We start from the raw sequence: 115,343 nt of genomic DNA on the forward strand, positions 1-115,343 counted from the left end.
AGCCGCCTTGATACATCGGATATTTCTGCCCCAGCTCCGTGTATTTATGCAATCCGCCGACGGAATTGCCCATGGCATGCATGTACTCGCAGCTAATATAGGGCTTGGAAGGATCGTTTTGCAGATACTGCTCAATATCCGCCGGTTTTGCATACATGCGGCTCTCCATATCGCTCGCATCGTCATATTCCCGGTTATGGAACACTCCTTCGTAATGGACCAGCCGGCTAGGGTCCCTCTCCCGGAACAAGTTCGCAACGTTCCGAATGACTTCTCCGGCGTAAGACTCATTGCCGCAAGACCAGATCAAAATCGATGGGTGATTCTTGTCCCTCTCGATCATGGAAATGGCACGGTCCAACACGATATCCTGCCATTCCGGCCTGCTGCCCGGTATGTTCCAGGACGGCTCAACGGCTCCCATTTTCTGCCATGAACCATGCGTCTCCAGATTCATCTCGTCGATGACGTACACGCCGTACTCATCACACAGCTCGTACCACATCGTCTGATTCGGATAATGCGACGTCCGTACGGCGTTGATATTCGCCTGCTTTAATGTCTTGATATCCCACAGCATATCCTCTTTCGTAATGCTGCGCCCGCGGCGGGAATTGAATTCGTGCCGGTTGACGCCTTTGAACACAATTCGCTTACCGTTTAAATGCATCACCTTATCAATCATCTCGAATTTGCGAAAACCTATCTTTTGCGGCACGACCTCCACAAGGTTTCCGGATGCGTCATAGACGGATACGTACAATGTATATAAATTAGGCTCTTCTGCGCTCCACCGCTTGACCTTACCTGCAGCTAACGCAATCGACGCCGTTTCCCCGGAAGCATGGGTCTCCCCCCGGACCACTGGATTTCCTGCTGCATCCTTGAGCTCTAGGGCTACTTTCGAAGCCGGCTTTCCCCTCAGCTGCATGGTAACCCTCAGCGTTCCACGTTCATACGTTTCATCCAAATCGGTTTGAACATGCAGATCCTGCACATGAACGTCAGGTACCGTGTACAGATACACATCGCGAAAAATACCGGAAAAGCGCCAAAAATCCTGATCCTCCAGCCAGCTTCCGGTGCTGCGTTGATAGACCTCGACAGCCAGCTTATTCTCGCCTTCCGTCAAGTACGGCGTGAGGTCAAAATCGCTCGGCGTAAAGCTGTCTTCACTGTAACCGACAAACTCCCCGTTCAGCCATACATAGAAAGCCGATTCAACACCCTGAAAAGAGATATACAGCGGACGCTGCTGCCAGCCGGCAGGAACGTTGAAAAACTTCACATAGCTGCCCACGGGATTGTGGTCCTCTGAGATCATCGGGGGTCTAAGAAACTCCTGACCGTCCCATGGATACATCGTGTTCACGTACTGCGGCCGCCCATAACCCTGAAGCTGGATATGTCCGGGAACCTCAATATCATCCCATCCTCTGCAGGATTCTTCCGTTTTATAAAAATCCGCTTGGCGTTCCTTGGCATTACGGGCGTAACTAAACTTCCAGCTCCCATTCAGACTGCGGCGCCAAGGCATCTCTCCAAGCTGTTCGGCTTCCAGCATCGATTCGTAATACCGATGATCGGAGTGCGCGGGCATCCTGCCTACCGCAAATACACTGGGATCAGACAACCACGCAAGACTTGGCGCGACTCCTCGTTCAACCTGCTGTTTCATCTGTTTTCCTCCATATTTCAACTTTATTTCACGGAACCTGTCATCCCAGCAACAAATTGCTTCTGCATCATAAAGAACACAAGCGCCGTCGGCAGCGTCGTAATGACGATGGCGGACATGATCAAACCGTAGTCTGGAGCATAGCCTGATCCCAGGTTCGATATCAGCAGCGGCACGGTCATATTCTCCGGCGACTGCAGCACGATCAGCGGCCACAGATAGTTGTTCCAGCTGTTCAAGAAAGTAATAATCGCTGCGGCTGCATAGGTCGATTTCATCGTCGGCATATAGATGCGGAAGAATAGGCCCAGCTCCGACAGACCATCGATGCGACCGGCTTCCATCATATCCTTGGGAAACATTTTGGTGCTTTGACGGAAGAAGAAGATTAAGAACGCCGTCGTGAATGTCGGCAGAATGACAGCCCCTGCCGTATCAATGCCTAGAAAGGGTACAACCCCCGATACTTTGGCAAACATCTGAAATAAGGGCACCATAATCGCCGCGAACGGAATCATCATCGAGGCTAGCAGGATATTAAATACGATATCTTTGCCGCGGCTGCGGTACATCTCAAAGCCATAACCAGCGGCTGAGGCAACCAGCAGTGAAAGCACGGTAGTCACCACCGAGATTTTTGCGGAATTCCAGAGAGCTTGCCACAGGTCCACGGAACTGAACAGATTGTTGATATTCTTGACCAGGTGCGAACCCGGCAGCAGCGTCCCTTTCGTTACGTCCACGGACGGATTGGTGGCACTGACAACCATCCAGATAAACGGAAAGATGGAGATCAGGGCAGCGATAATCAGAAACAGGTAAGTAAACACGCGTTTGGTTTTCATGATCTCTTGTCACCTCCAACTTTGTTCTGGATCATCGTCAATATGACCACCATGAGTACGATCGAGTAGGAAACGGTAGCTGCGTATCCAAAGTCAGGCGTGTATTCGAAGGAAAGATTGTAAATATATTGCGATATCGACATGGTTGCGTTTCCGGGGCCGCCTTTGGTGATGTTAACCACCTCGTCAAACAACTGGAGCGTTCCAATGGTCGATGTTATGGACGTAAACAAAATGATCGGCTTCAATAGCGGAATCGTAATTTTGAAAAACTGCGTGAAGGCATTTGCACCATCGATGCGTGCAGCTTCATACACGGATTTATCGATATTTTGAAGTGATGATAAATAGAAAATCATATTATAGCCTGTAAAACGCCAGGTAATCGCGATGATAATCGTAACTTTCGCCCAGAAAGGGTCGGTAATCCATTGAATCGGTTCCTGGATCAGATGAAGATTCACCAGAAATTTATTGACGATGCCGTCGGCTCCGAACATGTACTTAAAGACGACGGAGTACGCTACAAGCGAGGTTACCGTCGGCAGGAAAATAGCCGTTCTGAAAAAACCTTTAAACTTCAGTCTATCGTCATTGAGCAGCACAGCGATAAAGAGCGCCAGCACCAGCATGACCGGAACCTGAATGAGTAAGTAAATAAATGTGTTCTTGACGGCCGTAAGGAAGGTGGTATCGCTGAACAGACGAATATAGTTGTCTATACCGACAAACTGTAGATTGCTGCCCCTGCCTGATTTGAAGGATAGGATTAACGCTTGAACCATCGGATAGAAATAAAAAATACTAATCATGACAACCGGCACAAGAACAAAGAACCAGCCTGTCAAACGTATCCGCCTTTGACTGTTCAGGCCCTTATGAATTTGCGGGCTTAGCCTGGCTTTTTCTGTATTCACACCACTCCACACCCTTCTGTTGATCCATGTCTTATGGATAGAAATAATAAAACCCTCGCTCCCCTTCCTTCAGCAGATGTCCACTTTTCAGGAGAAGAAGGAGCAAGGGCATTTGTGTACTGCCTGAGTGTGTTTAACGAATTTGCGTATCGGCCTGCGCCTGCGCATCTTTCAGAACAGTTTCCACGTCTTTACCGCCGAGATACGCCTGCATGGCAACGACCATAATGTCCTCGATGGCGTACGTATTCATGCCGTAGTTAACGTTAGGAATTTGTTCGGTCCAAGCGGCAAAGTCTGATACGACTTTTTGGCCTTGGAAATATTCATCCGCTGCCGCGTAAGCTTCTCCGCTTGCGGCGGCTTTCAGGGTGCCGATGACCCCAACTTTTGTGTTCAACGTCTGATACAGCTCAGCATCGGAAGCAAATGTCTTCGCGAGGAACTCCGCAGCTACTTCTTTCCCCTCTACATTCATGACATACCAGGAGCTGCCGCCAAGGTTGGATGCATGGACGGACCCCTCTGTTGCCGCAAGTTTAGGAAGCGGAGCTACCGCCCATTTACCGGATTGGGAAGCTTCGGCTTTGATCGAAGGTGTAATCCAGTTACCGGTCGGCACGGTAGCCACTTCACCGCTGTTGAATGCTCCGACAAATTGGCTCCAGTCCGAGTTCACCTTCACGATGCCGGAATCCATCATTTCTTTGTACAATTCAAAGGCTTCCTTCAATGGAGCATTGTCTGCAATCGTCGGAGTCTGGCCATCTTCTGCCGTATACCACGCCCCCGCTGATTGGATCATCATGCGGATAAGTCCCAAATCGTTAGGATCGAGCGTAATCATGTTTTTGCCGGTTTTCTCTTTGACGGCTTTGCCAATCTCGATGTACTGCTTCCAGTCGATGTCCTGCAGGTCATCCAGACTGTAGCCTGCTTGCTCGAGATAATCCGTTCGCACGTACATTCCCGTCACGCCGGAATCAAACGGAACGCCGTACTGCTTGCCATCTACGCTGGTCGGGCCAATCTTATAGTCCGCAAAGTCATCCACTTTCACGATGTCCGTCAATTCGTAGAAGGAATCCGGATACGCTTGCAAGAAGCTCTGCGCACGGTAATCCTCAATGAGCACGATGTTAGGCAAGCCTTTCGTGGAACCGGAGTTCAACCCGGTGTTCAGCTTTTGAACGATATCGGCCTGAGCATTCTCTACCACATGAATCGTGACGTCCGGATTCACTTGGGCATAGGCTTCTTTAGCTACATTCATGGCGGCAATGTTAAATGCCGGGTCCCAAGCCCATACCGTAATTTCTTTTGGAGCGGCACTGCCTCCACCGCTAGAGCTGCCGTTACTGCCCGACCCGCCTTCCGTACCGCCGCCCGAGGAACATGCCGACAAGAGGAGAACCCCGGCCAGCAGTAAGCTCATTAATTTTTTCAATGTGTAACCCCCTTTTAAGTCTGAAAATAATAAAAGATGGAAGCGTTTTCTCTGCTACGCATCCATCTTATCATTTTGTATTCGTTTTCATTGGCACTATCTTTGTTAGCTTTGGTGCTATTATTGGATCCTGTTTTTCGCCTTCATACCGGCTCTGGTACAATCTTTAGGTTCTTGTAATATCTTTAGCTTTTGGTCAATGGTAGCGTAATGATGATTTTTGTTCCTTCACTGCGTTTGCTTGTAATGTGGATCCCGTATTTCTCGCCGTACATCAACTTAATTCGGTCATCTACATTGCGTATCCCAATGCCGGAGAACAATTGGCGTTTGCTCATCGGTGCAGGCAACGATTCTTCCTCCGCCGGGTTCTGCTCCAGATTCATTCCGTCCCCGTCATCTACAACTTCACATACAAGCTGGTCTTCCTGAACCGCAATCATGATCAGAATTGTTCCCTCTCCCTTGATGTTGAATGCGTGAAAGAATGCATTCTCAATAAAAGGCTGAAGAATGAGTTTGGGCATATGATAATCCAGGCTATCCGGCTCCACAAAGTAATGAACGCGGATTTTCTCACCGTAACGCACGTGATTAATATACACATAATGCTTCAGTGTCTCCAGCTCCTGCCGCACAGGTATGGTGGAATGAATATCGCTGACTGTATTTTGCAGGAGCGATATAAGCGCGTTGATCGTACCCGCGGCTTTTTCCTTGTTGCCCTGCTGTACCAGAAATTTGATCGAAGCCAGCGTATTGTATAAAAAATGTGGATTGATTTGCATTTGGAGCGCGGCCAGCTCCGCATTTCGCTGCTGCTTCTGGGTTTCCATCAATCGATCCACATAATCGTGCAGCTCATCAAGCATATAATTATACGCATTCCCTAATTCCTTAACTTCATAACTGCTATTGGCAACATCTACATGATGATCGAATCCGCTTGTGGGAATATTCGACATCTGTTTGACGAGCACACGGAGCGACTGCGTCATTCGCCGGGTGATCAGAAAAACAATGACAAGTGATATCGCAACGATGGACATGATTGTCAAGGTGACTGCTTTAGCGTTCACCATCTGTCCGGTCACGGCTTTCTTGTCGATCATATTGACCAAATAAAATTCAAATTCCGGCAAGTATTCCGAGAACACAATTCGTTCGTTCCCCATCACATAGGCAGATGCATCGTCCTCTCCCTCGCCCTGATCCGTTACGACTTCTTGAAGCAGCCCCTTATCCGCCATCCCGATCAACTCGGTCCTGTTGCTGGATACAATAACCCCTTCCTCGTTCAACAGCACAACGTCATTGCCTTCGCTTGTAAAATTGGCATAGAAGGGTTTAAAATTCCGGTCGCGAATGGCCACGTATAACGTGCCATACATTCTCCCGGTCGACTGATCAAAGAGAGCTTTGGAAGCGACGAGCATGGGCTCCTTTGCGTCTGCGCTATGACCCTCGTTGCGATAAAGCTGGTATAAGATTTGCGCAGGGTGAGCCATAGTCGCTTTTGTAATCGGGTGATCCTTCAGTTCCTTGGCCGAGATAGACCAATACCAAGGATCTGTGGAATAACTTCTCCCATTCGCTCCAACGATCATGATGCCAACATCGTAAGCACTAAAGTTAGACTGGACCGACTTCATGCCCTCTGTCATCTGGTACGTTTTCATCGCAAGCGCCACGGCCTCCGTCTCTCCGCCCGATAAATAACTGCGGATCGCCGCATTCTGGGCGATCATGGTGGCACCGGTTGCTATGGCGTTATTATAGGACTCCAGGTTTGACTTCATCTGGTTTAACAGCTTGCCGTTCGTGATGCTGAATGTCTGCAGAAATAACTTTTCCGACATGCTGATGGTAATGGACAGCGTCAGAAGTGATACGGTCACGATGCTGATGAGGGTCACGAGAAACAGCTTAAGGAATAACCCCTGTTTTCGCAGCTTGTTTATGGCTTGTCCAATCATGATTCCCGTATCTCCCGTGCGTCTTGCCTCCGAAACTGGCTCGGAGAGATGCCTGTCTGCTTCTTGAATACCTTGGTGAAGTAGCTCTGATCCGAGTATCCCACGCTGGCGCTGATTTCGGAAATCGTATGTTCCGTTGTCAGAAGCAGCTCCATGGCTTTTTCCAAGCGGATTTTGTTGAGGTATTCACTGAAACCTTCTCCATTATACGCAGCAAAATAACTCGACAGATACGATGCATTGAAGTGGAACTGCCTGGCCACTCCGGTGAGTGTGATGGGGTCGGCATAATGGTCCTGAATATATTCAAGCAGCCGGTCCATATTGGGATTAACGGATGTATTCGTCTCGCCTATCGCACGTTCCGCTTCGCGGATGAACGCTTCGACAACAGCGATAGCTTCGCTGGCATACCTGGCTTCGTCTATTTTTCGGAAATAATCGTATTTGGCATTCTCCAGGCTTCCGGTCTCAACCTTCATTTTTCCAAGCGTGGTCGCCACGTTAAATATGAAATTCCCCAACGACGATTTGAATTCGAAAATATCGGTGCGATAATCCATCGAGCGCAGGCAGGCGTATTCCAAAAAGCCGGTGAAGGCCTTCCGGTACTGCCTACGTTTCAACAGTTCCATGAGCTCGCCCATGTCATATTCGAGATGCGAATCCGGAAGGCCCGGCAAATGTTCGTATTCAATCAGCGTCCGGTCCTTAAGGAAGAAGCCGTATCGCATGAGTTTCAGATAATTGTCATGGTAGACCTCACCGAGACTTTTAAAATCGGCGAAGCACTGGCTGATAACAAAATGCGTCTCACTCATATCCTGTACCAGTTTGGAGATCAGATGCCGGAGTTCAATAACAAGCTCGTCCCACCGCTCAGGATTCACATTGAGCAGAAAAAGTGCCGTATCGTTAATAAACTTCAACCGTATATACACGATCTCGGACAAAGCAAGCTGCTGAAGCCCTCGTTCCATTTCGTTTCCGAAACTCCATTTGTCACCGGAATCTTTCATGTGCTTCATATCCGCTCCAAAAAACAAATACTGTCCATAAGGGAATTTCGAATCCAGCAACACGGGATCCAGCGCAGGCTCATACCCGGTCATAAGTTTCTCGATGGCTTGCAGGATCTGCCCTTCCTCACGACCCGCGCTTGGATCATCCTCCGGCTTCATGGCGACCATTTTGGCCGTAGTTTTATTTAGGATGGATATTAGATAATCAGCTTCCAGCTTTGGCTTCAGGATATAGTCCGCTACACCACTCTGAAAAGTAGACCGGACGTAATCGTATTCACTGAAACTGCTGAGCACGATGACTTCGATGTGAGGATGCTTCTCCTTAACAATCTTGACCAGTTTCTCCCCGCCCATGACAGGCATTACGATATCTGTAAGAATGACGTGAGGATTCACCTCATCCATCAAATTCAGTGCTTCCAGACCGTTAGACGCCTCACCGACGATTTGGTATCCTTCCTGTTCCCAATTGAGCAGGTGCTTAATCCCCTGCCTGACAAGCATTTCGTCATCCACAATCATGATCTTGAATAATGGTTTCATACCTGCCTCCCTTGCAGCCTTGTAACCGTTTACGATTTGCCGGATATGTCTTAGCCAACCTTCATTTCAACGACATGATCTAATTAACTCAAAGATTATGGCATACAAATATCATACACTGCAACGTACGATTAAAAAATATAACGGACTGCATATATACCGTTCCTCTACTAAATACATTTTTAAAAAAAAGGGGTCAAAAAGCCAGACCGGGGGCGGTTCTGGCTTATGCCAAGCTACCTATAAGATTGGGAGCGTGCTAATCCCTCATTATTGTTATCCCCCATGATATACTCATAATAATCCGGTAATCTCTTCGCGAAAAGATAGTAATCTATCCAGCGTCTTTGTTTATTTTCATTAATAATCTCAGTAAATTCAGAAACTGTAACTCCCTTATACCTGCAAGAATGAAGCATTTTGTTATCCCCCAGAAAGATGGCAATATGAGCTACTCTATTAATCCCTTTCTTCCTGTAACCCTTACGATTAGTAAAAAACAATAAATCGCCACGTTTGAGTTGTTTTTTTTCTATTTTTTCACCTAGCAAACTTTGCTCGCGAGATGTGCGCGGAAGAAGAATGCGAAGTTGACCATACAGAAATTGAATAAATGAACTACAATCAAATTCATTTGTCTGAAAAGGTTTTGCTCCCAAACGATAAGGTGTTGATAGATATTTATAACCTTCCTTTATTATCTTTTCACTGCTATTTTTGATATATAATTTTGGCTTGGTTTTAATTGTCATATATCTCACTCTCCCGAAGTAAAGCCAGGGACAAGGCTTCTTCTTTTAGACATCCACTGTTATAATGCCTTCACGTTTAAGGACTTGCAAAATCTCCTTGGCTCTAAACTTATACATATGCTTTCTGATTGTAGTCTGTCCTTGGAGTTGAATGGCTTTTCTCTCAGCCGGGTGATTCAAATAATATTTAATCACTCTCTGCATCTCTTCTTTACTCCCTGCAGTAACCAGGTCTTTCCCTGGAGTAAAATAACGCTTTATAGCAGGTGTATCACTAGTTAGCATAAATCCGCCTGAGCCAAGTATCTCATAAGTTCTCTGAGTGAGTTGATTCCTCTTATTTTGAAGACCAATCATGATATCTGTTGAATTGTACACTTTATGTGCTTCCTCAAAGCAGTTTAGTATACTGTATTCTAATATTGATGAGAGGTTTGGGTCGTAAAAGAAAAACTGCAAAAAAACGCCACGAGTGTTATTCCGTGTCCTGACAACATTTGAACTGAATATGAACAGGCAAAAAAAATGCTGCGGCGTCACATACAAGGAAGCTTTGTATGTGAGCCGCAGCATAGAGATACAGCGATAACGTTCAAATGATCCGATGGATGGCCTCATGAATCTGACTAAACTGATGGCGTCATGATGGGCAACATGACAATGAAGGTCGTTCCTTCACCTGGCTCGCTTTCGACTCGGATATCACCTTGATGTAGAGATACGATCATTTCACGATGGCGAGTTCATACCGCTGCCGTCATACTTACGACTGTGAGAACGTTCGGCTTTGGTCCTCAATGGAAATCGACTTGCGTTACTGGGAGGCAGCAGCTTTCTTGACGCCGCTGATCTGCCCACCATGCTGAACGACAATCACGTCTTGTCCGATAAGCGTCGGCAATGGAGTGCCTTTGTATTGAGCGGAGGCCAGCGTACGTCCGCTGTTCGTATCGAGCGTCAACAGCTTGCCGTTGTCCAGTCTTACATAGGCAAGGCCCGCATCCCCGAGGGACCATTCGGCCACTCCCGCTTCGAAAGCATAAGTTTTATCCGGGTCGGCCTTAGAACGACTATCCGTCGGGAATCGGGAAACTACAGCTTTCTTCTGAGTCTCTTCATACTTTTCAATGACATAGAAATATTCCCCATCGGATACGACATCGGATGCACTTTGATCTTCCACGAAATCCACGGGTATATAGGATCGGGTAGCCATAATTTTCCCATTGGTCAGATTAATTTCATCGATGTTCGCTGCATATCCGGCATCGATGCCTTCGGTTACGTCACGCGTATAGAACGACTTATCGTTCGAGAAGAGAATGTCCTGGTGGTCACCGTCGGTCTGTTTCCATTTTACTTTGCCGTTCTGAGCATCGATTCCCTGTAACCCGCTCGTGGTCAATGCTCCGTCGATAATCGTGGTTGCGACAAGGATTTTTCCCGTTTGGAGCAGTTTGTACCCATGGGCGCTGCCCTTCAATTTCCACTTAACCTTCCCGTTTGATGCGTTGTACGCCGTCAGCCCATACGCATCCCCGACATAGATCACACCATCGGCTGCATGCAAACTGAGGTTCACATAGCTTTCTTTCTTTCCTGGCTGGGATTGTGTTTTAACTTTCCATTGCAGCTTGCCGGTTGCAGCATTGAGCTTAATTAATCGGCCTGTCGCATCCGTAAACCATACCGATTGGCCATCCGTTACGGTCTGTGAGACGGCAGCGGCGGGATACGTCCAGCGGGTTTTGCCTGCCAACGCGTCAAAAGCAATATATTTCTTCCCAACGGTATAATATAAATTGTTCTTAATTAATGTCGTCTGAGGGTTAATTTTGCTTGGATCTCCCAACGTCTTCGTCCAAATCGGCTTCAGGCTGTGAGAGGACTTGTCCACAGCAGACGCAGCAGCTGCGACATGCCCCGGCCCTGGCAGTACGGAAGAGATTGGCGATGCGAGAAGAGCTACGGCCATGCCTGTTGTGACGAGTCGAGTAACGGTTTTCTTTTGAATGGTATACATGGATGTTATTCCTCCTATGACTGAATATACATATCAGACGTTAAGATTGAGATAAAGTTGCACAAAAATACTAAAAAACCCAAAAAATATATAATTATATTAAAATATCCAAAGGTCAGTCATTCAACGAATCTATGAAAAGGCTGCGCCAACTCACAACGGGGTATTGAGTCGGAGAATCCATAACATGTTGAGAGTCCGTGTGAAAACGGAATCATGCTTTCTCTTTCTGACTGGGATCACATGTTATTGTAGTATGACTAATTAGTTTTTTCAAGAACTAAATGGTTTTTGTGCAGATATAAGAAATGACGCATTCGTTGGATAGCTAAGACCCATTAAATGCATCATCGTTGTTTAGTCGAATATAAACAGCTCCTCAATGGGCGCTCCCACCACCCGCGAAATATCGATCGCCAGCTTTAGCGATGGATTATATTTCCCCGCCTCCAGACGGATGATGGTCTCTCTTCGAACCCCAACCTTGCCCGCCAACTCGTCCTGGGTCATCTCCGCTAACTGCCTGTACTTTTTTAAATTGCATTTGAATGGTTCCATGGGCATCCACCTAACAATATTTATCCAGATAATAAAAAGTTATGGAATACGTCAGAAACGTAGCTGCCCAACCCGCTGCGCTCACGATGATCATGAATTCTCTTGTTCCGAAGGGAAACATGCTGCCGATTCCGATGATAAACAAACATACGGCCGGCACCCACATGGTGATGGACCGCGCCTTCTGAGCATTCATGTAATACCGCTCATCCGGCATCTCCTCCGCCAGCTTCCCATGGAAATAGAAACTGAAAAAGCTGAAAAAACTAAAGTAAAACAAAAATGAAGGATCATGGGTCTTGAAATACTGAAGGCCGTTAAACCCCAACAAACCAAGCAGCCATCCGTGCTTACCGATTCGTACGTAACGCTTCTTCTGTCCCTTATACATTCCTGATTCCTCTCCTGCGCTTAAAAATCAAAACCATCTCTGTCCCTACCAGCAGAGCGATCATATACACGGCCGGCTTCATGCTTATTACCGTGACCGCCAATAAACACATGATGAGCGGAACGGCATATTTGCGGGGATGATGCCATAAGTCGCTCTCCACCTTCCAACGGAAAACGGGATGTTTCCATTCGAGCCAAACGGTCGAAATGGCGCATTGGGCGGCAAATAACACACTAAGTACATAATACATGATTTCCACCGATCCATGAAACAGTTGCCAGCATGCTAAGTAGATCGTATATATGAATAAGTTTACTGCCAGTATAAACAGCCCATACGGAACCACTATACGTTGAAGCTGGCCGGGCAGCATTTGAATTTTCCGGTGAAGCCCGCGATTACTCGACAGCAGGATGCCGATCGGCGTGTTGAAGGATAGAACCGCGAATCCAAGCGGCAGGTACGAGGCAAGATGCATCTGCTCCAGCATGAACGCCATGAAGCCTGCAAATAAACATAATGCAATCGTATTGTATAAATAGCTTTTATGGGAAAATAGGTAGCGTACAATATACCGCAGGAACGAAGAGCTTCGAACCGGTACTGCATGGCTATCCTTCATCTTCAAGTTCTTGTAGAATCGGTAAGAATCCGTCCGAAGCAGCACGAACCCTTGGAGGAGGCTGCTGATCAGCAATCCCGTCAAACGAAAGAAGGGCTCAGGGAGCAGACAGAGTGCCGCTTGGAGAAGCATCAAGAGACAGGCTGTCATCCTTTTACCGCTGTTCAGTAAGGCAAATACCACGAAAGCAGTCAGACCTGCATTCAAGAAGCTAAGCAGAAATGCCGGTACATGCATAGCCGTAAATGACGAATATGCCATATAGAAAACGAGAACGTACGAAGTCTTGGTAACCAGGGTGTATAGAGCAACCGCATAAAAATAGGCTGCGTTAAACATGCCTGACCTGAATGGAAGCATGAACGCTCCCTTCAGCTTCCTCCGGTTATCGTCCGAGGACAGAGTTTTCAGCACAATCCCGAACGTAAATACGGAAATGGCCGTCATGAATACAAGTAAGGATACCTCATAATGGCGATCCAGGCTGCTCAGCGCCGCAAAGATAGCAGCTAAGGCTATGGCATGCTTCCACAATCGGTCGTAGCTTGACCCCAGGAGCTTTTTGGCGAATCCATGAAATGTCGAGATCACTTGTTTAGTACCCCTCTAATAAACTCGGGATCCATGTCTCCCTGCAAAAAGGTATGACGGATGGATCCGGACTCCAAAATGATGATGCTGTCTGATGTTAGACATAAACTCTCCAGAACGTGAGAAGAAAACAAGATCGTCCCATGGCTCCTGTACTCGTTCATCATTTGATACAGAAATTCCGTGCTTTCGAAATCCAGTCCGTTGACCGGCTCATCCAACAGCAGCAGCTCCGGGCGCAATGCAAATCCCGTGATCAGGTAGGCCTTCCTCCTGCTGCCCATCGATAATTGGCCCAAGTATGCGTTCCGGTAATTCTGAAAATGGAATCCTGCAACGAGCTCGTCCAAGATATCGTGACGGACCTCTTGTCCGTAGGATTGAAACACGTGCCTTACATACTCCTCGAACGTGAAATACTCAAACGACTCGTCCTCCGAGAACACGGTATATCGATTACGTTTAAATGCAGGGCTTGTCAGCGAAGTTTCCTCGTTCTTCCACTGCAGCCGCTCCAGCGAATAATGCCGGTGAATGCCGCTCAGGACATGGAGCAGCGTGCTCTTGCCGGCCCCGTTCAATCCCACCAAACCTATGATCTGATTGGGGTCAATCTCCAAATTAAGATTCGAGATGACGGCGTCCTTTTCCGAACGGTACCAAGCCGTCAACCCCGTGATGTTTAATAAATGATGTCGCTCCATCCCCTCATTGCTTGCGGACTTTCCAACCTCTCCAGCCTGCATATACAAAAAGAACGCCTCCTGCCAAAAATAATAGAGCCAACGGATACGACTGTTGGGTAAGTCTTTGGATGGCAATACCGATCCAGAGCAGTCCCATCGCGAATCGGAGAATGATTTTCATCGCAAACGCCTCTTTCAGTAGTGATGTATTTGTAACTTTATGTGATAAATATATCACCTCATCATCCAAGCGTCAAATGGAATCATGAATTGACATACGTCAGGTAAACTTTTACAATACGGGACGTATATCCGTTAAAACTTTATAATCTGGAGTGAATACGATGCAAATTCGATTGATGACCGACAAAGATATGGACAGCCTCATTGACATTTGGCTGGCCGCCTCGAAGGAGGCCCACCATTTCATTTCACCCGAATACTGGGAATCCAAGCAAAAGGACATGCGCGACGTCTATTTGCCAATGGCCGATACCTATGTGCTGGAGGAAGCGGGCGCCACGGTAGGCTTTATATCGACCGTTCAGCATGCCTTGGCCGCTTTGTTCGTTCACCCTGGCGATCAGGGCAAGGGTTATGGCCGGGCTCTTCTTCAATTCGTGAAGGAACGCAGCCCCAAACTCGAGCTCAAGGTATATAAAGAGAACGGGAACGCTTTTCGTTTTTATTCCCGGAACGGCTTTGCCGTCGTTGAAGAAACCATCGACGAGGATACCGGTCAGGCGGAATTCGTCATGGCCTGGGAAGAACGATAAACGGCATCATGCGCCTTTATATTCAAACAGACAGAAGGTGACCGGAATTTGTCCGGTCACCTTCTGCCTGTTTTTTTAAACTGAACCTATTGATGTCTCAGAGCGAATATATAGGTGAGGTCACATTAAAGGAGGAGCAAGCTTGCAAGGTTCAGACTTAACGCCGTGGCTGCAAAGACTAAAGGAGGGGGACAAGGAAGCATTCCGGTATGTTTATGATCTAACCGTCGATAATGTGTACCGAACTGTGGCTCTTCTTGTATCCGGCCGGCAGGATATAGAGGATATCATGAATGAAATCTATTTGAAGCTTTGGCTCTCTCTTCCGAACTATGACCCTAGTCGTCCCTTTCGGAATTGGCTGCACGGAATCACAATCCGGCAGGTTCAGGACTGGAGACGCAAAAAATGGCGAAAATTCCGGCTGTTCGAGCGTCAAAAGTTGCTTGAAATCGAGCCTGAACACCCCCAGACGGACCGGGTCATTATGCTGAACGAGACAAGCCGCGAAATGCTTGATATTCTTAACCATTTATCTTACAAGCTTCGAATTGTTGTCGTTCTCCGCTATTATCACGAATACAGCATAAGCGAGATTTCCGAGCTGCTCGAGATTCCCATGGGGACCGTCAAGTCCAGGCACCACCAAGCCATGAAAGAGCTGCGTAAACACTCGATACTCCTGGATCACGAAGAAGGAGGTGATTGCTTTGTCCATTGAAGAACAGTTAAAAGATCAAATGCACCGTGCCGCCAATCATATGGCGACCCCTCAGGATATTTATGACCGTGTATGGAAGTCAACCGAGAGAAACATTTCAAACCAAGGCCCGTTAACCAGAAGATCCCGCAATCGAGGTTTCATTCGACAAGCCTTGGTCATAAGCACAGTCGCTGGTTTATTAGGTATTAGCATCGTATCCTCGGCCTTTATCTCCCCCGCGATGGCCGAAACCTTAAGCCGAATTCCGCTGATGCACAATGTATTCAAGCTCGCCGGGGATTTGGGATTGCAGACAGCCGAACAACATGGGTTGGCGAAGGAGACTCATTATCATGACACACATGACAATTATACCCTGACGGCGTCACAGGTCATATTTGACGGTTTGCGCGGAGGCATTGCGCTTCAACTGGACGAGACAGGGCACCCCGCCTCTCTGTACGATCCTTACGCCCGCAGGCAGTCCGAAGATTCATCTCCAAAAAGCAAGGGTTCCTTTGGATCGATGAAAGCATTCGTGAATGGAGAAGAAGCAGGCATTACATGGGATATCGGCCCCGGCAGCGATACCGGATCGGCTATCGTGACGATTACCGGGGAATCCTTGGACGGAGTTACCCGTAGACCTCCGTTACCTGCGGCGTTTGATTTGACGCTGGAAATTAGACTCGAGATGATCCCGGAGCCTTTTGTTCTACACATTCCGATGCAAAAAAATACGGATAACCATGCCCTGTATCCCGCTGCGCAAAAAGCGTCGGGGGATATCAGCTGGGAGCTGGAAGAAATGGAGCGTTCCCCCCTTTCCACCCGCTTTGAACTGGTGTTAAAGGATCGTTCTCCGGATGATCGATCCCTGTTTTTTGAGATTGTCGATCAGAACGGCAAAGAGATTAGATTGGTAGACCGATATGGATATGATATGAAGCAAGGTTACCGTCGTTATGACATGCTGTACGAGCCCCTTCCTTCCGATACGCAGTCGTTCACAATCAAGCCGTTTCGGTATGCATACGAAGATGCGATTGAGAATGAAAAAGAGAGAAAAACGGCCAACGGTTCTTGGAAGAAGGAATATATCCCCGCTCTAGAAATGACGATACCTATTGCGGGAGAACAGAATAAATGATTCGAATCATAGGAGGACAAAAAATGAACAAGCATATTAAAATGGTGACGATTCTGACCGCTGCAGGCCTTTTGCTGAACAGCACACCGGCTCTGACCGACCATACTCACGCCGCCCAAACCCATTCCTCGGCGGCTGCGGTTTCATCTTTGAAAAAAATCGATGCCAAATTATTAACAGATGCACAGAAAAGCCTTAAAGAAGTAACCGGTAAAAGCTATTCTTTCAGCAAGGCGGAAAAATGGAGCACAGGAAATGATACAGGCTGGACCCTGACGATTAAGGGAATCAAAAACGGTTACGTCAACATCGTCAATAATAAAGTGGACACCATTCAACTGGAACAAAAATGGGCCGATCTTCAAAACTCATACAAGCAGACGCTCAAATCCGTGCTCAAGGAGCTGAACGTGGAGACGCTTCCCGATTCCGTCAGCCTTTACAAATATGCCGCTTCGGGGAAACTTGAAATGTTTGCGAGCGTAAATAACCATTACATTACACTGTTAGATGGCGAAATCAAGCGGGTTATGTCCACCATGCCGCTCGAATCCGTATCTCAGGACATGCTGGATGCTGCAAATGCCGCTGTTGAAAGCTTCAATGGAATAAGCCTGGGCAAATTGACGAAGGCAGCGTATGTTAAAGGACAGGACAGCAATCACGTGGAACTCCAATTCGAGGGTGACTCTCCTAAAACCCCGGTCTTCATAAACATCGAGGAAGGGGCGCATCGAATCACGAAAATAGAAGTAACGAGCTTACAAGATTCCGTAACCGAATATACCAAGGGGTACAACAAACTTATAAGCTATAGCGAAAACAAACTATTGCAAGCTGCGATTCCTGTGGCCAAGGCTGTCTTAAACCTGGACTTGTCCGACTACAAAATCTCCAAGGATAAAGACCGTCCGGGCGTCGTTCAGTTTACCAAGAAGAATGCACCATCCGTGAATGGAATGTATAATTCGAAAGGGCAGTTCTACCTTTTCGAGACGGAATAGATATTTTCAGAAATAAGCACGAAGCGCCACGCAAGTTTTATTTTGCGTGGCGCTTTCTAGTTGGAAACGATGAATATGCTTGAACATCCCATTCGCTCCTTACACTCATGTCTTGGTCAATCGAATGTGAACAACGGTGCCCTCCGCCTCCGGATCAAGCCAAATTTGCCCGGCATGCTGCTCAACCGAGCTTCGTGCGATGGCTAATCCGAGCCCGCTGCCGCCATCACTTCTCCTGGCCTGATCACCGCGCACGAAAGGTTCGAACACCGTCTCTCTCACAGGGTCCGATATTCCCGGACCGTTATCTCCCACGGTAAGCAGGATGTCTTCATCACGTGCCTCCAGCTCCAGCCATACATGAGCACCCTCCTTATTGTATTTCAGGGCATTCGTCAATAAATTCGTAAGAGCTCTATGCATGAGACCATCGTGATAAAGCAGCATGACCGGCGATTCCGGAATGCGGATGTCCAGCGTAATTCCCTTTTGTTCAAACGAATCGTACAGATCGGCCGCCGCAGTGCGGCACAGCTCAGCTAAATCACCTATCTTCCGCTCGTATGACAGTTCCGTGCTCTCCAGCTTGGTTAGCTCAAACAGGTCATCCACAAGCGAGGCGATAAACCTCGCCTTGGCATGTATGCGGTTCGCATATTTCAGGCGCTGCTCCTCGTTCTGCTCCATACCGAGCCGCAGCACCTCCGCATAACCCTGTATCGTTGTGATCGGCGTTTTCAGATCATGGGAAATGTCCATCATCAGCCGGCGGCGCCCTTCTTCAAGTCTTCGCTTTGCCGTCTCCGCCTGCTCAAGCCTGTCCGCCATCCGGTTGAAATGAAGCTGAAGATCCATTAACTCCTTGTTGGCTCGAAAAAATAGCCGCTTCCCTCCCCTGCCTTCTGCAATCTGTGCGAGCTCGCGGGAAACGTCCGTGAGCGGATTCGTGATCCTTCTTCCCGTAATCCGGCCGTATACCCATAAACTCAATAAAAATGCGGCGGCAAACCACAGAAATCCCTCAATCAGAAGTCTGGTGAAAACTTCGGTTATCTCGGCGTTTGTCTTCACCAAACGGCTTTCCTTCATCACAACTCCGCCCGGTATCGTAACAAGCAGCCGGTATTCCCAGCCTTCCGGTGAAACGAAAGGGGCTAGGGAGTGATATCCCGACCCGTTCCCTTCATAGAACAGGGCGAGCAGCTCCTCCTCCGTATAGGAGGCTTTTGCCTTTTCCATTCCGCTGCCCCGCGAAAAGACAACGTTCAGGCTCTTGTCCAGCACCTGGATGTAACCGCCAAAAGATTGGACGGTTTCATAGGGGATGCTCTTCCAATCGTCCCGTATCAGCTGGCTCGCTTCAACCATGGGAAGTGTCCGGCTTATATATTCCTCACGGGCATCATACATGTTTTCATATACCAGAAAACCGATAACCCCTAGAATGACGGAAAACAGGACATAATTTATCATCAGGCTGTTATGGACGCTTCTTCGATTCCTCATGGTGCCACGTCTCTCGGATCAAGCTTGTACCCAAGTCCCTTAATGGTGATAAGAAACCTCGGTTCCCGGGGGTCGTCCTCGAGCTTGTCCCTCAGTCTGCTGATCTGCACCATAACGGTGTTGCTGTCCTCCAGATACGGCTCGTTCCACACATTCTCATAAATTTGACGCTTCGTAAAGATCCGTCCCGGCGCTTCCATCAACAACCTGAGCAGCTTGTATTCCAGCGGGCCTAACGAAATCGCCTCGCCTCGCTTGTAAAGGACGCAAGCTTCATGATCCAGCATCAGTGGTCCGCACACGGTCTTTAACGTCTCCGACCGCTGGGCGGGTTCCGCGCCCTTCAGTTCGTAATAACGACGAAGCTGCGCCTTGATTCTCGCTACGATTTCGATCGGACTGAACGGTTTGGAGATAAAATCGTCCGCCCCGAGCCCCAGCCCGGTAACTTTATCTACATCCCCGGTTTTAGCCGACAAAATAATGACAGGAAGCCTGTGATTCTCCCGGATCCGGGCGATCAGCTGATAGCCGTCAAGTTCTGGCATCATAATGTCGACTACCGCCAGGTCGACCGGCTCGCGCTGCAATATATTCCATGCCTCCCGTCCAGTTATAGCTTCCAGCACGCGATAACCCTCGCGCTCCAAGAACAGCCTCAGCAGCTCCCTGATGTCCGACTCGTCGTCCGCAATCAAGATCGTCCGTCCTTTTACTAGTCTCGTATCTTGTTCCATATCGTTCCTCCATATGTATACGGCAAAGCCGCGGCTCTCTTTATAAAAATATACACTGTAATTATCGGTCAGACGGAGCCGTTTTTAATTGTAAGGATTATGTAAGGTTGACTACAGCTAGGCTACAGCTCCGGTTGGTAAGCTTATTTTACGATGAAACAGGAGGATACTTATGCGTATATATGAAACAGCATTATGGATCATCAATCTGGCACTAATCATAGGCTGCGTCACGTTATTGGGGAAACACAAGCGTTCTGTACATCTCTGCTTCTGGGCAGCCGCACTGTCCGGGGGCCTAAGCCTTATCCATATGATAACCGAAGGCTACCGATGGCAGATGATCCCGGCCTATGCGGGATGTCTAATCGTAGGAGGACTGGCCCTTTATCATTTACGGCAATCCACTCATTCGAAGGATCATCCCTCAATCCAGCCTGCGAAGCGGTTTGCCGGAATGACAGCAATCAAGCGCTGGATCACCGCACTGCTTCTGCTCGTGCACATCGGCGTTTCGGCTGCATTGCCGTCACTCCTTCCGGTTTTCTCCTTTGCCAAACCTCAAGGACCATATCCTGTCGGAACGACCACGATGGTACTCGAGGACGAGCGCAGAGAAGAGCCGTCCACGGATGATCCTGCGGATCGCAGAAAACTTATGATCCAAATCTGGTACCCTGCGTCACCGGGCACAGGGACCGGGCCATCTCCGTATATAGAGCATCTCCCTGTCGTTCTTGAAGGTTTACGGCAGGCCATCTCCATACCCCCGTTTTTGTTAGGCCAACTGAAATACGTGCAGCCCCATTCCGAGCAAGATGCGGAGTTATCCACGGACCAGGAACGCTATCCCGTGCTGTTGTTCTCCCACGGACTGACCGGCTTCCGTAACCAGAACACATTTCAGGTTGAAGAACTGGCCAGTCGAGGATACGTTGTCGTCGGCATCGATCACGCCTATGATGCCGCCGCCGTCGTCTTTCCGGACCAGACAGCCATGTTGAAACTTGAGAACCTGTCGGGCTTTGATGCATACGAGAAGAAGAGCCGGCTGTGGGTCGAAGATGCCAAGTTCGTACTGGATCAAATAGAGCTGCTAAACGAATCAGACCATAAAGGGATCTTATCCGATAGACTCGATATGGATAAGGTCGGCATGTTCGGCCATTCCTTTGGCGGCGCCACGGCAGCGCAGATGCTGCTGGCGGATAGCAGAGTGAAAGCTGCCCTCAATATGGACGGAACCCTTTACGGCCAGCCGGTGCCTGAAGGCGGATACGGGAAGCCGTATATGCAGATGAATGCGGAGCTTAGCATAGACCGCCTCGCATTCGAGCGATCCTTGGACCAGGCAATTGAATCTTCCGGCCGTAGTCGGGAAGATTACGAGCAGTTTTGGGCCGAGTCGGCGGAGCGCCGAAAACGGGCTGGGGCAGGAGAAGCATACTCGGTCGAATTCGCCCATGCGAACCATATGAGTTTCACGGATTTTTACCTGTTCTCTCCATTATTACCGCCAACAGGGGCTGCCCCTCGTCAGATGCACCGCTCCATTAACGAGCTCTCATCCGCTTTCTTCGACCGGTATGTCAAAGGCGATTCCAATGTTTCGCTGGAAAAGATCGCTCAAGGCTTGCCCCATGTGACCATGCCGTAGTTTCTATAAAAGTTGTTGGAACATGAGGCTTCATCCTGATCAGGATGAAGCCCTTTCCGCGTTTACTTAAAATGTAACACCCCATCGATAATAACGGAAAACCTCAATCCTGTATGTAGGATTTGCAATTTCAAGCAAATCTTTCTCTCCGATATCTCCAAAAACCCGCCTGTCCAAAAGGAACAGGCGGGTTTTGAAGAAATAGATTCTATTACTTAGGGGCGAGTTGTTGAAGGATTTCGGTATTACAGGTACTGCACGGCGATGAGGAAGAACATACCGTCCGAATTGAAGTTACCTATAATGCTAGGGGCTCCTTTTTTTTCAAAAACAACGCGGTCAGATGGGAAAACATCCTTCGTTGCTTTGTATCCGGTCAGATCAAGGCCTAGCCAAGCCTCAGCCTGCTCTGTTGCTTGTGCCAACAGCTGCTTTTCAGTGAGCGCTTTGATGCTTTTTTCATATTTATCAATAACAGCCTGATCCTTGCCATACAGATCATCTGCCAGGGCTCTAGCGTTTACACTCAGAACATCCAGCGTGTTTTTGTCGATCCCTATCCACGTTCCGAAATCCCCGTCCACGTACATGAACTCATACACTTGTTTGGTCCCTTTTTTAATAAGAGAGACACCGGCCAGTTCTCCTTGCTCCACGCCTTCCAGTCTGTCGAAAACAGCTTCCGCAGCTTGTTGTACGGAAGAGTCTACCGTATCCAGTTCGATTGACTCAGTGGTGTGACTGAGCTTGTCCTTTTTGAGGTGGTAGGTCAGATTGTCCGTGCTGATGCTAGCACTACTAATTTTTCCTTTTGCATCCAAGATAACTTGGCTAAAAGGGGAATTTTTAACGGAATAGGACCATTCCTTCGTGCCAAAGGACTCACCTTTGTTTAGCTTGAAGGCAGTGCCTGTTATTTTCTTTAATGTTTGCTCGGCTTTCTTGACTGCCGCAGCAGGCGCAGTTGTTGCAGCTTTTTCAGTTGCAGTAACCGTTGTTCCGACACTGGCTGCACTTGCCTGTGTTTGATCATATACCATAGTAGTGGCACCAATGATGCCTGCCAGCGCTACGGAGCTGAGTACTTTGTAAACCTTTTTCATAATGGTTCCTCCATATTGGTGTAATTTGTTTTACACCTATATAACAATCAAGAACCTGTCGAATGTGACATGAATTATTTTTTATCCTAAAATGATGCTTTTGGGAACGCTATAGATCCCGATTGCGGGCGGATTATGGCAACAGCGGCCATGAAGCATGCCGGCTTCCATCCTAATGCTGATCTGTATCGAGCATTTCATTTTGCTTCATATAATATTCCATAACCGAGTTTAACCACTCCTCCTCTTCCCTTGTATATGGTGAGGGAAACTGGGATGCCAGTTCTTCGGCTTCGCTTGTTTCCAGTTCGCCGAACACATGCATAGCCTCTTCGCCTACAAATTCCACCGTTGATTTCATAAAATCCTCAATCAGCTTTTGGACTTCCGGATCGCTTGGCGGTCTTCCGGCCAATCGTTTGACATCCTTAGATAACTGAATATACATGATGTCCAGCTCGATTTGTTCTTCTTCCGATTTATTAAACAAATGATCCACGATTTCCTTGGCGGTTTTGGTTTCCAGCCATTCGCGCTGCATGTCTTCCGTCTGCATGTTGTTGATTAAACTCATGAGTACGTTACTGTCAACCGATCCTTCCTTTTCAAGCAGCACAATCGTCCGATCAATGGCTTGCATAGATTGCTCAATGCGCTCTTTTTCTTCTGCCAGCGCTGTTTTCTGTGCCAGCAGCGTCTCGTTCAAATTGACATCAAATTCGCAATGCTCCATCAGCTCCTTAATCTGCTCCAGGCTGCATCCTAAAAATTTCAAGCTGACAATTTTATGAAGGGCCAGCACATCCTCCTGGCTATACTAACGATGTTTGGAAACCGGATGCTTTATCGGCTTAAGCAGCCCGACTTCATCGTAATAATACAGCGTACGAACCGGAATCCCCGTTTTTTTCGAAAATTCTCCGATCGAATATGTTCTTACTTCATCCATACCTCGTTCAACCTCCCGGGAACCATTTTATTACAATCGAAATTGTTATACCCATCATAAAACCTACAGTAGGTGGAGGTGCAAGGGGGATGTTCAATAACAGATCCAAGGTATAAAAGTTGGAATAAAACCGGCTGATCGTGGTCTCCGCATAATTATGGGAAAAACCTGTAATCTATAAGTTTATTTCAATACGGCAAATAAAAAGAATAAACCGCCTGTCCAAAAAGACAGGCGGGTATAGAAAGAACTAGATTCAATTACTTACCGGACAAATAGAGGCCGAACTCTGATAACAATGCACTTCCCACGTACGTGCCCGTGAACACGAAAACCGCAACGATGGCGACGCGCCACGATGTTTTGCGAAGATCAACCAGCCTGTCGGCAACGGAAATGCCGGCAAACGCCAAGATCGGGGTCGTAATGGACAAGAAGTTGACGTTGGCAATGGCATCCACGAACACATCCGAAATCAGGCAGCAGATAAGCGAAACGATGGATACCCAGCCAAGAACAGGGAAGTCCTGCAAGAATTTCACCGGCGTCTTTTTCATGAGTGACGAGATCAGAACGCCAATGAAGGAAAAAAGCCACAGCACGGCCAATCCGGCTATCGTCCCTAACGTAATATGGCCTTCGCCGTTTTTGATGAACTTCATTTGCTCCGTAAATAAAATAAGACCGACGCTAAGCAGCAGGACGAGGGCGTATTTTGCGTATTTATTCAAACCGGTGCTCATTTCTTCTCACCTCTGACCATTAATTTGTACATAAACCGCTGCAGCGGCACCGCGAGAAATACCATCGTATACGTTCCGAGGAAGCTGGTAAGCAGCTGGCTCGCAGCAGCGTATCCGTTAATGGTCTCCGTCATCTCAGGAGAATGCGCGACTAGCGCGGAAGAAGAGCCTGTCATCATACTGGCGGAGCCGACCCCGGAGGACATGGCCAACGCTTCGATCGAGAAGCCGGCAGCAAGCATGACCGGCGCAAGAATGCTGAAGAACAGCGTGCCGAACAGGGTACCTATAATATAGAGGGACAGCACCCCGCGGCCTTCGTCGGAGTCAAGCGTATATTTCTCGGATATGTAAGCGAGTTCCCCTTCCCTCCCAAGTCCGAGCGTAGCGCCGATGGCTTCCCTTCTCAGACCGAGTAGAATGGCGATGGGAAGTCCGAGCAGAATCGTACCCAGGTTGCCGATTTCCTGAATGATAAACACCCAGCCAACTTTTAAAATTTCTTCTAATCTAGGCGCAACGTCGGCGCCGTATCTCGCCATAAGCGGCAGCATAATGAAGATCAGATACTTGCTGGAGAAGCCGACGTTCTCCTTACTGTAAACTTTCTTCATGAAACCTTTCCGGAAAATCGACAAGCCAAGCAGCATCGTGATCAAAATGGCGAATACGAGCGGGAGCAGGCTGATTTTTACGGAGCCCACCTGGATCGCCTGAATGCCGATAAATTCGGCAACCGCGATTACAATGAGCACGAATGCAAGCAAATAGAGATACTGTAGTTTTAACTTCATGCCATGATGTCCTCTTTTCTGTTCTTAGTTGGAGCTAACTATCGATGCAAGGAGCTGCTCGTATTCGGCAAATGTACGACGGTACAGCTTCGATCGATCGATACGTCCGCTCATTCGCTCCAGCACCTGGGTTAAAAATCTCGGGAACACTTCATAGATAAACTCGGGATCGATATCTTTGAAATCGTCGCCGTGGATCGTCCCCGTAAAACCGCTGTAGCCGATTTGAATGCAAGGCATCATGAAGGCCAGATCACCGATATCTCCTGCCGCGCTGATGGCGTTATTGTTCCAAATACGCGCGATCTCCTCGTTATCCTGGAACGCCTCCATCACGAATTCGGACAAATACCGGTCCTGAACGAACGGCAAATATCCCATCTGCGTCTTAATCTCGACCTCGCCTTGAAGGGCCAGCGCGCTGCCCTTGGCCGCATCGTCCATCTTGGAGGCCGCTTCCTTCATATAGTCGACCGACTGGGTGCGCAGATCGCTGCCCACCGTAATCCGGTTGGGAATGACGTTTGTCGACATGTCGGAGTCCAGAACGATCGGATTCATGCGAACCTTCTCACTGTCCTTCATTTGCTGCCTGCTGAGCCCTAACGCCACATTGAACAGGGTTGACATGCTGTAGGCATTTTTGGCGGAGAAAGGATCGAAACCCGCATGGGTTGCTTTTCCGGTAAACGTATAATGCTTGTATAGGAATCCAGCCAGGTCGCAGTTGATTTCGATCGTGCGCTCTGCAAACTCACCACCCATGGCGTGCACACATAACCCGATGTCGATATCGTCGAACACACCGAGTTTCATCGCTTCGGGTTTCCCCCCGTAATAGGAGATCTTACCGCTGGCAAGCAATTCGTCCCTATAGGCGAGATCCAAATACTCCTCAGCCGGAATAAAAATAAACGTTAAACTATAATCAAGGGCTTCGTACGCCTTTGATTCAACATAATGTTTGTACAAAGCCAGTGCGATCGCCACCTGCGTATAATGGCCGCAATTGTGTGCCGCACCCGTCTCCTTATCCGATTGCCAATGCGTTGGAGCGTAAACGGCGTCCAATTCAGCAATAAAAGCGATATTCAGCGGCTTGCCGCTGCCGAGGGTTGTCCGAAGCCCGGTTGTACTGAATGATTGCAGCTCGATATCCGGATTTACCTTCTTCAAAAATTCGGTCACTGTTTGATGGGTCTTAAATTCCTTGTAGCCAAGCTCGGGGTTATTGAATATGGTCCGTCCAACGCCTGCAATTTCTTCGTACTGTTCTTTAAAGCTCATAGCTGCCTCCTTCTTGATGAAAATAATCCTTATGTTATTTTAATTCTCTTCATTATGTCAATAAAAATCACGTTATATTATTTTTCTATAGAGGTAATTATAATTTCATATAACTCAACCTTCCCGCAAAAGGATGAAGATGGCTTGGAATTCAAAGCCTATTTTTTGCCATTACGGAAAAATTAAACCTATTTTTCTGTAAAACGCCAAAAATATCTGGTTTTAGCTTCGATGTAAGAAAAGTAAACATGGTACGTTTTATCACAGCTCAGGAACCAAAAACCCTTGATGATAATACCATCAAGGGTTTTCTTATTATGGAGCCTTGGAGAATCGAACCGCTGGCCTCAATCTTCAGATAGCGAAGTCTTGGTGACATTTGCTTTCTGCCGCCGTTCCAAGAAGGACTCCCAATCCATATGTTCATTGTTTATGATTTATCATTACATTTCTTTCGAACGTATACGTCTTACCCGCCTCAGCGATAAAGGAGACGGGAGCGAAGCCGGGAGCCTCGATCTCACATGGCCCAGACACTGTGCATTCTACGACGACTTCTGAAATCTTCGATTCTACCCACTTGAAGCTGAACGTGAATCCGCCGCGTGCGCGCAGCCCCTTAACCTCGCCTTCGCTCCATACGTCCGGAATCGCTGGCAGCAACCGAATGATGCCGGCATGGCTTTGCAACAGCATTTCCGCGATACCGGCAGTTCCGCCGAAGTTTCCGTCAATCTGGAACGGAGGATGATTGTCAAACAGGTTGGTCATCGTAGAATGTTGCAGCAGTGCCATCACGTTGTCGTATGCGAGCATCCCGTCCTGGAGTCTGGCCCAGAAATTGATGATCCAGGCCCGACTCCAGCCGGTATGCCCCCCACCGGAAGACAGTCTGCGCGTCAGTGTGGTCCGTGCGGCTGCGGCTAGATTAGGCGTGCGCTCGGTCGTGAACGCATCGCCAGGATACAGGGCGAACAGATGAGAAATATGGCGATGACCCGGCTCCTCTTCTTCGTAGTCCTCCATCCACTCCTGGATTTGTCCGTATTTGCCGATCCTCGGCTGCGGCAGCCGTTTCAGTGCAGTTTCCAGTTCGTCCTTGAAAGTCTCATCCTTCCCAAGCAGCTTCGCGCCTTCGATGCAGGCGCCGAACAGCGCGCCAATAATCTGAAAATCCATGGACGCGCCTGCACATAACACACCCGCTTCCCCACTGGAAAGAATATATCGATTTTCGGGCGAGACGGATGGGCAAGTAATGAGCCTTCCCTGCTCGTCTTCGACCAGATAATCGAGCAGAAAGAGTGCAGCTTCCTTCATCGTATCGTATGCTCTATCAAGGAAAGTGAGATCTTGCCCGAATCGGTAATGTTCCCATAAATGCAGACAGAGCCAGGCCGCACCCATTGGCCAGAATGAAGCCGGCAAATACGTATCCTGCGGCGCCGTATCCGCCCAGATATCGGTGTTGTGGTGGGCCGTAAAGCCGCGGCACCCGTACATCACTTGTGCGGTTACCCTGCCCGGCTCCCGCATGCGCTCGATGAGATCGAACAGCGGCTCGTGACATTCCGTCAGGTTGCAAAGCTCTGCGGGCCAGTAGTTCATCTGAGTGTTGATATTGATCGTAAATTTACTGTCCCACGGCGGCGTGAAACTGTCGTTCCAGATGCCCTGCAGGTTCGCTGGTAGTGAACCGGGACGGCTGGACGCAATAAGCAGATACCGGCCGTAATGAAAATACAGGGCGACCAGGCCATGATCCGTTTCGCCCTGCTTTACGCGATCCAGCCGCTCGTCGGTAGGCAACCCGGCCAGCTCGTCACTTCCCGGCAGCGACAGATTCGTACGGCCATAAAGTGACTGGTAATCGGCAAGATGCCGCTCCAGCAGCTCTGAGTAAGGTTGATTCAGCAGGCCATTCAGATGCGACCTGCAGTGTGCGGAGGGGTCCGTTTGGCGGAAGGTCGTTGCCGCAGCGAGGAACAATGTTACGGAATCGGCGTTCTCGATTACAAGATGCTCACCGATCGTCTGGGCGGTGCCTCCGTTGCTAACCGCCTTCAAAGCGGCGCAAAAAGTGCTTCCGCCCTCCCCCCCGCTATGTCCGGTCATGACCAGTCCGTCTTCGCCCCATTTCTCGGTCTTCTCCAGGTACCTCCATCGACCGCGATTAAAACGAGCCTTGAACGAAATCGCGCCAATTTTATCGGCTGATAGTCGGATGACCAGCGCTTGATCGGGATAGCTAGACAAAACTTCACGTGTATACCTGATATCTCCGATCCGGTAACGTACCGTGACGGTTCCGCGTTCAAGATCCAGCTCCCTGCTGTACTCCATGCAGGGCTCATCCTGACCCTTAAACATCAGGAGAAGATCGCCTAGCGGAAGGTAGTGGCGCTGCGTTTCCGGAAGTCCGGGAAGGGCTAGCGAGGCCAGCTCCTCCGCTTCCTTCAGACGCCCCTCCAGGATCAGTTTCCGCAGCGCTGTCAAATTGGGTAGCGCGTCAGGATTGTTCCGGTCTCGTGGGCCTCCGTACCATAGGGAGTCCTCGTTGAGCTGTAAACGCTCCGCCGAGACTCCCCCGAAGACCATCGCCCCCAGCCGTCCGTTGCCTACCGGCAGCGCTTCGTTCCATTCCTTCGCGGGCTTTGAATACCACAAGCGGTGTTCCTGTAACCGGTTGTCCATTCCTATCTCTCCTCCTCCTAAAAATGGTTTTAGTTGATCTCTACAATGGCTTTGATCACGCAGGATTCCGGCTTCAGCCAGGCGTCAAACTGCTCTGTCATCCGATCGAGCGTACAACGGTGCGTAATATAGGCGTTTAGATCGACTTTTAAGCTCGTCACCGCGTCAGCCACACGTCTGAAATCTTCCCGTGTAGCGTTACGACTGCTCAGGAGCGTTAGTTCCCGCGCGTGAAAATCAGGATCGTTAAACGTAATATCGCCATTCACGAGTCCGACGTAAACAAGGGAGCCGCCGTGACCGACCAGCCCGAATGCATCCGTCATCGAACGCAGGTTACCTGTCGCGTCGATGACCACGGACGGCAGTTCTCCATCGTTCCATTCGAGAAGGCGATCCTTCGGATTTTCCGTCGCAAGAACGGTATGTACTGATTTGGCCCAGGATTTGGCGAAGGCAAGACGGTCTGCATTCACGTCCATCGCGGCCACCTCGGAACCGGAAGCTGCCGCCATCGCCATGACACCAAGTCCGATTGGCCCGGCTCCAATTACGAGTGCACGCACGCCGGGATGTAGACCCGATCGGCGGAGGGCGTGCGCGCCGATCGCCAGAGGCTCGAGTAGAGCCGCCTGATCCAGTGACAGCCCTTCCATCCGGAATAGATGGGGGACGGGAACAGAAATCCGCTCGCGCATGCCTCCATCCAGATGCACACCCAGCACGCGCATGCTGCGGCAGCAGTTCGTTTTACCGCTTAGGCAGGCGCCGCAATTGCCGCAGTGCAGGTACGGAATCATACTGACCTGATCGCCCACTCTTAGCCCTTCCGGATTATCGCCAATCTCTTCGATCACTCCGGAGAGCTCATGCCCGAGGATGCGAGGGTAAGTAAAATAAGGCTGGTTTCCCTGGTATGCGTGCAGGTCCGTGCCACAGATGCCGATGCGCCGAATCGCGACGATCGCCTCTCCTTCGCCCCTAACTGGCTCGGGTAAATCCTCTCGATAAACCAGCCTTCCGGCATCTTCGCAGACAATCCCCTTCATTACGCCCGCCCCTCTTTCGCTTCCGTCCGTGGACTGTCATTATACTCAGGCAGTCCGCTCGCCCAGATCCGATTATGGACCGTAGCGAGAATGTCCGACACTTCACCCAGCAGCTCCTGGTCCATCGGTTCTTCCACCCACCTTGCGTTCTTGACGATGTTATCCGGATTGGCCGTGCTCACCAGCGTCGTCGGGATGCGTTCGTTAGCGGTCGAGAACTGCACAGCTAACTTGGCGATATCGTATCCGCGGGAGGCACAGTGTTCGGCCGCCTTCCTGCAGGCAGCTTTGAGCTCGGGATCGGCCGGGTGCCAGTCAGCGGTTTCTCGGGTGCTCAGCAGCCCCATGGAAAGCGGTGAAGCATTGACCAGGCCGATGCTGCGCTCCTCCAGCAGCGGAATCAGATCAAGCAATGAGGTATCGTTGAGAGAATAGTGGCAATAAGACAGGATCGCGTCCACTTCAATCTGAGGAAGCATCTGCTCGAATAGTTTCAGCGGAAGTCCGCTGATGCCTGTAAAACGGATCTTCCCCTGCTCCTTCAGCTTGAGCAGTGCAGGCACGGCTTCCTCTAGAATGATGCCGGACGGCACGAATTCAATATCATGCAAAAAAAGAATATCGAGATAATCCGTGTTCAGTCGCCTCAGGCTTTCTTCAACGCTGTCAAACATTCGTTTCGCAGAAAAATCAAATGTATTCTCACCGTATCGCCCCGCTTTGCTCGATAGCAGGAAACGATCTCGCGGAAGCTCTTTGATCGCCTGGCCGAGTACGGACTCCGCCTTGGTCAATCCATAGTAAGGCGAAACATCAATATAGTTGATGCCTGCGTCAAGAGCAGCATGCACCGTCTTAATGCTCTCGCGGTCTGACGTTTCCCGGAACACCGATCCTAGCGAAGAGGCGCCGAAGCTGAGGACCGACACCTCGAGTCCCGTGCGACCCAATTTTCGAAACTTCATTTTGCTTTCCCTCCATCCATTCATATTGGTGATTCTTTTCCAGACTTTTTTGACCGATTACCCGCATTGTGAGCTCAGGTTCTAAACGCTCAAAGCTTGTAGAACTCTTTCGCATTGACTCCGAACAGCCGCGACTGTCCCTCTTCTCCCCAAGACTTCGGTAGAGCCCGCCGAACAATCTCTATAACCTCGTCGTACCCTGCAGCAAGCAGGCAGACTGGCCAATCGCTGCCAAACATGACTCTGTCTGAGCCGAATGTCTCCAGAATGTGCTGGACATAGGGAGCGAACTCTTCATAATTCCAGCTTTCATGATCGGCTTCCGTCACCATCCCCGAGATTTTGCAGTGGATGCCTGGAAACGCAGCAGCCTGGCTCATCGCCTCTGTCCATGACTCCCATTCATGGCTTCGGATCGACGGCTTTCCGATATGATCAATGACGCCCCTCAGGTTTGGAACCTGCCTCAGCAGCTCCAGTACTGGCGGGAGCTGTCCAGATACGATCAACAGATCGATCGGAACATCATCCCCGGCGTAGCCTTTAAGCGCTTTCACAAATGCTGGCTCCAAAATTCGCGCTGCGTCGGGCATGTCCTGGATCATGATACGAAAGCCTGCAAATTTCGGGTGGCGGCTGAATCTCTCGTAATGCAGTCGATGGTTCGGGTCGAACAGATCGAGCCAACCTACAACGCCAAGTATGGAAGGCGTCTGTTCAGCCAGCCTCAGCATAAATTCTGTTTCCGAGACAGTCGGGGCGGCTTGAACTAGGATCGTACCATCCAGCCCATGGACGCGTAAATGCGGCTCCAGATCGGCTGGCATAAAATCGCGGTAAAGCTTCGGAATCTCCGGCGTAATCCATCCGTAATCCCCGCGTGCAATAGACCAGTAATGCTGATGGGCATCGATTCTCATGTTAAACAACCACCTCGTTATCTCCATGTCATTGGGATCTAAGCTTGAATACCCTTATTGTATATTCCGTTTTATGATATTGTAATGTCTAGAACAGGCATTTTTATATCCTTTTTTGATATGAACAAGCAGCCGAAAAGGAGGTCTCCATCCATGCAGCCCTACCGTAAATCATTTGCAGGAGATCCGCTGTTTCCGTTTGAAATTGTGTATAAGACAATAAAATACCCGGACAATGAACTCCCCGATCATCTGCATGATCATTATGAACTCGTTTATGTGCATAGCGGCCAAGGGATATTTTTCATCGACAATTGCTGGTACCAAAAAAGCGCCGGCGATCTGTTCGTCATCCCCGGCAACACGATCCATCATTCCCTGCCGGACCTTGAAGACCCGATCGTCTCATCGGCGATATTCTTTGCACCGTCTCTCATTGCCGGGCCTTCGCTCGGCGACGGATACTTTCCGCTCCAATGCTATGAAATCGCCCGCAAAAAAAAGCAGTTCAAGATTGGACTGGCGGGATCACTGCGAATCGCTGCCGAAATGGCAATCAAGCAAATCGCGGACGAGTTCGCGAACCAGGAAACGGGATACCGTGAAGCCGTGCTGCTGACGATCGGCCAGTTACTTCTGCAAATTAATCGTCATCTCCTGACCGATGGAATAACCCAGCACGAAAACCCGCGGATTGGTCCTTCCTGGATATTGCGGGCTCTAAAGCGGATTGACGAGCATCCCGAGCGAGAGATTCATCTGACTGACCTTGCAAGGGAAGCCTGCGTGTCGCCTTCTCATTTCTCCAGAGTGTTCCGGCAGCTAACTTCACTGAACGTTATAGGCTACGTCAACACCAAACGAATCATTAAAGCCAAGGAACTTCTCTTGTTTTCCGACGAGAATGTGAATGTGATCGCAGAGAAATGCGGATATGAGACACCTGCTCATTTTTACAGAGTATTCAAATCGTTAACAGGAGAGACGCCCGGCCAGTACAGAAACCGAAGCTAAAATAACTCCCTATTTGAAACGAGAGACGAAGCGGCGCTGCCAAGGCGTCTCAACAGCACGTGGAGTGTAGTGCTCCCGGACATAGTCGACAGCTTTATGATGGGGTACTCCATCAATCACTGCGAGACAGGCTAGTGCAGTCCCCGTTCGTCCAATCCCTCCCCCACAGGCGATTTCAACCCGTTCCACTTCAGCCCGAGTCCATGCTTCGCGAAGCGCGTCAGCGGCTGCAGCCTTGTTTTTGGGCAGCCAGAAGTCCGGCCAAGGAATCCAGCGGCTTTCCCAGATAACGGGCGCTGGTTCTCGCCCGAGCAGGTAGAGTGCAAAAGTGGGTTGAAGCCCTGGGGGAAGTGGACGTCTTAGTGCTCGGCCGCGGACGAGTCGACCTGAAGGAAGGCGCAGCACACCTTGCGATTCGGGGTTCCATGTATCATTCATAATGTCACTCTCCTTAGGTATCATTTATCTCAAGAATCAGGATAACTTCTTCTTAAGGATCAATAAGTGACCCGTTTGATCACCAAAATACTTTCATCAAACAGTCCACTTGTCATTAGATGAGGTGGACGTTTGGAGCGAATTTCTGGATCAGGATGTTGTTCAGAACCAAAAGTAAACGCTACGGGTTGATTCCCTTTAACCTCTACAATGACATCCAAACCTTGTTTTGGGATTCCTGCTTGTTTGTAATAGAAAGTTTCCATTGATTTAGGTATGGTAAAGGATTCTTCACCAACTTTTATTTTTTGAACGCGACCACCAGGAATAGACAGATACATGTTTTGCACATCTGTTCCACCTGAAAATCGAAAATGAATCATTTTATTCCCTTGTTTTTTCTCTGTCTTTACTAGCTTTATTGGTGGCATTTGATAGTTTCGTACGGGTGCATTTCCTACCCATGCTTTTTTATCATAGTTAAACGGTAAAATAGATTTTATATTGGATATATTCGTTGTAGCTATATATTTCTTCGTCCAATCATCTGGTGGTTGGGTTGTAACCCACTGTGCTTGTTTTTTATCCTGGTCCACGACATAGAATAGGTTACTATCTATAGGTCGATCTGCACTTGGGTTCGCTCTGAAAAAACTAATCGATAATATTACTGCCGCGATTCCTATCAGGGTATAAGGTACCCATCGTCCTAGTTGGAATAGCTGTTTACATTGCATGAACAACAAAGCTAAGAGCCAAACAAAAAGTAACATGAGATAAGGTACAAGACTGACCGGAAAAAAGGTAAAAAGCAACTTGAGCAGTGGGACGAACAGTACTATGGGTAAGAAGGATATAAGGGATAACACCCATGTATTGGTATTTATTTTATCCATTTTATTCTTCCATACCGCCCACCCAAGTATCAGTAATGATACGAGCAATGGCCAAGCAAACAGATAGCTGGCACCAGGCAGAAATTGTGTTAACAAAATGAGAAATATGACACCAAGAAAGATCGCCGACAAAGTCATTTCCCATTCATTTACGGAGCGTAATTTCCTCCAGATAAGGAAACAGATAGATGCCGTGATTAACAGAAATGCCCACTGATAATAAAGACTGTCATATACTGCACCACTAAATAAAGTCATTTTTTCAGCCCAAAGTGCGTTTACCCCCATCCAAATCAGTACCGTTGCGATGATCGAAGAAATGACAGTTAACAGGATAGCTAGCAAACTGATTCCTAACCCTTTGAAAGTGGCGCACTGTTTCTTCACTGCAAAGATCGTAACCATTGCAAATAAAAGTACAATCAGCCCTGCAAGGGGATAGACCCAGTAGTAAGAGTAGGAAATGACTACCCCAAAAAAGTTAAAATAAACGGCATTCTCTTTCTTAATATCATGTAAATCCAATTGACCGAAGTGCCTAGCCATGGCTAAGGCATTTTGCCCTTGGTGCTCTAACGAACGTATATCTAGGTGTTTGACATCATCATGTGGTGTATGGTATCCGGTCCATCCATCACCATAAGCAAAATTCAATCCGGGTATTTTATTTTCATTGGAAACCGTTAAATCCGAGTCGTTTGGCATGATTTCAAACAGATTTCCTAGTAAGGATGAAGTAACAGGATTGGGGGCTGCTTCGGCAAATTCTTTTACCATCCAACCGTTTTGATCACTGGTTTGGAACATGATAGACGGACCACTTGTGCCTCTTGCCTCGAAATTAATGATGAGATCCATTTTTTGTTTATGATTTGATTTCGTCCAAAATTCCTTTGCTCCCATTAATCCTTGCTCTTCGCCATCTGTAAACACAAAATAGATATCATTTTTCAAAGGAGGACCTGATTTTAATACACGTATGGTTTCTAATAGAGCAGCTACTCCGCTTCCATCATCACTAGCTCCCGGTCCTTGTTGAACAGAGTCATAGTGTGCAGACATCATCATTGCATGATCACTGCTGGTACCTTCAAGTTTACCAATCACGTTGTACATATCTCCGCCAGTCAACATTTTGGGGTATAGGGAAGCATGATTGGAATGTTCGATTTCTGGTCTCAATCCCATTAATTCTAGTTGTTCAACAAGATAATTTCTTACTTTTTCATTTTCTGCCGATCCGCTTGGATGAGCTGTCTTTGCGATGTGGTTTAAATGTTGGACAGCACGATCTGCTGAGAAATTTTTCGAAAAGTCCGCCTTCTTATCTGGACTGGGTGGAACAATGGTATACAGGCTGATAAAGGCAAACAAAAATATAAATGATATGACCGTAATGGCTTTAAAATTTTGATTATTAGTCATGATTAATCCCTCCTTATTGTTACATGGTTGTAAGTATCATAATGAAAAAGAAAAAGACAAACCAATGGTTTATCTTACAGTTACCTTACTTTACGGTAAGGTAGGTTATTTAGAAAAAATTACGCACGGTCCTCCCTTTGCCAATAAGGAAGGTTTTAATTCCGAACGAGATCCGAAAAAAAAAGACAACCCTAATGGGCTGCCTTCATTCAATCGCTATTTGGCTTCAATGGCCGCGTCGTCTTTGAGCACATACCGAATGACTCTGCGCTCTGGTCAGAAATGATTAGCATTCAGCTGCCCCCACCAAGTGCGCTCAAACGGCCCGCAGCTGGCGAATTATGTTCCTTATGAACAGAATCAGCTTCTTATTTCATGTCCTGCCAGCTTTTGAAATCGTGAATGGCAAAGCCGGCATAGCTAACGTAGTGCGCCAATTGATTATGGGCGGACTGAAGCTCCTGTTCCATCACTTTATTACTTATGGAATAGAATGAGACCCTAGGACCCTCTGTGCTTTTGACCGTTTCAACAGCAACAACAATTTTCTTCTTGAGGGTGGAGGCTTCTCTCAGCATGACCTGCGCATTTTCCACAATTCCATTATTGCCTAACGCATGATTCCGATAATTCATGATGACGAGGCAATCGAACTTCTCCAGCATCCATGCACTCATACTGTAATTCTTCCCGGGTACATGAATCGTATTAAGCCAATACGGAACGTCCATCGAAATTTTCAAGCCGCTGCCTTTCGTTTCTTTTTCGATCAGTCTCATATTGTCCATCCAGCTTTCAAGAATCGCTTTGTTGTGCTTTGTCCATTCGCTTAGCGCATAAGGTTCAATATCGAAATGCAGTCCCGTAAAGCTTCCTTCCGGGCCAACAGAGGAATTATAGGTTTTAACCCACGCGATGAAATTCCGAATATCCTCCTGCTTAGACTCATAGACCCATTCGGGTCGCCCCTCAAGTGCTTCCACTTGAATTCCTTCGTTTTTGGCTTTTCGAATAAAGCCCTCATATATCGCTGGATCGATATCTCTATCCACCTGCAGGTAAATGGATGTCACACCCTTCATTTTGGCGAAGCTTATCATTTTCTCTTGATCCTGTTTGATGATGTGACTGTCCCATATCCATGTTCCTTTCGGAACATTGGCCACGGAGGTCATAATGCTCACCAGATTGCGCGCGGGCTGCCACTCCACATTTGCATGCAATACTTCACTAATAAAACGCACCGGAACCATCGTGCGGCCTTTTTTTAGCGCCGCCGCCCCCTCGAAATCAACTCTTTTTCCATTCACCAGTGCATGATTATCGCCAATTACCAAAATAATCGTGTCACGGTTAAGCGAGATCGTAATTTGTTTTGATTTTCCGTCCCATTTCGTAGCAGCTCCGAGCTTGTCGGATACAAAAGCAAGTGGAACCATCGTAAGGTTGGATCTCCGATCGACGTAGGGGTGCTCATCCGGGAATTGTACATCACGCCCATCCACGGATATTCGGACTTCAGAAGCGTAAATAGCGGGGGTAAACGCAGCTAAACTTAGCATGATAGCTAACGTGCATACTAGCAATTTTCTCATGGGTGATTTCCTCGTCTTTTTGATATTGTTCTTTTCCTAACTGTGCACGTGTTGTCACATAATGAGATTATACGGGATGTAATAATTGGTAACAAGAGATCAACAGGGGAAAAAATATGCAGAATTAATTGCTGAGGCGGATCAGTTCGGGACTTGAGCCCTAAGAAAGGGCTCATGTTGGGCAAATAAACGAAAAGCTCAACCAGTAAAAACTGACTGAGCTCATAAACAGAATGACTTCGAACGAACTTCAGAAGATGGCCTTGTAAGCAACAATCTTATGGAACCCAGCCATTAACTGGAACATTCCCTCCAAGAAATTCATGGCTATATATATCGGATACTTTTTCCAGCACACGCTGCGCATGTTCTGTAAATTTCAAGTCTGCAATCCGATCTTTGAACAGAAACACGCCGGTCTCATTGCTGTTTTTGCCCAGAGCTCCCTCATATAACAGGTTGGCTCCATGGGTAGGCGGAGAGGAAAAAAATTTCATAAACAGTTCAAACCCTGCGGTCAGTCCGGAATCCTTTCCTTTTCTTAGCGTGTTGTTAATGCCCGGGTCAACGCTGCGGATCTTGATGCCTTCCTTTGCAAGCTGCGGTGCGACGGCTTGGGTCCACAACGAAAGAGCCAGCTTTGAAGTCGCATATGGTCCATACATTTTGCGGAAGGTTTTGGGATGCTCCAATTTTTCGATCGTAAACTCCTTCGTAAATCTAAACACCTGCGACGAAGTGTTTATTACCGTTTTTAAGCTGCCGTTATAGAGCAGCTCCTTCAATTCCATCAGAATAATAAAAGGAACGACCGTCAACAATTCATAATGCAATTCGCGGCCTTGTTTCGAATAGCGCAGCTCACTTAAGCCTCCTCCGGCGTTGTTAAACAAAATATCGATCCGCTGTTCCTTGCTTTTTATTTCTTCCAAAGCGTGTCTCAAGCTGCCATAATCGGTGAGATCCTTCACTTTATAGGCTCGGAGCCGTCCGTCCTTGAGATGATTTTGGAGGAATCTATCGTCCGCCGGAAAATCCGACCGGTTCAAAGCAACCACCTGCCAGTTCTCCGACAGCATTTTCCGGGTCAATGCCAACCCGATCCCGTTACTTGCGCCTGTAATCACTGCAATATGTTCTCGTTGGTTCTTACTCAATGCGTATCCTCCTACATTTAGAATTTCATCGGTTATATGTGCTCATCAGTCAGTGTCGGGCAGGAGGATCAGTTTGCCGTGGGCACCCCCGCTCTGGCTGATTTCGACAGCTGAACGCCATTCGTCGAGTTCGAAAGTCTTCGCGACCGGAATCGTGAACTTGCCGTCCGCTGCGTACCCAGCAAAGTCGCCGACAACGTCATAACGTGCGGTATGCAGTTCTCCATAGCTGGTACGAACGCCAAGTTCAGCGGCTGCGGCGAAATCGCTGACGGTTAGGACATGCTGGGGATGCCCGTTGACGATTTGGACCAGATCTTTCAATGAACCGCTGATTGGCGCGGTATCCAGGGCGAGATCAACCGGCTGCTTTGCCAGTTCGGTCACTCGTTCGACCATTCCATCACCGTACGACGTCACCAACGCTCCCATTGAGCGGAGCTTGTCGGCGTAGGTGGGACCAGCGGTTGCGATCACGCGGGCACCGCGCATGAGGGCAATTTGAACGGCGGCGAACCCTACCGTGGTGCCGGCTCCGTGCACGAGTACGATCTGACCCGATTTCACCCCAAGAGTATCAATGCCTCGGTAAGCGGTTTCGACTGCCATTGGCAACGCTGCAGCTTGAACAAAGTCGAGTCCGGCCGGCATGCGGAACCAGTAGTACATAATAGCTCGGTCGGACGCACCAGCGCTCGATCCATTCATGAAATCTGCGGCACCCAGAACGGAATCGCCGATGGCAACATCGGTTATGCCCTCTCCGATTGCGTCTACAATACCTGCCACGTCCAACCCGATTCCGCGAGGCAAGGGCAGTTGACCGGCAAAGTGGCCTTGGCACGTCACCCAGTCAACCGGATTTAAGCCGCAAGCGCGTACTCTCACGCGAATGCGTCCCGGCCGTGGCTCTGGGATCGCCACCTCCTCCAAGCACAAGACATCAGCTGGTTCCCCGTATTCGTGGAACCGGATTGTCCGCATGGTATTCTCCATTGTGATGCCCCTCTATTTTGCTCTGATAAAAATCATGTTCTCTGTAATTTCGAACGGTCTTCCAAGGAAAACAACGAAATCCTAAACTATAAGTTACTAGAAGGCAGGGTGTCATGAGGTGAAGCTATGCCCCCTGCCCTCCCTTTAAGAGTCAGGTGTGCGAACGGAGGAGCTTAGATCTGGGAGCCGCCTCCATCGACAGGGAACTCAGCCCCGGTGGTATAGGTGGCCTCAAATGCTAGGAATGCAACAGCCTTGGCTACCTCAACTGGATCGCCTAAACGCAGCATTGGGATCTGCTGTCTCATCTGTGCCTTTGTCTGCTCGGCAGCTTCTTCCGGCATTGACTTTTCCATGATACCTGTGTCAATGACGCCGGGGCTGACTGCGTTGACGCGAATATTTCGAGGTAATAACTCGCGCGCCAGACCTCGAGTCATGGAGCGCAGCGCCGCCTTACTAGCTGCGTAAGCACTGAGCATTGGGAGACCCACTACGTTCACGATTGAGGTGGTAAGGACTACCCCGCTACCTGAGCCTAACAACGGAGCGAGTTTCTGCACCGTAAAGTACGGTCCTTTGGCATTGATTGTAAGTATCTCGTCGTATTTTTCTTCGGTCATTGCCTCGAAAGGGACAAACCCCGTGACACCAGCGTTAACGAACAGGGCATCTATTGTTCCAAATTCAGCCTTCACTCGATCGGCTAATGCGGCGATATCCTTCAATGAGGCGGCATCGCTTAAGACCGCGATTGCGTTGTTGCCGAGTTGTTCACGAGCCGCATCCAGCGTCGCCTGAGTACGTCCAGTAATCAGAACGCGCGCGCCTTCATCCACTAGCAACTTCGCCGTCGCAAGGCCGATTCCGCTGCTACCTCCCGTGATCACGACCTTTTTGTCAGCGAATTTGCCTTTACTGAATGGTTCCATTTGAATCGTCCTCCCTTTGGTTAATCCGTAATCGGATGATTAGGTACAGGACCGATTATATAGCAATAGATTTAATAAGTAAACTAATTTTATTAATTTTGTTCATTTAATTAATTTAATACATGAAAGGCAGCAAGTTTGTTATACTAAGTTCGAGAGGCATTAAAGGGAGGCACTTATCCGTGAGAAAAGCCGTGAGTGTAGAGACATATGTAGAAAAAATAAAGCCCGTTATAAGAAAAACAAAATTCAGCCAACTGAAAGTCGACGATCTCGCAAAATATATGGATATCAGCAAAGTGACACTATATAAGCATTTTTCCTCCAAAGACGACATCATCGAACAAGTCGTTGATTATTACATTGATTATTCGAAGAAGGCCGACACCGTTGTCAAAGACGATTCCGTCTCTTTTTTGGATCGTTTTCAGTTAACATTTTTACAATCTTTGATGTGTGCCGCGTATATCTCTGATTTGTTCTTGCAAGACCTGAAGGAATTTTATCCGCACCATTTTGAGAATCTGTCCGTTGCCCTACAAAATCGGAATAAAAGCTTACAAACTTTTTTTGAATCCGGTATGGAGCAACAGATTTTCAACAGATTGAATGCCGTATTGTTTATGGTTCAAGATGACGCTGTGCTGCGACGCTTTATCGAGCCGTCCTTTTCGATTCAGTATGATATCACCTTGAAACAAGCGATAATGGATTTCTATTACATGAAGCAGTATCAATTGCTCAAACCTGAATATCTGAAGATGATTGACGACTCCGACATGGAAAGGAAGATCGTTCATATTTTGCAAGCCATTTCATAAGTGAAGGGCCATATCCGATTCCGTTGTGTTTCGCTGAACGTAGGATAGGTCGAAGGACGTCAAGAAAAAGGAATCCCTTTCTATAAAAATTATAATGTTCGACTTTACATCCTCTTTTAGTTAGAAGCTGGGGCTGGGCCAGCACCTTCTGTTGGAGGTGTGTTTTGCATTTTTTCCCTTGCTTTCTCGATGTCTTCCTTCTTCAGAGGTGTGCCAACCTTGAAGCTTTCAATTATTTAGCCCAGCGTCGCCGTATCAAAATCGGCCTGTGCATACAGCTCTACCGTAAAGCCATTCTTCTCCCAAACCACAATCCCATTTGCGAAGTAAACCGTGGTTCCCTTGATTACTTCTTTTTTTCACTTCGCCTGTGGTACCGATGCCGTTTTCGCCACCCTTGGAAATTAGGAAGTTAACAGTTTCCTCACCTTTATTAAACTGTACTTCCGCCATGTTAACGCCATGAATGAATGTGTTGACGTACTTGTAATCTGCCAGCCAAGATGGGGCCGGGAAGTTAGCTCTAATATGGCACGAGCCTCTTCTACAGTCAGATTAGGACCTTCCTGCAACTGAACCTTACGGGAGACATCGCACGCTGCTTGTTCAGATGAGCTTTTATCTAAAGTCGGCTCCTTGTCGTATTGGACGATTTGGATATTTCCCACCTGAAAACGCGCCAGGATGTTCTCTAGCGGACTACTTACCAAAGAACAATTATCAAGTCGTCGGGGCAATTCAAAAGTTCTACAATCCTAAAGATAATAATGGTGAATTGTATTTGTACTTTCCTATTGATAAGCTATAAATATCCCTTATTGATCATTACGCAAACGAATGATGATAGCGTAGGATTGAGAAAACCTAAAACTATAGATGTAATGGGAGGAACTGATTTGAGGACGGATATAAGTAATTGGATGCCAATAACTGTGCCGGAAATAAATAAAGTTTTTTCTGACATGCCGCTTCATTGGTGTATCGCTGGAGGTTGGGCTTTAGATTTGCATCTATGTAAGCAAACAAGGGAACATAGCGATATAGATGTTATTATCACTCGAGATGAGCAATTAATCGCTTATCAGAATTTAAAACGTGATTGGATGTTATACAAGGCTCAGGATGGTAAGCTTGATCTTTGGGAAGATGGAGAGTATTTGGACTCTACCGAAGACATTTGGGTTAGTAAGAGTAGTGAAACGCCTTGGGCATTTCAAATTATGATAATTGATACCGAAGAGAATTTTTGGACTTATAAGAGAGATAAATCAGTCAGAAGACCACTTGATCAAATTTGTTTGAAAACTGTTGAAGGCATACCTTATTTAAGACCTGAAATCCAACTTCTCCATAAAGCAGGTAGTTCGCAAGTACGGGAAAAGGATTATAATGATTTCCAAACGATGCTTCCGTCACTTCTACCACAAGAAAAAGCATGGCTGAAATCTTCTCTAAACCGGCAATTCCCAGAAGGTCATGCCTGGCTCAAATTTCTTTAATATATAGCGTAAATACTTGTTGCTGCTCCTAACTAACGGGAAACGTTAGTTCAACAGCACAGCGGCAGTCTGATACTTTATTTTCTCGTTCGGGACTGCCGTCGGTTAATATAATGGGGTCAGTCTAAAACGGAAATGCAAGGCGACACGGCGCCGCCCATCGCCCCTTCCATAACCTTCAATAGCGAGTAGATCACTGACAAGTCATCGACAGGAACTTTATAATCCGATTTTAGATCACTATGTTATATTGAATGACTTTCAACGAAATTTTCCGAAGAGCCAGAAAATAAAAGCGCGTGAGGAATAAACAAAGGGGCCAACCTTTTTAGCTCGCCCCCCATCCTATTAATGATTAGCCTTTCAATTTCACTCCCGCTCAAGCCCTTGTCCATCCACGCGCTGGCTCTCGATTAACTGCATAACCCACGTTTCATCAAATCGAAGCTTTTCCAGCCGATGCCGGAAGAAGATCTGAATATATTTCTGCTCCCCCCCAGGAATCCGTTCGTCTTTGCTAGCATATTCCAACCGTTCTTCCTCGTGACGGATTTCATAACGCAGGTAATCTTTGTATTGATGCAAAATTAAAAACTGTAATTCCTTGCTGATCAGTTCAAAATTTTTCAGTTTCGTATAAAAATGCAGCTCGTAATCCGGCGAATATGGAATCGGTTCTTCCATCAACCGAAAAAAACGTATTCTGCCTTCGTCCGTAAGTTTGTAAGTCTTTATTTTTTTTCCTCTTCCTTGTTTGGCACCCTCCGGTTGCTCATCGGGAACCTGTTCGATCAGCCCGTCCGCAAGCATGCCGTGGATCAGCGGATAAATCGCCCCCCAGCTGACTTTTCGCGTAGGACCAACGATCCCGTTCAAAATTTGATGCAGCAAATAGCCGTGCATCGGGTTATTCATCAATTCGCCGAGTATGAACAATTCGTACAAACGAAAGGCCCCCCTTGTAGGTTTTACTGCTTTTAAGCAAACAACAGTATAACATACGGCTGCCTGAAAAAACAGAAAAGCCGCAGGTCGCGGCTTTTCCTGGCCGCATCCGTTTGCGGCCGGTTCCGGTATTTCGCTTTGTCACCCTGCCGTTACGCCGAATGCTGCTGCGCCATCACTTGGCGGTGCTTCGGCAGGAATGATACGGCGAGCAGGTTCGCAATCGCGATCCCCAACATGAGCAGAAAAACGGCATGCATTCCGGCAGTCAGCTCCGTTTTGGAGCCGATTATGGTTACATACTGGTTGTAAATCGTGCCGAATACCGCGATGCCGACCGTTTGGCCCAGCGCACGGGCCAGCATGCTGGAAGCGTTGGCGACGCCGCGTTTTTCCCAGCCGACGACCGATTGCACGACAACGGTGGAGGGCGTCGCAACGAACCCCATTCCCAGTCCGATTAGCACGAGGATACCGATCCAAAATACGTAGGGCGAGTTCATCTGAAGCGCAATCAGCCAGATGGAGCCTGCCACGACCAGCGAAGAGCCGAATACGATCGATGCCTTCACTCCGACCCGGTACATGATCCGGCCGGCGATGTTGGAGGCGAGCGGCCAGGCCAGCGACATCGGCATAGCAATCAGACCCGAGCTTGTCGCGGAATTGCCTAGCACGGATTGAATCCAGATCGGCGAGTACACCGTCAACCCCATCGTAATGCTGAACGTCAGAAAACCGCTGATATTGGTGACGTTCAATACGCGGATCCGGAAAATCGATAACGGGATCATCGGTTCCTCCGCCCGTTTTTCAATCCAGAGGAACAACATAAAACATACGGCCGATGCCGCGAACAGCCCCACGATCACCGGGGAATCCCAGGTATGCCGGGACCCGCCGCTCAGTAGCGCATACAACAGCGCGGAGAAGGCAATGGTAAACATAATCGCGCCGAGGTAATCGATTTTTTTCGCCTGACGTTCGATCGGCTGGTGCAGAAATACGACGACCAGCAGCAGGGCGATGATGCCGATCGGCACGTTGATGTAGAAGATCCATCGCCAGGAAACTTGATCGACGAAGTAACCTCCGATTAGCGGGCCGAGAAGGCCGGCCACGGACCAAACGGACGAAAAGACACCCATCATTTTGCCGCGCTGCTTACCCGAGAACAAATCGCCGATGACGGTAAAGCACACGGGCGCAAGCGCCCCGGCGCCAAATCCTTGCAAAGCCCGGAACCAAATGAGCCCTGTCATCGATTGCGCGGCTCCGCACAAGATGGAACCGAGCACGAATAAACCGATGCCCGCGGCGAACACGGGTTTGCGCCCGAATAAATCGGCTAGCTTGCCGAAAATGGGGGTTGCCACGCAGGTGGTCAACGTATAAACCGCAAACACCCAACTGAACAGCGTCTCGCCGTGCAAATCCTTGATCATATGCGGGGTAGCGGTGGCGACGACGGTCGCATCCAACGCGCCAATAAACATCGCCGCCAGCAGGCCGGCGACAACCATGTTGACCTTGGTTTTCGAGGCCATGCGAAAAACGCCTCCTTACATTTTTTATGCCGCCCTTTGGCTTAACGATTGCAAACCAAGTAAAGAGTATTGCCTTGAGGATCGTTGAAATGCACGACATTAGCCTCCTTGCCTTCCACGGAATCGTGGAATTGAACGCCGCTGGTTCTCAGCGTTTCGATGGCTGACTCCATGTCCTCCACCTCAAACCCTATGGTCATGCTGCCCGATTTTTCCGGAAGGGAACCTTGTTCTCCGGCAAGATGCAGGAGACCGATCGTCAATCCAGGTGCCGCGATTTGCGCAAAATGCCCGTCACCGTGCTGCAGCTCCAATCCCAAGGTTTCGGTATAAAATTTCACTGCCTCTTTCATATCCGCTACCATTACAGTCACATTGCCGCTTTTGAACATCTTATATTTCCTCCTTATTCGATTGATCGATTTTATTATATCAAAATAATATAATAAGTAAATATATTTTATTGATATATTTTTCGGGAAAATGGTGACGAGATACGCAAAAAAGAGAACGCCCCCAAAGGGCGCTCTGTCTATCCGGGCAGCCTTGCGTCGCCCTCGATCCTGCCGCACGTGATGTGCCTTTCTCAAAGATGGGAGAAGTATGCTAGACTAAAACAGCCTTAGCCCGATGGGAAGCTCGAGCTAAGGCTGTTTAGACATTTTGTTTTATTCCACTGTCTACTTGACGATATCACTAAAGGGCGGCCTTCAATCTTGACGTTATTGCATCATTACTGTCTTTGGAATGCAACCTTTAGGCCTAGTCCGATATAAATTGCTCCGACGAATTTGCCACTTAGGCGGCTTAACCGGCTTATCCATGTCCTCCCTTTAACCAGTTTTCCAAGCGCAGAGATACCTAGTACAATTGAGGTTGTATACAATGCACTTAAAATCACAAAGACAACACCAAGGATCAAAAACTGCGTGGTGACTTGACCTCGTTCGTGATGAACAAATTGAGGCAAAAAAGCCAGAAAAAACAGCGCTGTCTTTGGATTAAGAACTTCTGCAACAGTTGCCGAAAAGAATGACTTTAAAGCTCCTGCCGATTTAACCTTTGGAAGTTGTGGATCTGATGGCTTACTCATCATTTCTCGAATTCCTAAATATAGTAAGTATACCGCTCCTGCATATTTAACAATATTGAAAGCTAGAGCAGAGGTCATCAGTATAGTGGAAAGCCCGACAGTAGCAAGTATGGTGTGAAGAAAATCTCCGATTGCGATGCCAAGCCCTGCCATAATGCCTCCTTTTCGCCCGTTTTGAACGGTACGAGTAATGGTAAGAAGAACGGCAGGTCCTGGAATTAAAAATAGAAGAATGACAACGATAACATACCCCAGTAAAGTTGAAAAATCCGGCATCAGGCTTCCCCCTTCAAAAGCATTCAAGATGATATATTGTTGTTGCGGTTTTGCAGCCATTGTTCAAATTCAGCGGGTGTGCTCACTTTATGATCTAATACAGCCGTATAGATATCAAAGCTTTTTACCTGTTTACCATACTCGGCTCTCGATGCCCAGACAGTTTTGATCCGCAGGATAGAGAGAACCGCCTCTTCATGAAGACGACCGGGCAACGTACGAATATGCCGCAGATCAGGTTGTTTCTCAGGATCATCAACGAACCAAATATCCAGTGACCACTGGCTCCCGCTTCTAGATAAGTAATCCAATCCAATAAAATACCCGTCCGGGTAGGCTGGATCGGTGTTCCAACTACCGGTATCGTTCATAAATTTCATCTGCCGAATCTTGGGATTCAATATCAATAGCGAAGCAACCGCAGCCAAAGATGACTTTCAACATAAATAATGGAAGAAAGAATTATTCAATTCATTACTTTACCACTCCATTAAAATCTTATGCAATAGCCTTGTTGTAAACGCGAGTTGACCAAATCAATGTGATAATCGTAATAACCGCAATGACAATAAATCCTACGAAAACTGATTGGTTTATAATTGATCCTTCCGCTAATTTTTTGGATGCTTCTACTCCATAATATAGCGGATTGACATGGGCGAGTACTTGTAACCACTTTGGTCCAAATGACATTGGTAATAAAATTCCGGAAAGTAAGGTTAACGGTAATTGTAAACTTGTTACTACGGCAGCAACCCCACCCACATCTTGGAAAAGTAAACCCAGACTTCCAGACCATGCTGAAACCATCATCGTAAGAACCGAGAGCAATAATAATTGTAATAGAATACCAACACAGTGCATTTCATAACCAAATAAACTTGAGATTGCTAAAACGATAATTGCTGGAATAAGGAACGCTACGACATCTTTTAACACCCCTCCCATTAACATAGCGAACCGACTGGCTGGGGTTACACGTAAACGTTCAATAATCCCACTTTTTAGGTCAAAAACCATTGACCATCCAGCCCCCATTCCAGAACTAAATGCCAAGAGAACTAAAATGCCCGGCACAAACATATCTAAAACCTGAGCGGTAGTCATAGCAGGATGGGTAATGTTTTTCAATAATGGACTAAATAATAAGATATATAACAAAGGAGTCATCAAACCTGAGATTACCCAAACCATTTGGCGAGCTGACTCTTTTAATTTCCGAACAAAGAAAATATTCGTTTCCCGTACAACCTGCATCATTGTTCTTCTTCCTTTCCGCCGTCACGTAATTCTTTACCTGTTAATGTTAAAAAGACATCATTTAAGGAAGGCATGGATAACGATAAATTGGCTAATTCAATCTGATGTTCTTTTGTGAAGTTAATAATATCCATAATTAATTCTTCACCTATGTCAGTATAAATGGAAAATTTCATATTTGCTTCGGTCACTTTATCAAGTTCTAATTGTTTAATAAATAGTTTCATTTTTTCGCTGTCCTGCAGATGTTTCATTTCCATTGAAACAACTTCACTCGAAATCTTTTTCTTTAATTCTGTAGGTGTTCCTTCAGCGATAATATTGCCGTGGTCTATGATAGTTAAACGGTCACATAACGCGTCCGCTTCTTCTAAATAGTGAGTCGTTAGGAAAATGGTCATTCCATTGTCACGTAATTTTTTAATGTGCTGCCATAAATTAGCGCGGTTTTGTGGATCAAGTCCTGTTGTTGGTTCATCAAGAAATAAAACTTTGGGTTCATGTAAAATTCCTTGAGCAATCTCTACACGGCGTTTTTGCCCACCAGACAATGTACGAACAAAGCGCGGAAGTAATTCATGAAAATCTAGCAATTTACTCAATTGTTCCATTCTCTGCACTGTAACATCATTTGATAGCCCATATAATTTTCCTGTTAGCTCCAGATTTTCCCGTACTGTGGCGTTTGGATCCGCACCACCTAGCTGACTAACATAACCTATATTTGCACGGACTTTTTTGGCTTCGGTTAACACATTATATCCAGCTATATAAGCTGTTCCGCTACTAATGGGCAACAATGTTGTCAGTATTCTTTGTGTAGTGGTTTTACCTGCTCCGCTCGGTCCAAGAAAACCAAAAATTTCTCCTTGATCGACTGTAAAGCTGATATTATCAACAGCAGTAATTTTTTCCTTTTTGCTCACATAAGTCTTACTTAAACTTTCAACACTTATTAATTTGAACATAATGTTTATCCCCTTCTTTCTTTGTTTTTCAGCTTCTTTTAAAACCCAAGCTTTACGATAGCATCAAGCCTATTCCGGACTATTACCCGTTTCACTTCCTATCGCGAAAGGAGTGTATACATTTTCATAAGCCACATGCATCGTCATCCCTCTTAACGCATGATCCAAATTGTGGCAGTGATCCATCCATAGTCCGGGATTATTTGCCAGGAAAGCAACTTCAATCTTCTCGCCGGGTTCAATATTTACTGTATCTAAGACAAGTGGGCTTCCACTAATCGGTTTTCCATTTTTACTAATGACTTGGACATGGTGTCCATGAAGGTGCATCGGGTGATCGGCAAAACTCCGGTTTACAAATGTTGTCTTCACCAGATTCCCCTCCTTGACCATAAGGGTCGGGGTATCAGGGAACGTTTTTCCGTTAATAACCCACTGTTGTCCTGCCTCACCGTTATAGACACCAAAATAGGTCTGATCAAGAATCAGTGTAAACGTTCTGTCGAACTCGGTGGAGGTATTGAATGGAGCCTGTGCCGGTGAACCATATTTCGTGATATCTAAAATCTCTCCTTCATCGAGCACATTTCGTTCCCCATGTCCGTCTGGGCTATACACGATTCCTATTGGTTCGCCTTCCATTAGCATTCCCAGCGTAACGGCGGTGTCAGGCATGATGAATTCGATATCGTAACGTCCCCCTCCTCCGATTCGTAATAAACTAGTCGTCAGAGTACCTGGCTCATTCATCTCATACCCATCGATGGCTACAACCTTGAAAGGCACGCCGTTCAAGGAAAACGTACGAGTTAAATTACCCGCATTTACGAGACGGAGACGTACCGGTGTTCCCGGATTAACCATTTTCCTTTGGAATGTATCTGCCGTATCCAGGGCTGGAATATGCCTGCCGTCCGGAGTGATCCAATCATGAGCCACAATCGTCGTATCCATCGTTTTTGTTTTATGTTGACTGGATGGATGTATGATAAATGCCCCGAATAACCCCTTTTGCACTTGGATAGAGGACTGCTGGTGGGAATGGTACCAATGGGTTCCCACCTCTTTTACAACAAATCGATAGGTATACGACTCTCCAGGCATTACGGCATCCTGCGTCATCCCGGCAACTCCATCCTCACCATTAGGGACATCAACTCCGTGCCAATGAATGGTAACTCCATTATCGATATTTTTATTCACTAATTTTACTTCCACCAAATCCCCTTCATTGGCGACAAGCTCCGGGCCTGGGCTCTGACCGTTAAACGTCCATGCTTCAATGGTTTTACCGGAAGCAAGACGAATCTTCTTTGTCTCTGCGTAGAGGATGTATTTTTTGTCAGGAATGTCTGTTTGAGGTCCTTTCAACCCCACAACACTAACCGGCTTATTGTCTGAATTGGAATCATGACCGTCATGGTGGGCATTTTTATTTTTATCTAAGCTGGAATCTCCACCCCCAAAATCGGCAGTATGGTGATGGACCATATTCATTCTGCCAGGAAATTCACTCATCTTTTGAGAAACGACTAATCCTGTTATGGCTGCTACAAACACCAAAACGAAATATACAGCTCCTCTTACGATTCTTATTCTATATCGTGGAAGACGATTTTCCAGAAGCCTTATCCTTCTTCCATGGTAAAGCCATAGCAGACCTGCTGAAATGATCAGTGCCCCGCCATAAACCAAAAGATCTTTTGTATTAGGAATTGCAGGAATGTCTATCGTTACTAAAAAAAAGGCAAGTACTGCTCCCACAGTCATGACATGTACAGACACAATAAAGAACAGTAAAGACTTTTTATTGGTTTCCCTCGATAAGTTAGGTAGCGCAAAGATCAACACAATTGCCGCTGGCAAGCTTAACAGAGGCAATAGGTTCAAGACCCGGTCCATGATAAATAGCCATCCGTAATTTACGAAAATGATCATGATGTCCAGTGCCCAAACCATGATGAGGGCGGTACCGATGCAGACGCCAGCTTTAGCTGTTTTTAGCCATAATCGGAAGCTCGATTCACTCTCTCCAACATATTTGAGGTGATTCGCGGCATAGCCAGTAGCCCCTGAGACACCCACTAATAACAGTAATAACAAAAATTCCACTCCCATAAGGAATTCGAACACGACGGTTCCCTCTTTTCCCGAAATTTATCTTAATTATTAAGATATATTTCATGATATCAATCAGTCGTTACCTTTACCTCGGTCTTAAGGCTGATTAAGAGTTCTTAAACTTTTAGTTCTGACTGCCCCAACGTATATCGCTCAGTGAATGGATCCTCTATGCTATACTTTATGTATCGAGATAAATTAAAGGGGAATGTATTATGCGACCGACACAATCAGACCTTCATCTGTCACTTTTAGAAGCTTCCAAGCAGTTATCCACTCAAACTATCATGTTTCATCAGGCGATAGCTGGACATCTTGGCCTTAACATTACAGATCATAAGTGCTTAGATTTGATTCTAAGCAGAGGAAGAGCCACTGCAGGACATCTAGCAGAGTGGACGGGACTAACCACAGGTGCTATTACAAGCGTGCTAAATCGCTTAGAAAGAGCGGGCTATATCCGCCGGACGAAGGATCCTAACGATCTCAGAGTGGTCTATGCCGAGCCGCTCTATTCGCAATTGCATACGATTAAAAAGGCATTCACTCCGTTAAACGATGCCATGCTTGAACTCTACTCAAAGTACAGTCAAGAGGAGTTACAGACCCTACTCGATTACTTGATTCTCTCCTGTCAATCTCTTCGAAAGCTTACCGACGACCTTCGTAAACCAACTATAGAGAATCAGTAAAGCCGATGTCGTTAGTCCAACCCCATTTATCTTAATCATTAAGATAAATGGGGTGATGAGGTATTTCTATTACAAATTTAGAACTAATTTTAGTCCTATACTTAGCATGCTATGCTGAAGCCTAAACCACTCTTGCACTGCAGCAGACCGTATGGATGTTAACACTCAAGGACAGCTTTTAAGCCAGCAGCTGTTTGCCGCTGCTCTTTCTTCATCGATTGACGCATGAAAAATTCAGCTACCTTCGGAACGTTGTCAACTTGAATTGAGAAATGAACACGGCAAGATTGATCTGAGATCGGCTCAATACGATAGCTTTCGCGAAACGATTGTTTTTCATCAGGAACTGTCTCCATCGTTAACAATTGATCCTGAACAAGCTCGGTCACGATCATGTTTTTTTCGCTCTTGAAGCCTGAGTATTTTCCACTTTCAAAATACTTGGTCCCCAACTGAGCAGGTCCTTCAGGAGTAACTCGAATCTCCATAATGCCTTTAATCCAGGAAGGTCTCCCCTTTAAATCAACGAGGCGTGAAAAAACGATAGATGCGGGATAATCATAGATTTCGGTATATTCAAATTTAAGCATAATTATTATTCCTTTCGTTTTTGATGTAGTTGATTTAACGAAAAAGGATTGTCGACAGAGCATTGGTTAACATTTTTTCCATTTCCCCCTTATTCTCCCCAGTACCCGGTTTTCGCCATCCGATATACCCGTCTGGCCGCACGAGAACAGCCCCTGTGGAAGTTATACCGTATGCATCAAGAAAATCGTTCCCAGGATTGTTGAAATCAGCATTATGCCCATCAACCTGATAAATATCTATCGGGAAACGTAGCGTATCTTTAACATGTTTAGCAGCCTCCACCCAGTTTTTTCCGTCTGATCCAACGAGTAACACAAATCGAGAACCAAACAGATCGATGGAGGAAAGCCGATGAGCGTTACGTTCCAAAAAAACGACGTGCGTAGCGCGGCTTCCTGGCTGACCCGTCCACGACTCTGGCTGTTGTACAAGGGGGAGGTTCTGCCCTTCTCCTTCCGGTATGAATGCGCCGTCCGGATAGCGATAACCCATATTGACATGTAGGGTGTTTACCGTAATTCCATCCGTTCCTTCATGTTCGCGCTGCTGGGAGAGCATGACGACCTGTTCCACGGTGTAATCCGCTATAGGCCGGCGCTCCATGTCGTAAGTGGCAAGCAAGTCCTCGCCAGCTTCACCGCGCAACACGGCAGCCAGCTTCCAAGCGAGGTTGTGTGCCTCGGCAATGCCGGTATTGCCTCCCAAGCCGCCGCTGGGAGGTTGAACTCGTGCGGCATCACCAACGATAAATATACGGTCTTGCTGGAAGCGATCAGCTACGCGAGCAGCCATTTCCCAGGTTAATACCTTCTTGAACTTGACTGGAATGTCAGGGATTCCGATAGCTGCCCTTACTAATGCAATACATCGCTCTTCCGGGTAATCGTCAATCGTTTCTTCCTCCGGATCATAGATCACATCCAATCGGTATACATGAGGCCGTCTGTTTGTGCCGGGATACAAGACAAGGCTTCCGCTTGCGTCTTCATTAGCGAAGAAACACATATGTGCATTCTGGTTCTTGAAGAGATCATGGATGTCCGCCTCGAAAATGACGCTGATCAGATGAAAAAGTGTCCCCTCTCCATGCTGCCCGATTCCTAAAGCTGCACGGATACCACTTTTGCCTCCGTCGGCTCCAACCATATACTCGGATCGAATTTGGCGTGTTTTGCCGTTGGTGCGATCCCGAATGGTCGCCGAGATGCCATGCTCATCTGCTTCGAATCCGATCATTTCCGTGTTGTATTGAAGATCGGCACCTGCTTGTTCAGCCTTCATCCGAAGCACAGGCTCAAGTAAATCTTGTGCAATGCCGTTTCCTTCAACAGGACTGGCATCCGTAAAATATGCGCTCATATCTTCCATCAGATTCTCGAATACTTCCCCGGCCAGACTCTCGACAAACATGATACCGAATTCCCGTGGGAAAGGTGGTTCTTCATGGCGTATCTCCTCTTCAACTCCGGCAGAGCGAAAGATTTCCATCGTGCGGGCAGTCAAGCTTGAGACGCGCGGATGGATGGCCGTGCCCGGATGGCGTTCGACGACGATTGACTTTATCCCTTGTTTAGCCAGAAACAGGGAAAGGGATAGACCTACGAGACTCCCCCCCACAATAAGCACAGGTACCGTTTCGTCAATCGTTGTGGAATTTAACGGATTCATTATGACCATGTCCTTTCGTTATTCAATTTCTTTTTCATCTAATCGGTTATCGATTGACTCATTTCTCTTGCGCAGCTCCTCCATGCTCCATGTCAGCCTTCGGGCTTCAATATCAACAATGACGGATTGGATCCATCCGATTTCAGCTTCAAGCACAGCTTGTTGATACTCGCTTTCCAACAAAAACAGCCTCGGCAGTCTTAGCGTAGCTCCTTTCTGAAACTGATCTTTGAGCCGAGCAAGTGTGTTCTCTAGCGCTTTGACCCGTTGTTTGAACAGGAGAGCCACATCTTCGGGCGTGAGCAGCGCCAGAAAAGAAACAGCAGCGGGAAATTCCAAAAACTCCTGTGCCGGTGTAGAAATCATTTCACGAATCCAAGTATAGGCAGCTTCATGGCCCAGATCCGTAATTTCATAAACAACCAAGTCCGGTCTCCCTTCGTTCTTTTTCTTACCGTGAATGGCAATGGCCTTGTCTCGATGTAACCGTTCAATCGTTTGGTAAATACTTGCTCGATGGCGAACGTTAATGACCTCGTCCTTCTCCCTTTCTTTAATTAACTGTTGCATACGATACGGATGCATAGGCTCCTCAATAAGGAAACAAAGGATGGCTAAAGCGACAGGTGATTTTTTGATATTGGTTATCATAGTCATAATATAACTAGTAATAATATAACATGTCAACAGAAGAATCGTTAAAAAAGGCGTCCATTAAGTTGATCGATTGTAAAACCATGAAAATCATAGTATATCCCGTGCTACATTTTCGGACCTCTTGGGACTTAGGCCCGGGAGCCAACAAAAAACAGGTAAATCCCTTACGCCAACATATCGCGTTACTGGTATGGTGCAGGGAAAGTGAAATTTTATCTCGACGGCTACCAAGAATGCGGGACTGGTGCGGAGGTTTTCTTCAGTGGTGCTCGGAGCTTCGTGAGATACGCTAACGATAACCCGGTACATGAACAAACCTGCTCCACTCCCTTTATGGGTTGCCCACACTTCCAAGTAACAGACAATACGAGATTGCATATTTACAATGGAGATGATTGTCCGATGCACGGCTTCTATCGTTGGCATATTCTTGACCCCATATTGTTTGAAGAGGATTACGTGTGTCACCGTCCAACAGATCGGACATGAGGAAAAAGCCTAATTTGAAAGATGCGACGACGTGAGCTCCGTTTGCTATTGGTATCAGACCGAACCGCATCAAGCGTTTCCTACACTACCAGTCGTTCTTGAAAAGACGTCCGCGCTAACCGACGATAAAATCGCAATAATATAAGTAAGGGTATATAGAAATGGCTAATAAGAGGGGTACTTTAGTTCAAGTCGCAAAAGATGCAGGAGTTTCTCCTGCAACGGTTTCCCATTTCCTGAACGGAAACTTTCAGAAAATGGGCTCGAAGACGAAAGAAAAACCAAGCGAGTGAACCCTGTAGCCAAAGTCTCATCACTGGCAGAATGCACACAATTGGACTTGTATTAACAGACAGTACGGACGACGGTTATTTTGAAGACTTATACTCCCTGCATTTTGCCCAAGTTAATGAACCTTAACGTACCGGTCATTACAATAAGACGCCACAATTTATCTTACAGTTCGCGCATGCTCCGTGTCGACGATTACCTATGCGGCCAAACCGACGTGAATCACTTATTATCCCGGGGCTATCAAAATTTTGTCGTATTGACTTATTCGCATGATCAAGTTCCCGGATTCGATGATCGACTGAACGGAGCCAGCAAGGCTTTGCTGCATAGCGGCAAATTTAACGACGGTGATTACAGGGAAAATGACAGAAGCTTTGCGGATACGATCCTGTAGTTAATTGGTCCAAAACAACCTGTTGCCGCAAGCGTTGTTCATTTCATCTCCAGCGCACCCAGAGTTAATCTCAGTTTCTTCATAATTTGGATCACTAATTGGCCGCCCTTAAAAACAACAATTGCTGGCCTTCTAATCCACTTTTCAAAACAATTCCAGTGAACTTGTAAGATTTCGACTAATATCAACATTGATATAAACACGATTGCAGCTACATTAGTAAGGATATATTCCTTTCCCTTCACGTACCATTTACTTTTTCATATTGTGCAGTGTTTATTCTGTTGATTTCTAGTGTAACGGCTATTGGAACGAGTTCAGAGAAACGAACCTCTCTCCCTATGTAAAAAAGAAAAATCGTTGGTTCCACTATAGGTCGTGCCAATTTGCGAACCTCTACATAGGCATCTGCATAGGATAAAAAAACCAATCATTTGAGAGGGGTATGAATAGTGTACCGCAACTCGTATTTCAATTATCAGTATTACAATCCACTGCACAATAATAATTGGAGTTATATGCAATGTCCGCATTTTTACAATCGTGACAATCACCAATGGAATCCTCATTTTAGAACCGTTAAATTGGGAGATTATGGGCGAAGACCATTTGTTGTGAACATCGACCAAGCCGCTAAGCTAAACAATACTTACCGCACTGCTTTATGGACCGGGGAACAATTACAAGTTACTCTTATGAGTATTAATGCTGGAGATGATATCGGTTTAGAAGTACATCCGACAACGGATCAATTCATACGTATTGAAGAAGGACAGGGACTTGTCCAAATGGGTGATAGCAAAGATAAATTAGATTTTCAAGAAATGGCATATGATGACTATGCCATTATGATACCCGCGGGAAAATGGCACAATGTTATCAATATGGGTAATATACCGCTTAAAATTTATGTTATTTATGCCCCACCTGAGCATCCATATGGTACAGTTCATGAAACAAAATCAATTGCCATGTCAGCGGAAGAAAACCACCAATTCTAATTAAATGAGTGAGAGGATATTATTTAGAAAAAAATTGTGTTTTAACTCTTATATGTTAGTCGTCAAAAACAGCGGGGAACTAAGACAATATTGTAAATAAGTCTTAATTCCCATAAGCACCTTGACGAATGTAAACTTCCATGATAGCTGTGGGGCGGATGCTAAAACTAAACAACGAATAAAAGTTTCAGTTCATAATCAGTAATTACCTACAGACAATCACGCTGCTCTGCGGCACCTTGACCTCGTACCCAGCGATAGTAATAGAATGGATGTGAATTGCCATATCGCAGCCCTCATAAAAAAGGTATTAGCTGACCCTTGAAATCGAAAAAGCGAAAGTCATGGACGAGAAAATAATGTCCTAGACTTTCGCTTTTTCATTGAACGTTAATGTTACCCGTTAAATTATACCCATAAAAGTATTAAGCAATCGGTGTACATGAGTAGCCTCGCTCCTTTAAACAGATTTTTTATCTCTTCAGCGCAATTATTCGTCGTACCCTAGAATCATTTGGTCCAGCGGCGTGCCGGCAAGCACCATGGGGTATACGTTCTCATTGGTCGGGATGACGAACTCGACGAGCACAGGTCCTGTCGTCTGCAGCGCCTCAAGCCAGACCTTGGAGGCTTCCGCCTTGTTCGTTGCTCTTAATCCCTTGATTCCGTATGCTTCCGCAAGCTTGACGAAGTCCGGACTGCCGGAAAGATCAATCTGGCTGTAGCGTCGTTCGTACATCAATTCCTGCTGCTGCTTAACCATGCCGAGCACCTGGTTGTTCAAGACCACGATCTTAACCGGAATCTGATGAATCGCGCAGATCGCCATCTCCTGCGCGCACATCTGCATGCCCCCGTCGCCGTTGATCGAGACGACGAGACGATCTGGATTTCCGACTTTAGCACCGATCGCAGCCGGGAAGCCAAAGCCCATCGTGCCAAGACCGCCCGACGTGATGAGTGAGCGAGGATGCTTAAAGCGGTAAAACTGCGCGGTCCACATTTGGTGCTGGCCTACATCGGTTGTGATGATCGCATCTCCTTGCGTCGTCTCGCTAATCATCTCGAGCACATATTGCGGTTTAATGACAGTATCCGAATCGGTATATCGAAGCGGATGCTGCACCTTATACGCTTGAAGCTGCTCAAGCCAGCTGCCCGTCTGAGCTGCTTGCGCTTTCGTGTTCGCATAAGCCAGCACGTTTTTAATATCTCCGATGCACGCGAGATCTGTCTTGACGTTCTTGCCGATTTCCGCCGGATCGATATCGATATGGGCGATCCGTTTGGCCCGAGGCGCAAATCCGTCCAGTTTCATCGTAACCCGGTCATCGAAACGCGAGCCGATCGAAATAATGAGATCCGCATTCTGCACCGCCATGTTCGCCGCATATACCCCATGATGTCCAAGCATGCCAAGCCACATCTCGTCATCGCTCGGAAACCCGCCGAGGCCGAGCAGGGTCGTCGCGACCGGAATCCGCGTAGTGTGGACGAATTTGATCAGCTCCTGAGAAGAGTTCGAATAGACAACGCCGCCGCCTGCGATAATAACCGGCTTGCGCGCTTCTGCAATCGCCTGAAGCAGCGCATCGATTTCTGCCGGATTCGGCTCCGAGGCTCCATGGTATCCGCGCAACCGAACCGTGTCCGCTGGACGATATGCCATCCGCTGGTTGGTCACGTCCTTTGGAATATCGATCAAGACTGGACCTTTACGGCCCGTATTCGCGATGTAGAAAGCTTCATGAATGATGCGAGGAAGGTCGTGTACATCGCGAACCGTGTAGCTGTGCTTCGTAATCGGCATCGTAATGCTAATAATGTCCGCTTCCTGAAAAGCATCCGTACCCATGACAGTCGTAGATACGTTCCCCGTTATGACAACCAGCGGCACCGAATCCATATAGGCGGTTGCGATGCCGGTCACCAGATTTGTTGCTCCTGGACCGGATGTCGCGATGCATACCCCAACCTTCCCGGTCGACCTGGCATAGCCGTCCGCCGCGTGGATTGCGCCTTGTTCGTGCCGGGTCAAGATATGCTTGAAGTCAGGCTGATGTACCATCGCGTCGTAAATATAGAGCACATTTCCTCCCGGATAGCCGAATACGCACTCTACGCCCTCCTGCAGCAAGCCGCGTAAGAGTACCTCCGAACCGGTGATATATTCCTCTGATGGCTTCGTTGTTTCATTTGTCATTCCTAATTGCTGTTCCATCGGGCAGCCTCCTTCGTTAAAATAAAATCCCCTCTCCTCCTAAGCAAACTGACAACAGTCAGCTCATTCAGGGACGAAAGGGGATTTTTTCGCGGTACCACCCAAGTTTGCTACCTTCTCACGAATGCAGCCTCATGAGGTAAGGCCGATGCCTTACCTGCGGCGCGTTAACGAGCACCATTTCGGTTAAGCCTACTTTTGGGCATGGCATGAGACCAGCCGCTTTCGGTTAACAGCTCCGAGACGACACCATACAAGGGGTTAAGGCAAAGGTTTCAGCGTTTCCTCTGCTCTCTGGGCATAAGCGCCATTGTCGGCTTTCTCTTCATCGCCTGCTGGTATTAAACAAATAACCCCTTCCTTCCCAAGGCTCATAGCAGCTGCTAGAAGCCTTGGGACGAAAGGGGAATCGCGGTACCACCCAAGTTTACTGCAACCTCGCAATTGCAGTCTCATGAGGTAAAGCCGATGCTTTACCTGCAGCATGTTAACGGATGCCAGGCCGGTTGATCCTACTTGCGGGCGTGTTATCACGCCTTCTACGTTCAGTCAACAGCTCCGAGACGACACTATCCATGCGTTACGACGGAGGTTTCAGCAATCCCTCTGCTCTCTGGACATAAACGCTATTGCATAGCCTTCTCTTCTTCGCTATATTTGGATTTTTCTGATAATAGCACAGACTCGGCTTTTTTTCAAACCGAATGATTTATCTCACCTCAAAGCGAGGCAACAGCAACTAGATCAAGTAATCCTGCCCATAAGCAGAGCGAGGTCGCCGATCGATCCACTGTAACCTCCTCATGTTATATTTATTGAGTTCTTGTACCCGTTAAGTTTAACCTCTTCATGCTCCAGATGAGTATTCAAGGTTTCGAAAAATATAAAATTGCCGGCAACGCCACATGATCAACAATCTCTTCCAATTTCTGATGCGACACCCATCCATTTTCAAGCAAAAACGTATAACGAATTTGCTCAAAAAGAATGAGTTTGGTCGCTTTAGGTGGGAGCTTTGTGATTTCTCCCCGTTGTACGGCCTGTTGAAGAACGTAATCCATAATCTTAATATTGGAAGCCGTTGCTTCGGCCAACATCTGGCTTGTCCGTTCTCGCTCCTGCTGGTTAATCATCTCGGAAAACAGCATTTTAAATAATCTAAACGGTCCTTGGTCGGACTCCAAAATAAAATGCTGACCAACAGATACTAAATGATCACGGAGACTGCCTTCGTCAAAATCCAAATTCTTGAATTTCTCTTCCGATTGTTGCATCCGTTGTTGGACAGCTGCAAACACTAAATCAAACGGAGTATCCCAATAACGATAAACCACCGAACGACTGGTATTCGCCTCACGAGCAATACGCGCAAAATTAATCGCGCTGTACCCTTCCGTCTCCAGCAGACGATACGTTGCTGCATAAATATCATTTTGTAGTTGGTCGCCGCGGCGGCGGCTTTTATTTGATTCCGTCATCACTCTTTCTCTCCTTGTACGTTCATTATACAGCAAACTGTATCTTAAATAAATAAGATCCATGTATGTATCTAATTGACTTTTTAAGATACACTATTGTATCCTAATTATAAAATTAGATACAGTGATGTATTTAAAGGAGAGGTAATCATGAAAGTTATTGTTTTAGGAGCATCGCACGGGGGTATTGAAGCGGTTGAAGCGTTACGATTGATGTGTCCGAAAGCGAACGTTCAATGGTATGACAAAGGAGACTTCTCCTCCACTTCGGCCAAGGAGCTTGAATCCATTCAACAACAAGGAGTATCCATCTTCGGCAACACTGAAATAACTAAAGTAGAACCTGGCAAACATCAAGTGGAAATATTCAATCATGCGACAGGGGAGACACGAAAGGAGGATTATGACAAGTTAATTTTAAGTCCAGGTGCAAAGCCATTTATTCTTCCTGTCCTTGGACATCATTTTAAAAACATCGGTACGATGAGCAGTCGACAAGACATATTCAATATGAGAAAACACGCTGCAGATCCAGATATCAAGAACGTTGTTATTGTTGGCGCAGGATACATTGGGACTGGAGCAGCTTCATTATTTGCCGAATCAGGGAAAAAAGTTACGTTAATGGACATCAACAATCGTCCTTTAAGCACCTATTTAGATAAAGAATTTACGGATGTACTTGAAAAAGAAATGAAAGATCGAGATGTGGAAATGGCACTAGGCAACTCGATCATCGAGTTTGTCGGTGATGAAAATGATAGAGTCATCGAGGTTGTAACTGCAAAAGGCACCTATTCAGCTGACCTGGTCATCTTGTCTGCCGGCAATCGTCCCAACGCGGAATGGTTGCGAGGCGCAGTGGAATTATTGCCGGATGGCAGAATTAAAACAGATGAATACATGCGTACAAGTGATCCCGATATTTTTGCCATTGGGGATGCAACAACGGTTTGGTACAATCCCGGGAAAATGCGGATGAATGTTTCATTAGGAACCAACGCGCGTCGTCAAGCACATTATGCAGTAAAAAACTTATTCGAAGCCATTCATCCGCTTCCTGGTGTTCAAGGCTCTTCAGGTGCGCATATTTTCGATTATTATTTCGCTACAGTTGGTTTGAATGATAAAACGGCAAAAAAGCTTGGCATTGAAATAAAATCCGTCTACTTGGAACAAGAAACAGCCCTGTTTTCTCCGGAGTCGACCCTTATGCTCAAACTGGTTTACGATCCAACAACTTTAGAGATTTTAGGGGGACAAATCATGTCTGAAGTTGATTTGACTGCTAATATCAATACGATCTCCCTTGCGATTCAAACCGGATGCACAATAGAACAATTGGCCTATGCCGACTTCTTCTTTCAGCCAGAATTAAACACACCATGGAATGTAATAAATACAGCAGGATTAAAAGCATTACTACAAGAGAATTTTATGTAACAGACTTTCATTTCGCACCAATGAGAATGTAAAAAGAGATTTTCAAATATAAGGAAAGTCTCTCAGATTGCAGACAAACTCCTTTGTTTCGAATAGAACTCAGGAGTTTGTCTTGTTTTGAAAGCTATGAAAAGAAAATTCCATTGAACCGCCGGCCTTGGCCACCTGACTTCCAGGGCCAGGTGGCTAACTTTTTGAGGTTCATGCAAGCAAAAACGAGCATGGCATGCGTTGAGAGTAAATTCGTTTGTTCTGTTCCGTACGGCGGAGGTGGTCTGCCTCCTCCAAGTAATCAGCCCAGACGTGGTGACTAATTTGCTTCGTAAAGTATTTTTTCGCTGAAGATCATCCAGATTATAAACTGCATCAAACCCCTTTAAATGAATGTTGAGCAAAGGTGTTCCAAAATTTCATCGGGTGAATAGCCACGAACATCCCTTTGATAAAAATATGAATCAATACTTATGGCGATCAGCAGCATATCTGCTTTGAATATACTATTTGGGCTTGGATGATCCGCTGTTGCCATCTCATCGAATAACTCGACTGCGATTTGATGCATTTTGTTATAGAGCGGATTCTGTGATTGATACGGAAGTCGCTTAGCTGACGCGGATCCCTTGCCTCCTGTTAACAGTTGTGCTTTCTTCTCAATGAAAGGCATGTAAATTTTGAGAATTCCTTTTAACCGTTGATCCGGCGGCTCTTGCTGATGCTGCAATAGATACTGCTCAATATCTTCGAAGAACCGAAGGACACTGTCTTTTATTAAATCCAAACACAATTCACCTTTATTGGCATAACGACGATATAGGGTGCCCGGACCTATCTGGGCTTCCGCTGCGATCTGGTTCATACTTACCTGGTCCACGCCGTTCTGCTCAAAAAGTTTATGGGCTGCGACCAATATTCGTTGACGATTCTCGGCGGCATCACGTCGTTCAATTCGCGACTGAATTACCTTGATTTCCTCAGACATGTTAACACCCCTAATACTAAACTTGGTTCATATTGACATGTGGAGACTTCTCCGCTTAATATAAAGAGGAGAGCTCTCCGTTTAATATTAATTTAAATTTAGTGCAAATTCAACAGAACTATGGTCGAAGGAGATTGAGGATGGATTCTATCGCAAAACCTATAAACGAAAAAGCATTACTGGCCCTATTATTAATTGCCTCATCATTGGCCACGATGAATGTCTATATGTTCAATATTGCTGTTCCATTTATTATTAAAGACTTGCATCTGTCCACTTCCGAAAGCAGTCTGGTAACGACGCTGTATGCAGTTGTACTAGCAGCAGGTTCGGGTACGTATGGAATATGTAGTTCCGCCTAAATATTTCAAACCCGAGAACAGAGGCAAAGCATTAAGCCTTGTGTCTACTACTTTCGCGCTGATGGGCGGAGTAGCCCCGGTCCTCAGTGGATTTATTATTCAACTGTTTGGTTGGCACGGTCTTTTTGTTGTTTCTCTCTTGATCGTATTTATTATCCCATTTGTTGTGAAACACTTCCCTACTAATGTTGCACAAGGGGAGAAATTCGATGTCTTAGGAGCTATATTATTCTCCTTGGCAGTAGGCATTCTGGTACTAGGTATCAGCCTAAATCCTTATCTTTTAATAATTGCTGTCCTGATGCTTATTGCGTTTTCATTCCACATACGCGGGAAGAACGCACCTTTTATCACCATCTCTTTACTCGCTAACAAAAACTACAGAAATTCCTTGCTCTCTGTATTTGCAGGCACATCTGCATATCCGGCCGCTTTATTTTTATTGCCCTTGGTTCTAAAACAGGGCGGTAACTTGCAAGCAAGCCTGATCGGCATCGTCATGTTCCCAGGCGCACTGATTGGTTCGTTGTTCGGCCCTTACACGGGAGCACTTTCACGCAAGTACAATGGCAGGATCATTATCCTAGCTGGTCATGGTTTTATGATTCTGGGAGCACTGCTTATGGCGGTTTTGCAAGACATGCCCATCGGCATTGGGATCGTCATGTTCATCTTTGCGCTCGGCTATACCACATTAGTATCATCCGCTGCCAATGTTGTGCCATCGACCTTGAAAAAGACGGAGATTGGTATCGGGATGGGACTCTTCACGCTTTTAAGTATTTTAGGAGGTGCATTTGGTCCTTCTATTTTAAGTCGATTTTTATCCTTCAATACTAACTTTACAATCTCCTTTATCATTGTCATCGTTATGTCAGTTATCGGCATTTTTCTAATACTCGCAACGCGAGCAGATAATTCCCAAGATGATCTGAACAGGCATCCGGCCAATGGCTTAAGGTGAATTTAGGGATATCCCCGTGTACGTAGGAACGTATCAAAAAGGCCTTCCCGCAGCGCAAGACCCTAATGCACCTGATCGTGAAGAGGATCATGCTGGACGACAGGAAGCACATCGGCAGCGTCGAGCTCGCCTTCAACGAGGAGACCGAAAAGCATTTTTTAAGCTTAACCCCTTCCGCTGAACCAATAGCGCAAGGGGCTTTTCCTTTATCCGACACTTTGAGCATTCTGTTACCCTGCACTATGGACAATGTCATACTCTGGCTGATTCGCACCTTACTGTACAGATACATCAAAGTCACACCATGCAAACAATATTACCGCTAAATTCGTTTTACTGTAGATCCTCAATAGAACCGGATCCCGCTATCCGTGTCTTTTTGGCCTTGACATGCGTTCCATGAACAAGGCTACCCTGCGCCTGCTCAAAAACCGAATCATTTGACCCATAAGGTAATTGTTACGGCCATCGATGATATAGCTGCGTCCTTGATCAATCCCGCGAAATCCGGCCTGTACAACCTTCTCCGGGGTCGAGAGCTTTTGGCCCGCCCCCATTTCCTCACTGCCGACCGCATCGAAAAACCCCGTCTCGGTTGCACCTGGACACAGTGCGAGCACGCGAACGCCTCTCCCGCGCGCTTCCGCCCATAGCGCCTCGGAGAAGGATAATACAAATGCTTTGGTAGCCCCATAAACGGCTGAATAAGCACAAGGCATGAACGCGGCCATCGATGCCACGTTAACGATGACTCCGTCCTTTCGCCTCAGCATATCGGGCAGCAACCGATGCGTAAGATCGACTAACGCAGCCGTGTTCAGCATGATCTCCTCCTGCTCGCGCTCCGGGTCTATTTCTTCGAAACGGCCATAGGTGCCAACGCCTGCGTTGTTGATGAGAATATCCACGGACAAGCCCAGTTCGGAAATTTGTTTGGCCAATTGGCGCGAGGCGTTCGCTTTGGACAAATCGCAAGCGAGTGCATAAGCCTGTACGCCATACTGGCGGTTGATTTCCTTGGCCATTGAATCCAGTTTGTCCTTGGAGCGCGCTGCCAGAACAACATGACAGCCTTGTGCCGCCAGTTCGTTGGCATACGCTTTCCCTATTCCGGATGAAGCACCGGTGACTACTGCTAGCTTGTTACGATAAGTATACTTGATCAAGAAAAAAACCTCCTATTTAGAACCTAACTGACTTATCTTCATCGTACTGTCGATAGGCATGGGTTAACCACATCATGTTTATACTATTAGCGGGATTAATAGCCTCGGTACTCGTTATGGTTCTCTTTTGTAGAAACGGCATTCAACAAAGATTATAATAATCATGTATAGAGTGCTTTTGGTCTATTTGGTTAATAGCGATATGTATCTTCCATATGAGTAAATAGAGGTGACCCACTTGAAAATGAATCGTTCCTCATCCGCATTGGGTGACTTCCTTAAATCGCGCAGAGAACGGTTGCAGCCTTCAGAGGCCGGGATTCAGCCGCTGCCCGGACGAAGACGCACTCCGGGACTTCGAAGAGAAGAAGTCTCTTATCTTGCCAATATAAGCGTGACTTACTATGCCTGGCTGGAGCAAGGCAAAGAGGTTAATCCTTCGCCGGAAGTGCTGCTAAGTATCAGCAAAGCGCTTCAGCTTGACGATGACGAGCAGAAGCATCTATTCGATCTGGCCAATGTAGATGTGGCGAGCGTCGTCACAGTGCCAAATAACGGTGGACCGGATACGGGAGTTCTGCAGAAAATCGTAAATCAACTGCATTATCCTTCTTTTATCACAGACGAAGGTACGGATGTTATCGCTTGGAATCGGGCAGCGGAACTGATCGTAGCCGATTTCGGCAGTCTGCCGGACAACGAACGGAATATGATGGACATTATGTTTTTAAAGCCGGATTACCGCAACAGACTGGTGAATTGGGAAGCCGCTGCCCGTTACTCTGTAGCCGTTCTGCGGGCAGGCTTCGATCTTTACAAGAACAACCCGTTATATATGGAACGGTTTGAACGCTTGACGCGGGAAAGCGTAGAGTTCGTACATTTCTGGGAGCTGTATGAAATCAAACAAAAACGCGTAGCCACCGCTTTATTCCGTGTTCCTGACGCACAGGAGATGGAGTTCGAGCTCCATTCCGCGGCTGTAATCGATAATGACCCGGGACTGCACTGGTGTTTCTTTGTTCCGGTGCCCGGTTCAGGCACGGAGGAGAGATTATTGCGTTTACTTGAGCAGGACAGGCAGCTACCGTAGACTGTTACTCCTGTTAATAGAATAGGCGTGCTGTGGCTAGCACCCTCCAGTTGCTTGTATGATTCAGTGGAAGACAACGATTGGGAGGGTATTTAGTATGCAAACATGGTTCATTACAGGAGCGTCAGGAGGCTTGGCTTCACGTATAACTCGCCGGTTGCTTGATAGAGGGGACCGTGTAGCCGCAACGGTACGCAAGCCGGGGGTGCTGGATGATCTGCAGGCACAGTATGGCTCTGGGCTATGGCAGGCTAATTTAGATCTGACAAACCCTCAGCAAATTGCTGAAGTCGTGGAACGTGCATTTTCAGAACTGGGCACGATCGATGTGTTTGTCAATAATGCAGCCTATGGCTTGTATGGCGCAGTGGAAGAAGCAAGCGACAGGCAAATTGAGCATCAGTTTATGACCAATGTGCTTGGCTCCCTGCGTGCAGCGCGTGCAGTCCTGCCCTTTTTCCGCAAGCAGGGCGGCGGTCACATCGTACAGATTTCGAGTATGGCGGGTTATTATTCTATTCCGGGTATGGGACTGTATTGCTCTTCGAAATGGGCGGTCGAAGGAGCCTTTGAAGCGCTAGCTAAGGAAGTGGCTCCGTTCAATATTAAGACCACTATGGTGGAGCCCGGTGGAATCCGAACGAATTTCATTACAAGCAACGCCGTATTCGGCGAGAGGATGGACGAATACCGGGATACGGAGGCGGGCCGATTCGTTAGCCTGATGAAGGGAGAACTGCCTGGTATAGATATGGGCATGTTCAATCAAATGGTTGTCGGCGATCCGGATAAAATGGCGCAGCAGATTATCCGTCGTGTCGACCAGGGAGAGGGGCCGATACGTATGGCGTTGGGCAGTGACGCCTACGAGCAAATCCGGGCAGCCCTGCTGGACAGACTGGCCGCTCTGGAAGCACAGAAAGAGCTGGCCTACTCCACTGATTCAGATGATGTGGTAAAACCATTTTAAAGGATAACAAAGAATTCGACATCCACGGCAACTGATATGCTCCTCTGAAGTAGTCGGTTTATTTATTAAACCTGCTCACTTAAAGGGGAGCATTTTTAAAACTTGCCGTTACTTATGATACAGTTCTCCGTTTCACCTATAGAACAAAATTAAAAGACATCCGCTCGGATGTCTTGATTCATGCCGAATAAGACTTCTGATTGCCTTCCTATACTAAACTCTTCGAGAAGATTCAAGCTGCTCTGAATGCTGGCTCTGATAATCGATTAACAGTTGCTGCATCTTATCCACCGTGCCATCTGGATGAGGAACATGAATGGAAACGGTCAAATTAGAATCGTTCAAGTAATGAAATGAAACCAGATCAAAATTCAAGATCCCGAGATTCGGACAATGCAGCGTCTTAGGAGCATCCATAGCATCGAGAACCTCGTGGGAATCCCAAAATTCTCGAAACTCTCTGCTAGCCTGTGAAAGCGCCTCGAACTGCTCGGACCACCAAGGATCGTCGACGTGACGGGCATACCCGGCATGGAAATTGGCAACGATTCGCCGAGCATGCAGTTCCCATTGGTCTCCCTTTGCATAGCGGAAACGGGGAGAAGTAAACGTCATCCAGACCAAATTCCGCTCCCTATCCGACATCACCGTGAGATTCCCATTTAATGCGCAGTAGGCCTCATTCCAGGCAATGATGTTCATGCGCGCATCCATGACATTCGCAGGGGAAAGGTTCTGGCTATCCAAAAAACGTTGAAGTTCCGGTGTTACCTTAGAGGGTTGCTTCGTACCGGCCAAGGGAAATTGTTTACGGGCAAGATGGTACAGATGCCTGCGTTCCGATTCATCTAACCGAAGGACTTTCGCTATTCGATCAAGCACCTCAGCGGATACGTTGATATGACGCCCTTGTTCCAAATAGGTGTACCAATCCAATCCCACATCTGCCAGCAGAGCTACCTCGCTGCGACGAAGTCCGGGTGTTCGTCTGCGTCCGGAATCCGGCAAACCTGCTTGCTCTGGGGTTATTCGTTCACGGCGTGAACGCAAAAAACGGGACAATTCCTCATAACGGTCCAATCTGTCTTCCATGTCCTCCATACCTCCTACCTATTCATGAACGTAGGATTTCCAATCCTACGATAACTAGATCTCTTCCTAGCCTCTTCGGGTCCATTTAGACTAGTTTATGTCCTCCTTAGGAGGAATAGCAAGAATGGATAGACAGTGATGATCGGTCCCACCTGTTCAACTCCATTCAGACCCTATCATTGAGGTGATGAAAATGAAAGTAGCCGCCATAGTCGGAAGCATTCGCAAAGATTCATACAACCTAAAGCTGGCCCGTTATATTCAAAACCGTTATCAGCATCTTTTTCAGTTGGATGTGCTGAACATTCGGGATCTCCCCTTTTACGATCAGGATATCGAGTCTGTTCCGCCCCAGCCGGTTATCGATTTTAAGGCGAACGTCGCTGCTGCCGACGCGGTGTTATGGATCACTCCGGAATATAATTCGACCATTCCCGGCGTCATGGCGAACGCGATTGACTGGTTATCCCGCGTGGATCGAGTCATGATCGGAAAGCCCTCATGGATCGTCGGATCTTCCATGGGATTGTTGGGATCGGTCAAAGCGCAGGGCCATCTGCGTGACATTCTGTTCGCATCCGGTATTTCCTCGCCTCTGTTGCCTGGAAATGAAGTGTACATTGGTTTTGTTCATGAGAAGTTTAACGAGAAGGGTGAGCTGACCGATGAACCTACCATTCAGTACCTTGATCTTGTAACCGACAATTTCGTGAAATGGATGAAAGAGCTCTCCCAATTGAAGCAGCTCCAAAGTCAAAAATAAACAGAAAGAAAACTAGGAGGGAGTAAGATGTTTGAGCATATCGTGCTATTGAAATTCAAGCCCGATGTTCCTATTGAAGTAAAAGAAAGTGCAATAAAGCGTGCATATGACTTTAAAGGGAATATTCCGGGGATCGTGGAGCTTAGCGCCGGGATTAACGTTACGGAGGAAATAGAGCATATGCAGGGGTTTACGCTGGGAATCAGAGTCACTTTCGAGAATCAACAGGCTTGCCGGGAGTATATTCAGCACCCCCTGCATCAAGGATTATTGCAATCCATCGGCCCGTTTGTTGAAGGAATCGTCGTTATGGATTACCCGTTTGCTTAATGCTCCCCTTTAAAACACATTAGAAAGGAGAGATTGCTGAAATGGATGAGAAGCTTGCCGGCAAAGTTGCCCTGGTCACTGGAGCATCCAGAGGAATCGGCAGAACCATTGCCGAGTATTTAGCGAATCATGGCGCCAAGGCGGTTATCAATTTTGCGAATCGTTCAGCGATGTTACGGAAGCGGATTACGACCAGCTATTTGCAATTGCGGCATGGCATTCACCTGCAAATAGTATAGTTAAAAATTTCATTTATGCCAGTGTACCACACCAGCTTGAGGGATATAATGACGATGTATTAAGAAGAGGAGGGAAGTCATTTTGACTATTGAACGTTTTCAAATTCAGGTCTCTGATGAAATCCTGAACGATCTGCAATACAGAATCCATCATATCCGCTGGCCGGATCAATTGGAAAATGCGAATTGGGAACGGGGCACGGAATTAAATTACTTAAAATCGCTAGTTTCGTATTGGAGGGACCATTATGATTGGCGCGCACAAGAAGCCAAGTTGAACCGCTTCTCCCAGTTTCGCTGCAAGATCGATGGGATCGACGTGCACTTCGTACATGAACGCGGTAAAGGTCCTAACCCTTTGCCCCTGATTCTTACTCACGGATGGCCCGACAGTTACCTGCGTTACCAAAAAATCATCCCGCTGCTTACGGATCCGGCCAGCCATGGCGGAAACCCCGAGGACGCTTTTGACGTAATCGTCCCTTCATTACCTGGCTTTGGATTCTCCAGCCGTCCTAAACATCCCGGGGTCAACAATTTTCATGTCGCCGAAATGTGGGTTAAGCTCATGACCGAAGAATTAGGCTACAGTAAATTCGCTGCCGCCGGTGGGGATATGGGCTCCGGTGTGACCAGATACCTGGCGGCAAACCATCCCGAACGGTTATACGGAATCCATCTGACCGATATCGGGATTATCCGAGATCTCATAGCTTCATCTGATCAGGCCACGCTTTCGGAAGAAGAGCGGCAATACCAGAATAATGCTTCGGCATGGATGGCTCAGGAGGGCGGCTATATGTCCATTCAATCGACGCGCCCCCAAACCCTTGCATATGGACTTTCCGACTCGCCCGTAGGTTTGGCCGGTTGGCTGACGGAGAAATTCCGATCATGGAGCGATTGTAACGGCGATCTTGCGCAAAAATTCAGCGAGGATGAACTCCTTACGCATATCATGATATATTGGGTGACGAACACCATAGGATCGACAGCGCATATGTATTATGATAATGCGCATTCTTTGCCGCCAATCGGCTACATCGAGGTTCCGACTGGCCTTGCCCTATTCCCGGCGGATATCCTGTTGCCGCCCAAGGAATGGGCCATGCGCAACCTGAATGTAACCCGCTGGACTTCGATGCCCCGCGGCGGACATTTTACCGCTCTGGAGGAACCAGAGCTTTTTGCCGATGACATTCGCGCATTCTTCAGACCTTTTAGAACGAAAAGCTGGTGAATCAGAACCGTTTCTAAATACACTGTCTAGCAGATAATAAGAAAAGTAGACGGACCGTGGTCATCCCCTGACCCTGCATCGTTGCCGCTCAGTTCCCCTGTCGGGAAACGAGCGGCTTTCTCTTGACCTTGAAAGTACCTTGAGCCGGATAATTGACAATCCTTATCAACCACGGTTTTGTTACAAAAGTTATTTACTTTAATTAAATACCTTTTTAACAAAGTTAATAAGCTTGGACTTTAAGTCATCACCGTGCTCTCCCCTATGGTACATATCTGTTCCGTGATAACCACTCTCATCCACAATTAGCTCTTTATCCGTGGCTCCGGATGCTTGATATAATTTGCGCACTTCTTGTTCAATTGAGCCTCCATAATCGCCAGGTGAAAAAACAAACATGGACGGTGCTTTAATCTTCTCAACGCTCGGAATGGAATCAAGGGGCCCACATTGTGCAGGAGAAGAAAGAATAATCAGCCCCTCAATAGGCAGCGCCTGACGAACGCCTGCAATGATTGCTGTACTACCGCCACATGATGCTCCCGCCAAAAACACTCTTTTTGCACCCAATCGTTTGAGTTCACTTAAGGCAGCATCTGCATCACGATCTATATTCTGATTATCCTCCGGAAAATTCTGTGAGGCACCATGATTACGATATTCAGGAATAACAACCAGATACCCACTGTCAGCCAGTTCAGTTCCCATGTCAAGAAAAGAGCAAATGTTATAGCCTTGCTCGTGTGCAAGCAGGACTCCTTTATCTCCACTGCCTAGCACAAGTGCAGACAGATACACCCCATCACTGGTTGTTAATGTAGTTGCTTTATTGCGCAGCTCATCCGGAACACAACTATTCACAAGATGCCCGTTAGAAGACTTCACCGAACGATCCGGCCAGGCAGGATCATATTCAACCGGTTTGTTTGGGGGTATGTTCTTCACTTCGGCAACGGGTGTTTCAGGTACAGCAGTTTCTACAAGTTTCGTATGTTGAGGTTGATCAGATAGAGATTGATTTTCATTTGAAGATATAGGCATTTTGGTGGTGCATCCTGTAATCGTTAATAATAAAATGAGCAATACAAATACCATTTTTGTTCCCTTAGAAAATACGTTCATTGATTTTCTACACCTCCAACTATTACTGAAATTATAAGTGATGATTGAGCTCTATTCCATTCGTTCTGCTACAAACCCGTTCTGCATACAGCTTTGGGTTAAGGTCCGCGTCCAATGTCACCCTGCCATCCGTAACTTCGTATTTGGGATGGCCCATTTCATGTTCCGTATACATCTCGTTCAGATGCAGCATTTTTATATACTGCTCGTAAAGATGACCTTTACAATGATTTTGAAACTCCAATTTCGCAATCCCCCTCTCTTGTAGTTAGCGGACCAAGTTCAGTGACCGCACCAGACTGCGATCCTTTTTGTTCAGTACTGAAAAAAATTAATCTTAGCAAAACCGATAATGACAATCAATATCATTTGAAATTGAAAAACTATGTCCTCTTGACGGAAGACGATCCGGATGAGACCGTTACTGGAGACGATTACAGAAGAAACTAAAACAGCCTTAGCCCGGTGGAAGCTCGAGCTGAAGCTGTTTAGACACTTTGTTTTATTCCACTGTCTACTTGACAATATCACTAATTACCCGTTTGCTTAATGTTCCCGATACTTGTCGTGCTGAAGCGTGGCATCTCCGGGAGCAGGCCCGCATCGAGCTTTAATTATTGGGCCTACCTTCTTTTTAGCTTTATGTCAATAAAATCAACGATCTGCTGAAGCGAGGAAATTTGAAACATAATATGTTCACGTTGACTTCTTAATTGATCCACCAGTTCAGGAAGAGTGGCGGGATCCGAATCGACTGAGGCAGCCAAAAATGGTCGCATCGCCTCGAGCGACATTCCCGTTTTTTTGAGGCAGGTTATTTGCTTGATCCTATAAATGTCTTCTTTACGATAAAAGCGATGCCTGTTTTCCTTCCGTTCTGCCTGAGGCAGCAGCATGATCTTTTCGTAATAGCGGATTGTATCCTCGGAAATACCGGTTTGCCCGGCGACTTGCTTGATCGTAAAAGTTTGTTCTTCCATCATGTCTCCTCCCTAAATTGCCGTTTTGAGCATTTTACATCTTGGAGCTGACTCCAAGTCAACCCTAATTCCATCACTTCTCCTTGGGCGATTTTTTATTTTCGCGCCTTGACTTGGAATCGACTCCAACTTTTATTATGGGATCTGCGGGAGAAAACTCCCGACAACCATCTATCTTAAGAAGGGCAGGAACATATTATGGAACTAAAGATTACCGCACCCTCTCCAGTCGTCTCGGTAAAGCCGATCGTGCTTTCAGCCCCGGGCCGTGGCGAGAATCTGCAAGTGAGAGTCTCCGCGCCGACGACCGGTCGTAACTTACCTATCATTGTTTTCTCACACGGTTCTGGCTCATCGTTAGAGGGTTACGGCCCCTTGGTTGACTTCTGGGCCGCACACGGCTTCGTAGTCATTCAACCTACCCATCTCGACTCAAGGACATTGGGTCTCCCTCAGGACGATCCCCGCACACCACGGATATGGCGTTTCCGAGTGGAAGACATGAAGCGCATCCTTGATCAGCTTGATTTCCTGGAATCTGCCGTTCCCGGCCTCAGCGGGCGCCTTGACCGAAGCCGCATCGCCGCAGCCGGACATTCCTTCGGCGGCCAAACGGCGGGCAACTTGTTAGGCTTGCGAGTCCTCAACCCCGAGACCAAGAAGGAAGAGGACCTGTCCGACTCGCGCATCAAAGCAGGCGTGCTATTCGCCACCGCTGGGCAAGGTGGGGACAGCCTGACACCGTTCGCGGCCGAGAAAATGCCGCATCTGAACGTAAGCTTCGAGCACATGACCAAGCCCACTCTCGTGGTCGTCGGGGATCAGGACGACACTCCTAACAAATATCAGCTAACCGTTCGCGGGCCGGATTGGATGACCGACCCTTACTTCCTCAGCCCGGGAGCAGAAAGCCTGCTCACCCTTTTTGGCGCAGAACACTCACTTGGAGGGATCGCTGGTTACGAGGTTACAGAAACAACAGATGAAAACCCAGAACGGGTTGCCCTGATCCAGAAGGTTACATGGGCTTACCTTCGACATATTCTCGATATTGAGCAGACCAACTGGTCGGCAGTGAAACAGACTTTGTCCGAGACGCCCCATCCAATGGGTCGAATTGAATCCAAATAAAGCTCTAGAAAGACAGCGAGCTCTCCCGCCGGCCCAATGCCTGTGAGGGAGCTCGCTCTCTTTTACTGGCTTCTTGAGGTACGTCAGAGATAGAAGTCAACCATATCTCCAAACAGCCGTTTAATAAATTCGAGCTCGCTTTCGTTATAACTTTCCAAAAATTCGTACATTCTTTGCCTTTCCTTCGCATGAAGCTCATGATGAGCAGCAAATAGCTTTTTGCCGACAGGCGTTAACCGAAAATACACTTCCTTTTTGTTATCGTTGAGCTGGGCTTTTCGCACCCAACCTGCCTTTAGTAATTTGTTTGCGATCTTGGAGGTATTTCCTTTGCTTAAATTTATTCTCTCCGCGATGGAAGTGAGATTGATCGGCTCCTGCTCTCCGATGCACGCAATGGTGTGCAGTTCCGTCATATTCAAGCTGAATTCCGATTCAATGTGCTTCCGGATATCCTCCAGGTATGTGGCAGTTATTCGGGTTTCATATTGCTCTTTTTGCTCAAGAAACTGAACGAAAAATTCATGAATGGCGGTTTTGGTTTTGTTCTTACTGGCAGTTTCCATGATTATGCTGACTCCCTCGACTTATTTGTTTATTATATCATATATTGTTTCCTTAGAAACAAACGATCATACTCATATTAAGATTGGGGTTGACAGGATAAAGAATAAATAAGTACAATGATATTGTTTCATATGAAACAAAAATTATATATAGTTTTTATCATACCCTTTTTAACAAGCAATAAAAAGATTCTACCGAAACAATAATTAATGAAGGAGGTGCATACCTACCAATGGAACTCGTGAATCCGAAGACATTGACGGATAAGGTTACATCTGTAATTTCTCATGTCGTGGTAACTACTGCCTCCAAACTGGCCTTCATCTCAGGTCAGGTTTCTGTAGATGAAACAGGAGCATTGGTCGGTTCAGGGGACTATTACGCGCAAGCGGTTCAAGTGTTCACCAATCTTAAGTATGCATTGGAAGCCGTGCGAGCGGATCCATTGTACATTGGAAAGATGAATATCTTTGTGGTAAACCACAACCCGGAATTGATTTCGATTATTTTTGATGCAGGATTTTATGTGTTTGGCCCTAACTGGCCGAAGACAGCAAGTACCTATATAGGCGTTCAAGCACTAGCCGATCCTGAATGGCTTATCGAAATAGACGCTATCGTGATCTTCCCATAATGTTTAAGAAAAGAGGTTATTTATATGAAATATGAAGTCATCCTTATCGGTGGCGGACCTGTCGGCATGATGTTGGCTGGGGAATTGGCATTAGCCGGTGTAAAGGTCTGCGTCATTGAACGATTAAAAGAGACAACTCCATATTCACGTGCGCTTACCGTCCATCCACGAACCCTTGAAATATTAGATATGCGTGGAGTGAAATCACAATTAATCAGTCAAGGCCGCTTACTTTCGAGAGGACATTTTGCCGGATTAGAAACCCCCTTGGATTTCTCGGTGTTGGATTCTTCTTCCAATCACACCCTCTTTTTACCGCAGAGTGAGACGGAGAAGGTGCTGGAGGAATGGGCGCTTAGCCTTGGCGCAGAGGTCCGGAGAGAGGTTGAGGCTCTATCTGTGCACCAGGATGAGGATGGGGTTGACGTTAAGATCGCGGGACCTCATGGAGAAACAACGTTAAGATCAGCTTATGTGGTAGGTACGGATGGAGCTAGAAGTTTGGTTCGCAAGCATGCAAACATATCATTTGAAGGTACAGATGCGACCTTCACGGCTATTCTGGGGGATGCCGTTCTATCTGAATTGGCTCCTATGAGTGTCATATCCCGGATTACAGAAAAAGGATTGGTCAGCATCATGCCAATCAATGATCATATCTACCGAGTCTTGATGATCGATATGGAGAGACGTAACATCTCTAAGGATGAGAAGGTTACATTGGAAGAGTTTCGTTCATCGCTCATCCGTACGACCGGAAGCGACTTGGGATTGAACGATGTGATATGGATGTCCCGTTTCGGAAATGCGACGCGGCAAGCGGGACGCTATCGGAATGGTCGATTGTTTTTGGCCGGAGATTCGGCGCACATTCATTTTCCGGCTGGTGGACAGGGAATGAACGTCGGCTTACAAGAAGCGATGAACTTAGGCTGGAAGCTTGCAGGAGCAATCAAAGGCTGGGCTCCGGACTGGCTATTGGACAGTTATCATACCGAACGTTTCCCATGGAATACGGCCTTGCTCCGGAATACCGAGGTCCAAACCCTGCTTCTGGACGTGACTCCTCCCATCATGGAGCTGCGAAGCATGCTGGCTGATCTGATTCAAATACCGGAGGCTAATTATCAAATCGCTGCACAGATTTCCGCCATGGATGTACATTATGCATCCGACGCAGAAGCGCCTTCCCATCCTTTAAACGGGAAACGGTTCAAGGATCTCAGCTTAAAGCTAAAAGATGGACAATTGATGAACTCCTATCCTCTCCTGCACAAAGGTACTTTTCTTCTGTTGCAATTCCATTCTAATGAACAGCATAGCGGTCAATGGGAAACGTATAGCAACCTTCAAGTTGTACATGCCTCATTGGCTGAGGCTGACGCGGATTGGAACGACGTCCACACGGCGCTGATTCGGCCGGATGGACATATTGCCTGGGCGATTCCTCTATCCGATCCGAATCCCATGCAAACCATAAATGAAGGAATCACTCGCTGGTGCGGAAACATTACGGATTAGTAATTCGTTTGAGGTGTGTGACCGCCTCCCCCTGACCCAGTAAGGTCTGTAGATGATTGAACAAGCACCGTCCTTTATGTCAATGGAATCAAGTTCTTATCCTCAGGTTAGGATAAAACTTGATTCCTTAAATCCCTCTCCCCAATTCTGCAGAACGCATCATCACAGCCTTGATCCAGGCGCTTTACCACTATTTGTGGTACGGTTCAACTTAACGCACCCGGTCCAGAAGCTATAATCAAACAACATGCACAGCAGGCCACCGAAGAAATCGGTGACCTGATCTGATATTATTTGTTCAACTTATATAGAAGCCTGGTTTTTCAAACTTCCGCATTGCCGGTTACGCCCGCAGCTGCAGATCGGCGACGCATGGATAATGAAATAATAGCCGGGATGAGTCCAATGGCAACGAAAGCTCCGCCAAGCAAACCAACGGATGCTAGCGAGATGCTTTCTACAACAATGCCTCCGATTACAGCCCCTACAGCCATGCCCAACTGCACAATAGAATTATTCAAACTCAGGATAATCCCCGAAGCCTGAGGAGCCATGCCGATTAAATAAACTTGTTGAACCGGCCCCGTCGACCAGGCGAAAAAGGACCATAACATAAGCAAAGGCAACACGATCATGGACGAGTGGGAGAACGCCGTCAGTAATAATAATATTCCCGAGTGAAAGAGCAAGCCTCCAATCATCGTACGGGGGATACCCCATTTATCTGCACCGTAACCGCCAACTTGGGACCCTATGAGACTGGCCAGCCCAAACGCAAACAACCCGATGTTTACCATCCCTTCGCTCATCCCCGTAATGTCCAGAAGAAACGGCGTTATATAGGTGTACAGCATCGTATAGCCCAATATCCAGAAAAAACTGATGGAAAGCGCGACCGTGATTCGTGGGCTTTTTAATAAGGCAAGCTGTTCCCGAATAGGTACGGGAGCCTCTCCTTCCGATCTCGGAATCGCCAGCAAAAGGACCAGCATCGCGATTAAGCTCAGGGCTCCGACTCCCGTAAAGATGATTTTCCAATCATGTGAGCCCGCAATGATTCTCCCAAGCGGAACCCCTAAAATAAGTGCGAGATTAAAGCCCACTAGAACCGTGGCGATTGCGCTGCCCTGTTTTCCTGGATGAGATATTTTAGCGGCAACCGTCAGGGCGACGACCATAAATACCCCCGTGCTGATCGCCAAGATAATTCTTGCTCCAAGCAGCATGCCGTAGCCTGTAGTTGTGACCGTGATCAAGTTCCCTACGAAAAATAATCCCAAAGCCGACAGCATCAGCTTTCTTCGATCCATTTTTGCCGTGAGCGCAATTAGGATCGGGGTGCCGATGGCATAAGCAAGCGAGTAAACCGTAATCAACTGCCCGGCCGCCGCTACCGACACTCCAAAATCACTTGCAAGCATATCCAAGATGCCGGCAATCACGAACTCTGAAGTTCCAACTAAAAAGCTGACAATGGCTAAAATATAAATTTTCCATGAATTTCCCATCTATTTCACCTCTTTTCATTTCAACAGATCTAAATCTATAGAAATCATATTTAAAAAAAATGCTCACTTCGCCGACTTCACTTCTCGGCCCAATCAAGCCTCCTCGTTCCCAGCGTTCGTGGTCTGCTTTAAGCGTTATGGCCAGATGTCTGACGTGCCAGCTCCTTACGGACAATCGGCGCTACTTTGGTCCCGAGAAGCTCAATCGTCTGCAGCAAATCGCGATGCGGCAAGGAACTGAAATCGTTGTACATCATGAAGCGAGTCAAGCCAAGATTCTTATGCAGCAGCACGATTTTTTCTGCGACGTATTCGGGATCACCGACGTATAGAGCGCCATGAAGGTTACGGGCTGAATCGTACGAGTCACGTGTATAGGTAGACCAGCCTCGTTCCCGTCCAATGTGGTTCATTTGGCCAGCCATGACAGGGTAATACCGCTTAGCAGCCTCTTGTGCCGTATTCGAAATAAAGCCATGCGAATGTGTAGCAATTTGCAGCTTATTCGGATCGTGACCAGCTTTCACGGCGGCTTCTTTATAAAGCTTCACTAAGGGTGCGAATCTTTGCGGCTCCCCTCCCAGAATTGAGAAGGCAATAGGAAGTCCCAGCAAGCCGGCCCGAACAGCTGATTCCGGATTGCCGCCCGTACCGATCCAGACAGGCAAAGGCTCCTGCAGTGCACGAGGATAGACGCCCATGTTGTCAATCGCCGGGCGATGACCGCCACGCCAGGTCACCTTTTCGGAAGCGCGAATCTTCAACAGCAGTTCCAGTTTCTCTTCATACAATTCCTCGTAATCTTTCAGGTCATAGCCGAATAGCGGGAACGATTCAATGAACGACCCCCGTCCGGCCATGATCTCCGCTCGCCCGTTCGACAGACCGTCCAACGTTGCAAAGTCCTGATATATCCGCACCGGATCGTCCGAAGATAGCACCGTCACTGCGCTCGAGAGCCGGATCCGCTTCGTTGTAGCTGCAGCTGCGGCCAGAATGACAGCTGGCGAGGAGCTTGTGTATTCGATGCGATGATGCTCGCCGATGGCATAGACGTCAAGGCCGACCTGATCTGCCAATTGGATTTCTTCGATCGCCTGGCGCAGCCTCTGGGCATGCGAGACACCGCCATTTCCGGGATTTGCATGAAGGAAGGTGCTCATTCCAATCTCCATCGTATTCGTTTGACCGCTCATAGTTATTCTCTCCTTCATAATATGGATTAGGGGGGATTAGTAAAAAACTGTTGAATAATCATTCCAAATCGACTCGTTCGTTAAAATCGGTTTAAGTATAAACCCCAATCAATTCTATAGTTCTAAATTTATAGAATTGATTTCCGAAAAAATTACGCCAACAAAAAGGGCGCAAATTTTTCCGCTATTTCTCGATTGACGTTATAGTGAATAAACGATCCATTCTTGCGAGAATCAATCAAGCCAGAGTCCGTCAATTGCTTTAAATGATGCGATAGCGTCGAGCCTGCAACCGACTCAAGCCTTTCACCGACGGCAGTGAAGCATAAATTGCTTTCTTTCGCGAGCAGTAAAGCGATTTTCAACCGGGTTGGTTCCCCCAAAGCTTTATACACTTTAACCGCTTGCCCGATATCTTCTTGATTTTCTCCCACTGTTTCCATCCACCTCCCCGCGCATCTTCTGCAGTTCTATAACTATCGAAATCAAGTTTAGCACCATGTCGTTCAAATGTAAAGGGCAGAGCTGAACCCTGCTCCCTCTACCCTCGCTAATTTTATTCCTCGACGGCGATGCCGGCTGCTCTTAAATGCCCGTAGGCAACGATTCTGCTAAACTGAGATGAAACTTCATCTGCAGGAAGGGGTTTATCGTTTTTAATCCACCAAATTACAATCCCCATGAATGACGATCCGAGGTATTCGATCAATAATTCCTTGGATATCGCTAATGGTGAGTTTCCCTGAGCAGGTTTCCACCCCTCAATTAATTTATCTTTAATGATATTTTCCATTTTCGCTTGAAACTGATAGATTCTATTCTCATCTATTAACATGGAATGATAAAAGGTCAAATTTAGAGAAATATGCTCCAGTACAGTTTGCATGACTGTCTCGAGTAGAGAAATACTGAAAGGATTCATGCTGATGGGACAAAGAACGACCGCATCCTTTAATTCGCTCAACAATTCATTCATACATGTATCTAATAAATCAGGCTTGTTTTGGTAGTGGAGATAAAATGTGTTTCGATTGATCATAGCCCGATCGGCAATATCCTGGATCGTTATGGATTCATATCCCTTTTCCTGAATAAGCTCATAAAACGCCTTTCGAATCGATTGTTTCGTGCGCAGTATTCTTAAGTCGGTTTTCTTGTTCATTGTTTTCGTTCCCCCTACATTTATTTAGGTCGTTAAGCGACAAAGTTTTATGAGTTGTCTGTTATCCATCATAACTAAAAATATTGAATATTGAGCGTTATATTAGCCTCTATTATAATGAGCAAGAGATAAATAAACAACATATTGTTCAATATTTATCTAGATGACTAAATAACTCTAAAGAGGATTTTCCAATGACATTCAACCATCTACATGAGCTTGTTCGTAAGGCAGTCGCCGTACTGGAAAGTTTTGAGAGCGGCAATCCCGAAGCGATTACGGCTTACGTTCATCCAGATCAATATATTCAGCATAACCAGGCCTTACTCGATGGTCGTGAAACCATGCTTGGTGCTCTAGATCATTTAAAGGAAATTGGTACAAAGGTAAGCATTAAGCGGGCTTTAGTTGACGGAAATTATGTGGCACTTCATTCTGTATATCATTTTCACGGCCCTAAAATCGTATTTGATATCTTCCGTTTTGAGAATGGACTAATCGTTGAGCACTGGGATAATTTGCAAGAGATGGTGGAGAAGACACCAAGCAATCATACAATGATTGACGGACCGGTTACGATTAAGGATATCGACAAAACGGATGCCAACAAGGCATTTGTCAGAAGCTATGTTGAGAACATCTTGCTCGGGAAGAACCCTGACCTGCTTGCCTCTTACTTTGATGGAGATCACTACATTCAGCATAGTCCGCATATTGCAGATGGACTTTCAGGTCTTCACGCTGCTTTGCAGGCTCTGAAGGAGAAAAATGTTGAGTTTCAATATACTTATGTCCATCAAGTTATCGGTCAAGGCGATTTTGTTCTTACAATGAGTGAAGGTCTGTTTGATGGTCAGCATACCGCTTTCTACGATTTGTTCCGCGTAGAGGATGAAAAGATCGCTGAGCATTGGGACGTAATCGAGGCCATCTTGCCGGCAGAAAAACGAAAAAATTCGAACAGTAGATTTTGAAGTTTGTGTAGCTGAATCGCAAGAAAGACATCGCCGAAATTTAAGTGCGGTGATGTCTTTCGATTTTACGAATGTACTTGAGTGATCATTTTTTTAATGAAATGGATACAGAAGCGTTGCTGCAGCAACGCTATTTTTGTTCATTGCCATGAAGTGACCGTGTGATGCAGCCATATTATATGGTGGTCCTTTCACAATGAACATTGCCGTTGATAATCAACCATATGTTCATTATAAAGAGACAAGGAGTAGTGGATCATGAAAATGCTGACACAAAAAATGATGTGGCTGGGAATGGTGCTCGTCCTGATCGTGTTGACCGTATTCGGGGTAGCGATGATGGGATCGGTGCTTGGATCGAAGCCAAAGGAGGTCCCGGTGGCCCTCGTTATCCTGGACCAGCCGGCGGAGCTGCCGACTGGAGGAACGTTTGCGGTAGGGGAAATGATCCGGGAAAAGTTGCTGTCGAGCCCAGCAATGCCGTTCGTCTGGCATGTCGTGGATTCCGAGGAAAAGGCCCGGGAAGGACTGTATAAACGCGAATATTACGGAGCGATGGTGATTCCGGCGGATCTGAGCAGCGGTTTACTCTCGCTAGCAACGCACTCGCCGATTCACCCTAATGTGAGAATCCTCTCCAATGAGGGTATGAACACCCAAGCCTCGATGGTCGTAAGACAGGCAATGGGGCAAGCGATGAAAATGATCAACGGGGAACTGTTGCAGCAGCTGCTTGGGCAGATCGGACAGCAAACGGAGCAAATTCCGGTTGAGACGGCTAAAGCTTTAATGACACCGGTGAACGTTCAGGAGGAAGTCGTGCATCCACCGGGAGTGAATAATGCGGCGGGGAATGCGCCGGGTTTGTTGACCCAGATTATATGGATCGGCAGCATGGTGACCGGAGTCGTCTTGTTCCTGGCTAGCCAGAAGGCGGTCGCCGCGGGTTCAAGGAGATGGACAGTCAGCGCGCTGCAAGCTATCGGGGGGCTTGCGATCGTCGGCATAGCCTCGTGCTACACCATATGGATGGCTTCGTCGTGGTACGGTATGGAACTGGCGAACGCGGGGGAGACGTGGTTGTTCTTATGGTTGGCTGGATCGGCGTTCTTCTTGTTGCAATCTTCCTTGCTGAATTGGATCGGATTCCGGGCAATACCGCTTCTCGTACTGCTGATGTTCTTCTCCATGCCGCTGCTGAACATGGCTCCGGAGTTCTTGTCGCAGATAACGCGAGATTGGATCTATTCGTGGACGCCACTGCGGTTCGCGGCAGGAGGGCTACGGGAAGTAATGTACTTCGGCGGACTGGACGCAGCTTACTCAAACGCCTTGATTTTGTGGGGCGTCGCCGGTGGATTTTTGGTCTTGCTGCTCACTTCCGGATTTAGGGTCGGTCGAGCGACAGATGCCGCTCCTACTTCTTTTACAAGCAATTAAAATAAAGTAAGAACAATCAACGATGCGTTGTACTTCCTTTTTTACGCTCAATGTTATAATTAGATTGCGACCATTTCTGGGAAGAATTAAAAAGTTATTAATCAAAACCACCCGTGTGAACGGGTGGTTTGCTCTGCGGCTGAAAGCCTTTGTTACTGGCCAGCCCTAAAGGGCATTGAATCGTTCGCCAACCGCACTACTTTTTCGGCTACCCCTTAAGGGGTCTTCTAGTTCTTCTTCTTTCGTTTGCTTCCTGTTTCTTCTCCTGTGAATGGATCTATATACTCTTCCAGCGTCATTTGCTCTGCAACCACGTCTTCTTGTAACTGATTTCGTATATACTCTTCAATCACTTTCTTGTTCCTTCCTACCGTGTCCACATAAAACCCTTTACACCAGAATTTTCGATTCCCATACTTATATTTTAAATTTGCATGGCGATCAAATATCATTAAGCTACTCTTCCCTTTTAGATACCCTATAAATGATGACACACTTATTTTCGGCGGTATACTTACCAGCATGTGTATATGATCTTTACATGCCTCTGCTTCTATAATTTCTACACCTTTTCTTTCACACAATTGTCTTAGTATTTTTCCTATATCTCTTTTCAATTTCCCATAGATCACTTGTCTTCTGTACTTTGGTGCAAACACTATGTGATACTTACAATTCCATTTTGTATGTGCTAAACTGTTCACATCAGATGCCATCTGATCTCCTCCTCGTGTTTTAAATTTGGTTGGCGAACCGAATTTATCTTAACACTTCGGAGGATTTTTTTTATACAACGCTTAAGCTATCCTGAACCATACGCATAGCGTATGGTTTTCTTTTTACAAGAAAAAGGAAAAAACCCTTGATAATCAAGGGTTTTCTTCGTATGGAGCCTAGGGGGATCGAACCCCTGACCTCATCGCTGCCAGCGATGCGCTCTCCCAGCTGAGCTAAGGCCCCGTAAGCGACTTCTATATCATATAAAAAATCAGCAGGCATGTCAACAGGTTTTTCACATTTTTTGATGACGTGCTGTATCCCTTTTACTTCTCTATATAATGTCACTTATCGATGATGAGGATGGGCTCCTTGAGAGCACCGGAAGAGCACCTGGATCACGCAGAACCCTGGTGCTCTTACAGCTCCTGACCGTCCGTATCCTTGGACAGTAGGCTTTTCAGTTCCTTCATAAACATATTGATATCCTTGAACTGCCGATACACGGACGCAAACCGGACGTACGCTACCTCATCGACCGGATACAGCCGTTCCATCAGAAGCTCCCCGATCTGGCGGCTCTCCACCTCTGCTGCTGCGGTATTGCGCAGTGCCTTCTCGACATCCGATACGATCATATCCAGCTGGTCCACGGATACCGGACGCTTCTCGCATGCCCGGATCAAACCGCGGAGTACCTTCTCCCGGCTGAATTCTTCGCGGCTTCCATCCTTCTTCACAACAATCAGCGGCGTTTCCTCCACCATCTCAAAGGTTGTGAATCTCTTGCTGCACTGCTCGCATTCCCTGCGGCGGCGGATGGATTTATTCTCGTTGGCAGGCCTGGAATCCAGCACTTTCGTTCCGGCATAACTGCAATATGGACACTTCATAAAGTCATCTTCACTTCCTTTGTTTTCAGCGTATTTTAGCCTTAACGGCCCTAATGAAAAATTTACCAGCAAAACTTTTTTCTTTTATGTTATGAAAATGCGAAACCCGAGACATAATACTTTTACCAACCCAAGGAGGTGAACTTAACATGGCACAAAGCAACAACAACTCCAACAACCTGGTTGTTCCTCGCGCAAACGCTGCTCTTGAGCAATTGAAGTACGAGGTAGCTCAAGAACTTGGTATCTCCATTCCACAAGACGGATACCAAGGTAACATGACTTCCTACGAGAACGGTTCGATCGGGGGATACATCACAAAGCGTCTTGTAACCCTGGCCGAGCAACAATTGGCTGGTCAATTCTCCGGTCAATAATTGATTCTTCCTTAAAAAAGGAGTGTTGGACGGCTCGATGTAAGAGCCTGTCCAGCGCTCTTTTTTCGTTAAAAGCCGTCCTTATACACATCCGTATATTGATTATAATAATAAATCACGCGCTGTACATAGTGGCGGGTTTCCCCGATGGGAATACTCTTCACATTCTCGTAGGTTCCATCCCACATGCCCTTGTTGATCCAATTCTTGACGTTCCCGGGGCCTGCATTATAGGCGGCGATGGCGGCAATTGGGTTGCCGTCCATTTCCTTGTGCAGGTTCTGAATATACCAGGTGCCCAGCTGGATATTCGCATCCACTTCATTCTTTACGTTCAGCAGGTTTACCGATGGCAGCTTGGCCATTTCCATCGCCCAATTCGCCGTATCCGGCATCAGCTGCATAATGCCCAGGGCGCCTTTCTTGGACTCCTTACCCGGCTTGAAGTTCGTTTCCACACGAATGATGGATGCCACCAGGAACGGATCGACCTCATAGTAAGCGGCATGCTTCCGTATTTCATCTTTATAATGAATCGGATACAGCAAGGTCATCCAGTTCGAGCTCAGATACAGAAGCGCTACAAAAGAGACAAACAGCAGAAGCAGCACTCTTTTTTTACGGAGCCACTTCATAGACTAACCAACCTGCCCCACAGGTTGTCCACCTGCTGCTGTGTTTCGGCCAATGTTCCGCTGTTATCGATGAGGATATCCGCCAGACGCTTCTTCTCCTCGATATCCATCTGACTGTTTAAACGCGCTTCCGCCGCTTCCCTGTTAAGATCATCGCGTACCATCAGACGCTCAAGCTGCAGCTCTCGCGGTACATAAACAACAGCGATCTGGTCAAGATAAGAATAATACTCCTTGGCCTCAAGCAGCAGCGGAATATCCGCCACGACGAGCCGGTCGGGATACTGCCGCTCATACGCTTCCGTCCGTTCCCGGATTTCCTGCCGGATCGCCGGATGCGTGATCTCATTCAATACCGTTCTCTGCTCGGGATGATGGAAGATCACTTCCCCGAGTTTTTTTCGATTCAGCGTACCGTCCTCAAACAGGATCGCTTGTCCAAAATGTTCGGTCACTTTACCCAGCACCGGATGACCCGGGAGCATGACTTCCCGGGCGATGAGATCCGCATCGACGAGAAGTGCTCCCTTCATGGCCAACATGGAGGACACGGTGCTCTTGCCAGTTGCAATTCCTCCGGTTAAACCGATATTCATGACTTCACCTCATAACAGCTTCATTATACCCATGACGATTAACAAAAAAGCAGGCAAATAAGAGATAAAACGCATGCCGCCCTTGGATGCAAAACGTAAACCAACCCTCATGCCCAGCACCAGGAATATCCCGCTAAACAAGGAAACAACAGCCGCGGTACCTAACGGTGAGAAGCCCAGCATGGCGGCGCCAAGCCCTGCGCCGAACGCATCGAGCGATAACGCGATCCCGAGCCACATCGCCTCCCACGGGGAGATGCTGCCGGAGTCGTCCAGATCCGCCTTCGAGGGACTGCGGAGAATTTGAATGACAACCCCGGCCTTCGGAATCTCAAGAGAGAATACCGCCCGCTGAAGATGCACTTGACCTGCCGTGTTAACCTCACGTCTTGATTTCACTTGATGGTCAGATGCCTTCTTTTCCATAAGAGACTTCGAAATATCCTTACTGGAAACCGGCTGCACATCTGACTCGTTTTTTCTGCGAACTTGCTGATATAGAGACCATAAGCCCAGCAGAATCAAAATGGCGGCTCCGATCACAGACGCCACGGATGGGGATAAGAACCGCTGTAACAGCGCGCCCGCCTGCATGGAGGCGCCAAGCACCAAGCCGGAACATAGCGAGATGATCAATACAGACAGCAGCGGTATCCTTGTTTTGCGCAGACCGTATGTAACCCCCGCACCGAATCCGTCCAGGCTTAATGCCATGGCCAGCAGCGCAGACGAGAAAATATGACTGAGCACCCTTTTCCCTCCTCGTAAGCTCCACATCAAGCGGCTCATTCATGAAGAAGAGCAGCTCCATGCGCTCCACATATGTTCCACATTATATGTGTAGGGATAGGAATGGGTGCACGCCTATTGGATTACTTCTTAACCGGCTGACACTTCGGGCAGAAGTGGGTCCCCCGTCCGCCAACCACGATCTTATGAATCGGTCCACCGCATGTATGACACGGCTTGTCCTTCCGTCCGTAAATCTGATGACTATGCTGGAACATCCCCATTTCACCCTGTCCATTGACATAGGATTTAATGGAGGAACCACCCGCTTCTACGGCTTCGGACAGTGTATCCACAATGGCATGATACAATCGCTTGAGCTCGGCATCCTTCAGGCTGTTGGCGTTACGCTCCGGATGAATCTTGGCTCGAAACAATGCCTCATCGACATATATATTGCCGATGCCGACCACATATGCCTGATTCAGCAGCACCGCTTTAATCTTCGTTTTTTTGCTGCCGATGACTTCCTTGAAAGTTCCGAACGTAAACGTATCATCCAGCGGCTCATACCCCAGCTTGGCAAGAGGAGCATGCTGAAACTCTTCCCCCGTTGCAAAGAGATGCATCGTTCCGAATTGGCGTACGTCCTTATAACGCAGCTCCGTCCCGTCCGAGAAATGGAATATAACATGAGTGTGCTTCTCCACCGGCTCCTCGGCAGAGTACAACCCGTAACGCCCTTCCATCCGAAGATGCGAGACGAGCACCAGTCCGTCCAGCAATATCCTTAAAAATTTCCCGCGGCGCTCTACACCTTCCACGGTATGATCCTTCAACATAAACGCAAATGCCTCAATATCATCAGGACGCTGAATAATCCGCGGCAGATGTACGGATACATGATCTATATGCTTACCTTTAATCAATTGGTTAAGTGTTCGTTTCACCGTTTCTACTTCCGGCAATTCCGGCATAATGACTTCACCTCATCTCCCATTATACCGGAAGTTAGGACAGAGCGGGACCATGGTTTTGTGGAAAGGTATGGTGCATAATGCGCCCCTCTTCACGCCATGATCCCTATAAACGATTCTCTATCGGCTAACCATATTGTATAACTTTACTTCGCTTCGTACCAGTTCTCGCCATAGCTGACTTCCGATTTCAGCGGTACCGACAGCTTCAGCGCTTGACTCATCACTTCCGGCACCAATTCCTTCATGATCTCCAGCTCATCCTCCGGCACCTCGAACACCAATTCATCGTGCACCTGAAGCAGCATGCGGCTCTTCAATTGACGATCATGCAGCGCCTTGTCCATATGGACCATGGCCAGCTTGATAATGTCCGCCGCGGTTCCCTGAATCGGCGTATTCATTGCTGTCCGTTCGGCAAAAGACCGCAGGTTGAAGTTGCTGGCGTTAATCTCCGGCAGGTAGCGTCTGCGTTCAAGCAATGTCTTCACATAGCCGTCTTGTTTCGCCTGTTTGACGATCACGTCCATATAACGCCGGACGCCCTGGAACACCTCGAAATACTGGTCAATGAAGGCCGCGGCTTCCTTCCGGGTAATATTCAGGTTCTGGGACAAGCCATAGTCGCTGATTCCATACACGATGCCGAAGTTAACCGCCTTGGCGGATCGGCGCATATTGGAGTCCACCTCATCCACGCCGACTCCGAACACGTCCATTGCGGTCTTCGTGTGGATATCCATATCGTGGACGAAGGCTTCCTTCAGCCGTTCATCATCCGAGATATGCGCAAGCACGCGCAGCTCGATCTGGGAGTAGTCCGCCGCCAAAATGCTCCAGCCCGGCTCGGACGGAACGAAGACCTTGCGCAGCTTGCGGCCCTCCTCCAGACGGATCGGAATGTTCTGCAAATTCGGATATTGGCTGCTCAGACGGCCCGTCGCGGCAATCGTCTGACGATAGTACGTGTGCACTTTGCCCGTTTGTGACGAAATCTCCTTCAGAAGACCTTCCACATAAGTGGATTGCAGCTTGGCCAAGGTACGATACTTCAGAATCAAGCGGACAATATCGTGATAAGGCGCCAGCTTCTCGAGCACCTCGGCATCGGTGGAATAACCGGTTTTGGTCTTCTTGATGACCGGAAGCTCCAGCTTCACAAACAGAATCTCGCCCAGCTGTTTAGGCGAATTAAGATTGAATTCCGTTCCGGCGATCTCATATATCTCATGAACTAGCTTCTCGATCTGTCCTTCAAACTCGCGACCCAGCTCCTTCAAATCCTCCGCATTCACGGCAATTCCCTGCTTCTCCATATCGGCCAGAATGCGGGACAGCGGCATCTCCAGCTCATGGAACAGCGGCAGCATTTCATTGGCAGCCAGCTCCTTCTCCTGAACGGGAACCAGTTCGGATACAGCCAGGCATTTTCTGGCCATGTGCTCGCTGAGCTTCTCCATATCGGGAACCTTGTACTTTGCCCCTTTACCGAAAACATCCTCATCGGCTTGAAGATACGCAAGCCCGTATTTGGAGGCCAGACCGCTAAGACTTTGATTCGATTCGGTTGGGTCCAGCAGGTAGGCAGCCAGATGAACGTCAAATGCCGCGCCGGCAAAAGCAATGCCCTGCCAGTGGAGGGCCAGATCAATGCGGTGCAGATCATATCCGCGTTTAGGGATCCCGCTATCGGCAAGCCAAGCTCGAACAGGCTCGGCCTCTTCCGACTTCAGAACCTCAAACGGAATGAAGTACTGCCGTTCCTCCGTAGCGAGTGCGAGCCCGATCACCTCGGCATGATGGGGATTGTCCCCATGCGTCTCTACATGGAGTATAGTGACGTGGGCCAGGTTATCCGCAACCTCCTTAAGCCCCTTCGTGTCTACAAGGGTCACTTCAATCTTCGCTTCGGGCTTCGACTCAGCCGCATCCCCGCCCACTCCGCTTGTGCTCAGGTTTAACCGTTCAATGAGCGATTTAAACTCCAGCTTCGCCAGTGCGGGCCCTGCCGTCTCTTCATTCAAGCCTGTAAACGCCATGTCATCCAGCGACTGCTCCAGCGGAACTTCGCAAAAGATCGTAGCCAGCTTCTTGCTGAGTATGGCGGAATCCGCATGCTCTTCAATTTTCTCTTTCATCTTGCCTTTCAGCTCGTCGGTGCGTGACACCACGGCTTCAACGGATCCAAATTCATGAAGCAGCTTCAGAGCCGTCTTCTCACCCACTCCTGGAACGCCGGGGATGTTATCGGAAGCATCGCCCATCAGTCCCTTGAGGTCGATAATCTGATCAGGCGTCAGGTCATATCGCTCCTTAATCTGTTCCGGTCCGTAATACTCGATGTCGGTAACGCCCTTGCGGACCATGGCGATCGTGGTATGCTCCGAAGCCAGCTGCAGCATATCCTTATCCCCGGATACAACCATCACCTTCCGACCAGCTTCATCAGCCTGACGGGTAATGGTCCCGATAATGTCATCGGCCTCATAACCGCCGATTTCAAATTGGGAGACGCCAAGGCCTTTCAACAGCTCTTTCAGCAGCGGGAATTGTCCGGAGAGCTCGGGAGGCGTTTTCTGGCGGCCACCCTTGTAATCCTGAAAATCCGCATGCCGAAATGTTTCCTTGCCTGCATCGAATGCGACCATCATATGGGTCGGTTTGTGTTCCTCAATCAAGCGAAGCAGCATCGTCGTAAAGCCGTAAACCGCATTCGTCTGCTGTCCGCTGGCATTGGTCAGCGGCGGCATCGCGAAGAATGCCCGGTAAATGATATTATTTCCATCAATTAAAATCAGCTTGTCCATAGAACACCTCGCACCAATATTACTTCCTTTCCACATGATAACATAGGTTACCGCCAATTCCGAACAATCCGTTCGATTAACGGTGAATTCCTAAGAATACGCAAAATATCCCCACAAAGTGGAGCCTGCGCTTCGATGCTTATTCCAAATACTTTGCGGGGGCCCCCAATATATAAATGCGATTAAAGAATTGCTTCCGCTTCGCTGGAGCTTTCTAAATTCTCGCAAAAAAACGCCAGCTTTCGCCAGCGTTTGACTTATCATTATGCTATTGATTGAGGTCGGGACGATGACCCGTTACGAGGTACACCGTGCTCTCGCCAATGTTGGTTGCATGGTCGGCGATCCGTTCGATGTAACGTCCCACCATGATCAGCAGCATCGCCTGATTGGCCGAATCCGGATCGGAGGTCAGATGCGCATACAGGTCCTGCAAAATCACGCTGTACAAATGATCGATCTGATCATCGTCCTGGGCCATTTTATAGGCAAGATCCGTATTTTCCGTCAGATAGGATTCGATCGATTCCGAAACCATCGCGCGCACCAAATCCGACATCCGCGGAAGATCCACCAGTGGCTTGATCAGCTTCTGGCCTTGCAGACGGATCGTCACTTTAGCGACATCCCGCGCCAAGTCACCCATACGCTCCAAATCGCTTGCAATCCGGAAAGCCACTAAAATCCGGCGCAAATCCTTTGCCACAGGCTGCTGGGTCACGATCAGACGGGAGCCGATGTCCATGATTTGCTCTTCCATGTTGTTTAACTGCACATCGTTCTTGATAACCGCCTGCGCTTTCTCCGCATCCAAGGTCTGAAGGGACTCCACGCTGTTTGCCAGTGCCTCCTCCATATGCTTGCCCATATCCTGCAGCAAACTTCTCAGCTCATCAAGCTGCTGATCAAACTCAATTCTCCGGATCATGTGTGATGCTCCTCCTATCTACTTTTAAGAAAGATCATAGTCGTGATAATGGCTTAACCGAACCGGCCCGAGATATAATCCTCGGTACGTGCATCCGACGGCGTCGAGAACAGCGTATCGGTGTTTGCAGATTCAACCACTTCGCCATTCAGGAAAAATACGGTCTGCCCGGATACGCGTGCTGCCTGATGCATGTTGTGCGTAACCATGACGATGGTGTATTTGCTCTTCAGCTCCTGCACCAGCTCTTCGATTTTCAAAGTCGAGATCGGGTCCAGCGCGGAAGTTGCTTCGTCCATCAGCAGGATATCCGGCTGTACGGCAAGTGCCCGGGCAATGCATAGGCGCTGCTGTTGGCCGCCAGACAAGCTCAGCGCGGACCGCTTGAGATAATCCTTGACTTCATCCCACAGCACGGCTTGTTTCAAGCTCTGTTCCACGATTTGGTCCAGCTCCGCTTTATTGCGGATACCGTGGAGTCGCGGCCCGTACGCGATGTTGTCATAAATCGATTTAGGAAACGGATTCGGCTGCTGGAATACCATCCCTACCTGCTTGCGCAAGGCTTCAACGTGGACTTCCTCGCTGTAGATTTCGGTTCCTCCGATTTGCACGCTGCCTTCAATCCGAGTGGAAGGAATCATGTCATTCATGCGATTCAGCGTGCGCAGCAGCGTAGACTTACCGCAGCCCGACGGTCCGATGAACGCCGTCACCGTTTTCTCCGGAATGTCCAGATCCACGTTTTTAAGCGCATGGTACGTGTCGTAGTAAAGATTTAATTTCTTAATCTGTATGATGGATTCCATATCTTATTCATGTCTCCTTTTTCACGATTAGATCTGCTTTATGCGTCTCTTAGATGTTCTTCGAATACTTGTTCCGGATCCACACGGCTGCAATGTTCATGATGAACAGCATGATGAGCAACAGAATAATACCCGAAGCCGCCAGCTCGTGGAAAGCCTCACTTGGTCTTGATACCCAGTTAAAGATCTGGATCGGCATGACAGTAAACGAATCGAGCAGATTTTCCGGCAAGAAGGCCACGTACGTTAAAGCACCGATCATGATCAGCGGTGCGGTTTCGCCGATCGCACGAGACAAGGCCAGGATAACCCCGGTCATAATTCCAGGAATCGCTGATGGCAGCACGGCGCTGGACACCGTTTGCCATTTCGTTGCGCCCAACGCATAAGAAGCATCGCGCCGGTTCTTAGGCACGGCGCGAAGCGCCTCCTGAGCGGCAACGATAATAATTGGCAGCACCAGCAGCGTCATCGTTAATACCCCGGACAACAGGCTGCGGCCAAGATTCATGCCGCGCACGAAAATCGCCAGTCCCAGGATACCGTATATAATAGAAGGAACCCCTGCAAGCGTACTGATATTCAGCTGGATCAGCCGAACCCAGCGGCTGCGGCCCGCATACTCTTCAAGAAAGATTGCCGCGCCCACGCCTAATACAAAAGACAGCGGGGCCATGAGCAGGAGCAGATAAATCGTGCCGACAATCGGCGATTTCAGGCCTGCTTTATCCGCGATACGTGACGGAAAGTTCGTGAACAGATCGGGTGAGAGTCTGTGAACGCCATCCATCACGATCGTAACAATCAAAGCCATCAAGGCTAGAATACCGATACTGGTACAAGCCAGGAATATCATATGCAGCGTTTGGTCACCCAGACGTCTCCGGTTGATTCCTTTGCTATCCCCCAGATTCAATTGTTTCATCTAGTATTCCTCCCTGAAGCGGCGAGCGACCCACTGCGCCAATATATTAAGCAAGAAGGTGATGACAAACAAGGTCAGACCTACCGCAAAAATCGTGCCGTATTCAATCGTTCCTCGCGGAACGTCTCCCATGCTTACCTGAACAATATAAGAAGTCATCGTCTGAATGCTTTCCAGCGGATTCAGTGTCAGCTGCGGCGTAGCACCTGCAGCCACCGTAACGATCATCGTCTCGCCAATCGCGCGCGAGAATGCCAATACGAAGGACGATACAACCCCCGATAAAGCGGCAGGCAGTACAATTTTCAGGGCAACCTCAAATCGGGTAGCACCCAGCGCGTATGCTCCGTGACGAAGGCTCTTAGGCACCGCACGCATCGCGTCTTCACTTAAAGACGAGATCATCGGCAGGACCATGATGCCGACCACGAGACCCGCACTAAGCGCATTGAATATCCCCATGTCGGGAAAAATCTTTTGAAGGAATGGCGTTACCGTTTCAAGCGCAAAATATCCGTAAACAATCGTTGGTACACCAGCCAACACTTCAAGCACTGGCTTTACAACCCCCCGAACCCGGGCAGGAGCGTATTCATTGAGATAAATAGCGCATGCCAAGCCGATAGGCACTGCGAAAATGATCGCAATGCCTGTAATCAGCAATGTGCCGCCCAGCAGGGGCAGCACGCCGAATTCTTTTGGAGGGAGAATTGGACTCCATGTCGTTCCAGTCAAGAAGGACCATACCGGCACTTCTTTGAAGAAGATCACGGATTCCTGTAGAAGCGTATATACAATACCGATGGTGGTAAAGACCGAAAGCATGGCACACAAGCCGAGCAGGATTGGAACGATTTTGTCTGAGAGGCGTGTTTTGCTTCGACGGAATGTCATGCTTTTAGTGTTTGCCGCCACGGGTGAAGTTTTGTTCATTCTCCTCTTCCCTTTCTATGGGTTGCCCGAAGGATTCCCTTCGGGCATGAAGTCCTTAATTATTTTGCCAACTTGTCTTTTTCTTCTTGATATTGTTCATCTTGAAGCGGTACGAAACCAACTTCGCCAGCAAGACTAGCGGCATTATCAAGGTAGAAGTTCATGAATGCATTCACTTCCGGACGCTCAAGCTCCTTATCGTTTACATAGAGCAGCAGCGGACGGGACAATGGAGCATAACTGTTATCCTTGATCGTTTCCATGCTTGGAGCTACTGTAGCCGTACCATTATCGATCGGAACCAGCTTCAATTTGTCTTGGTTCTCTTCATAGAAGGAGAATCCGAAGTATCCGATGGAGTTCTTGTCGCCAGCAACCCCTTGTACGACTGCATTTGTATCGGCACTGAACGTGATTTGGCTATCGTTTCTGCTTGCTTGAGCTTCACCGTTAATCGCTTCTGTGAAGTAGTCGAATGTTCCGTGGTCTGTACCAGGAGAGTAAATTTTGATTTCCTCTGCCGGCCATCCTTCGCGAACGTCAGCCCATGTTTTTACAGTGCTGTTCGGCTCGTAAATTTTCTTCAGCTCATCTACCGTTAATTTATCTACGAATTCATTGCTCGGGTTAACAACAACGGATAGTCCGTCATAAGCTACCAGAACCTCATGATAGGTAATGCCCTTGGATTTTGCTTCTTCAGCTTCACTGTCTTTAATTGGACGGGATGCATTGGAAATTGGAATCTCTCCATTATTGAAGCGTTTGAAACCGCCACCTGTTCCGCCTGTTCCAATCGGAATGCGGACATCCGGGTTCGCTGCGCCGAACTCTTCAGCGATGGCTTCAGTTAATGGATGCAATGTACTGGAACCGTCAATTTCAATCGTTCCCGACAAAGCTGTTGTTGTGCTTCCTTCATTTTGCTGTGCTGAACCGTTGTCTGTATTTTCTCCTGAAGCACCGCCGGAAGTTGTTCCTCCGCCGCATGCCGCCAAAAGCGTGCTCAGCATTAACACCAGTACGAGAATACCTGCTGGTTTACGACCCCTTCTTTTAAACAAACGAATCCACTCCTTCAAAATGGTTGTTGTCTCTACTTCCTACTTACAATATTGATATTAATCCCGGAATGTAATAGCAGTTTCTGAGAAATGTAAACGCAGTGTAAAATATTTTAATCATAGTAGAGTTATAGTTTCGACCTATCTTCCATGATCGAAGCTTCATCGGTGTTCATTCCGGCAAGCTCATCCTTCACCCGCTTCACACGCTTCACGGTTTCCTCGGCCAGTTGATAAACCTGATTACCGGACTTCTGAACCTCTTGAACGGCATTGTCCATTTCATTAAACATTTGGGCACCTTCCGTTACATACCCCTCGCAGGATTGGATTTCCTTCAGCGACGATACAGCCCCCTTGGCTGTATCTGCTGCCAGCCCCTGGATTTGCTCGAGCAGCTGCGATATATCCCCTGACAGCTTACGCGTTTGTTTTGCTAGCGATTGTACCTCTGCCGCAACCACTTGAAATCCACGCCCATGCTCTCCGGCATGCGCTGCTTCAATCGAGGCATTCATGGCCAGCAGACTGCTTTGGTTCGCAAGCTCGGTAATCATGCCGGTGATGGAAAATATGCGGCTGGCATCGGCTGCGAGCTCGGAGGCCTGGCCTTCACGCTTCGTCATATCCTCTACAAGACCAAGGTACGAGGTTCGGACAAGATCCAGTTTCTCCTTCCCGGTTTGTGACCACTCCCTCATCCGTATACATTCCGAGTTTGTTCTCGCTGCTGCCGTTCGGACCTCGGTTAAAGAGGATTGAATGTTCCGGGTATGCCGGTAGCTTTCCTGCAGGATCAGTTCCCGCTTCTCTTCCGCTTCCGCTTGGAGCATACTGGACAGGCTCATCAGATCCCTGACGGTAAGCACGCCTAGCAGTCGTCCTTCATCCGTGATCAGGACACAATCATAAAATTTGGAATCCGGGCGCTGCAGGGACAATTCCAGCAACGTTCCGACCTTCTCGAATATATCGACACGCGTCGGTTGATGGTCCGCAAACTGGTAGGCGGGCTTGGAATAATACAGGTCCACGGCAAACCTGCCCATCATTCGCTGGTAAAACACATCCCGCATAATCAGTCCTGCTGGTGTATCTGCCTCATCGCAATAAATAACACACGGGATACGCTGATCCTTCGCAAACACATTCAGCACATCGAGGCAGGATTCAGATTTTGTTATAACAGGGACCCTTCTTATGTATTGCCGATATAATGCGCCTGCTTCAGGCTCGTTTGCTGCATGTCCATCAAGTACCGGCTCTACCTCCACCTTCATTCTCTCTGTCTGATTCGGTATGGTTTGAAGCAGTGTCATGCGCCTTCACCCCTTCTTCATCTGGTCCTTTAGACGCATCTTACCGGACAAGTATTATGGGAATATACTCGAATGATTAAGGGAGTGTAAACTGCGGAAGGATAATGGCGCGGAAATGAGACATTAGACATGTCAGGATCTGACCAAAGGCCCAAAAAAAAGACTCCTCATCATTTCAAACGGAATGATGGGAGCCTTTTTTCGGATTCACTACAAGTTTATAACCAACCCCGCGAATGGAGTCAATGTGTACAGATTCAGGATCAAGCTCAAGCTTCTTGCGCAGGGAACTCACATGAACGTCCACGGTTCGCTGACCGCCGATATAATCGAAACCCCAGACCACGTTCATCAGATCATCCCTCGTTAACACAACGCCCGGTTTTTTGGCCAGGTAGAGCAGCACCTCAAATTCTTTCGGCCGGAGATTAATGCTCTGACCGCCAAGCCGGACCTCGTATTTCTCAGGATAGATTTCCAATTCTCCAAGCGAAATGACGTTTCCCTGGTGGTCTGTCGTCTTTGCTTCATCGGCGTGACCGGAAACCCGGCGCATGACGGCTGATACACGGGCCAGCAGCTCAGATACGCCAAATGGCTTGGTAATATAGTCATCCGCCCCCATCTTCAGACCTTGAACAACTTCCTCTTCGGCGTTCTTCGCGGTCAGAATAATGATCGGCGTGGTAATTCCGTTACTTCGAAGCTTCTCTAAAATCTGAAAGCCGTTCATGCCAGGCAGCATGACATCCAGCAGGATCAGATCATATTCATGATTCGACGCTTTCTCGTAACCTGCGGTACCGTGTTCCTCTACCTCGACTTGAAAACCTTCCTGCGTCAGATTGTAGGACAACAGCCGCGAAAGTGTCGGCTCATCTTCAATAACAAGCATGCGTTGCGTCAATGTTACCCCCGCCCTTATCTTGATAATTGGACTGCTTATGCAAGTATATCAACAGAATGTTAACGGAGTGTTAACTTCCTGTATCGTGCGTTTCCTGCAGGATCGGAAGCTCAATGATGAAGGAGCTGCCGATTCCCAGCTCGCTCTCCACCTTAATCGTTCCGTGATGAAGATCCACCAGATGCTTCACGATCGACAGTCCAAGCCCCGTTCCGCCTGATCCTCGCGAACGCGCTTTATCCACCCGATAGAAACGTTCAAATATACGGGGAAGATCTTTCTTCGGAATGCCAATCCCGGAATCCTTAACAAGGAACTCCACAATATCCTCGGCGTTCCTGTTACTATGCTTTTCACGAGCCGTTAATTTTACTCGTCCGCCTTCTTGCGTGTAATTGATCGCATTCGAGAGCAGATTCATAAAAATCTGGCGGAGCTTGTCCTCGTCCCCCTCCATAAACAGCTCTTCCGGAATGTCAAGCTCCAGGCTGATCCGCTTCTTCTCCGCCACCGTGCGCATCATTTCGGATATTGTATCAAAGAAGGCCGACAAATGAATCGGCGAGTAATCCATCTGAATCCGCTTGGATTCGATTTTGGACAGCTCCAGAATGTCACCGATCAGCCGGTTTAGCCGTTCGGATTCGTCATAAATAATCTGGAGGAAGGAGCGCGATGTCTTCTCATCGGTCACCCCGCCGCCAAGCAGCGTTTCGGCAAACCCTTTCACCGCAGCGAGCGGAGTCTTCAGCTCGTGAGATACATTGGCCACGAATTCGCTCCGCATGCGTTCAAGTCTGCGGATATCACTTACATCCTGCAGCAGGAACAGCATCCCGCGATAGGACTCCTGCTCTTCCTCCTGCATCATCGCAACCCCATCCAGGCGGATGATCGATTCCACCGGATAATAAATGTTGCGCTCCTCATGGAAGTCCTCCTTGCTCTCAAGGCCTTCCTCCATCAGTTTGGTCAATTCATAATGCTGCTTAAGCTCACGGTACGATTTGCCTGTTATCACTTCAGCATTAATGCCGAGCATTCTCTCGGCAGCACGGTTCACAAGAATGATCTGGCCTGCCCCGCTCACCATGACAATACCGCCTGTCATATTGTTTAGAACGCTTTGCAGCAAATCTTCATTATCCCGTATCGTCCGCAGCTGGGTTTGCAGGCTGTCAGCCATTCCATTAATGGCGTGCGCCAATTGACCGATCTCGTCTTTACGGTGAATCTTTACCCTCGCATCATATTCAAGACGCGATATCCGTCTGGCTACGCGCGTGATTTTCTCAAGCGGCGAGGTCAAGCCCTTGGCGACACGATAACTCACCAAGGCAGCTAGCAGGAACAGCACCAGCAGGCCGATCCCCATCACGGTCCAGCCTTGTTTGACTCCCTGGTCCACTTCCTTGAGACTGACGGACAAGCGGACGAATCCGTCGAAATTCTCTCCGGCCTTGACCGGAAGTGCGACGTACAGCATGTCCTGCCCAAGCGTATCACTCCGACGAATGGTACTCCCGCGCCCCACTTTTACCGCTTGAAGCATCTCTTCACGATAAGCGTGGTTATCCATGGTTAACGGATCACTCTCCGAATCCCCGATAACCTTACCATCCTTCAATATAAAGGTCACTCTCGCATCAGACAGTTCTTCAAGCTGCAAGGATCTTTCGGTATAATACGAAAGAGCATCCGCGCTGTCCGTATCCGGAAACTCCATCATGGTCTGCAGAAGCCGAATCTCCCGGACCATATTGTCCTCCAGCAGCTGAATATGGGACTGCTTGAATACCGTCACCATAGCCAGTCCTGCCGCGAGCATAGATAACCCAATTAAAGTAAGCATAATCAGAGTCAAACGATTGCGATACTGCCTCATGGTCTCTCCTCTTTCTGCCGCGTGATCATTTTGGATAACTTACCGCTCGTGTGCGTCTTCGGTGGAATAACGCATGAATGATGGTTGCCGCCGGCTGCTGGAACATAATGCCCAGCACCACCGGGATGGAAGCCTGGGGTGAGAAATACGTTGTAGCCAACACCATCCCGAGTGATATATTACGCATTCCGGACGCGTATGTAAATGTAATTTGCATTTCCTGTGTCGGTCCGAGCATCGCATAGGAGCCAAAATAGCCAAGCAAATAGCAGATCACAATCAGCGTAACGACAACCGGGATCACTACCAGCATCTCCTCCTTCATGCCTGCTGCATGGGGAGCGATGGCTGCCGCGTTCAGCATCACCACGAGCATAAAAAACAGCTTCGATATGGGCTGGGCTACAGGAGCCGACCAGTCCTTGATCCGTCCTTTGGAACCTTCATACAGCATCACCCCGATCAGAGTGGGCAATACCACCATGGTCAGCAAATCGAGAATCAGCTCAGACGCATTCCATGTAACCAGTGCATCCCCGATAAACATATCCATTAGAGCCGGTACGACTAAGGGACTGAGTATGGTATCCAGCACAACTACCGCCAGGATGAACGGAACGCTGCCGCCGGAGCTTCCGACCCACATCACCGAGGATATCCCCAGGGGAATGATCGCGAACAGCAGCAAGCCAATCGTATAATCCGAGTGCGCACCAAACACGGCCGAGCCCAGTCCATAGGCAAGCACCGGAGCGGCCGCATGGGCTAGAAAGAGCGTTAATATAACAGCAAAGGGGCGCTTCAGAACCCCTTGCAGATGACGGATCCCACAGCCAAGTGCCATCACCAGTGTAATATAACCGAATAGATAAGGAATCCAGTGAACAAAGTCCACCAAAACATCCGAGAGCAGCCAGCCTAGCACCAGCGAGCCTGGAATCAAGAGAAAGGTGTACTTTTCAAACCAAGATGCAAAGGCTAGTCCAAAACTTCTCACCTGTTTCCTCCTATGACTGAATTGACGTATTTAACTTTCATCATAAACCGGAGTGTCCGAAAACCGCAACGAAAATTCGAAATAAGGGCCCCATTCCCGTATTCAACAAAAAAGCATCGACTGGCACATGAGGGCCAATCGATGCTTCTTCAGATGCTCCGGATTAGGAGAACACCGGCTCTTTAAACATGGCCAGCTTCTCTGCCGAATCCTTGCTCACGTCGGCATGCAGGCTGTTTCCGTGCGAATCCATCGTGACGATCGCGGCAAAGCCGTCAACCTCCAAATGCCACATCGCTTCCGGAATGCCAAACTCCATGAAATCCACGCCGTTTACTTTTTTGATGCATCTCGCATAATACTGGGCGGCCCCGCCAATCGCATTCAGATATACGCCGCCATGCTCCTGCAGGGCTTGAAGCGTCTTGGGACCCATGCCGCCCTTTCCGATAACCGCGCGAATGCCGAATTTTTTCAAAATATCGCCCTGGTAAGGTTCTTCTCGAATGCTCGTTGTCGGGCCTGCCGCCTTGACATGCCATCCCTCTTCATCCTGCATCATAACCGGACCGCAGTGATAAATGACGGACCCATTCAGGTCGATAGGGGCCTCGTGATCCATCAGATATTTATGAAGCGCATCCCGTCCGGTATGCATCTCGCCTCGGATCACCACCACATCCCCAACGCGCAGGGAACGAATTTGCTCCTCGCTGATTGGCGTCTGCAGCACCACTTCGCGGCCCTTGGAATCACTTGGACCGGAGTCTTCGCCTTGGGAAACAGCCGTTTCGGAATTGGCGTTCATCTGCACCTGACTGCCTGCTTCATACAGCCATTCCGTGATCTCCCCCGTGTCCGGCTCAACCATTACGCCCTGACGGCGGAACGCCCAGCAATTATAGGCAACCGATACAAAAAAGCTTGCCGGCAGACGGTTCATCGCACCGATTTTGCAGCCGAGCAGCGTGACTTCTCCGCCAAAGCCCATCGTGCCGATCCCGAGTTTATTTGCATTTTCCAATATGTAATCTTCGAGCTTCGCCAAATCTTCATTCGGGTTCACATCTTCGACATGACGGAACAGCTGATGTTTCGCAAGCTCATAACCTGTCGTCCGGTCGCCGCCGATGCCTACGCCGATAAATCCAGCGCTGCAGCCTTGGCCTTGAGCTTGGTACACGGCATGCATGATGCATTTGCGAATCCCGTCCAAATCACGGCCCGCTTTCCCGAGCCCTTCAAGCTCTGCAGGAAGGCTGTACTGAATGTTTTTGTTCTCGCAGCCGCCCCCTTTCAGGATGAGACGGACGTCCACCTTATCCTGCTCCCACTGCTCGAAATGGATGACGGGCGTGCCAGGGCCGAGATTATCCCCGCTGTTAGCGCCAGTCAACGAATCCACCGAGTTTGGACGCAGCTTGCCATCCTTCGTGGCGCGAATCACCGCAGAGTAAATCGCCTTCTTCATCTCGATTTGGTTCGCACCCACAGGTGTATGTACGATGAATGTTGGCATGCCGGTATCCTGGCAGATCGGCGATACTTCCTGCTCGGCCATCTCAATATTTTGAGCGATCGTTGCCAGTGCCAGCCCCGCTCGCGTTGCCGCATCCTCAGACGCTCGGCCGCGGTTGACTGCTCTTCGCACATCCCCGGGCAAATTCGTGGAGGTTTCTACAATCAGTCGATACATACTCTCTTCAAATAATTTCATAACGTTGGTAAACTCCTCTCTTTCATAACCCAGACATGATAGCAAAATAAGAATCATTATAAACTGCCAATATTGTTATCATATCATATCATTTCGCACATGAAAGGGTTTACTTCAAAAAATGAAAGAGTAGAGAAAATGTGTTGATTTTCCCCGTCGCATCAACCATGCCAATCTATGAATCTCACATATATTGGTTAAGGAAAGGAGGTGATTGCTATGATGAAAGCCTCAATCTCCCAAGTGGTCTTTCCAAGGCTTACCCTGTTTAGAAATGAGTTTTTCAGAGGACGCCGATTTGTGGTTCGCGGAAACGTCGGGATCCGGAATCTCGAGAGAACTTTCGGTGACATTGAAAGCTTGAGATTCTTCTCGACAAGCTCCAACGCCACCCTGGTCCTGTTCTCGGAGACGAATTTTAGGGGCGCCTTCAGGGTATTCCGAGGCAACACTAACCTCGCCGATCTTGATGATATTATTCGCGGTGAAGAACCGGAATCCATTATCAGCTCCAACCGTCGTTTGACGCGCGCTCAGATCAGAGCGATCCGGGATGCAGGCGTGCTGCCTTCCGGTTTTAGAAGCATCTGATTCTGCGCAAGCTGCCCCCATATTGAAACAGCGGACATTCGGGCTGAAGTCCCGGATGTCCGCTGTTTTTTTCGTGAAAGGATGACCCTGTTGTTCCCTCAAAGGGCTTTACCCATTAATTACTTCGCCGCCATTCACGTGAATGACTTGTCCACTCACATAGGAAGAGTCCGTTGAGGCCAGATATACATAGGCTGGGGCCAGCTCTTCCGGTTGACCCGGTCGTTTCATCGGCTGGGTCGCCCCAAACTCGGCCACCTGATCCGGCGGGAATGTTGAAGGAATCAGCGGCGTCCAGATCGGTCCCGGGGCAACGGCATTTACCCGGATCCCTTGACCGACCACATTCATTGATAACGAGCGTGCGTGTAAAAGCAACGATGGCCCCCTTCGTCGATGCATAATCCAGCAGCTGCGGGCTTCCCCGGTAAGCCGTGATGGAGGTCGTATTAATAATGGAGCTGCCCTTGGACAGATGCGGCATCGCCGCCTGCGTCAGGTAGAACATACCGAAAATATTCGTACGGAAGGTCCGCTCCAATTGTTCTTTGGTAATATCCTCAATCTTCTTCTGCGGATGCTGTTCGGCTGCGTTGTTAACGAGAATATCGAGTTTACCGAGCTTCTCCACGGTTTCGGTAACCGCATCGCGGCAAAAAGCATCATCACCGACGTCACCGGCGATCAACAGACATTTTCGGCCTTCCTGCTCCACCTGTCGTTTGGTCTCTTCCGCATCCTTATGCTCATTCAGGTACACAATGGATACGTCCGCGCCTTCCTTGGCGTAGTAGACCGCAACCGCACGGCCGATCCCGCTGTCGCCTCCGGTAATCAGCGCTACCTTTCCTTTTAGCTTACCGGCTGCTTTGTATTCGTTACTCTCAAACTCCGGCTTCGGGTGCATCTCCGATTCGGTTCCGGGTCTGTGATCCTGATGCTGGGGCGGCAAGGTTTGTTTCGGTTGATCTTGTGGCATATGAACATTTCTCCTTTCAGGTCAGTATCTCAAACTACCTCTCATAGGATGCGTTCGACGCGGCTTCTTATTCTCATAAAAAGCCCTTCGCTATTGTTTTTACCCAGATTGTACGAGATCAAACGAAAGTAAAGCTCTTTTTGCCCAACAAAAAAAGTCCCAAAAACGAGGCCTTGCTCCGAGGAACGTTCAGATCCTTGGCAAGCCCCCGGTCATTTAACAATTCTAAATGTCAAAAAAAAGCCGCCCGATAAACGGAACGACTTCTCTTTCGTATGTAGCTATTCTTAGATGATATGGTTGAATACCATGAAGAAGATCATAACCAAGAGCAGCAAGGCAAGAAGTGCGCTAAGCGTACCCAGCTTGCTTGTTTCTTCCTTCACTTCACGCTTCTCGCGGATCCCTGCAAGCGCATTCTTCAATGGCTTGCTCATGATGCCTCCAATAGCAAACATCGCCAGCAGCAATAACGTTACAATGATCATCCAAGGAACCGAATACTCGCCTTGGGACATCATGTATCCGCCAGTCAATAACTGAATAACCAAGCCGTACTGAGCAAAACGGTTCGCTACTCGAATCGTATTAACGGCTCCTTCTTGAGCGCCGAGGGACAGCTTCTGAATACCGCCAACAACAAACGGCAGAATCAAGTAAAATCCTAGCGCCGCCGTACCGACCATATGCAGAAAAAATGTCACGTTCCACATAAATAATTCCTCCAAAGTCGTTAGTGTGATTTTTATTACATTAAGTTCATCGTCTCTTATTATACTGGAGAGATCATCCAAAGAAAAGCAATCCCGCCCCGAATCACGGGACGGGATTGCATTTTTAGACGATTTTGTGAATCCTGATTCAATTACAGGGTCACGACCGAGGTTACATTACGTACGGATTCCGCAGACTTATCGAGCGCCGCTTTCTCTTCAGCCGTCAGCTCAAGCTCGAAAATTCGCTCAATGCCGTCTCCGCCAAGAATGGCCGGTACGCCCATGAACAGATTGTCATAACCGTACTCACCCTCCAGAAGAGCAATAACCGGAATGATCCGTTTTTTGTCCTTCAGAATCGCTTCCGTCATTTGTACGAGGGAAGCAGCCGGCGCATAGTATGCGCTGCCGTTACCCAGCAGGTTCACGATTTCGCCGCCGCCAACCCGGGTACGCTGCACAATCGCTTCAATGCGCTCAGCCGGAATCAGCGTGTCGATCGGAATGCCACCCACGCTGGAGTAGCGAACGAGCGGAACCATGTCGTCGCCATGACCGCCAAGTACGAATCCGCGGACATCCTCAACGGATACGTTCAGCTCTTGCGCGATAAAGGTGCAATAGCGGGCCGTATCCAGCACGCCGGATTGGCCGATAACGCGGTTCTTGGGAAATCCGAGCGTGTTGTATGCCACATAGGTCATGGCATCCACCGGGTTGCTCAGAATGATGACCGTGGCGTTCGGTGCGTGACTCTTCACATTCTCGCATACGGATTTCACGATCCCTGCATTGGTATTCACGAGGTCATCGCGGCTCATGCCCGGCTTGCGGGCTACACCTGCTGTAATGATTACGATATCGGAATTAGCTGCATCTTCATAGTTGGATGTACCGACTATGTTGCTGTCAAATCCTTGAACGGGACTTGCTTCGAGCATATCCAGCGCTTTACCTTTTGTCGGGTTCTCGAGCTGTGGGATATCCAGCAGCACCACATCACCCAATTCTTTTTGAGCAAGCATCAGGGCGGTAGTCGCACCTGTGAAGCCAGCACCTACTACCGTAATCTTTTTACGAGTAATTGCCACGATGAATCTCCTCCTTACAGGTTTTTAATGATTTCGTCTGCGAACTCGGAGCATTTCACTTCCGTAGCGCCTTCCATCAGGCGGGCGAAGTCATACGTTACGGTTTTGTTGTTGATGGACGTTTCCATGCCTTTGTAGATCAGGTCAGCCGCTTCCTGCCATCCGAGGTGCTCAAGCAGCATGACGCCGGAGAGGATAACGGAACCAGGGTTTACTACGTCTTTGTCTGCATATTTCGGAGCCGTACCGTGAGTCGCTTCGAAAATTGCATGTCCTGTTACATAGTTGATGTTAGCGCCCGGAGCGATACCGATACCGCCAACTTGTGCAGCCAGCGCGTCAGACAGGTAGTCCCCGTTCAGGTTCAACGTCGCAATGACATCAAAGTCGGTTGGACGAGTCAGAACTTGCTGCAGCGCGATGTCGGCAATCGCATCTTTAACGATGATTTTGCCAGCTTCTTCAGCCGCTTTTTGAGCCGCATTAGCTGCATCTACGCCGTCTTTCTCCTTGATGATATCGTATTGTGCCCAAGTGAACACTTTATCGCCGAATTCAGCTTCAGCCACTTCGTAACCCCAGTTTTTGAAGGCACCTTCTGTAAATTTCATGATGTTGCCTTTGTGAACCAGTGTCACGGATTTGCGGCCATGCTTGATCGCATACTCAACCGCTGCACGTACAAGACGCTTGGAACCTTCGGAGGATACAGGCTTAATCCCGATACCGGACGTTTCAGGGAAGCGGATTTTGTTGGCGCCCATTTCGTCTTGAAGGAACTTGATCATTTTCTTCACTTCTTCGGAGCCTTCTTTGTACTCAATACCTGCGTAGATGTCTTCCGTGTTCTCACGGAAAATAACCATGTCAACCAGCTCAGGGCGTTTTACCGGAGACGGTACGCCGTTGAAGTAACGAACAGGGCGCAGGCAAGTGTACAGGTCCAGCTCTTGGCGAAGGGCAACGTTCAGGGAACGGATACCGCCGCCGATTGGCGTTGTAAGTGGTCCTTTGATAGCAACGATGTACTCGCGAATCGCTTCAAGCGTATCGTTCGGGAGCCATTCACCGTATGTATTGTATGCCTTCTCACCGGCAAATACTTCATACCAGGCAATTTTCTTGGAACCGTTATATGCTTTTTCTACTGCTGCATCCAGGACGCGCTTGGAAGCTTTCCAGATGTCACGGCCTGTGCCGTCGCCTTCAATAAAAGGAATGACAGGGTTGTTAGGCACCTGCAGGGTTCCGTTATCAATCGTGATTTTCTCGCCTTCAGTTGGTAATGCGAATTTTTCCAATTTCATGAGTATGAGTTCCTCCTTCGAATATGGTTCTTGTCTCTAGCCATTTCCAAAATACTCGCGTGAATAGGCACAGAGAAACCCGCCACCCGCGATTCACTCACGTTTGAGCGGTTCTCTAGCCTATTGTACATGATTGCCAGCCACTTAGCGAAGTTCTATCGGCACATATTTTTGGTCGGTCATCCCTGTGTACTCTGCGCGCGGGCGGATGATACGGTTGCCTTCATACTGCTCAAGAATATGCGCGGTCCATCCGGATACACGGCTGATGGCAAAAATCGGCGTAAACAGTTCATGCTCGATGCCGAGCTGCGTATAAACCGATGCGGAATAGAAATCAACGTTCGGCTTCAGCCCTTTTTGGTTGGTAACCGTTTCGTCGATCAGCACCGACATGTCGTACAGCGTGGTGTCGCCTTTCATTTCACCAAGCTCGCGCGACATTTTTTGGAGATGCTTCGCGCGCGGATCGCCGTTTTTGTATACGCGGTGTCCAAAGCCCATTATTTTTTCACGGTTGTCCAGCTTCTCCTGAATGTAAGCCTGGGCCCGATCGATCGAACCGACTTCGTTCAGCATCTTCATGACGGCTTCATTCGCGCCGCCGTGCAGAGGACCTTTAAGCGCGCCAATAGCGGAAGTAACACCGGAATATATGTCGGACAGCGTGGCTACGGTTACACGAGCAGCAAACGTGGATGCGTTAAGCTCGTGATCCGCGTGCAATACCAGTGCCTGGTCCAGAGCCTTGATTGAAGTCTGATCAGGATCTTCGCCTCTGAGCATATACAGGAAATTCTCCGCGATGGAGACGCCGGCTTTCGGAGCCACCGGCTCTTTGCCCTGACGAACACGGGCGATGGCAGCAATAATCGTTGGAAGCTGAGCTTGAAGTTTAACCGCTTTCTTCTCATTCGATTCACGGCTCATATCGTCGCCTTCGGCGTCATACAGAGCAAGCGCGGATACAGCCGAGCGAAGCGCAGCCATCGTATTGGTATCCTTCGGATACAATTTGATCTGCTGGATAAGCTCATCCGGAATGGCAGCATAGTCGCTCAAATCTTGTTGAAGGGCCTTAAGCTCTTCGGCATTTGGAAGCTTTCCGAACCAGAGCAGATAGGCTACCTCTTCAAAACTTGCATGTTCTGCGAGATCGTCAATATCATATCCACGGTAAGTCAGAACGCCATCGACGATCGAACTAATCGCGGAGGTGGTAGCTACAATGCCTTCCAAACCCTTGGTAGCTGTCATGCAACATCTCTCCTTTATGATCGGGATAAACTGAACTATTTTGACATTCATGAAAACATTTTCATGAAGTCGGATAAAAAAGAAAAACGCGAAAAAAATTGCTATGGTCCTAGTCACAAACCTTCTCATATCATACTGGATTTTGTCTGATATGTGAACATGAGCAGCGACATTCGCCGCATCAAATTGTTTTATCGACACCATAAACATTTTTTTGAAATCACTTACAATTCCATTATACCTGTGATAATTCTCATTGTCGAATCATGAAGACAAGCCTTTTCCAACTCTTTATCCTTATATTGAATCTCCTTGCATACGTATAGGAATGAGCGTTTCTGCTCGTCCCTGAAGTGCTGCAAAGGAGTGTGATGGTTTGGAACGATTAATGCTCAAGCGTTTTGGCCGGGGAGTGTGGGTGCTGTCTTCCATCTTCGTGATCGCCTATTTGATATATGTACTGCTGCCGCTGCTTTACCCCTTCCTCCTGGCCTGGATCATCGCTTATGCCATGAATCCTTGCGTCCGCCTGCTTCAGCGGAGTTTGAAGCTGCCGCGGTGGCTCGCTGTCATGTTGTCCCTGCTGCTGTATTTCGGAGCGGCTTTGCTGATTCTCACGGCGGCTGTCACGAGACTGGTCAAGGAGCTTATTATCCTGTCCCAGTCCTTCAATCTTCATATTGATGCCTGGATGGAATGGCTGACCGCATGGACCCAGAATGATAGCTTCCAGAATATCATCAATGAAATTAGCCGGTTCTATCAGAACAACCCGAATTATCACGATACCATCAATCAGAACATTACCCGCACGACGCAAACGATTGGCACGGCCGTGACCGACCTCGTTACCGGTATTTTTAACGGAATTCTGCAAATTATTTATTACCTGCCCAACTTGGGCACGATTCTCATTGTGGTTTTACTGTCCACGTTCTTTCTCAGCAACAGCTGGGAGCGCCATAATCGCGAGCTTATCCGCATCCTGCCCGACGTCATTCGCAAACCCATGATCTATATTTTCACGGATCTAAAAAAAGCGTTGTTCGGATTCGCGAGGGCCCAGCTGATTCTGATCTCCATCACGGCCCTGATCGTCATGATCACGCTTTATGCGCTCGGGGTCGATTCCGCCTTCTCCATCGGTCTTCTGATCGGCTTGGTGGATCTCCTCCCCTACTTGGGCGTCGGCATCGTTCTGATCCCCTGGTCGCTGTATGCCTTTATGTCGGGCGACCTGACGCTTGGCATCGGACTAACCGTCCTGTACAGCATCATCCTGATCGTCAGACAGATTATGGAGCCCAAGGTGCTCGCCAGCAGTGTGGGACTGGACCCGCTCGCCGCCCTGCTGGGCATGTTCGTCGGGCTCAAACTGTTCGGCATTCTGGGACTGATTATAGGTCCAGTGTCGCTTGTCATCCTGGATGCCTTTCACCGGGCCCAGGTATTCAAGGACCTAAGGAATTATATTATCGGAGGCAGATTCAGATAGCAGTCGGACGAACTCATGGGAATTGCCGATTCCTGATATTCCTCGTACTCCATAAATCATGACCACCCGTCCAACGGGTGGTTTGCTCTTGGGGTATAACCCCTTGTTGCCAAACTGCGCCTAAAGACGCTAGCCTGACCATAACTCTGTTCAGGCTCATTGTTATTTGTCACTTTCACTTACCAGTTAAACTGGTTTATTTCTTTTTGCCCCTGTTGCTGTTGAATGGATCTTCGTACTCTTTTACACTCAACTTATCCATGGCTTGATCATGTGCCTCTTGTTCACGAATGTACTTCGCTACTGTTGCTTCATTCAAACCTACTGTACTCACATAATATCCTTCTGCCCAAAATTTTCGATTCCCGTATTTATATTTTAGTTGTGCATGCTTCTCGAAGATCATTAACGAACTTTTCCCCTTTAGATATCCCATGAATGATGAGACTGAAATTTTCGGCGGGATAGCCACCAACATATGGACATGATCGGGCATCATGTGGCCTTCTATAATTTCTACTCCTTTGTACTTACATAAGCGTTTGAAAATTTCTATTAAGTCTCTTCTTACTTGATTATAGATCTCTTTCCGTCTATACTTCGGGGTAAATACAATGTGGTATTTGCACATCCACTTTGTGTGAGCTAGGCTGTAGCTCTTGGTTGCCATTTGAGAACATTCCTTTCTTTGAGCCTGAACATCTCAATTTTATTGGAATGGTCTCAGTGGTCAAACCCTCAATCCCTCCACCCGCATAGCGGGTGGTTTTTTGTTTCGCGCGTTTCACGCACTCAACTGGCTAAAGCCATAATAAATAGACCGGCCCATGATGGGCCGGTCTTATGGGTGATCCTGCTTGTATTATCTGCGAAAGATCGTAATCTTGCCGTTTTTCATATTTTTCTTCATCCATTTCAACAGCAATATCCGATACAGCGGGCGAGTCAGCGGAAATATCAGCGTAAATCCGATTATGTCAGTTACAAAGCCCGGCAGAATAAGCAGCACTCCACCCGCAAATATACATAGGCCATCGGCCATGGAAGCACCCGGAACCATGCCTGAGTTCATTCTCTGCTTGGCATCTTCCATCGCTTTGCGACCTTCGAACCTCATCATGGCCACGCCAACCGCAGAGGTCAGCAGTGTCAATAGCAAGGTATTCATGCCGCCCACGCGATCCGCAACAAACTGAAAGCCGAATATTTCAATAGCAGGCACGAAGATCATCGCTGCCAGCAACCATTTGAACATGAAGCTACTCCTTCCTCCCCCAAAGGGTGTCCCTCAATGCATCATACAGCTTTGGCGCGCATTTATCCAGTCGGGCCGGCTTCCACTCTCTATTCAGCCATACATGGCGGGTCGCGCCGGTCGTTAACAAGGCACCGGGAAGCTCGGATTCGGGAGACAGATCCATCGCCTCCAAATCTGCCTGCTCCTGTTCGCTTAACAAACGGACCTCATATTCATAGTGTATTCGAAGCGGGGAGAAAGCAGTCATTCTGGTAAAGACCGTTACAAGATCATCATACCGCGCAGGCTGACGGTACTTGATATCAAGATCAACCACCGGGAGGAGGACACCTTCTTCTTCCATTCCGCGATACGTAAATCCCATTTCACGGATCATTTGGGTACGTCCGATCTCGAACCAGTTTAAATAGTTCGCGTGGTATACGACACCCATTTGATCGCTTTCCTGGTAACGCACCCGAAATGACGTCCAGAACCAGCGGCTTAGTGTCGGTACGGATGGTTTAGGCATCAACATCACCCCTTATCTATGCAAAAAGCAATGGTCGACAGAATCATCGTCCATTGCTTATATGCTGCTATATTCAGAATCCAACGGATTCTTGACGGTTGTATTACTTCTCCTGTGGAATTTGATCCACTTTCAGGAGGTTGGTCGAACCGGAACGGCCCAGTGGCACGCCTGCTGTAATCACAACAAGATCGCCTTCTTTCACGAGACCGGACTTCACGCCGCCTTGCAGCGCGTAATCAAACATCTCGTCCGTAGAAGAAGCCTGTTCGCCTTTAACCGGCGTTACGCCCCAAGTCAGTGCCAAACGTCTCAATGTTCTGTCTTGAGTCGTGACGGCGACGATAGGAGCCTCTGGACGGTATTTGGATACCATGCGAGCCGTTTGACCGGATTCCGTGGACGAAATGATGGCTTTGGCATTCAGGTCAAGTGCCGAGATCGCAACGGATTGGCTGATTGCTTCGGTAACGCTGGTATCTTGAGCAATGCGCTGCTTCAAGAACATTTCACGGTAATTCAGCGCGGATTCCGCTTTCTCAGCGATACGGGACATAGTCAATACGGATTCTACAGGGTATTTACCTGCAGCCGTTTCGCCGGACAGCATGATCGCATCGGTACCGTCAAAAATCGCATTGGCAACGTCACTTGCTTCCGCACGGGTAGGACGTGGGTTGCGCTGCATGGAATCCAGCATTTGCGTAGCCGTAATAACCGGTTTGCCAGCCAGGTTACATTTTTCGATCATGCGTTTTTGAACCAATGGAACTTCCTCTGCCGGAATCTCTACGCCGAGGTCGCCACGGGCTACCATCAAGCCGTCGGATACTTCGAGGATTTCATCCAGGTTGTCAACGCCCTGCTGGTTCTCGATTTTGGAGATGATTTGGATGTGCTCGCCATTATGCTTCTTCAGCAATTCGCGAATTTCAAGCACGTCACTTGCTTTACGAACGAAGGAAGCGGCAATAAAATCGATGCCCTGTTCGATCCCGAAAATGATATCGTTGGCGTCTTTTTCCGTAATGCCTGGGAGAGAAATCGCGACTCCCGGTACGTTTACACCTTTTTTGCTCTTAATGGTTCCGCCATTGACGATGCGGCATCTGATTTCGGTGCCTTGAATCTCCACCACGGTCAGACCGATCAGACCGTCATCGATCAAGATCGTGGATCCGACTTGAACATCTTGCGGCAACTCTTTATAAGTAATGGACAAACGATTCTTATCACCAAGGATTTCCTCGGTAGTAAGGGTGATATATTCATCTTGTACAAGCTCAATCGGTTCCACTTCAAGTTTGCCTGTACGGATTTCCGGTCCTTTGGTGTCAAGCAGGATCGCTACCGTTTTGTTCAACTCTTCGCAAGCTTGGCGGATGTTCTTGATCCGGTTGCCATGCTCCTCGAAGTCGCCGTGAGAGAAGTTCAGACGAGCCACGTTCATGCCGGCCATAATGAGCTTCTTGGTGTTTTCCAACGATTCACTGGAAGGACCGATGGTACATACAATTTTTGTTTTGCGCATTTGGGTTTCCTCCGTTTATTAAAGGGTTCTCTATATCTCTTTTTCCAACAACTAAATCTACTACAAAAAGTCTAATTTGTATAGGAACTTTGTCATATCGTCACATACTCATCAGAACTTTTACATAATCACGTCTTCCTGTTCCGCCTTCGCAAAATCGAATTCGCCGATCTTGCGGAATTTGCGGTACCGGTCTTCCTTCAGCTCGCAGGCATCCATAACGGATAGTTCTTTCAGCTGGCTGATCAGTGCGCTTTGAATCGCGGCGGCCGTCTCTTCATAGTTTCGGTGCGCACCGCCCTTAGGCTCCGGTATAATTTCCTCAATGACTTCCATCTCGAGCAGGTCCTTAGCAGTGATCTTCATGGCTTCCGCAGCCTGATCCGCTTTAGATGCGTCCTTCCACAGAATGGATGCGGCGCCGTTCGGTGAAATGGCAGAGTAGATAGCATGCTCAAGCATCAGGACACGATTGCCTACAGCCATCGCAAGAGCACCGCCGCTTCCACCTTCGCCGATGACCACACAAACAATAGGCACCCCAAGTGACGACATTTCCCGTAGATTACGAGCAATCGCCTCGGACTGACCTCTTTCTTCTGCTGTATTACCCGGATATGCGCCTTTTGTATCAATGAACGTGATAATAGGACGCTTGAACTTGTTCGCCTGCTGCATAAGCCGCAGGGCTTTACGGAAGCCTTCCGGATGCGGACTTCCGAAGAAACGCGCAATATTGTCTTTCGTATCCTTACCGCGCTGCTGACCGACCACCGTGACGGGAACACCGTCAAGTTTGGCCAAGCCGCCGACAACGGCAAGATCGTCCCCGTAGAGACGATCTCCATGCAGCTCGATAAAATCCGTAAAGATCAGCTGGATCAAATCAAGCGACGTCGGTCGCTGCTGATGACGGGCCAGATGCATTTTCTGGGAAGGCGAAATCGAAGAATAGATTTCTTCCTCCAAGCGACTATATCGTTCTTCCAGGCGGGCGATTTCATCCGTGAAATCGATCCCTTTTTCCTGTCCGAATTGTTTCAATTCATCGATCTTCTTGCGCATTTCGGCAAGTGGCATTTCAAAAGGCAATTCGCCTGACATCAGAATCCCCCTTTCACGGTATGCATCTCCAGCAGCTTACCAAGCATGGAGCGCATATCTTTCCGATGAATAACCATGTCAAGCTGACCATGCGCCAAGTTGAACTCCGCTGTCTGGAAATCATCCGGCAGCTTCTGGCGAATGGTCTGTTCAATAACGATACGGCCCGCAAAACCGAATACGGCTCCCGGCTCGGCAATATTGATATCGCCAAGCGTCGCAAAGCTGGCGGATACACCGCCGGTCGTCGGATCCGTTATCACTGAAATATAGAGCCCGCCGAGCTCGTTAAACCTGGACAAGGCTGCGCTTGTTTTGGCCATCTGCATCAAACTGAGAATGCTCTCCTGCATCCGGGCGCCGCCGGAGGTGGAGAAAATAATGAGCGGTAAACGCTTGTCCGTCGCAAACTCGATCGCTCGGGTAATTTTTTCCCCGACGACGGAGCCCATGCTTCCCGTGAAGAAATCAAAACTCATGACAGCTACTACAACAGGCTGGCCGAGAATCGACCCTTGACCGGTAATAACCGCATCATGAAGACCGGATTTCATCTTCTGCTGCTCGAGCTTGGCCGCATATCCCGGAAACTTGAGCGGATCCACCGAGATCATATCCGCATCAAACTCTTCAAAGCCTGTCTCATCCAGCGTCATGGCAATCCGTTCTACCGCGTTCAGGCGCATATGATGTCCGCATTCCTGACACACTTTCAGATTCTTCTCAAGCTCTTTGCTGTATTGAATGGTGCCGCACTTAGCACACTTATTCATCAGACCTTCCGGAATTTCCCGTTTCGGGCGTTCGCCTTCCTGAGGCTGCCCTGCTGTCCCAAGTCGTTCCGATGGGA

111 protein-coding genes, 1 tRNA gene and 5 pseudogenes (2 of these 117 cut by a window edge) are annotated in these 115,343 nt (G+C 48.0%); 30 read left to right on the forward strand and 87 right to left on the reverse strand.

Features of this window, described 5'->3' with window-relative positions:
* The 15 genes and pseudogenes from MKX98_RS25585 to MKX98_RS25655 all read right to left on the reverse strand — a co-directional run.
* Positions 1-1,678, reverse strand: the 5' portion of a protein-coding gene (locus MKX98_RS25585; RefSeq protein ID WP_339219169.1) for a glycoside hydrolase family 2 TIM barrel-domain containing protein. Its footprint begins 1,430 nt before the window's first position; only the first 1,678 of its 3,108 coding nucleotides appear in the window; the start codon lies at positions 1,676-1,678; the stop codon falls past the left edge of the window.
* A 23-nt stretch (positions 1,679-1,701) separates the two neighbouring features.
* On the reverse strand, positions 1,702-2,523 hold the full coding sequence (locus MKX98_RS25590; RefSeq protein WP_339219170.1) for a carbohydrate ABC transporter permease: 822 nt from the start codon (positions 2,521-2,523) through the stop codon (positions 1,702-1,704).
* Positions 2,520-3,335 (reverse strand): sugar ABC transporter permease, encoded by an 816-nt coding sequence (locus MKX98_RS25595; RefSeq protein WP_233355134.1) that lies wholly within the window; start codon positions 3,333-3,335, stop codon positions 2,520-2,522. Before MKX98_RS25595 ends, MKX98_RS25590 begins: the two co-directional genes overlap by 4 nt.
* Before the next feature lie 238 nt (positions 3,336-3,573).
* On the reverse strand, positions 3,574-4,887 hold the full coding sequence (locus MKX98_RS25600; RefSeq protein WP_339219171.1) for an extracellular solute-binding protein: 1,314 nt from the start codon (positions 4,885-4,887) through the stop codon (positions 3,574-3,576).
* A 185-nt stretch (positions 4,888-5,072) separates the two neighbouring features.
* Positions 5,073-6,863 (reverse strand): sensor histidine kinase, encoded by a 1,791-nt coding sequence (locus MKX98_RS25605; protein WP_339219173.1) that lies wholly within the window; start codon positions 6,861-6,863, stop codon positions 5,073-5,075.
* A complete protein-coding gene (locus MKX98_RS25610; RefSeq protein ID WP_339219175.1) occupies positions 6,860-8,431 on the reverse strand; it encodes a response regulator in 1,572 nt (523 codons plus the stop codon). Before MKX98_RS25610 ends, MKX98_RS25605 begins: the two co-directional genes overlap by 4 nt.
* A gap of 236 nt (positions 8,432-8,667) precedes the next feature.
* Positions 8,668-9,183 (reverse strand): C40 family peptidase, encoded by a 516-nt coding sequence (locus MKX98_RS25615; RefSeq protein ID WP_339219177.1) that lies wholly within the window; start codon positions 9,181-9,183, stop codon positions 8,668-8,670.
* A 45-nt stretch (positions 9,184-9,228) separates the two neighbouring features.
* Positions 9,229-9,561 carry a glycosyltransferase gene (locus MKX98_RS25620; protein ID WP_339219179.1) on the reverse strand — a complete coding sequence of 111 codons (333 nt, stop codon included), beginning with the start codon at positions 9,559-9,561 and terminating at the stop codon, positions 9,229-9,231.
* Between the two features lie 248 nt (positions 9,562-9,809).
* A pseudogene (locus tag MKX98_RS25625) lies at positions 9,810-9,972 on the reverse strand (ATP-binding protein); the annotation flags it as partial.
* A gap of 25 nt (positions 9,973-9,997) precedes the next feature.
* A complete protein-coding gene (locus MKX98_RS25630) occupies positions 9,998-11,206 on the reverse strand; it encodes a PQQ-binding-like beta-propeller repeat protein (RefSeq protein WP_339219181.1) in 1,209 nt (402 codons plus the stop codon).
* Positions 11,207-11,563: 357 nt separating this feature from the next.
* Positions 11,564-11,764, reverse strand: a complete 201-nt coding sequence (locus MKX98_RS25635; protein ID WP_071223363.1) for a helix-turn-helix transcriptional regulator — start codon at positions 11,762-11,764, stop codon at positions 11,564-11,566.
* 10 nt (positions 11,765-11,774) lie between these two features.
* Positions 11,775-12,155, reverse strand: a complete 381-nt coding sequence (locus MKX98_RS25640; RefSeq protein WP_194544129.1) for a DUF3796 domain-containing protein — start codon at positions 12,153-12,155, stop codon at positions 11,775-11,777.
* Positions 12,148-13,371 carry a hypothetical protein gene (locus MKX98_RS25645; RefSeq protein ID WP_339219184.1) on the reverse strand — a complete coding sequence of 408 codons (1,224 nt, stop codon included), beginning with the start codon at positions 13,369-13,371 and terminating at the stop codon, positions 12,148-12,150. The genes MKX98_RS25640 and MKX98_RS25645 overlap by 8 nt, the downstream gene beginning before the upstream one ends.
* Positions 13,368-14,075 carry an ABC transporter ATP-binding protein gene (locus MKX98_RS25650; RefSeq protein ID WP_339219186.1) on the reverse strand — a complete coding sequence of 236 codons (708 nt, stop codon included), beginning with the start codon at positions 14,073-14,075 and terminating at the stop codon, positions 13,368-13,370. The genes MKX98_RS25645 and MKX98_RS25650 overlap by 4 nt, the downstream gene beginning before the upstream one ends.
* A gap of 4 nt (positions 14,076-14,079) precedes the next feature.
* Positions 14,080-14,238: a hypothetical protein gene (locus tag MKX98_RS25655; RefSeq protein WP_339219188.1), complete on the reverse strand. Its 159-nt coding sequence runs from the start codon at positions 14,236-14,238 to the stop codon at positions 14,080-14,082.
* A gap of 163 nt (positions 14,239-14,401) precedes the next feature.
* Here MKX98_RS25655 and MKX98_RS25660 point away from each other — a divergent pair, with 163 nt between their 5' ends.
* The 4 genes from MKX98_RS25660 to MKX98_RS25675 all read left to right on the forward strand — a co-directional run bounded on the left by MKX98_RS25660 (position 14,402) and on the right by MKX98_RS25675 (position 17,690).
* A complete protein-coding gene (locus MKX98_RS25660; protein ID WP_339219190.1) occupies positions 14,402-14,833 on the forward strand; it encodes an N-acetyltransferase in 432 nt (143 codons plus the stop codon).
* A gap of 142 nt (positions 14,834-14,975) precedes the next feature.
* Positions 14,976-15,554 (forward strand): sigma-70 family RNA polymerase sigma factor, encoded by a 579-nt coding sequence (locus MKX98_RS25665; RefSeq protein ID WP_220684166.1) that lies wholly within the window; start codon positions 14,976-14,978, stop codon positions 15,552-15,554.
* Complete coding sequence (locus MKX98_RS25670) at positions 15,544-16,686, forward strand: DUF4179 domain-containing protein (RefSeq protein WP_220684165.1); 1,143 nt, start codon at positions 15,544-15,546, stop codon at positions 16,684-16,686. Before MKX98_RS25665 ends, MKX98_RS25670 begins: the two co-directional genes overlap by 11 nt.
* 23 nt (positions 16,687-16,709) lie before the next feature.
* Positions 16,710-17,690: a hypothetical protein gene (locus tag MKX98_RS25675; RefSeq protein WP_339219194.1), complete on the forward strand. Its 981-nt coding sequence runs from the start codon at positions 16,710-16,712 to the stop codon at positions 17,688-17,690.
* 105 nt (positions 17,691-17,795) lie between these two features.
* Here the strand turns inward: MKX98_RS25675 and MKX98_RS25680 are convergent, their stop codons facing one another.
* Both MKX98_RS25680 and MKX98_RS25685 read right to left on the reverse strand, forming a co-directional pair.
* Entirely contained in the window at positions 17,796-19,163 is a 1,368-nt protein-coding gene (locus tag MKX98_RS25680; RefSeq protein ID WP_339219196.1) for a HAMP domain-containing sensor histidine kinase, read from the reverse strand.
* 29 nt (positions 19,164-19,192) lie between these two features.
* Positions 19,193-19,933, reverse strand: a complete 741-nt coding sequence (locus MKX98_RS25685) for a response regulator transcription factor (RefSeq protein WP_339219198.1) — start codon at positions 19,931-19,933, stop codon at positions 19,193-19,195.
* Between the two features lie 172 nt (positions 19,934-20,105).
* Here MKX98_RS25685 and MKX98_RS25690 point away from each other — a divergent pair, with 172 nt between their 5' ends.
* A complete protein-coding gene (locus MKX98_RS25690) occupies positions 20,106-21,590 on the forward strand; it encodes an acetylhydrolase (RefSeq protein WP_194544139.1) in 1,485 nt (494 codons plus the stop codon).
* A gap of 245 nt (positions 21,591-21,835) precedes the next feature.
* On the opposite strand, the gene MKX98_RS25695 is transcribed toward MKX98_RS25690, so the two are convergent.
* From MKX98_RS25695 to MKX98_RS25735, 9 genes and pseudogenes are all read right to left on the reverse strand, one after another.
* On the reverse strand, positions 21,836-22,693 hold the full coding sequence (locus MKX98_RS25695) for a hypothetical protein (protein ID WP_194544140.1): 858 nt from the start codon (positions 22,691-22,693) through the stop codon (positions 21,836-21,838).
* A gap of 172 nt (positions 22,694-22,865) precedes the next feature.
* A pseudogene (locus MKX98_RS25700) lies at positions 22,866-23,642 on the reverse strand (MerR family transcriptional regulator).
* 260 nt (positions 23,643-23,902) lie between these two features.
* Entirely contained in the window at positions 23,903-24,385 is a 483-nt protein-coding gene (locus tag MKX98_RS25705) for a hypothetical protein (RefSeq protein WP_113057461.1), read from the reverse strand.
* Complete coding sequence (locus MKX98_RS25710) at positions 24,382-25,179, reverse strand: DUF3100 domain-containing protein (protein WP_194544142.1); 798 nt, start codon at positions 25,177-25,179, stop codon at positions 24,382-24,384. The genes MKX98_RS25705 and MKX98_RS25710 overlap by 4 nt, the downstream gene beginning before the upstream one ends.
* Positions 25,180-25,203: 24 nt before the next feature.
* Entirely contained in the window at positions 25,204-26,466 is a 1,263-nt protein-coding gene (locus MKX98_RS25715) for a M20/M25/M40 family metallo-hydrolase (RefSeq protein ID WP_194544143.1), read from the reverse strand.
* Positions 26,467-26,889: 423 nt separating this feature from the next.
* Positions 26,890-29,160 carry a glycoside hydrolase family 95 protein gene (locus tag MKX98_RS25720; RefSeq protein ID WP_339219203.1) on the reverse strand — a complete coding sequence of 757 codons (2,271 nt, stop codon included), beginning with the start codon at positions 29,158-29,160 and terminating at the stop codon, positions 26,890-26,892.
* A gap of 29 nt (positions 29,161-29,189) precedes the next feature.
* A complete protein-coding gene (locus MKX98_RS25725) occupies positions 29,190-30,209 on the reverse strand; it encodes a zinc-binding alcohol dehydrogenase family protein (protein ID WP_339219205.1) in 1,020 nt (339 codons plus the stop codon).
* Positions 30,209-31,174: an aldo/keto reductase gene (locus MKX98_RS25730; protein WP_339219207.1), complete on the reverse strand. Its 966-nt coding sequence runs from the start codon at positions 31,172-31,174 to the stop codon at positions 30,209-30,211. The genes MKX98_RS25725 and MKX98_RS25730 overlap by 1 nt, the downstream gene beginning before the upstream one ends.
* Positions 31,175-31,263: 89 nt before the next feature.
* On the reverse strand, positions 31,264-32,094 hold the full coding sequence (locus MKX98_RS25735) for an amidohydrolase family protein (protein ID WP_339219209.1): 831 nt from the start codon (positions 32,092-32,094) through the stop codon (positions 31,264-31,266).
* Between the two features lie 153 nt (positions 32,095-32,247).
* Between MKX98_RS25735 and MKX98_RS25740 the strand changes: the two genes are divergently transcribed.
* The gene (locus MKX98_RS25740; RefSeq protein WP_339219215.1) at positions 32,248-33,108 is read left to right on the forward strand and encodes an AraC family transcriptional regulator; all 861 of its coding nucleotides are present in this window, start codon (positions 32,248-32,250) and stop codon (positions 33,106-33,108) included.
* Between the two features lie 9 nt (positions 33,109-33,117).
* Here the strand turns inward: MKX98_RS25740 and MKX98_RS25745 are convergent, their stop codons facing one another.
* From MKX98_RS25745 to MKX98_RS25770, 6 genes are all read right to left on the reverse strand, one after another.
* Complete coding sequence (locus tag MKX98_RS25745) at positions 33,118-33,546, reverse strand: protein-tyrosine phosphatase family protein (protein ID WP_194544149.1); 429 nt, start codon at positions 33,544-33,546, stop codon at positions 33,118-33,120.
* A 59-nt stretch (positions 33,547-33,605) separates the two neighbouring features.
* Positions 33,606-35,867, reverse strand: coding sequence for a M20/M25/M40 family metallo-hydrolase (locus tag MKX98_RS25750; protein ID WP_339219218.1), 2,262 nt, complete (start codon positions 35,865-35,867; stop codon positions 33,606-33,608).
* 368 nt (positions 35,868-36,235) lie between these two features.
* Complete coding sequence (locus MKX98_RS25755) at positions 36,236-37,462, reverse strand: copper amine oxidase N-terminal domain-containing protein (protein WP_339219219.1); 1,227 nt, start codon at positions 37,460-37,462, stop codon at positions 36,236-36,238.
* Positions 37,463-37,740: 278 nt separating this feature from the next.
* Complete coding sequence (locus MKX98_RS25760; RefSeq protein ID WP_339219220.1) at positions 37,741-38,619, reverse strand: SDR family NAD(P)-dependent oxidoreductase; 879 nt, start codon at positions 38,617-38,619, stop codon at positions 37,741-37,743.
* Between the two features lie 45 nt (positions 38,620-38,664).
* Positions 38,665-39,615, reverse strand: coding sequence for an NADP-dependent oxidoreductase (locus tag MKX98_RS25765; RefSeq protein ID WP_339219222.1), 951 nt, complete (start codon positions 39,613-39,615; stop codon positions 38,665-38,667).
* Positions 39,616-39,788: 173 nt separating this feature from the next.
* A complete protein-coding gene (locus tag MKX98_RS25770; protein WP_220684149.1) occupies positions 39,789-40,547 on the reverse strand; it encodes an SDR family oxidoreductase in 759 nt (252 codons plus the stop codon).
* Positions 40,548-40,729: 182 nt separating this feature from the next.
* Here MKX98_RS25770 and MKX98_RS25775 point away from each other — a divergent pair, with 182 nt between their 5' ends.
* Entirely contained in the window at positions 40,730-41,368 is a 639-nt protein-coding gene (locus MKX98_RS25775) for a TetR/AcrR family transcriptional regulator (RefSeq protein WP_339219225.1), read from the forward strand.
* Between the two features lie 255 nt (positions 41,369-41,623).
* Here the strand turns inward: MKX98_RS25775 and MKX98_RS25780 are convergent, their stop codons facing one another.
* Entirely contained in the window at positions 41,624-41,821 is a 198-nt protein-coding gene (locus MKX98_RS25780; protein ID WP_339219227.1) for a hypothetical protein, read from the reverse strand.
* Between the two features lie 341 nt (positions 41,822-42,162).
* Here MKX98_RS25780 and MKX98_RS25785 point away from each other — a divergent pair, with 341 nt between their 5' ends.
* Positions 42,163-42,867 (forward strand): hypothetical protein, encoded by a 705-nt coding sequence (locus MKX98_RS25785; RefSeq protein WP_339219229.1) that lies wholly within the window; start codon positions 42,163-42,165, stop codon positions 42,865-42,867.
* Between the two features lie 369 nt (positions 42,868-43,236).
* Here MKX98_RS25785 and MKX98_RS25790 read toward each other — a convergent pair whose 3' ends face one another.
* From MKX98_RS25790 to MKX98_RS25825, 8 genes are all read right to left on the reverse strand, one after another.
* Positions 43,237-43,812, reverse strand: coding sequence for a PadR family transcriptional regulator (locus tag MKX98_RS25790; protein ID WP_339219231.1), 576 nt, complete (start codon positions 43,810-43,812; stop codon positions 43,237-43,239).
* A 152-nt stretch (positions 43,813-43,964) separates the two neighbouring features.
* A complete protein-coding gene (locus tag MKX98_RS25795) occupies positions 43,965-45,335 on the reverse strand; it encodes an MDR family MFS transporter (protein WP_339219232.1) in 1,371 nt (456 codons plus the stop codon).
* 65 nt (positions 45,336-45,400) lie between these two features.
* Complete coding sequence (locus MKX98_RS25800; protein WP_096776273.1) at positions 45,401-45,751, reverse strand: VOC family protein; 351 nt, start codon at positions 45,749-45,751, stop codon at positions 45,401-45,403.
* Between the two features lie 341 nt (positions 45,752-46,092).
* Positions 46,093-46,728: a LysE family translocator gene (locus tag MKX98_RS25805; RefSeq protein ID WP_339224581.1), complete on the reverse strand. Its 636-nt coding sequence runs from the start codon at positions 46,726-46,728 to the stop codon at positions 46,093-46,095.
* 23 nt (positions 46,729-46,751) lie between these two features.
* Positions 46,752-47,156 (reverse strand): hypothetical protein, encoded by a 405-nt coding sequence (locus MKX98_RS25810; RefSeq protein WP_339219234.1) that lies wholly within the window; start codon positions 47,154-47,156, stop codon positions 46,752-46,754.
* Between the two features lie 70 nt (positions 47,157-47,226).
* Complete coding sequence (locus tag MKX98_RS25815; protein WP_244235411.1) at positions 47,227-47,988, reverse strand: ABC transporter permease; 762 nt, start codon at positions 47,986-47,988, stop codon at positions 47,227-47,229.
* The gene (locus tag MKX98_RS25820) at positions 47,985-48,956 is read right to left on the reverse strand and encodes an ATP-binding cassette domain-containing protein (RefSeq protein WP_119846853.1); all 972 of its coding nucleotides are present in this window, start codon (positions 48,954-48,956) and stop codon (positions 47,985-47,987) included. Before MKX98_RS25820 ends, MKX98_RS25815 begins: the two co-directional genes overlap by 4 nt.
* Positions 48,957-49,025: 69 nt before the next feature.
* Positions 49,026-51,074, reverse strand: a complete 2,049-nt coding sequence (locus tag MKX98_RS25825) for a multicopper oxidase domain-containing protein (protein ID WP_339219238.1) — start codon at positions 51,072-51,074, stop codon at positions 49,026-49,028.
* A 218-nt stretch (positions 51,075-51,292) separates the two neighbouring features.
* Between MKX98_RS25825 and MKX98_RS25830 the strand changes: the two genes are divergently transcribed.
* The gene (locus MKX98_RS25830; protein ID WP_339219239.1) at positions 51,293-51,769 is read left to right on the forward strand and encodes a MarR family transcriptional regulator; all 477 of its coding nucleotides are present in this window, start codon (positions 51,293-51,295) and stop codon (positions 51,767-51,769) included.
* Between the two features lie 158 nt (positions 51,770-51,927).
* On the opposite strand, the gene MKX98_RS25835 is transcribed toward MKX98_RS25830, so the two are convergent.
* Genes MKX98_RS25835 through MKX98_RS25845 form a run of 3 tightly spaced genes read right to left on the reverse strand, consistent with a single transcriptional unit; the run spans position 51,928 to position 54,715 of the window.
* Entirely contained in the window at positions 51,928-52,359 is a 432-nt protein-coding gene (locus MKX98_RS25835) for an SRPBCC family protein (RefSeq protein ID WP_339219241.1), read from the reverse strand.
* Positions 52,360-52,393: 34 nt separating this feature from the next.
* Positions 52,394-54,028 carry an FAD-dependent monooxygenase gene (locus tag MKX98_RS25840; protein ID WP_339219242.1) on the reverse strand — a complete coding sequence of 545 codons (1,635 nt, stop codon included), beginning with the start codon at positions 54,026-54,028 and terminating at the stop codon, positions 52,394-52,396.
* Positions 54,029-54,046: 18 nt separating this feature from the next.
* The gene (locus tag MKX98_RS25845) at positions 54,047-54,715 is read right to left on the reverse strand and encodes a PadR family transcriptional regulator (protein WP_279635510.1); all 669 of its coding nucleotides are present in this window, start codon (positions 54,713-54,715) and stop codon (positions 54,047-54,049) included.
* Between the two features lie 174 nt (positions 54,716-54,889).
* On the opposite strand from MKX98_RS25845, the gene MKX98_RS25850 reads away from it, so the two are divergent.
* The 4 genes from MKX98_RS25850 to MKX98_RS25865 all read left to right on the forward strand — a co-directional run bounded on the left by MKX98_RS25850 (position 54,890) and on the right by MKX98_RS25865 (position 56,863).
* The gene (locus tag MKX98_RS25850) at positions 54,890-55,174 is read left to right on the forward strand and encodes a DUF2961 domain-containing protein (protein ID WP_339219246.1); all 285 of its coding nucleotides are present in this window, start codon (positions 54,890-54,892) and stop codon (positions 55,172-55,174) included.
* Positions 55,175-55,335: 161 nt separating this feature from the next.
* Positions 55,336-55,467 (forward strand): LacI family DNA-binding transcriptional regulator, encoded by a 132-nt coding sequence (locus tag MKX98_RS25855; protein WP_244235408.1) that lies wholly within the window; start codon positions 55,336-55,338, stop codon positions 55,465-55,467.
* A 116-nt stretch (positions 55,468-55,583) separates the two neighbouring features.
* The gene (locus tag MKX98_RS25860) at positions 55,584-55,862 is read left to right on the forward strand and encodes a hypothetical protein (protein ID WP_339219249.1); all 279 of its coding nucleotides are present in this window, start codon (positions 55,584-55,586) and stop codon (positions 55,860-55,862) included.
* 452 nt (positions 55,863-56,314) lie between these two features.
* Positions 56,315-56,863 carry a cupin domain-containing protein gene (locus tag MKX98_RS25865; RefSeq protein WP_244235406.1) on the forward strand — a complete coding sequence of 183 codons (549 nt, stop codon included), beginning with the start codon at positions 56,315-56,317 and terminating at the stop codon, positions 56,861-56,863.
* 490 nt (positions 56,864-57,353) lie between these two features.
* Here MKX98_RS25865 and ilvB read toward each other — a convergent pair whose 3' ends face one another.
* A complete protein-coding gene (gene ilvB / locus MKX98_RS25870) occupies positions 57,354-59,084 on the reverse strand; it encodes a biosynthetic-type acetolactate synthase large subunit (protein ID WP_339219252.1) in 1,731 nt (576 codons plus the stop codon).
* An 866-nt stretch (positions 59,085-59,950) separates the two neighbouring features.
* Positions 59,951-60,562 carry a TetR/AcrR family transcriptional regulator gene (locus tag MKX98_RS25875; protein WP_194544157.1) on the reverse strand — a complete coding sequence of 204 codons (612 nt, stop codon included), beginning with the start codon at positions 60,560-60,562 and terminating at the stop codon, positions 59,951-59,953.
* Between the two features lie 150 nt (positions 60,563-60,712).
* On the opposite strand from MKX98_RS25875, the gene MKX98_RS25880 reads away from it, so the two are divergent.
* Positions 60,713-62,005 (forward strand): FAD-dependent oxidoreductase, encoded by a 1,293-nt coding sequence (locus MKX98_RS25880; RefSeq protein ID WP_339219255.1) that lies wholly within the window; start codon positions 60,713-60,715, stop codon positions 62,003-62,005.
* 124 nt (positions 62,006-62,129) lie between these two features.
* On the opposite strand, the pseudogene MKX98_RS25885 reads toward MKX98_RS25880, so the two are convergent.
* Positions 62,130-62,311, reverse strand: a pseudogene (locus MKX98_RS25885) (IS5/IS1182 family transposase); the annotation flags it as partial.
* A gap of 70 nt (positions 62,312-62,381) precedes the next feature.
* Positions 62,382-62,984: a TetR/AcrR family transcriptional regulator gene (locus MKX98_RS25890; protein WP_194544159.1), complete on the reverse strand. Its 603-nt coding sequence runs from the start codon at positions 62,982-62,984 to the stop codon at positions 62,382-62,384.
* A gap of 140 nt (positions 62,985-63,124) precedes the next feature.
* Here MKX98_RS25890 and MKX98_RS25895 point away from each other — a divergent pair, with 140 nt between their 5' ends.
* Positions 63,125-63,346, forward strand: a complete 222-nt coding sequence (locus tag MKX98_RS25895; RefSeq protein WP_339219259.1) for a hypothetical protein — start codon at positions 63,125-63,127, stop codon at positions 63,344-63,346.
* Entirely contained in the window at positions 63,324-64,310 is a 987-nt protein-coding gene (locus tag MKX98_RS25900) for an MFS transporter (RefSeq protein ID WP_339219261.1), read from the forward strand. Before MKX98_RS25895 ends, MKX98_RS25900 begins: the two co-directional genes overlap by 23 nt.
* A 365-nt stretch (positions 64,311-64,675) precedes the next feature.
* Here the strand turns inward: MKX98_RS25900 and MKX98_RS25905 are convergent, their stop codons facing one another.
* Positions 64,676-65,476 carry an SDR family oxidoreductase gene (locus MKX98_RS25905; protein WP_220684145.1) on the reverse strand — a complete coding sequence of 267 codons (801 nt, stop codon included), beginning with the start codon at positions 65,474-65,476 and terminating at the stop codon, positions 64,676-64,678.
* A 244-nt stretch (positions 65,477-65,720) separates the two neighbouring features.
* Here MKX98_RS25905 and MKX98_RS25910 point away from each other — a divergent pair, with 244 nt between their 5' ends.
* The gene (locus tag MKX98_RS25910; RefSeq protein WP_259445682.1) at positions 65,721-66,569 is read left to right on the forward strand and encodes a helix-turn-helix transcriptional regulator; all 849 of its coding nucleotides are present in this window, start codon (positions 65,721-65,723) and stop codon (positions 66,567-66,569) included.
* Between the two features lie 97 nt (positions 66,570-66,666).
* Entirely contained in the window at positions 66,667-67,539 is an 873-nt protein-coding gene (locus MKX98_RS25915) for an SDR family oxidoreductase (RefSeq protein WP_339219263.1), read from the forward strand.
* Between the two features lie 213 nt (positions 67,540-67,752).
* Here the strand turns inward: MKX98_RS25915 and MKX98_RS25920 are convergent, their stop codons facing one another.
* Positions 67,753-68,631 (reverse strand): helix-turn-helix transcriptional regulator, encoded by an 879-nt coding sequence (locus MKX98_RS25920; protein ID WP_220684142.1) that lies wholly within the window; start codon positions 68,629-68,631, stop codon positions 67,753-67,755.
* A gap of 193 nt (positions 68,632-68,824) precedes the next feature.
* On the opposite strand from MKX98_RS25920, the gene MKX98_RS25925 reads away from it, so the two are divergent.
* From MKX98_RS25925 to MKX98_RS25940, 4 genes and pseudogenes are all read left to right on the forward strand, one after another.
* A complete protein-coding gene (locus MKX98_RS25925) occupies positions 68,825-69,394 on the forward strand; it encodes an NAD(P)H-dependent oxidoreductase (RefSeq protein WP_339224583.1) in 570 nt (189 codons plus the stop codon).
* A 27-nt stretch (positions 69,395-69,421) separates the two neighbouring features.
* Positions 69,422-69,724, forward strand: a complete 303-nt coding sequence (locus MKX98_RS25930; RefSeq protein WP_220684141.1) for a Dabb family protein — start codon at positions 69,422-69,424, stop codon at positions 69,722-69,724.
* 41 nt (positions 69,725-69,765) lie between these two features.
* Positions 69,766-69,888: pseudogene (locus MKX98_RS25935) on the forward strand (SDR family NAD(P)-dependent oxidoreductase); the annotation flags it as partial.
* A 157-nt stretch (positions 69,889-70,045) separates the two neighbouring features.
* Positions 70,046-71,203: an epoxide hydrolase family protein gene (locus MKX98_RS25940; RefSeq protein WP_220684139.1), complete on the forward strand. Its 1,158-nt coding sequence runs from the start codon at positions 70,046-70,048 to the stop codon at positions 71,201-71,203.
* A 198-nt stretch (positions 71,204-71,401) separates the two neighbouring features.
* On the opposite strand, the gene MKX98_RS25945 is transcribed toward MKX98_RS25940, so the two are convergent.
* The 3 genes from MKX98_RS25945 to MKX98_RS25955 all read right to left on the reverse strand — a co-directional run bounded on the left by MKX98_RS25945 (position 71,402) and on the right by MKX98_RS25955 (position 73,308).
* Positions 71,402-72,325: an alpha/beta hydrolase gene (locus MKX98_RS25945; RefSeq protein WP_220684138.1), complete on the reverse strand. Its 924-nt coding sequence runs from the start codon at positions 72,323-72,325 to the stop codon at positions 71,402-71,404.
* 31 nt (positions 72,326-72,356) lie between these two features.
* Positions 72,357-72,569, reverse strand: coding sequence for a hypothetical protein (locus MKX98_RS25950; protein WP_259445170.1), 213 nt, complete (start codon positions 72,567-72,569; stop codon positions 72,357-72,359).
* Between the two features lie 379 nt (positions 72,570-72,948).
* A complete protein-coding gene (locus tag MKX98_RS25955) occupies positions 72,949-73,308 on the reverse strand; it encodes a MerR family transcriptional regulator (RefSeq protein ID WP_339219269.1) in 360 nt (119 codons plus the stop codon).
* 195 nt (positions 73,309-73,503) lie between these two features.
* On the opposite strand from MKX98_RS25955, the gene MKX98_RS25960 reads away from it, so the two are divergent.
* Positions 73,504-74,436, forward strand: a complete 933-nt coding sequence (locus tag MKX98_RS25960) for an alpha/beta fold hydrolase (protein WP_220684136.1) — start codon at positions 73,504-73,506, stop codon at positions 74,434-74,436.
* A gap of 83 nt (positions 74,437-74,519) precedes the next feature.
* Here the strand turns inward: MKX98_RS25960 and MKX98_RS25965 are convergent, their stop codons facing one another.
* A complete protein-coding gene (locus tag MKX98_RS25965) occupies positions 74,520-75,002 on the reverse strand; it encodes a MarR family transcriptional regulator (RefSeq protein WP_220684135.1) in 483 nt (160 codons plus the stop codon).
* Positions 75,003-75,235: 233 nt separating this feature from the next.
* Here MKX98_RS25965 and MKX98_RS25970 point away from each other — a divergent pair, with 233 nt between their 5' ends.
* Together MKX98_RS25970 and MKX98_RS25975 are read left to right on the forward strand one after the other, a co-directional pair.
* Positions 75,236-75,637, forward strand: a complete 402-nt coding sequence (locus tag MKX98_RS25970) for a RidA family protein (RefSeq protein WP_194544169.1) — start codon at positions 75,236-75,238, stop codon at positions 75,635-75,637.
* A 24-nt stretch (positions 75,638-75,661) separates the two neighbouring features.
* Entirely contained in the window at positions 75,662-77,158 is a 1,497-nt protein-coding gene (locus MKX98_RS25975; protein ID WP_339219274.1) for a monooxygenase, read from the forward strand.
* A 323-nt stretch (positions 77,159-77,481) separates the two neighbouring features.
* Here MKX98_RS25975 and MKX98_RS25980 read toward each other — a convergent pair whose 3' ends face one another.
* From MKX98_RS25980 to MKX98_RS25995, 4 genes are all read right to left on the reverse strand, one after another.
* Positions 77,482-78,666 carry an MFS transporter gene (locus MKX98_RS25980; RefSeq protein ID WP_339219276.1) on the reverse strand — a complete coding sequence of 395 codons (1,185 nt, stop codon included), beginning with the start codon at positions 78,664-78,666 and terminating at the stop codon, positions 77,482-77,484.
* Positions 78,667-78,794: 128 nt separating this feature from the next.
* A complete protein-coding gene (locus tag MKX98_RS25985) occupies positions 78,795-79,862 on the reverse strand; it encodes an Atu2307/SP_0267 family LLM class monooxygenase (RefSeq protein ID WP_339219278.1) in 1,068 nt (355 codons plus the stop codon).
* 152 nt (positions 79,863-80,014) lie between these two features.
* The gene (locus tag MKX98_RS25990; RefSeq protein ID WP_113057782.1) at positions 80,015-80,296 is read right to left on the reverse strand and encodes a metalloregulator ArsR/SmtB family transcription factor; all 282 of its coding nucleotides are present in this window, start codon (positions 80,294-80,296) and stop codon (positions 80,015-80,017) included.
* Positions 80,297-80,418: 122 nt separating this feature from the next.
* The gene (locus MKX98_RS25995; protein WP_119846832.1) at positions 80,419-81,024 is read right to left on the reverse strand and encodes a TetR/AcrR family transcriptional regulator; all 606 of its coding nucleotides are present in this window, start codon (positions 81,022-81,024) and stop codon (positions 80,419-80,421) included.
* A 194-nt stretch (positions 81,025-81,218) separates the two neighbouring features.
* Here MKX98_RS25995 and MKX98_RS26000 point away from each other — a divergent pair, with 194 nt between their 5' ends.
* On the forward strand, positions 81,219-81,998 hold the full coding sequence (locus tag MKX98_RS26000) for a nuclear transport factor 2 family protein (protein WP_339219284.1): 780 nt from the start codon (positions 81,219-81,221) through the stop codon (positions 81,996-81,998).
* A gap of 258 nt (positions 81,999-82,256) precedes the next feature.
* The gene (locus MKX98_RS26005; RefSeq protein WP_339219286.1) at positions 82,257-83,438 is read left to right on the forward strand and encodes an ABC transporter permease; all 1,182 of its coding nucleotides are present in this window, start codon (positions 82,257-82,259) and stop codon (positions 83,436-83,438) included.
* A gap of 227 nt (positions 83,439-83,665) precedes the next feature.
* On the opposite strand, the gene tnpA (MKX98_RS26010) is transcribed toward MKX98_RS26005, so the two are convergent.
* From tnpA (MKX98_RS26010) to nrdR, 3 genes are all read right to left on the reverse strand, one after another.
* Entirely contained in the window at positions 83,666-84,154 is a 489-nt protein-coding gene (gene tnpA / locus MKX98_RS26010) for an IS200/IS605 family transposase (RefSeq protein ID WP_071223663.1), read from the reverse strand.
* 171 nt (positions 84,155-84,325) lie between these two features.
* Positions 84,326-84,398: transfer RNA gene (locus MKX98_RS26015), tRNA-Ala, on the reverse strand.
* 176 nt (positions 84,399-84,574) lie between these two features.
* Positions 84,575-85,048, reverse strand: coding sequence for a transcriptional regulator NrdR (gene nrdR, locus MKX98_RS26020; RefSeq protein WP_071218088.1), 474 nt, complete (start codon positions 85,046-85,048; stop codon positions 84,575-84,577).
* Positions 85,049-85,197: 149 nt separating this feature from the next.
* On the opposite strand from nrdR, the gene MKX98_RS26025 reads away from it, so the two are divergent.
* Positions 85,198-85,425 carry an alpha/beta-type small acid-soluble spore protein gene (locus MKX98_RS26025; protein ID WP_053492022.1) on the forward strand — a complete coding sequence of 76 codons (228 nt, stop codon included), beginning with the start codon at positions 85,198-85,200 and terminating at the stop codon, positions 85,423-85,425.
* Positions 85,426-85,493: 68 nt separating this feature from the next.
* Here MKX98_RS26025 and MKX98_RS26030 read toward each other — a convergent pair whose 3' ends face one another.
* The 15 genes from MKX98_RS26030 to MKX98_RS26100 form a co-directional block, all read right to left on the reverse strand.
* Complete coding sequence (locus MKX98_RS26030; protein ID WP_071218087.1) at positions 85,494-86,060, reverse strand: lytic transglycosylase domain-containing protein; 567 nt, start codon at positions 86,058-86,060, stop codon at positions 85,494-85,496.
* Positions 86,057-86,656 (reverse strand): dephospho-CoA kinase, encoded by a 600-nt coding sequence (coaE, locus tag MKX98_RS26035; protein WP_339219296.1) that lies wholly within the window; start codon positions 86,654-86,656, stop codon positions 86,057-86,059. The genes MKX98_RS26030 and coaE overlap by 4 nt, the downstream gene beginning before the upstream one ends.
* A gap of 9 nt (positions 86,657-86,665) precedes the next feature.
* Entirely contained in the window at positions 86,666-87,406 is a 741-nt protein-coding gene (gene ytaF / locus MKX98_RS26040) for a sporulation membrane protein YtaF (RefSeq protein WP_220684130.1), read from the reverse strand.
* 122 nt (positions 87,407-87,528) lie between these two features.
* The gene (gene mutM / locus MKX98_RS26045) at positions 87,529-88,362 is read right to left on the reverse strand and encodes a DNA-formamidopyrimidine glycosylase (protein ID WP_071218084.1); all 834 of its coding nucleotides are present in this window, start codon (positions 88,360-88,362) and stop codon (positions 87,529-87,531) included.
* A gap of 146 nt (positions 88,363-88,508) precedes the next feature.
* Positions 88,509-91,169, reverse strand: coding sequence for a DNA polymerase I (polA, locus tag MKX98_RS26050; RefSeq protein WP_339219300.1), 2,661 nt, complete (start codon positions 91,167-91,169; stop codon positions 88,509-88,511).
* A 268-nt stretch (positions 91,170-91,437) separates the two neighbouring features.
* A complete protein-coding gene (gene phoU, locus MKX98_RS26055; protein WP_194544185.1) occupies positions 91,438-92,097 on the reverse strand; it encodes a phosphate signaling complex protein PhoU in 660 nt (219 codons plus the stop codon).
* Positions 92,098-92,150: 53 nt separating this feature from the next.
* A complete protein-coding gene (gene pstB / locus MKX98_RS26060) occupies positions 92,151-92,906 on the reverse strand; it encodes a phosphate ABC transporter ATP-binding protein PstB (protein ID WP_009594645.1) in 756 nt (251 codons plus the stop codon).
* A gap of 49 nt (positions 92,907-92,955) precedes the next feature.
* The gene (pstA, locus tag MKX98_RS26065; RefSeq protein ID WP_071218081.1) at positions 92,956-93,831 is read right to left on the reverse strand and encodes a phosphate ABC transporter permease PstA; all 876 of its coding nucleotides are present in this window, start codon (positions 93,829-93,831) and stop codon (positions 92,956-92,958) included.
* Complete coding sequence (pstC, locus tag MKX98_RS26070) at positions 93,832-94,764, reverse strand: phosphate ABC transporter permease subunit PstC (protein WP_071218080.1); 933 nt, start codon at positions 94,762-94,764, stop codon at positions 93,832-93,834.
* Positions 94,765-94,823: 59 nt separating this feature from the next.
* Positions 94,824-95,828: a PstS family phosphate ABC transporter substrate-binding protein gene (locus tag MKX98_RS26075; RefSeq protein WP_071218079.1), complete on the reverse strand. Its 1,005-nt coding sequence runs from the start codon at positions 95,826-95,828 to the stop codon at positions 94,824-94,826.
* A gap of 128 nt (positions 95,829-95,956) precedes the next feature.
* On the reverse strand, positions 95,957-97,147 hold the full coding sequence (locus MKX98_RS26080) for a methyl-accepting chemotaxis protein (protein ID WP_339219305.1): 1,191 nt from the start codon (positions 97,145-97,147) through the stop codon (positions 95,957-95,959).
* Positions 97,148-97,322: 175 nt separating this feature from the next.
* Positions 97,323-98,054 (reverse strand): response regulator transcription factor, encoded by a 732-nt coding sequence (locus MKX98_RS26085; RefSeq protein WP_071218077.1) that lies wholly within the window; start codon positions 98,052-98,054, stop codon positions 97,323-97,325.
* A gap of 70 nt (positions 98,055-98,124) precedes the next feature.
* Positions 98,125-99,939, reverse strand: coding sequence for an ATP-binding protein (locus MKX98_RS26090; protein ID WP_339219308.1), 1,815 nt, complete (start codon positions 99,937-99,939; stop codon positions 98,125-98,127).
* A 25-nt stretch (positions 99,940-99,964) separates the two neighbouring features.
* Entirely contained in the window at positions 99,965-100,936 is a 972-nt protein-coding gene (locus MKX98_RS26095; RefSeq protein WP_194544189.1) for a bile acid:sodium symporter, read from the reverse strand.
* A gap of 163 nt (positions 100,937-101,099) precedes the next feature.
* Positions 101,100-102,653 carry a fumarate hydratase gene (locus MKX98_RS26100; RefSeq protein WP_339219310.1) on the reverse strand — a complete coding sequence of 518 codons (1,554 nt, stop codon included), beginning with the start codon at positions 102,651-102,653 and terminating at the stop codon, positions 101,100-101,102.
* A 222-nt stretch (positions 102,654-102,875) separates the two neighbouring features.
* Between MKX98_RS26100 and MKX98_RS26105 the strand changes: the two genes are divergently transcribed.
* Positions 102,876-103,244, forward strand: a complete 369-nt coding sequence (locus MKX98_RS26105; protein ID WP_339224585.1) for a hypothetical protein — start codon at positions 102,876-102,878, stop codon at positions 103,242-103,244.
* A 108-nt stretch (positions 103,245-103,352) separates the two neighbouring features.
* Here MKX98_RS26105 and MKX98_RS26110 read toward each other — a convergent pair.
* The 5 genes and pseudogenes from MKX98_RS26110 to citZ all read right to left on the reverse strand — a co-directional run bounded on the left by MKX98_RS26110 (position 103,353) and on the right by citZ (position 108,594).
* Positions 103,353-104,223 (reverse strand): annotated as a pseudogene (locus tag MKX98_RS26110) (SDR family oxidoreductase).
* A 287-nt stretch (positions 104,224-104,510) separates the two neighbouring features.
* Positions 104,511-104,936, reverse strand: coding sequence for a hypothetical protein (locus MKX98_RS26115; RefSeq protein WP_339219312.1), 426 nt, complete (start codon positions 104,934-104,936; stop codon positions 104,511-104,513).
* Between the two features lie 152 nt (positions 104,937-105,088).
* Positions 105,089-106,030 (reverse strand): malate dehydrogenase, encoded by a 942-nt coding sequence (mdh, locus tag MKX98_RS26120; RefSeq protein WP_113057492.1) that lies wholly within the window; start codon positions 106,028-106,030, stop codon positions 105,089-105,091.
* A gap of 14 nt (positions 106,031-106,044) precedes the next feature.
* Positions 106,045-107,337, reverse strand: a complete 1,293-nt coding sequence (icd, locus tag MKX98_RS26125; RefSeq protein ID WP_071218070.1) for an NADP-dependent isocitrate dehydrogenase — start codon at positions 107,335-107,337, stop codon at positions 106,045-106,047.
* 144 nt (positions 107,338-107,481) lie between these two features.
* Positions 107,482-108,594 carry a citrate synthase gene (citZ, locus tag MKX98_RS26130; protein WP_194544193.1) on the reverse strand — a complete coding sequence of 371 codons (1,113 nt, stop codon included), beginning with the start codon at positions 108,592-108,594 and terminating at the stop codon, positions 107,482-107,484.
* 376 nt (positions 108,595-108,970) lie between these two features.
* On the opposite strand from citZ, the gene ytvI reads away from it, so the two are divergent.
* Positions 108,971-110,089, forward strand: a complete 1,119-nt coding sequence (gene ytvI / locus MKX98_RS26135) for a sporulation integral membrane protein YtvI (protein ID WP_339219316.1) — start codon at positions 108,971-108,973, stop codon at positions 110,087-110,089.
* Between the two features lie 196 nt (positions 110,090-110,285).
* On the opposite strand, the gene tnpA (MKX98_RS26140) is transcribed toward ytvI, so the two are convergent.
* The 6 genes from tnpA (MKX98_RS26140) to accD all read right to left on the reverse strand — a co-directional run.
* Positions 110,286-110,759 (reverse strand): IS200/IS605 family transposase, encoded by a 474-nt coding sequence (tnpA, locus tag MKX98_RS26140; protein WP_339217207.1) that lies wholly within the window; start codon positions 110,757-110,759, stop codon positions 110,286-110,288.
* 192 nt (positions 110,760-110,951) lie between these two features.
* A complete protein-coding gene (locus tag MKX98_RS26145) occupies positions 110,952-111,344 on the reverse strand; it encodes an FxsA family protein (protein WP_194544195.1) in 393 nt (130 codons plus the stop codon).
* Between the two features lie 4 nt (positions 111,345-111,348).
* On the reverse strand, positions 111,349-111,858 hold the full coding sequence (locus tag MKX98_RS26150) for a thioesterase family protein (protein ID WP_339219319.1): 510 nt from the start codon (positions 111,856-111,858) through the stop codon (positions 111,349-111,351).
* A gap of 103 nt (positions 111,859-111,961) precedes the next feature.
* Positions 111,962-113,389 carry a pyruvate kinase gene (pyk, locus tag MKX98_RS26155; RefSeq protein ID WP_071218065.1) on the reverse strand — a complete coding sequence of 476 codons (1,428 nt, stop codon included), beginning with the start codon at positions 113,387-113,389 and terminating at the stop codon, positions 111,962-111,964.
* A 120-nt stretch (positions 113,390-113,509) separates the two neighbouring features.
* Positions 113,510-114,493, reverse strand: coding sequence for an acetyl-CoA carboxylase carboxyltransferase subunit alpha (locus MKX98_RS26160; protein ID WP_194544197.1), 984 nt, complete (start codon positions 114,491-114,493; stop codon positions 113,510-113,512).
* Positions 114,493-115,343, reverse strand: partial view of an acetyl-CoA carboxylase, carboxyltransferase subunit beta gene (gene accD, locus MKX98_RS26165; protein ID WP_071218063.1) — the 3' portion only. 43 nt of this gene lie beyond the right edge of the window; 851 of the gene's 894 nt are visible here — the last part of the coding sequence; the start codon falls outside the window, past its right edge; its stop codon occupies positions 114,493-114,495. Before accD ends, MKX98_RS26160 begins: the two co-directional genes overlap by 1 nt.

It is taken from the genome of Paenibacillus sp. FSL W7-1332, assembly GCF_037969785.1.
GTDB lineage: Bacteria > Bacillota > Bacilli > Paenibacillales > Paenibacillaceae > Paenibacillus_AQ.

Bases quoted from the DNA above. Each gene is read 5' to 3' on its own strand.
- MKX98_RS25590 (WP_339219170.1), bottom strand. From the start codon at position 2,523: ATGAAAACCAAACGCGTGTTTACTTACCTGTTTCTGATTATCGCTGCC.
- MKX98_RS25595 (WP_233355134.1), bottom strand. From the start codon at position 3,335: ATGATTAGTATTTTTTATTTCTATCCGATGGTTCAAGCGTTAATCCTA.
- MKX98_RS25605 (WP_339219173.1), bottom strand. From the start codon at position 6,863: ATGATTGGACAAGCCATAAACAAGCTGCGAAAACAGGGGTTATTCCTT.
- MKX98_RS25610 (WP_339219175.1), bottom strand. From the start codon at position 8,431: ATGAAACCATTATTCAAGATCATGATTGTGGATGACGAAATGCTTGTC.
- MKX98_RS25615 (WP_339219177.1), bottom strand. From the start codon at position 9,183: ATGACAATTAAAACCAAGCCAAAATTATATATCAAAAATAGCAGTGAA.
- MKX98_RS25630 (WP_339219181.1), bottom strand. From the start codon at position 11,206: ATGTATACCATTCAAAAGAAAACCGTTACTCGACTCGTCACAACAGGC.
- MKX98_RS25635 (WP_071223363.1), bottom strand. From the start codon at position 11,764: ATGGAACCATTCAAATGCAATTTAAAAAAGTACAGGCAGTTAGCGGAG.
- MKX98_RS25640 (WP_194544129.1), bottom strand. From the start codon at position 12,155: ATGTATAAGGGACAGAAGAAGCGTTACGTACGAATCGGTAAGCACGGA.
- MKX98_RS25650 (WP_339219186.1), bottom strand. From the start codon at position 14,075: ATGGAGCGACATCATTTATTAAACATCACGGGGTTGACGGCTTGGTAC.
- MKX98_RS25655 (WP_339219188.1), bottom strand. From the start codon at position 14,238: ATGAAAATCATTCTCCGATTCGCGATGGGACTGCTCTGGATCGGTATT.
- MKX98_RS25660 (WP_339219190.1), top strand. From the start codon at position 14,402: ATGCAAATTCGATTGATGACCGACAAAGATATGGACAGCCTCATTGAC.
- MKX98_RS25675 (WP_339219194.1), top strand. From the start codon at position 16,710: ATGAACAAGCATATTAAAATGGTGACGATTCTGACCGCTGCAGGCCTT.
- MKX98_RS25680 (WP_339219196.1), bottom strand. From the start codon at position 19,163: ATGATAAATTATGTCCTGTTTTCCGTCATTCTAGGGGTTATCGGTTTT.
- MKX98_RS25685 (WP_339219198.1), bottom strand. From the start codon at position 19,933: ATGGAACAAGATACGAGACTAGTAAAAGGACGGACGATCTTGATTGCG.
- MKX98_RS25690 (WP_194544139.1), top strand. From the start codon at position 20,106: ATGCGTATATATGAAACAGCATTATGGATCATCAATCTGGCACTAATC.
- MKX98_RS25695 (WP_194544140.1), bottom strand. From the start codon at position 22,693: ATGAAAAAGGTTTACAAAGTACTCAGCTCCGTAGCGCTGGCAGGCATC.
- MKX98_RS25705 (WP_113057461.1), bottom strand. From the start codon at position 24,385: ATGAGCACCGGTTTGAATAAATACGCAAAATACGCCCTCGTCCTGCTG.
- MKX98_RS25710 (WP_194544142.1), bottom strand. From the start codon at position 25,179: ATGAAGTTAAAACTACAGTATCTCTATTTGCTTGCATTCGTGCTCATT.
- MKX98_RS25715 (WP_194544143.1), bottom strand. From the start codon at position 26,466: ATGAGCTTTAAAGAACAGTACGAAGAAATTGCAGGCGTTGGACGGACC.
- MKX98_RS25720 (WP_339219203.1), bottom strand. From the start codon at position 29,160: ATGGACAACCGGTTACAGGAACACCGCTTGTGGTATTCAAAGCCCGCG.
- MKX98_RS25725 (WP_339219205.1), bottom strand. From the start codon at position 30,209: ATGAAGGGGATTGTCTGCGAAGATGCCGGAAGGCTGGTTTATCGAGAG.
- MKX98_RS25730 (WP_339219207.1), bottom strand. From the start codon at position 31,174: ATGAAGTTTCGAAAATTGGGTCGCACGGGACTCGAGGTGTCGGTCCTC.
- MKX98_RS25735 (WP_339219209.1), bottom strand. From the start codon at position 32,094: ATGAGAATCGATGCCCATCAGCATTACTGGTCTATTGCACGCGGGGAT.
- MKX98_RS25740 (WP_339219215.1), top strand. From the start codon at position 32,248: ATGCAGCCCTACCGTAAATCATTTGCAGGAGATCCGCTGTTTCCGTTT.
- MKX98_RS25745 (WP_194544149.1), bottom strand. From the start codon at position 33,546: ATGAATGATACATGGAACCCCGAATCGCAAGGTGTGCTGCGCCTTCCT.
- MKX98_RS25750 (WP_339219218.1), bottom strand. From the start codon at position 35,867: ATGACTAATAATCAAAATTTTAAAGCCATTACGGTCATATCATTTATA.
- MKX98_RS25755 (WP_339219219.1), bottom strand. From the start codon at position 37,462: ATGAGAAAATTGCTAGTATGCACGTTAGCTATCATGCTAAGTTTAGCT.
- MKX98_RS25765 (WP_339219222.1), bottom strand. From the start codon at position 39,615: ATGGAGAATACCATGCGGACAATCCGGTTCCACGAATACGGGGAACCA.
- MKX98_RS25770 (WP_220684149.1), bottom strand. From the start codon at position 40,547: ATGGAACCATTCAGTAAAGGCAAATTCGCTGACAAAAAGGTCGTGATC.
- MKX98_RS25780 (WP_339219227.1), bottom strand. From the start codon at position 41,821: ATGGCGGAAGTACAGTTTAATAAAGGTGAGGAAACTGTTAACTTCCTA.
- MKX98_RS25795 (WP_339219232.1), bottom strand. From the start codon at position 45,335: ATGGTTGTCGCCGGCCTGCTGGCGGCGATGTTTATTGGCGCGTTGGAT.
- MKX98_RS25800 (WP_096776273.1), bottom strand. From the start codon at position 45,751: ATGTTCAAAAGCGGCAATGTGACTGTAATGGTAGCGGATATGAAAGAG.
- MKX98_RS25805 (WP_339224581.1), bottom strand. From the start codon at position 46,728: ATGCCGGATTTTTCAACTTTACTGGGGTATGTTATCGTTGTCATTCTT.
- MKX98_RS25815 (WP_244235411.1), bottom strand. From the start codon at position 47,988: ATGATGCAGGTTGTACGGGAAACGAATATTTTCTTTGTTCGGAAATTA.
- MKX98_RS25820 (WP_119846853.1), bottom strand. From the start codon at position 48,956: ATGTTCAAATTAATAAGTGTTGAAAGTTTAAGTAAGACTTATGTGAGC.
- MKX98_RS25825 (WP_339219238.1), bottom strand. From the start codon at position 51,074: ATGGGAGTGGAATTTTTGTTATTACTGTTATTAGTGGGTGTCTCAGGG.
- MKX98_RS25830 (WP_339219239.1), top strand. From the start codon at position 51,293: ATGCGACCGACACAATCAGACCTTCATCTGTCACTTTTAGAAGCTTCC.
- MKX98_RS25835 (WP_339219241.1), bottom strand. From the start codon at position 52,359: ATGCTTAAATTTGAATATACCGAAATCTATGATTATCCCGCATCTATC.
- MKX98_RS25840 (WP_339219242.1), bottom strand. From the start codon at position 54,028: ATGAATCCGTTAAATTCCACAACGATTGACGAAACGGTACCTGTGCTT.
- MKX98_RS25855 (WP_244235408.1), top strand. From the start codon at position 55,336: ATGGCTAATAAGAGGGGTACTTTAGTTCAAGTCGCAAAAGATGCAGGA.
- MKX98_RS25860 (WP_339219249.1), top strand. From the start codon at position 55,584: ATGAACCTTAACGTACCGGTCATTACAATAAGACGCCACAATTTATCT.
- ilvB (WP_339219252.1), bottom strand. From the start codon at position 59,084: ATGGAACAGCAATTAGGAATGACAAATGAAACAACGAAGCCATCAGAG.
- MKX98_RS25875 (WP_194544157.1), bottom strand. From the start codon at position 60,562: ATGACGGAATCAAATAAAAGCCGCCGCCGCGGCGACCAACTACAAAAT.
- MKX98_RS25880 (WP_339219255.1), top strand. From the start codon at position 60,713: ATGAAAGTTATTGTTTTAGGAGCATCGCACGGGGGTATTGAAGCGGTT.
- MKX98_RS25890 (WP_194544159.1), bottom strand. From the start codon at position 62,984: ATGTCTGAGGAAATCAAGGTAATTCAGTCGCGAATTGAACGACGTGAT.
- MKX98_RS25895 (WP_339219259.1), top strand. From the start codon at position 63,125: ATGGATTCTATCGCAAAACCTATAAACGAAAAAGCATTACTGGCCCTA.
- MKX98_RS25900 (WP_339219261.1), top strand. From the start codon at position 63,324: ATGGAATATGTAGTTCCGCCTAAATATTTCAAACCCGAGAACAGAGGC.
- MKX98_RS25910 (WP_259445682.1), top strand. From the start codon at position 65,721: ATGAATCGTTCCTCATCCGCATTGGGTGACTTCCTTAAATCGCGCAGA.
- MKX98_RS25915 (WP_339219263.1), top strand. From the start codon at position 66,667: ATGCAAACATGGTTCATTACAGGAGCGTCAGGAGGCTTGGCTTCACGT.
- MKX98_RS25920 (WP_220684142.1), bottom strand. From the start codon at position 68,631: ATGGAAGACAGATTGGACCGTTATGAGGAATTGTCCCGTTTTTTGCGT.
- MKX98_RS25925 (WP_339224583.1), top strand. From the start codon at position 68,825: ATGAAAGTAGCCGCCATAGTCGGAAGCATTCGCAAAGATTCATACAAC.
- MKX98_RS25930 (WP_220684141.1), top strand. From the start codon at position 69,422: ATGTTTGAGCATATCGTGCTATTGAAATTCAAGCCCGATGTTCCTATT.
- MKX98_RS25945 (WP_220684138.1), bottom strand. From the start codon at position 72,325: ATGAACGTATTTTCTAAGGGAACAAAAATGGTATTTGTATTGCTCATT.
- MKX98_RS25955 (WP_339219269.1), bottom strand. From the start codon at position 73,308: ATGATGGAAGAACAAACTTTTACGATCAAGCAAGTCGCCGGGCAAACC.
- MKX98_RS25960 (WP_220684136.1), top strand. From the start codon at position 73,504: ATGGAACTAAAGATTACCGCACCCTCTCCAGTCGTCTCGGTAAAGCCG.
- MKX98_RS25965 (WP_220684135.1), bottom strand. From the start codon at position 75,002: ATGGAAACTGCCAGTAAGAACAAAACCAAAACCGCCATTCATGAATTT.
- MKX98_RS25970 (WP_194544169.1), top strand. From the start codon at position 75,236: ATGGAACTCGTGAATCCGAAGACATTGACGGATAAGGTTACATCTGTA.
- MKX98_RS25975 (WP_339219274.1), top strand. From the start codon at position 75,662: ATGAAATATGAAGTCATCCTTATCGGTGGCGGACCTGTCGGCATGATG.
- MKX98_RS25980 (WP_339219276.1), bottom strand. From the start codon at position 78,666: ATGGGAAATTCATGGAAAATTTATATTTTAGCCATTGTCAGCTTTTTA.
- MKX98_RS25985 (WP_339219278.1), bottom strand. From the start codon at position 79,862: ATGAGCGGTCAAACGAATACGATGGAGATTGGAATGAGCACCTTCCTT.
- MKX98_RS25995 (WP_119846832.1), bottom strand. From the start codon at position 81,024: ATGAACAAGAAAACCGACTTAAGAATACTGCGCACGAAACAATCGATT.
- MKX98_RS26000 (WP_339219284.1), top strand. From the start codon at position 81,219: ATGACATTCAACCATCTACATGAGCTTGTTCGTAAGGCAGTCGCCGTA.
- MKX98_RS26005 (WP_339219286.1), top strand. From the start codon at position 82,257: ATGAAAATGCTGACACAAAAAATGATGTGGCTGGGAATGGTGCTCGTC.
- tnpA (WP_071223663.1), bottom strand. From the start codon at position 84,154: ATGGCATCTGATGTGAACAGTTTAGCACATACAAAATGGAATTGTAAG.
- nrdR (WP_071218088.1), bottom strand. From the start codon at position 85,048: ATGAAGTGTCCATATTGCAGTTATGCCGGAACGAAAGTGCTGGATTCC.
- MKX98_RS26025 (WP_053492022.1), top strand. From the start codon at position 85,198: ATGGCACAAAGCAACAACAACTCCAACAACCTGGTTGTTCCTCGCGCA.
- MKX98_RS26030 (WP_071218087.1), bottom strand. From the start codon at position 86,060: ATGAAGTGGCTCCGTAAAAAAAGAGTGCTGCTTCTGCTGTTTGTCTCT.
- coaE (WP_339219296.1), bottom strand. From the start codon at position 86,656: ATGAATATCGGTTTAACCGGAGGAATTGCAACTGGCAAGAGCACCGTG.
- mutM (WP_071218084.1), bottom strand. From the start codon at position 88,362: ATGCCGGAATTGCCGGAAGTAGAAACGGTGAAACGAACACTTAACCAA.
- polA (WP_339219300.1), bottom strand. From the start codon at position 91,169: ATGGACAAGCTGATTTTAATTGATGGAAATAATATCATTTACCGGGCA.
- phoU (WP_194544185.1), bottom strand. From the start codon at position 92,097: ATGATCCGGAGAATTGAGTTTGATCAGCAGCTTGATGAGCTGAGAAGT.
- pstB (WP_009594645.1), bottom strand. From the start codon at position 92,906: ATGGAATCCATCATACAGATTAAGAAATTAAATCTTTACTACGACACG.
- pstA (WP_071218081.1), bottom strand. From the start codon at position 93,831: ATGAAACAATTGAATCTGGGGGATAGCAAAGGAATCAACCGGAGACGT.
- pstC (WP_071218080.1), bottom strand. From the start codon at position 94,764: ATGAACAAAACTTCACCCGTGGCGGCAAACACTAAAAGCATGACATTC.
- MKX98_RS26080 (WP_339219305.1), bottom strand. From the start codon at position 97,147: ATGACACTGCTTCAAACCATACCGAATCAGACAGAGAGAATGAAGGTG.
- MKX98_RS26090 (WP_339219308.1), bottom strand. From the start codon at position 99,939: ATGAGGCAGTATCGCAATCGTTTGACTCTGATTATGCTTACTTTAATT.
- MKX98_RS26100 (WP_339219310.1), bottom strand. From the start codon at position 102,653: ATGAAATTATTTGAAGAGAGTATGTATCGACTGATTGTAGAAACCTCC.
- MKX98_RS26105 (WP_339224585.1), top strand. From the start codon at position 102,876: ATGAAAGCCTCAATCTCCCAAGTGGTCTTTCCAAGGCTTACCCTGTTT.
- MKX98_RS26115 (WP_339219312.1), bottom strand. From the start codon at position 104,936: ATGTGGAACGTGACATTTTTTCTGCATATGGTCGGTACGGCGGCGCTA.
- icd (WP_071218070.1), bottom strand. From the start codon at position 107,337: ATGAAATTGGAAAAATTCGCATTACCAACTGAAGGCGAGAAAATCACG.
- citZ (WP_194544193.1), bottom strand. From the start codon at position 108,594: ATGACAGCTACCAAGGGTTTGGAAGGCATTGTAGCTACCACCTCCGCG.
- tnpA (WP_339217207.1), bottom strand. From the start codon at position 110,759: ATGGCAACCAAGAGCTACAGCCTAGCTCACACAAAGTGGATGTGCAAA.
- MKX98_RS26145 (WP_194544195.1), bottom strand. From the start codon at position 111,344: ATGTTCAAATGGTTGCTGGCAGCGATGATCTTCGTGCCTGCTATTGAA.
- MKX98_RS26150 (WP_339219319.1), bottom strand. From the start codon at position 111,858: ATGCCTAAACCATCCGTACCGACACTAAGCCGCTGGTTCTGGACGTCA.
- pyk (WP_071218065.1), bottom strand. From the start codon at position 113,389: ATGCGCAAAACAAAAATTGTATGTACCATCGGTCCTTCCAGTGAATCG.
- MKX98_RS26160 (WP_194544197.1), bottom strand. From the start codon at position 114,493: ATGTCAGGCGAATTGCCTTTTGAAATGCCACTTGCCGAAATGCGCAAG.